At 50.7% G+C, this 115,343-nt stretch carries 93 protein-coding genes, 5 tRNA genes, 1 other RNA gene and 1 pseudogene (1 of these 100 running past the window's edge); 47 read left to right on the top strand and 53 right to left on the bottom strand.

Annotated features, from left to right (window positions below; all coding sequences use genetic code 11):
• The 4 genes from IPG80_RS12060 to IPG80_RS12045 form a co-directional block, all read left to right on the top strand.
• Positions 1-1,417 carry the 3' portion of a glycosyltransferase family 39 protein gene (locus tag IPG80_RS12060; protein ID WP_345106994.1) on the top strand. Its footprint begins 47 nt before the window's first position, so the window shows 1,417 of its 1,464 coding nt (coding positions 48-1,464); the start codon falls outside the window, past its left edge; the stop codon is at positions 1,415-1,417.
• A 224-nt stretch (positions 1,418-1,641) separates the two neighbouring features.
• Entirely contained in the window at positions 1,642-2,238 is a 597-nt protein-coding gene (locus IPG80_RS12055) for a type IV toxin-antitoxin system AbiEi family antitoxin domain-containing protein (RefSeq protein ID WP_345106991.1), read from the top strand.
• Complete coding sequence (locus IPG80_RS12050; RefSeq protein ID WP_345106988.1) at positions 2,235-3,149, top strand: nucleotidyl transferase AbiEii/AbiGii toxin family protein; 915 nt, start codon at positions 2,235-2,237, stop codon at positions 3,147-3,149. The genes IPG80_RS12055 and IPG80_RS12050 overlap by 4 nt, the downstream gene beginning before the upstream one ends.
• A 15-nt stretch (positions 3,150-3,164) precedes the next feature.
• Positions 3,165-3,314 carry a hypothetical protein gene (locus IPG80_RS12045; protein WP_345106986.1) on the top strand — a complete coding sequence of 50 codons (150 nt, stop codon included), beginning with the start codon at positions 3,165-3,167 and terminating at the stop codon, positions 3,312-3,314.
• Positions 3,315-3,433: 119 nt separating this feature from the next.
• Here the strand turns inward: IPG80_RS12045 and IPG80_RS12040 are convergent, their stop codons facing one another.
• The 3 genes from IPG80_RS12040 to IPG80_RS12030 are packed head-to-tail and all read right to left on the bottom strand — an operon-like array spanning position 3,434 to position 6,598.
• Positions 3,434-4,522, bottom strand: a complete 1,089-nt coding sequence (locus tag IPG80_RS12040) for a glycosyltransferase family 87 protein (RefSeq protein WP_345106983.1) — start codon at positions 4,520-4,522, stop codon at positions 3,434-3,436.
• Between the two features lie 6 nt (positions 4,523-4,528).
• A complete protein-coding gene (locus IPG80_RS12035) occupies positions 4,529-6,070 on the bottom strand; it encodes a sulfatase-like hydrolase/transferase (protein WP_345106981.1) in 1,542 nt (513 codons plus the stop codon).
• 3 nt (positions 6,071-6,073) lie between these two features.
• Positions 6,074-6,598, bottom strand: coding sequence for a hypothetical protein (locus tag IPG80_RS12030; protein ID WP_345106978.1), 525 nt, complete (start codon positions 6,596-6,598; stop codon positions 6,074-6,076).
• Positions 6,599-6,805: 207 nt separating this feature from the next.
• Between IPG80_RS12030 and IPG80_RS12025 the strand changes: the two genes are divergently transcribed.
• The gene (locus IPG80_RS12025) at positions 6,806-8,149 is read left to right on the top strand and encodes a glycosyltransferase family 87 protein (protein ID WP_345106975.1); all 1,344 of its coding nucleotides are present in this window, start codon (positions 6,806-6,808) and stop codon (positions 8,147-8,149) included.
• On the opposite strand, the gene IPG80_RS12020 is transcribed toward IPG80_RS12025, so the two are convergent.
• Positions 8,115-8,834 carry a cyclase family protein gene (locus tag IPG80_RS12020; RefSeq protein WP_345106973.1) on the bottom strand — a complete coding sequence of 240 codons (720 nt, stop codon included), beginning with the start codon at positions 8,832-8,834 and terminating at the stop codon, positions 8,115-8,117. The two genes, IPG80_RS12025 and IPG80_RS12020, sit on opposite strands and share 35 nt — an antisense overlap.
• A gap of 2 nt (positions 8,835-8,836) precedes the next feature.
• Positions 8,837-10,882: a ribosomal protection-like ABC-F family protein gene (gene abc-f / locus IPG80_RS12015; RefSeq protein WP_345106970.1), complete on the bottom strand. Its 2,046-nt coding sequence runs from the start codon at positions 10,880-10,882 to the stop codon at positions 8,837-8,839.
• Between the two features lie 126 nt (positions 10,883-11,008).
• Here abc-f and IPG80_RS12010 point away from each other — a divergent pair, with 126 nt between their 5' ends.
• The 3 genes from IPG80_RS12010 (at position 11,009) to IPG80_RS12000 (ending at position 14,445) form a co-directional block, all read left to right on the top strand.
• Positions 11,009-11,677 (top strand): hypothetical protein, encoded by a 669-nt coding sequence (locus IPG80_RS12010; protein WP_345106967.1) that lies wholly within the window; start codon positions 11,009-11,011, stop codon positions 11,675-11,677.
• Positions 11,678-11,689: 12 nt separating this feature from the next.
• Complete coding sequence (locus IPG80_RS12005; RefSeq protein WP_345106965.1) at positions 11,690-13,720, top strand: hypothetical protein; 2,031 nt, start codon at positions 11,690-11,692, stop codon at positions 13,718-13,720.
• A 212-nt stretch (positions 13,721-13,932) separates the two neighbouring features.
• Complete coding sequence (locus tag IPG80_RS12000; protein ID WP_345106962.1) at positions 13,933-14,445, top strand: hypothetical protein; 513 nt, start codon at positions 13,933-13,935, stop codon at positions 14,443-14,445.
• A gap of 94 nt (positions 14,446-14,539) precedes the next feature.
• Here IPG80_RS12000 and proC read toward each other — a convergent pair whose 3' ends face one another.
• From proC to ssrA, 5 genes are all read right to left on the bottom strand, one after another.
• A complete protein-coding gene (gene proC / locus IPG80_RS11995; protein WP_345106960.1) occupies positions 14,540-15,382 on the bottom strand; it encodes a pyrroline-5-carboxylate reductase in 843 nt (280 codons plus the stop codon).
• A complete protein-coding gene (locus IPG80_RS11990) occupies positions 15,375-15,887 on the bottom strand; it encodes a DUF402 domain-containing protein (RefSeq protein WP_345106952.1) in 513 nt (170 codons plus the stop codon). Before IPG80_RS11990 ends, proC begins: the two co-directional genes overlap by 8 nt.
• 66 nt (positions 15,888-15,953) lie before the next feature.
• Positions 15,954-17,831: a molecular chaperone DnaK gene (gene dnaK, locus IPG80_RS11985; protein WP_345106949.1), complete on the bottom strand. Its 1,878-nt coding sequence runs from the start codon at positions 17,829-17,831 to the stop codon at positions 15,954-15,956.
• 124 nt (positions 17,832-17,955) lie between these two features.
• Positions 17,956-18,687: a hypothetical protein gene (locus IPG80_RS11980; RefSeq protein WP_345106943.1), complete on the bottom strand. Its 732-nt coding sequence runs from the start codon at positions 18,685-18,687 to the stop codon at positions 17,956-17,958.
• A 91-nt stretch (positions 18,688-18,778) separates the two neighbouring features.
• Positions 18,779-19,160: a transfer-messenger RNA gene (gene ssrA, locus IPG80_RS11975) on the bottom strand.
• Positions 19,161-19,358: 198 nt separating this feature from the next.
• Between ssrA and IPG80_RS11970 the strand changes: the two genes are divergently transcribed.
• The 6 genes from IPG80_RS11970 to IPG80_RS11945 all read left to right on the top strand — a co-directional run bounded on the left by IPG80_RS11970 (position 19,359) and on the right by IPG80_RS11945 (position 26,857).
• Positions 19,359-20,522, top strand: coding sequence for a response regulator (locus tag IPG80_RS11970; protein WP_345106940.1), 1,164 nt, complete (start codon positions 19,359-19,361; stop codon positions 20,520-20,522).
• The gene (locus IPG80_RS11965; protein ID WP_345106938.1) at positions 20,519-22,447 is read left to right on the top strand and encodes an NAD-dependent protein deacylase; all 1,929 of its coding nucleotides are present in this window, start codon (positions 20,519-20,521) and stop codon (positions 22,445-22,447) included. Before IPG80_RS11970 ends, IPG80_RS11965 begins: the two co-directional genes overlap by 4 nt.
• Positions 22,448-22,517: 70 nt before the next feature.
• The gene (locus tag IPG80_RS11960; protein WP_345106935.1) at positions 22,518-23,093 is read left to right on the top strand and encodes an FHA domain-containing protein; all 576 of its coding nucleotides are present in this window, start codon (positions 22,518-22,520) and stop codon (positions 23,091-23,093) included.
• A gap of 141 nt (positions 23,094-23,234) precedes the next feature.
• Complete coding sequence (locus IPG80_RS11955) at positions 23,235-24,443, top strand: AI-2E family transporter (protein ID WP_345106932.1); 1,209 nt, start codon at positions 23,235-23,237, stop codon at positions 24,441-24,443.
• 51 nt (positions 24,444-24,494) lie between these two features.
• On the top strand, positions 24,495-24,788 hold the full coding sequence (locus tag IPG80_RS11950; RefSeq protein WP_345106929.1) for a hypothetical protein: 294 nt from the start codon (positions 24,495-24,497) through the stop codon (positions 24,786-24,788).
• Between the two features lie 56 nt (positions 24,789-24,844).
• On the top strand, positions 24,845-26,857 hold the full coding sequence (locus tag IPG80_RS11945) for a hypothetical protein (protein ID WP_345106927.1): 2,013 nt from the start codon (positions 24,845-24,847) through the stop codon (positions 26,855-26,857).
• Between the two features lie 46 nt (positions 26,858-26,903).
• On the opposite strand, the gene IPG80_RS11940 is transcribed toward IPG80_RS11945, so the two are convergent.
• Positions 26,904-28,481, bottom strand: a complete 1,578-nt coding sequence (locus tag IPG80_RS11940) for a glycosyltransferase family 39 protein (RefSeq protein ID WP_345106925.1) — start codon at positions 28,479-28,481, stop codon at positions 26,904-26,906.
• Between the two features lie 108 nt (positions 28,482-28,589).
• On the opposite strand from IPG80_RS11940, the gene IPG80_RS11935 reads away from it, so the two are divergent.
• Both IPG80_RS11935 and IPG80_RS11930 read left to right on the top strand, forming a co-directional pair.
• On the top strand, positions 28,590-30,233 hold the full coding sequence (locus IPG80_RS11935; protein WP_345106922.1) for a hypothetical protein: 1,644 nt from the start codon (positions 28,590-28,592) through the stop codon (positions 30,231-30,233).
• Positions 30,234-30,252: 19 nt separating this feature from the next.
• The gene (locus tag IPG80_RS11930) at positions 30,253-31,917 is read left to right on the top strand and encodes a hypothetical protein (protein ID WP_345106920.1); all 1,665 of its coding nucleotides are present in this window, start codon (positions 30,253-30,255) and stop codon (positions 31,915-31,917) included.
• A gap of 38 nt (positions 31,918-31,955) precedes the next feature.
• Here IPG80_RS11930 and IPG80_RS11925 read toward each other — a convergent pair.
• Positions 31,956-32,029, bottom strand: a tRNA-Val gene (locus tag IPG80_RS11925).
• Positions 32,030-32,119: 90 nt separating this feature from the next.
• On the opposite strand from IPG80_RS11925, the gene IPG80_RS11920 reads away from it, so the two are divergent.
• The 3 genes from IPG80_RS11920 to IPG80_RS11910 are packed head-to-tail and all read left to right on the top strand — an operon-like array spanning position 32,120 to position 34,795.
• Entirely contained in the window at positions 32,120-32,542 is a 423-nt protein-coding gene (locus tag IPG80_RS11920) for a hypothetical protein (RefSeq protein ID WP_345106917.1), read from the top strand.
• Between the two features lie 50 nt (positions 32,543-32,592).
• Positions 32,593-33,471 (top strand): dihydropteroate synthase, encoded by an 879-nt coding sequence (gene folP, locus IPG80_RS11915; protein ID WP_345106914.1) that lies wholly within the window; start codon positions 32,593-32,595, stop codon positions 33,469-33,471.
• Position 33,472: 1 nt separating this feature from the next.
• Entirely contained in the window at positions 33,473-34,795 is a 1,323-nt protein-coding gene (locus tag IPG80_RS11910) for a hypothetical protein (protein ID WP_345106912.1), read from the top strand.
• Positions 34,796-34,813: 18 nt separating this feature from the next.
• Here IPG80_RS11910 and IPG80_RS11905 read toward each other — a convergent pair whose 3' ends face one another.
• The 6 genes from IPG80_RS11905 to IPG80_RS11880 form a co-directional block, all read right to left on the bottom strand.
• Positions 34,814-35,533: a 5-oxoprolinase subunit PxpA gene (locus IPG80_RS11905; protein ID WP_345106910.1), complete on the bottom strand. Its 720-nt coding sequence runs from the start codon at positions 35,531-35,533 to the stop codon at positions 34,814-34,816.
• Between the two features lie 132 nt (positions 35,534-35,665).
• Positions 35,666-36,652 carry a biotin-dependent carboxyltransferase family protein gene (locus IPG80_RS11900; RefSeq protein WP_345106908.1) on the bottom strand — a complete coding sequence of 329 codons (987 nt, stop codon included), beginning with the start codon at positions 36,650-36,652 and terminating at the stop codon, positions 35,666-35,668.
• Positions 36,642-37,310 carry a 5-oxoprolinase subunit PxpB gene (gene pxpB / locus IPG80_RS11895; protein WP_345106905.1) on the bottom strand — a complete coding sequence of 223 codons (669 nt, stop codon included), beginning with the start codon at positions 37,308-37,310 and terminating at the stop codon, positions 36,642-36,644. Before pxpB ends, IPG80_RS11900 begins: the two co-directional genes overlap by 11 nt.
• Before the next feature lie 88 nt (positions 37,311-37,398).
• Positions 37,399-38,679, bottom strand: coding sequence for a class I SAM-dependent RNA methyltransferase (locus IPG80_RS11890; protein ID WP_345106902.1), 1,281 nt, complete (start codon positions 38,677-38,679; stop codon positions 37,399-37,401).
• 80 nt (positions 38,680-38,759) lie between these two features.
• Positions 38,760-38,933: a hypothetical protein gene (locus IPG80_RS11885; RefSeq protein WP_345106900.1), complete on the bottom strand. Its 174-nt coding sequence runs from the start codon at positions 38,931-38,933 to the stop codon at positions 38,760-38,762.
• A 56-nt stretch (positions 38,934-38,989) separates the two neighbouring features.
• A complete protein-coding gene (locus tag IPG80_RS11880) occupies positions 38,990-39,901 on the bottom strand; it encodes a class D sortase (protein ID WP_345106897.1) in 912 nt (303 codons plus the stop codon).
• Positions 39,902-39,977: 76 nt separating this feature from the next.
• Here IPG80_RS11880 and IPG80_RS11875 point away from each other — a divergent pair.
• Positions 39,978-40,051 (top strand) — tRNA-Val (locus IPG80_RS11875).
• Positions 40,052-40,077: 26 nt separating this feature from the next.
• Here the strand turns inward: IPG80_RS11875 and IPG80_RS11870 are convergent.
• Positions 40,078-40,764 (bottom strand): helix-turn-helix transcriptional regulator, encoded by a 687-nt coding sequence (locus IPG80_RS11870; protein WP_345106894.1) that lies wholly within the window; start codon positions 40,762-40,764, stop codon positions 40,078-40,080.
• A gap of 396 nt (positions 40,765-41,160) precedes the next feature.
• On the opposite strand from IPG80_RS11870, the gene thrS reads away from it, so the two are divergent.
• Positions 41,161-42,972 carry a threonine--tRNA ligase gene (gene thrS, locus IPG80_RS11865; RefSeq protein WP_345106891.1) on the top strand — a complete coding sequence of 604 codons (1,812 nt, stop codon included), beginning with the start codon at positions 41,161-41,163 and terminating at the stop codon, positions 42,970-42,972.
• 59 nt (positions 42,973-43,031) lie between these two features.
• Here the strand turns inward: thrS and IPG80_RS11860 are convergent, their stop codons facing one another.
• From IPG80_RS11860 to IPG80_RS11825, 8 genes are all read right to left on the bottom strand, one after another.
• Positions 43,032-43,829, bottom strand: a complete 798-nt coding sequence (locus IPG80_RS11860; protein ID WP_345106889.1) for a hypothetical protein — start codon at positions 43,827-43,829, stop codon at positions 43,032-43,034.
• A 2-nt stretch (positions 43,830-43,831) separates the two neighbouring features.
• Complete coding sequence (gene mutM / locus IPG80_RS11855; protein ID WP_345106886.1) at positions 43,832-44,653, bottom strand: bifunctional DNA-formamidopyrimidine glycosylase/DNA-(apurinic or apyrimidinic site) lyase; 822 nt, start codon at positions 44,651-44,653, stop codon at positions 43,832-43,834.
• A 77-nt stretch (positions 44,654-44,730) separates the two neighbouring features.
• Complete coding sequence (locus IPG80_RS11850) at positions 44,731-45,720, bottom strand: ribose-phosphate diphosphokinase (protein WP_345106883.1); 990 nt, start codon at positions 45,718-45,720, stop codon at positions 44,731-44,733.
• A gap of 5 nt (positions 45,721-45,725) precedes the next feature.
• Positions 45,726-46,280: a GNAT family protein gene (locus IPG80_RS11845; protein ID WP_345106881.1), complete on the bottom strand. Its 555-nt coding sequence runs from the start codon at positions 46,278-46,280 to the stop codon at positions 45,726-45,728.
• Positions 46,277-47,281 (bottom strand): methylmalonyl Co-A mutase-associated GTPase MeaB, encoded by a 1,005-nt coding sequence (gene meaB, locus IPG80_RS11840; RefSeq protein WP_345106879.1) that lies wholly within the window; start codon positions 47,279-47,281, stop codon positions 46,277-46,279. The genes IPG80_RS11845 and meaB overlap by 4 nt, the downstream gene beginning before the upstream one ends.
• A 73-nt stretch (positions 47,282-47,354) precedes the next feature.
• Positions 47,355-47,753 carry a cobalamin B12-binding domain-containing protein gene (locus tag IPG80_RS11835; RefSeq protein WP_345106876.1) on the bottom strand — a complete coding sequence of 133 codons (399 nt, stop codon included), beginning with the start codon at positions 47,751-47,753 and terminating at the stop codon, positions 47,355-47,357.
• 151 nt (positions 47,754-47,904) lie between these two features.
• Positions 47,905-49,137 (bottom strand): hypothetical protein, encoded by a 1,233-nt coding sequence (locus IPG80_RS11830; protein ID WP_345106874.1) that lies wholly within the window; start codon positions 49,135-49,137, stop codon positions 47,905-47,907.
• Between the two features lie 151 nt (positions 49,138-49,288).
• Entirely contained in the window at positions 49,289-51,637 is a 2,349-nt protein-coding gene (locus IPG80_RS11825) for a DNA translocase FtsK 4TM domain-containing protein (RefSeq protein ID WP_345106871.1), read from the bottom strand.
• Positions 51,638-51,927: 290 nt separating this feature from the next.
• Between IPG80_RS11825 and IPG80_RS11820 the strand changes: the two genes are divergently transcribed.
• Together IPG80_RS11820 and pfkA are read left to right on the top strand one after the other, a co-directional pair.
• Positions 51,928-52,848, top strand: coding sequence for a ribonuclease Z (locus IPG80_RS11820; RefSeq protein WP_345106868.1), 921 nt, complete (start codon positions 51,928-51,930; stop codon positions 52,846-52,848).
• Position 52,849: 1 nt separating this feature from the next.
• The gene (gene pfkA / locus IPG80_RS11815; protein ID WP_345106865.1) at positions 52,850-53,824 is read left to right on the top strand and encodes a 6-phosphofructokinase; all 975 of its coding nucleotides are present in this window, start codon (positions 52,850-52,852) and stop codon (positions 53,822-53,824) included.
• 68 nt (positions 53,825-53,892) lie between these two features.
• Here pfkA and IPG80_RS11810 read toward each other — a convergent pair whose 3' ends face one another.
• The 8 genes from IPG80_RS11810 to IPG80_RS11775 all read right to left on the bottom strand — a co-directional run bounded on the left by IPG80_RS11810 (position 53,893) and on the right by IPG80_RS11775 (position 66,996).
• Positions 53,893-58,716, bottom strand: coding sequence for a PAS domain S-box protein (locus IPG80_RS11810; protein ID WP_345106862.1), 4,824 nt, complete (start codon positions 58,714-58,716; stop codon positions 53,893-53,895).
• 329 nt (positions 58,717-59,045) lie between these two features.
• The gene (locus IPG80_RS11805) at positions 59,046-61,130 is read right to left on the bottom strand and encodes a PAS domain S-box protein (protein ID WP_345106859.1); all 2,085 of its coding nucleotides are present in this window, start codon (positions 61,128-61,130) and stop codon (positions 59,046-59,048) included.
• A 137-nt stretch (positions 61,131-61,267) separates the two neighbouring features.
• Positions 61,268-62,479, bottom strand: coding sequence for a TIGR03862 family flavoprotein (locus IPG80_RS11800; RefSeq protein WP_345106857.1), 1,212 nt, complete (start codon positions 62,477-62,479; stop codon positions 61,268-61,270).
• Between the two features lie 153 nt (positions 62,480-62,632).
• Positions 62,633-63,691, bottom strand: a complete 1,059-nt coding sequence (locus IPG80_RS11795; RefSeq protein ID WP_345106855.1) for a zinc ribbon domain-containing protein — start codon at positions 63,689-63,691, stop codon at positions 62,633-62,635.
• Positions 63,692-63,737: 46 nt separating this feature from the next.
• Entirely contained in the window at positions 63,738-64,748 is a 1,011-nt protein-coding gene (locus tag IPG80_RS11790) for a histone deacetylase (RefSeq protein ID WP_345106853.1), read from the bottom strand.
• A gap of 37 nt (positions 64,749-64,785) precedes the next feature.
• Positions 64,786-65,703 carry a hypothetical protein gene (locus tag IPG80_RS11785; protein ID WP_345106850.1) on the bottom strand — a complete coding sequence of 306 codons (918 nt, stop codon included), beginning with the start codon at positions 65,701-65,703 and terminating at the stop codon, positions 64,786-64,788.
• A gap of 379 nt (positions 65,704-66,082) precedes the next feature.
• Positions 66,083-66,547, bottom strand: a complete 465-nt coding sequence (locus IPG80_RS11780) for an NYN domain-containing protein (RefSeq protein WP_345106848.1) — start codon at positions 66,545-66,547, stop codon at positions 66,083-66,085.
• 56 nt (positions 66,548-66,603) lie between these two features.
• On the bottom strand, positions 66,604-66,996 hold the full coding sequence (locus tag IPG80_RS11775) for an OsmC family protein (RefSeq protein WP_345106846.1): 393 nt from the start codon (positions 66,994-66,996) through the stop codon (positions 66,604-66,606).
• 190 nt (positions 66,997-67,186) lie between these two features.
• Here IPG80_RS11775 and IPG80_RS11770 point away from each other — a divergent pair, with 190 nt between their 5' ends.
• The 4 genes from IPG80_RS11770 (at position 67,187) to IPG80_RS11755 (ending at position 69,872) form a co-directional block, all read left to right on the top strand.
• The gene (locus IPG80_RS11770) at positions 67,187-67,555 is read left to right on the top strand and encodes a DUF1232 domain-containing protein (protein WP_345106844.1); all 369 of its coding nucleotides are present in this window, start codon (positions 67,187-67,189) and stop codon (positions 67,553-67,555) included.
• Positions 67,556-67,565: 10 nt separating this feature from the next.
• The gene (locus IPG80_RS11765; RefSeq protein ID WP_345106842.1) at positions 67,566-68,780 is read left to right on the top strand and encodes a PQQ-dependent sugar dehydrogenase; all 1,215 of its coding nucleotides are present in this window, start codon (positions 67,566-67,568) and stop codon (positions 68,778-68,780) included.
• Positions 68,781-68,891: 111 nt separating this feature from the next.
• Positions 68,892-69,113 carry a hypothetical protein gene (locus IPG80_RS11760; protein WP_345106839.1) on the top strand — a complete coding sequence of 74 codons (222 nt, stop codon included), beginning with the start codon at positions 68,892-68,894 and terminating at the stop codon, positions 69,111-69,113.
• A 150-nt stretch (positions 69,114-69,263) separates the two neighbouring features.
• A complete protein-coding gene (locus tag IPG80_RS11755) occupies positions 69,264-69,872 on the top strand; it encodes a PQ-loop domain-containing transporter (protein ID WP_345106836.1) in 609 nt (202 codons plus the stop codon).
• 85 nt (positions 69,873-69,957) lie between these two features.
• On the opposite strand, the gene IPG80_RS11750 is transcribed toward IPG80_RS11755, so the two are convergent.
• The 7 genes from IPG80_RS11750 to IPG80_RS11720 form a co-directional block, all read right to left on the bottom strand.
• Positions 69,958-70,668 (bottom strand): ABC transporter ATP-binding protein, encoded by a 711-nt coding sequence (locus IPG80_RS11750; protein WP_345106832.1) that lies wholly within the window; start codon positions 70,666-70,668, stop codon positions 69,958-69,960.
• Positions 70,665-71,318, bottom strand: a complete 654-nt coding sequence (locus IPG80_RS11745) for an ABC transporter permease (RefSeq protein ID WP_345106829.1) — start codon at positions 71,316-71,318, stop codon at positions 70,665-70,667. Before IPG80_RS11745 ends, IPG80_RS11750 begins: the two co-directional genes overlap by 4 nt.
• A 100-nt stretch (positions 71,319-71,418) precedes the next feature.
• Positions 71,419-72,366: a substrate-binding domain-containing protein gene (locus tag IPG80_RS11740; RefSeq protein ID WP_345106826.1), complete on the bottom strand. Its 948-nt coding sequence runs from the start codon at positions 72,364-72,366 to the stop codon at positions 71,419-71,421.
• A gap of 4 nt (positions 72,367-72,370) precedes the next feature.
• The gene (locus IPG80_RS11735) at positions 72,371-72,949 is read right to left on the bottom strand and encodes a hypothetical protein (protein ID WP_345106824.1); all 579 of its coding nucleotides are present in this window, start codon (positions 72,947-72,949) and stop codon (positions 72,371-72,373) included.
• Positions 72,900-73,622 carry an ABC transporter substrate-binding protein gene (locus IPG80_RS11730; protein ID WP_345106822.1) on the bottom strand — a complete coding sequence of 241 codons (723 nt, stop codon included), beginning with the start codon at positions 73,620-73,622 and terminating at the stop codon, positions 72,900-72,902. The genes IPG80_RS11735 and IPG80_RS11730 overlap by 50 nt, the downstream gene beginning before the upstream one ends.
• A gap of 81 nt (positions 73,623-73,703) precedes the next feature.
• Positions 73,704-74,177: a hypothetical protein gene (locus IPG80_RS11725; protein ID WP_345106819.1), complete on the bottom strand. Its 474-nt coding sequence runs from the start codon at positions 74,175-74,177 to the stop codon at positions 73,704-73,706.
• Between the two features lie 24 nt (positions 74,178-74,201).
• On the bottom strand, positions 74,202-75,176 hold the full coding sequence (locus IPG80_RS11720; protein WP_345106816.1) for a substrate-binding domain-containing protein: 975 nt from the start codon (positions 75,174-75,176) through the stop codon (positions 74,202-74,204).
• A gap of 263 nt (positions 75,177-75,439) precedes the next feature.
• On the opposite strand from IPG80_RS11720, the gene IPG80_RS11715 reads away from it, so the two are divergent.
• The 17 genes and pseudogenes from IPG80_RS11715 (at position 75,440) to IPG80_RS11635 (ending at position 98,657) form a co-directional block, all read left to right on the top strand.
• Positions 75,440-75,874, top strand: a complete 435-nt coding sequence (locus IPG80_RS11715; protein WP_345106814.1) for a GNAT family N-acetyltransferase — start codon at positions 75,440-75,442, stop codon at positions 75,872-75,874.
• Positions 75,875-75,914: 40 nt separating this feature from the next.
• Positions 75,915-78,149 carry a homocysteine S-methyltransferase family protein gene (locus tag IPG80_RS11710; protein WP_345106811.1) on the top strand — a complete coding sequence of 745 codons (2,235 nt, stop codon included), beginning with the start codon at positions 75,915-75,917 and terminating at the stop codon, positions 78,147-78,149.
• A complete protein-coding gene (locus IPG80_RS11705; RefSeq protein ID WP_345106808.1) occupies positions 78,124-79,479 on the top strand; it encodes a vitamin B12 dependent-methionine synthase activation domain-containing protein in 1,356 nt (451 codons plus the stop codon). The genes IPG80_RS11710 and IPG80_RS11705 overlap by 26 nt, the downstream gene beginning before the upstream one ends.
• Before the next feature lie 82 nt (positions 79,480-79,561).
• Entirely contained in the window at positions 79,562-81,085 is a 1,524-nt protein-coding gene (locus IPG80_RS11700) for a glycosyltransferase family 39 protein (RefSeq protein WP_345106805.1), read from the top strand.
• 26 nt (positions 81,086-81,111) lie between these two features.
• The gene (locus tag IPG80_RS11695) at positions 81,112-82,479 is read left to right on the top strand and encodes a glycosyltransferase family 87 protein (protein ID WP_345106803.1); all 1,368 of its coding nucleotides are present in this window, start codon (positions 81,112-81,114) and stop codon (positions 82,477-82,479) included.
• A 94-nt stretch (positions 82,480-82,573) separates the two neighbouring features.
• Positions 82,574-84,358 (top strand): hypothetical protein, encoded by a 1,785-nt coding sequence (locus IPG80_RS11690; RefSeq protein WP_345106800.1) that lies wholly within the window; start codon positions 82,574-82,576, stop codon positions 84,356-84,358.
• Between the two features lie 97 nt (positions 84,359-84,455).
• Positions 84,456-86,195 (top strand): hypothetical protein, encoded by a 1,740-nt coding sequence (locus IPG80_RS11685; protein ID WP_345106797.1) that lies wholly within the window; start codon positions 84,456-84,458, stop codon positions 86,193-86,195.
• A 10-nt stretch (positions 86,196-86,205) separates the two neighbouring features.
• A complete protein-coding gene (locus tag IPG80_RS11680; protein WP_345106794.1) occupies positions 86,206-88,047 on the top strand; it encodes a bifunctional homocysteine S-methyltransferase/methylenetetrahydrofolate reductase in 1,842 nt (613 codons plus the stop codon).
• 50 nt (positions 88,048-88,097) lie between these two features.
• A complete protein-coding gene (locus IPG80_RS11675) occupies positions 88,098-89,975 on the top strand; it encodes a hypothetical protein (RefSeq protein ID WP_345106792.1) in 1,878 nt (625 codons plus the stop codon).
• A 377-nt stretch (positions 89,976-90,352) separates the two neighbouring features.
• Positions 90,353-91,120 carry a type III pantothenate kinase gene (locus IPG80_RS11670; protein WP_345106790.1) on the top strand — a complete coding sequence of 256 codons (768 nt, stop codon included), beginning with the start codon at positions 90,353-90,355 and terminating at the stop codon, positions 91,118-91,120.
• Between the two features lie 172 nt (positions 91,121-91,292).
• Positions 91,293-92,954, top strand: a complete 1,662-nt coding sequence (locus IPG80_RS11665) for a DUF1566 domain-containing protein (protein ID WP_345106788.1) — start codon at positions 91,293-91,295, stop codon at positions 92,952-92,954.
• Between the two features lie 258 nt (positions 92,955-93,212).
• On the top strand, positions 93,213-94,163 hold the full coding sequence (locus tag IPG80_RS11660) for a hypothetical protein (protein WP_345106785.1): 951 nt from the start codon (positions 93,213-93,215) through the stop codon (positions 94,161-94,163).
• A 165-nt stretch (positions 94,164-94,328) separates the two neighbouring features.
• Positions 94,329-94,736: pseudogene (locus IPG80_RS11655) on the top strand (peroxidase family protein); the annotation flags it as partial.
• Between the two features lie 74 nt (positions 94,737-94,810).
• On the top strand, positions 94,811-96,262 hold the full coding sequence (locus IPG80_RS11650; RefSeq protein WP_345106782.1) for a peroxidase family protein: 1,452 nt from the start codon (positions 94,811-94,813) through the stop codon (positions 96,260-96,262).
• A 77-nt stretch (positions 96,263-96,339) separates the two neighbouring features.
• Positions 96,340-97,086, top strand: a complete 747-nt coding sequence (locus IPG80_RS11645) for a PEBP family protein (RefSeq protein ID WP_345106779.1) — start codon at positions 96,340-96,342, stop codon at positions 97,084-97,086.
• Complete coding sequence (locus IPG80_RS11640; protein ID WP_345106776.1) at positions 97,083-97,673, top strand: YbhB/YbcL family Raf kinase inhibitor-like protein; 591 nt, start codon at positions 97,083-97,085, stop codon at positions 97,671-97,673. The genes IPG80_RS11645 and IPG80_RS11640 overlap by 4 nt, the downstream gene beginning before the upstream one ends.
• A gap of 3 nt (positions 97,674-97,676) precedes the next feature.
• Complete coding sequence (locus IPG80_RS11635) at positions 97,677-98,657, top strand: YHYH protein (RefSeq protein ID WP_345106773.1); 981 nt, start codon at positions 97,677-97,679, stop codon at positions 98,655-98,657.
• A gap of 34 nt (positions 98,658-98,691) precedes the next feature.
• Here IPG80_RS11635 and IPG80_RS11630 read toward each other — a convergent pair whose 3' ends face one another.
• The 8 genes from IPG80_RS11630 to leuS form a co-directional block, all read right to left on the bottom strand.
• Positions 98,692-99,615 carry a DMT family transporter gene (locus tag IPG80_RS11630; RefSeq protein ID WP_345106770.1) on the bottom strand — a complete coding sequence of 308 codons (924 nt, stop codon included), beginning with the start codon at positions 99,613-99,615 and terminating at the stop codon, positions 98,692-98,694.
• A gap of 55 nt (positions 99,616-99,670) precedes the next feature.
• Positions 99,671-99,743: transfer RNA gene (locus IPG80_RS11625), tRNA-Glu, on the bottom strand.
• 19 nt (positions 99,744-99,762) lie between these two features.
• Positions 99,763-101,757 carry an LUD domain-containing protein gene (locus IPG80_RS11620; RefSeq protein WP_345106767.1) on the bottom strand — a complete coding sequence of 665 codons (1,995 nt, stop codon included), beginning with the start codon at positions 101,755-101,757 and terminating at the stop codon, positions 99,763-99,765.
• A 14-nt stretch (positions 101,758-101,771) separates the two neighbouring features.
• Complete coding sequence (locus IPG80_RS11615) at positions 101,772-102,497, bottom strand: (Fe-S)-binding protein (protein WP_345106764.1); 726 nt, start codon at positions 102,495-102,497, stop codon at positions 101,772-101,774.
• 76 nt (positions 102,498-102,573) lie between these two features.
• Positions 102,574-103,065: a cytochrome b/b6 domain-containing protein gene (locus IPG80_RS11610; RefSeq protein WP_345106761.1), complete on the bottom strand. Its 492-nt coding sequence runs from the start codon at positions 103,063-103,065 to the stop codon at positions 102,574-102,576.
• A 119-nt stretch (positions 103,066-103,184) separates the two neighbouring features.
• Complete coding sequence (locus IPG80_RS11605; RefSeq protein WP_345106758.1) at positions 103,185-103,643, bottom strand: cytochrome b/b6 domain-containing protein; 459 nt, start codon at positions 103,641-103,643, stop codon at positions 103,185-103,187.
• Positions 103,644-103,647: 4 nt separating this feature from the next.
• Positions 103,648-106,824 carry a two-component regulator propeller domain-containing protein gene (locus IPG80_RS11600; protein ID WP_345106755.1) on the bottom strand — a complete coding sequence of 1,059 codons (3,177 nt, stop codon included), beginning with the start codon at positions 106,822-106,824 and terminating at the stop codon, positions 103,648-103,650.
• Positions 106,825-107,021: 197 nt separating this feature from the next.
• Complete coding sequence (gene leuS, locus IPG80_RS11595; RefSeq protein ID WP_345107060.1) at positions 107,022-109,508, bottom strand: leucine--tRNA ligase; 2,487 nt, start codon at positions 109,506-109,508, stop codon at positions 107,022-107,024.
• Between the two features lie 135 nt (positions 109,509-109,643).
• Here leuS and IPG80_RS11590 point away from each other — a divergent pair, with 135 nt between their 5' ends.
• Positions 109,644-109,895: a hypothetical protein gene (locus tag IPG80_RS11590; RefSeq protein ID WP_345106753.1), complete on the top strand. Its 252-nt coding sequence runs from the start codon at positions 109,644-109,646 to the stop codon at positions 109,893-109,895.
• Positions 109,896-110,430: 535 nt separating this feature from the next.
• Here the strand turns inward: IPG80_RS11590 and IPG80_RS11585 are convergent.
• The 3 genes from IPG80_RS11585 to IPG80_RS11575 form a co-directional block, all read right to left on the bottom strand.
• A tRNA-Ala gene (locus tag IPG80_RS11585) sits at positions 110,431-110,503 on the bottom strand.
• A 24-nt stretch (positions 110,504-110,527) separates the two neighbouring features.
• Positions 110,528-110,600 (bottom strand) — tRNA-Ala (locus IPG80_RS11580).
• A gap of 89 nt (positions 110,601-110,689) precedes the next feature.
• Complete coding sequence (locus tag IPG80_RS11575) at positions 110,690-111,958, bottom strand: GAF domain-containing sensor histidine kinase (protein WP_345106750.1); 1,269 nt, start codon at positions 111,956-111,958, stop codon at positions 110,690-110,692.
• Positions 111,959-112,199: 241 nt separating this feature from the next.
• Here IPG80_RS11575 and IPG80_RS11570 point away from each other — a divergent pair, with 241 nt between their 5' ends.
• Positions 112,200-112,814 carry a hypothetical protein gene (locus IPG80_RS11570; RefSeq protein ID WP_345106747.1) on the top strand — a complete coding sequence of 205 codons (615 nt, stop codon included), beginning with the start codon at positions 112,200-112,202 and terminating at the stop codon, positions 112,812-112,814.
• Positions 112,718-115,343 (top strand): glycine cleavage system aminomethyltransferase GcvT (gene gcvT / locus IPG80_RS11565; RefSeq protein WP_345106744.1); only part of this gene is annotated, 2,626 nt, incomplete at its 3' end. The genes IPG80_RS11570 and gcvT, both read left to right, overlap by 97 nt.

Raw genomic sequence — 115,343 nt, 5'->3', positions numbered from 1 at the left:
TGGGATAATTTTTATGGTTGGTTTTATGCTAAGAATTCATAGGGTTGGAGAAGATAGTTTCTGGTATGACGAAGTTGGACAAGTCGCCGCAGCCATCCAACCAAAGATTACAGATACATTGAGTATGGTGCGCGGACATGCAGGGGCAATGCCATTGGATTATTTGGTTACCAGATTTATGACCATGTTCAGCCTACAGGAAAATATTATACGTTTACCGTCGGTACTGTGGGGGTCTCTTTCAATATTCGCATATTATATATTAATAAATCAAATTAACATCCCTTATAAAAGGCAGGTAGCACTTCTTACAGCTTTCTTGATTTCCGTGTCTCCGGTCAATATTCAGTATTCACAGGAGGTTCGGTTTTATGCTTCGCTTATGTTTTTTTATGCCTTGGCAGTGTTTTTTTTGATAAAGGCAATCGCAACAAGTGCCACACGAGATTGGCTGGCTTACGTGGCGTCAAGTGCAGTAGGGGTCTTTTTTCATCCTTACTTGATGCTTACAACAGTTATAGGCTTTTTCTTTCTCATGGATCTTTTTTTAAAGAGACACAGATCTGAATTGTTTATCGATATCTACAAAAAAAATATCTGTGCATATGTACTCAGTTGTGTACTGATAGTCATCTTATTCCTGCCAGGGTATTTATTTTTTCACACTCAAGATTTCTATACTTACGAACTTGGTCTGTCTCCAAACAGTATCCTTAGTGGGTTAGGTTTTAAAGCAACCATATCCAGCGAGAGCCTGCCGTCTTTTGGTGTATGGCATTTATTTCTAGCCATGGGAGTTTTACTTGGAGGAGTATTTGTGCTGAAAAACTCTGGGGAATACTTCTCAATGATTTTCTTATGGGTATCCTTGTTGATTCAAATAATCCTTGTCATATTCTTAGATTACTCGAATGGGTATCCGTTTATTCCCCGACAGATCATTCATATGACGCCATTTGTCTATCTCCTGTTCTCTATAGGGTTTATGGAATTGACCTTAAGATTTAAGAGAGTTGCGATCCAGTATGCATTTACCGCCGTTGTGATCATTGGGTTGTTTGTTTCTGCACTTCCTTACATTAATCTTGTGTATGATCACTCAAAGGGAGGTACAAGAGAGATAGCGCAGATCATTGTCGAACGATATCGACCGGGGCAAAAGGTGCTTACTTTATCTGCGCAACATGAGACAACACTCCGCTTCTACTTGTCGCAACTAGTTGGGGATGATACTGCCAATGAAATGACACTGTCTACCACAGAGGGTATGGGAACTTTTATTCAAAGCCATCCGGAGATTTTATATGTATATCTTTCTCGTGACACCAATGCGGACGTTCGAAGGGAAATTGTGAGGCTTGGCTTTGAACAGATAAAGATTGCTGAAGATACCGACTTTATTTTTGTGCGACCATAATTACCCAATTCGAGATGGTCTATTACTGTTTTTTAGTAAAAGAGATTGATGTGGATATAAAGATTTGGTATATAGTCAAAATCTACGAAGTCAGTAAAATGGTTATATGACCACCAACCTCCTCCAACTCGCCCGCGCAAACGGAAACCCTGTCATCGAAGGCAACTAAAACAAAAGTACCACATATTTATAAATATGTGGTACTTTTGTAATATAATCCCTGTATGGCAGGCAACCCGTATAAAAAAATCTTCGCAAATCATAACGGCATCCTACGCGCGGCGCGGGCGGTAGAGCTGGGCGTACCACGGCATGTGTTGTACGAGATGGTCAAATCGGGCGAACTCGTCCGCGAAGCGCCGGGGATTTACCGCTTGAGCAACTTTGATCCCTTGGGGAATCCTGACCTCGTAAATATCAGCCTGCGCGCGCCGCAGGCGGTATTTTGCCTGATCTCCGCGCTGTATTTCCACGAACTGACCACGCAGATCCCACACTTCGTTTATTTTGCCCTGCCACGCGATGTCAAAACTCCAAAGATACAGCATCCGCCCATCAGGGTTTTCCATTTTTCAGAAGCTCCCTACAAAGCCGGTATCGTTGAATACGAAGTGGATGGCGTCAAAGTCAAGGTATATGATCGCGAGAAAACTCTGTCTGATTGCTTCAAGTTCCGCCGAACCGTGGGTATGGACGTCGCAATCGAATCCCTGCGCGATTACATCAAACAGCCTAAGATGAATGTGTCCCTGCTAATGAAATACGCCAAAGTGAATCGCGTGGAGAAGGTCATGCGTCCATATGTGGAGTCGCTGCTATGAAAGAAACAACGAAGAATATCCCCGCATCCATTTTGGCTCGCTTGCGAAATCAATCTGACGTTATTAACCGACCCTATGCAGAAGGCCTTCAATACTTTGCCATGGAACGCTTCCTGTATCGGCTTTCCAAAACCAACTATGCCGAAAAATTCGTTCTCAAAGGCGGATTGTTGTTTTATGTCTGGAATTTGTCCATGCGCCGCCCGACCAAGGATATAGATTTTCGAGGATATGTTTCAAGCGATAGCGATAACCTGCATAAAATCATCAAGACAGTCATTGAAGTGTCTGCACCTGAAAATGGGCTAGTGTTCGATATGCAATCAATTTCTGTGGAAGAAACCCAGATCGATGCTGATTATGTGGGCATCCGCGTTAAGTTGATCGCTCTGCTGGAGCACACCCGCATCCCGCTTCAAATTGACATTGGCTTTTCAGATGAACTTGCCTCAAAAGCAGAGCTTGTCGAATACCCGAACATCCTGCTTGACTTCAAATCCGCTCAAATGAGAAGTTACCCAAAAGAGGCTGTAGTGGCTGAAAAATTTCATGCCATGGTTCGACATGCCCAATTGAACAGCCGCATGAAAGATTATTATGATCTTTGGCTGGTCTTGCAAACTTTCGACTTTGAATGTTCAAGTCTGCAAAAAGCAATCAAAATCACTTTCAAAAAACGAGATGAGACTCTGCCAACTGAACGTCCCATTGGGTTGACGGCTGAATTTGGCGAGAGCAATCAATCGAGTTGGGAAAGTTTCCTTGAGAAGTCTAGTCTTGGGTTTGATGAAATCAGTGATTTTGTTCAGGTTATCGAGAAAATATGGAGGTTTTTACAGCACCCTTTGCTAGCCTCCACAAATGGAGAATGGTCCAGCCGAAAATGGCATGCATCCAAGGGTTGGAAATAATCGTACAATGGGGGCATGACCACCAACCTCCTCCATCTCGCCCGCGCAAACGGGAACCCTGTCATCGAAGGGAATCGTGTCACCTTCGTGTGGCAGTGGAGTTACGCCGAGGCGTGCTTTGCGGTGAGATACTTCTGGAACCACCTGATCACGAGGGTGATGTAGAGAAGCAGCATTCCCAGAAAATGCAGGAGAGGAATAGTATCTGCCCGGTCTGCTCGAAAAGCGCTTGTGTGCTGTTGATGGGGATGGATAAAGCAGTACGCCCACCCCAAAACAAGATATTAAAGCCAGAGTTTGTTTTGTTCTTCACTGTTATCTTTGATGTAAAGTGCGATGGGGATGATGAGCATGAGCAGATAGTGAGTCCATGCAATGGGGCTGGTGAGCAGCGAACCAGTGACGAGGATGAGGAATTCTGAGGTCTGGGTCTTTGGGGTTGCGGGGTGTTTGAACCCGATGAAAAGTATAAAGACAATGGGTGCATATAGAACAAGCTGAGCAAGGGTTGAGGCGAGTTGATATTGCGGATTCGGTGCAATGGGGAACCAGCCAACGTAGCCGGGAATTAATTGACGTGACAGAAAACCGCTCAGCGATTGGTTGTTGTAGGCAGTGATGGGGTTGCCCGCCATGGAGAGGATACAACGGTCTGCCCATAAGCTGTTCAACCAGAATGGAACAAAGATCAGAGACGCCGCCAGTACCAGTGTGAAGATCAAGAGTCCGCCGCCCACTACGCGCCACCTGCGTTGAACGAAGAAATAGCCAGCCGGAAGGATGAGCGGGATCTTCAACAATCCGTTCACACCAAGCAAAATGCCCGCCAGCCACTCCTTCCCTGTTTTGACCCACCAAAGCACCAGCAGCAATCCCAGCGTGATGACTTGTGTAATGTTTCCCAGCCAGATGTTGTAATCAAGCGGACCATTAAGCGCCAAAAGTGCAAGGACCAGCCAACGCAGTCCGCCTTTTAACTCGGCGAGTTTCACAAGCCAATATGCAAGCGGCAGGATCGTCACATACCCAGCCAGGAAGAAGATCGTGCCTGCGTATTCTTTTTCCAGGTTGGCAAGCGGCGCAAATAAAAATGCGACCAGAGGGAAGTTGGTGAAGTTATAGCAATTCTCATCGTACAGCGCTTCAAGATCGCGGACGATCTTCCGTCCGCCGTGATAGTAGCCCTTGAAGAAGTCGTATAAATATTGTTCCTGTGAGGCATACCATCCGATTAGCAAGAGGAGGGCGAGGCAAGCGAGCCACCACGCCCAACGCATCCACGGTTTGGTTAGTTTATGCTCGATCTGGAAGAATAACCCTGTCAGGAGGATGGGAATGGAGATGTAAATGAAATACGGGGAGTAGTATGGCATTTAAGTTCAGCCTTCTGACTTGAGCTTTTCATTTGCCGTGTCGATGGCGTTACGCAGTTCTTTTTTCATCTCTTCGATGATGGATTGGAACCTTGGTATGGAGTATTTGTCCTGAAGTTCCTCCAGATCCTGTTCAAGGTCGTAAAACTCATAGTGATCCTGATATTTATTTGTATACCCGGTGTAATGGATCAGTTTGTAATTCCCCTTAATGATTGAATAAGTGGCTTTTGTGAAGGGTAAATGGGCGACACTGTCTTTTGCTTCCACCGTAATGATGGCGCGCTCTGGGTCCGCGGCTCCACCCAGACCTGGGAGAATGCTCCCCTCGGCGGAGGCGGGGATTGCCTGCCCAGCCAGATTTAAGATCGTTGGCAGCAGGTCGATGTTATTGGTTGGGGTGGTGATATCCTGCCGGGTTTGATTTCCAGGTGCCAACACCATCAGCGGAATGTGCATAACCGGGTCGTAGAGCAAGGGGGTGAAGTGACCGAACTCGCCGCGTTCGAACATTTCACCGTGGTCTGCTGTAAGGATGAAATATGTATTATTAAGAACACCCTGTTCTTGCAGGGTTTCAAACAACCGCCCGATCTCCATGTCTATGTTTGCGATAAAGGAGTCGTACCGACTGCGGTCAGCAGCCAACCCGGCTGGGGTCAGGTTGGGAGACAAAACATGTTCCCGTTTTGCAGGGGGGGTATAGCCATCGTTAGTGAAGATGCCTGCAAAGTCTTTGTGTGGGTTATATGGGTCGTGTGGCGGAAATATATGAAAATAGGAAAAGAAAGGCGCTTCATTTTTATGTAAATTGAATATCTTATCTGCTATTCCGTCGAACAGATCGCGCATGGTAAATACGTTGTCGTGAAACTGAGCAATGGGATATCCCGTGGGATAGTTTTCTAAAGAAATATCTTTGATCCTGCGCTCATAGTACAGCCCGAAGATGAAGCTTAGCAATAAAGAGTTACGGTAATAGAACATGTTCTCGAGCGCATGACTGCTGACGACGGGGTCTTTTTTGAATTTTTTATAGATCGCTCCGCCATTGATTAACCCAAATTCGGAGGGCGGCAAGAAAGTGTCAATGTCGTTCGAAAACTGGTGCAATAGATTGGCTGCCCAATAATTTTGTGAAAATGCCAGTTTAAAATAGTCATTTCCTAACAGACGGAAAATATTATGTTCAATGAGGTTTTGTTTCTTGATGATCCCGGCTGGGTTGACTGCACGGTGGCTCAACGGCAGCAGACCGGTCAATAGTGATGATGTGCCGGGAACCGTAAAACTCCCATTCGCGTAATGGTTGTGATAGATAATGGCTTTTTCAGCCAGCTTTTCGAGGTTGGGTGTGGTTTTGCGCGGGTAACCATAAAGAGACAGGTTGCGTGCAGTCATCGCATCGCAGATCAACATGATAATGTTTGGTCGTTGCCCTCCTGCGTTTTGAGTCTTTGCTGAGTCTGGCAATAGATTGGCGGCTAGCCCACTGCCTAAAATGCCCCAACCTGCCTTGAGTAAATCACGTCTTGAGAACTTTCTCATTTCTTATCCTAAGCTTCTAATAATTACAACGATAACCGATATGATCGAGATGGGCAGGTAGATGTACAAAAAGACCATGGCGCGATCTGCGATCAGTTCCACTGTGTTCTTTATGGTCTGAATATTCTCCGCTGCCAGTAAGAATCCAACAGTGCTGACCGTAAAGAATAGAACCCATTTGTAGATGTCTACCAGGGCTTCGCCGAGCGGCGTTTGAGTGTAATAGAACATGATCGAGCTAAGAAAGGTAATGGTCAGGATCGTGCCGCGAAGTATGAATTTTTCGGTAAGCAGTTTTGAGGGCAGGAGCACGCCGAAAATGGTCAGGGCTGCGATCAGGAGCAGGCTTTCCAGAAATGCACCAGCCAGAATATATGCCACCAGAGTCAAGATCTCAGGGACGTTTAAGTATAGGACCCAGGTGAATAGTGAACTGCGGATGGTAACAATGATTGCCCAGGAGTACAGAATTGTGACCCCTACAGCATATACGGGCAGAAGTTGGTTTCGATTTGGAAGGCGATTCATGGGGGCACGGTAAAAAGCAGTTTGTTTCTTTATTCTACCATCCCCAGTTGACGGGGAAATTCACCCGATCAAGAATGCTATAATGAAAATCATTTATTTTCAGATTGTGTTACTTGAGGTTTGGCAATGTTCTTTGTTTCCCAAAGTTCGAAAAGAATACTCAGATTTACATTCCTCTTTTGGTTCGCGGTGTTTGTGGGAATTTTTTTGTGGTCGCGTGATTGGGAGGTCGTCAGGCTGGCGTCTACAAAGCAAAAAGAGGATCTGTTTGGGTTGTTCGCTTTTTGCGTATTCTGTGTGATGACGTTCGCTTTATATCTCGATGTAAGAGCGCGGGACAGGCTTTCTGCCGGTGAGTTGCTCCTGTTGGGTTTGCCGTATCTGGTGGGATTGATTTTCCTCGCTCAAACAACAGAACTTAGTTTTGGTTCATGGGATTACGACCAATATGAGGCGGCTTTTCGAGCAATTGCGGAGGGCGGCAATCCATACCTTGGGACTCGATATTTGTATCCGCCTTTATTTGCAGATATGATGGCTTTTGTGTTCCGAATTGGGTTGAGATTTTTTTCGTACGTTGGTATGGATAAAAGTGCATGGGTGTTTGTGTTTTATGTTCATCAAGCATCTCTATTATATTTTTTACTGTTATCTTATTTCCTGTCGTTCGAATTTGCGAAACAGATCGGGCTTGCAAATCTACGCAGTGTCATTCTGGTCAGTGTGATTTATCTTTTTAATGTCCCCGTGTTGCGGACGTTAAGTAATAATCAGGTGAATTTTTATATTCTTGCATCCATTTTGTTGGTTCTGGTGCTGTTGCGGAAATATCCTTTTATTGCAGGACTTGCGGCTGCTGTAGGTGGAATGATCAAGATATATCCATTTGCTTTGTCTGCCCCTATGGTGCTCTTGAAAAAATGGCGTGCGATTTTCGGGCTTTTTGCGGGTTCGCTGCTTGTCATCTTTTTCGAAACGAACTTTTTTCGCAATTTTGAATTATGGCGGCAGTTTATTAATTTCTACCGTTCCTTTCCTGTGGAGCAGGAGAGTTTGTTGTTTAGAAACTCCAGCCCGATGAGCTTTTTAAGGAGCACGCTTGGCTTTTTGAATTTGCCAGATACCATTTTGCGTGCGGTGTTTGTGTGTGTGGTCGCATCAGTCGGGGTGTGGTATCTATTCCGCTTCCTTCAGAGGGAAAGGATGGCTGTTCCAGACGGTGCATTGCGTATGGATACAGATTTCTTCCGCATGACCGGTCATATGCTGGATTTTTCAGTAATATCTCTTTTGATTGCTCCATCCGCTTGGGAGCATCATTACGTTATTGCCATACCGCTGGCAATATGGACGTTTACATTGCGAGGCAGGGATGCGTTCTTGCAAACAACCATCGGAACTGCACTGGTCTTTGCGCTGCCTGTGTTTAACGTATATCCTTTTAGTTATCTGCGTATGGCAGGTCTGTTGATTTTGTTGTTGTTGGTTTCCCCGAAGAATATTGAAAAAACATTTTCTATTTCAGTACACGCCAAAAAAAACTCCCGGTGATTTGGGAGTTTTTTTGGCGTTGAGCTTTAGCGAGTTTTTGCAAATGCGCGGACGGGGAAGGTCCTGCCCCTTTAACTTTGGGCGGAGCAGCCGTAAAAGAGAAGCCCTCATCGGGTACATTTTCTAAATTACATAAATGCTCGGCAACAATGATCTCGTTTCGCAGCAGCACAGAATGAACAGGTCTTGCGTTCCCGCGCGTATCGTCAATGTTGTGTGAATCAATGCCGACGAGCTTGGCACCATTATCGCGGAGATAGATCGCTGCATCCTCTGTTAGGAATGGATGATTCTCAAAATATACATCCGTCGCCCAATGTTCCGCCCAGCCAGTGTGAACCAAGACGGCTCGTCCACGAATCTCTTTGCCTTTGAACGCCTCGGTAGTGATAGCCAGCCCCTTGCGATAGTCCGCACGGATGACAATGCCTTCGAGGTCAACGAATTTTTCCAATTCGACTTCGGATAAGTCTTTGCCATCCTCATAGCGATGAAATGGACTGTCCACGTATGTGCCGGTATTGGTTACCATTTCTACTTTGCCAATGTGGAATTCTATGCCGGGAGCATATCGTCCGCGCGAGGCTTCACGGGTAAGGTAATCACAAACGATGGCGGCAGGCAATCCCTTGTAGGTAACCAGTCCGTCGTGGATGGTGTGGCTGAGGTCAATGTAGGTAGGCATGGTTATCCTTGCATCCGTTCCCACTCTGCCAGCTTTTCATCCATCTCGGCTTGGACGCGGTTGTACTCCTTGCCGATCTTGATCACTTCATCCGGCTTGACCATGGGACTCTCAAGCTGTGAACTTAAATTCGCGAGTGTCGCTTCCAACTCGGCGATCTTGTTTTCCAATTCCTGCAATTGCGCAACCCTTTTTCTTTCTTCTTTTGAGATCGCCTGCTTGGATTTTGGAGAGGCGCTATTCCCCTTCGGCAGCGCTGTTGATGCTCGAGTATCGCTTTTCGAATCTCGAGGTTCGCCTTTTCTCGCCGCCATGAAGGCTTCGTATTCCTTCTGTTCGCGTTCGGCTCTCAACTCGGAGTACGTTCCCTTGAAAGCGATCAGATGTGCTTCTTCGGTATCAATCTCCCAGATCTGAGTAGCAACTGCATCGACGAGATACCGGTCATGCGTGATGAGTAAGACCGTGCCTTCGTAATCTTCCAGTACAGCTTCCAAGACTTCCTGCGAAGGGATGTCGAGGTGGTTGGTCGGTTCGTCCAATAACAAAAGGTTCGTGTCTTGTAAAGCCAGCTTAGATAACGCCAAACGTCCGCGCTCACCGCCGGAAAGCATGCCGACTTTCTTATGCACATCATCGCCGCTGAAAAGATATTTGCCCAAGTAATCGCGGATCTGCCCCGGCAGCCAATTCGGCATGACCGAATCGATTTCCTGTAACAGGGTATTCTCTGGGTTGAGTCCTTCATGTGCCTGCGCAAAGTAACCGATATGCAGACTCGAACCGAGAATGACTTCCCCAGCCAATGGCTCGAACTGACCGAGAATGGTTTTCAAGAACGTAGACTTGCCCGCGCCGTTCGGTCCGATCAATGCGGCGCAGTCTTGACGACGCAATTCAATATCAGGAGTCTTGAACAAGAATTTATCGGGAAAGCCAACTTCTAAATTTTTCGTGCGCACAACCAGATCACCTGAGCGTTTTTGTGAACCAAGCCGCAGATGTAAATTCGGCAAGGTCCGCACCGGCGACCTCAACGCATTAATGCGGCGACCGGCTTCTTCCACACTCATAATAGATGTAGTTACAGAAACTTCGCTGGCTGTCTCAATCCATTTTTGGTTGAGCGCGGCTTCCATGCCGATCTGTTCGATGGCTTGGATCAAGCGCGACAAACGTTTTAATTTACCCTTCGCTTGCAATACATTTTGTCCCGCCACATTCTTGCGGATGTATTCCATCTCTTTATTTAATTTTTCTTTTTCACTTTCAAACACTTCCTGCCTGCGCGCAATGCGTTCTTCACGCTGCTTCAAATAGGAAGTGTAATTCCCGTTGTAGGTCTCATATGCACCGGGCAGCATTTCAAAAATCACATTGCTAACCTTGTCCAAAAAATAGCGGTCATGTGAAACGATGATCGCCGCGCCTTCCCATTGATTCAAATAACCTTCGAGCCATTCAACGGCGCGAATGTCGAGGTGATTGGTCGGCTCATCGAGCAGGAGCAGGTCAGGGTTAGATAAAAGGAGGCGTGCGAGAAAGGCGCGAGTGCGCTGTCCGCCTGAGAGGTGATCCAAAGATAAGGTGTAGTCTTCGGCGCTGAATCCCAAACCGGTGAGCACTTGCTTAATGCGCGTATCGTAGGTGTAGCCGCCGCGTCGTTCAAAATCCTCTTGCAATTTGCCGTATTGTTCGATGACCTCCGGGTCAGTTGCCATCAGGTCTTCAAGGCGGTGCAATTCGTTTTGCAGGCGGATGAGTTCATCGAAGACGGAATAACACGCGTCCCACAGCGTGCCCGTCATTTTGAAATCTGCCTCTTGCGACAAATATCCGCTTCGGACTCCCCGGGTGCGGGTGACTGTTCCCGTCGAAGCTTCATCTTCGCCTGCAAGGATTCGTAAGAGCGTGGTCTTGCCAACGCCGTTCGGACCGACAATACCCAGCCGCGAGCCCTTCTCAATAGAGAGCGGTAATGCCCGCGAAGATGTCGGTCGCGCCGTAGGATTTGGTGAGGTTGTTCGTTGTAATGAGTGCCATGTCAATTATCGTGGTTGGTAAAAACGCCTTCAAATTATACCGCCCAAAAACGTCGGTGCTTTCAAAACTGAGGATTGCCCGCTTTGCAGGGCTTGGGTAAGATTTACAAAATCATATTAAGGGATATGCCTATGGAAACCGGGACAGATTCTAAATTTAATACGATCATTGCCATTGTTATTTCGATTCTTACCATTTTTAGCGCGCTACTGGGTTGGCAAATGGGAAATGTCACCGGCGATGCTGAAGGGGAATACGCAGCTGCCCAGCGTGCTGAGCTGAATACTCAAAAAATACAGTCCATTAATGCACTGACAGTGGATGAGAACCACCGTAGCTTCCTGAATTACAAACGTAATTATGATGAATACCTGCTGGTCTCGCAGCAATTGGAACAGGCGCGTTCTGCCGATGCGGTGGACGAATCTTTGATCGTCACCTTGGAAACAAAACAAGAGGGGTTGCGCGCTTTGTATATTTCCAATTTACAGCTTTTTCCCAATATGTACATTGCCCAGGATGGCACTTATGATACAAGCACGCAAATGGGACAGTTATATGCCCGTGCCGCACGAGATATGGACTTGAATTCGCAGAGGCACTTGAATCTTGCAGTGGCGCTTGATGCGCAAGTGCAAAGAATGCAATATGCCCTGGTTTTGCTGGCGGTATCTTTGTTTTTCTTTGCGGTGATATCTACAGTGGAAGCATTAAAGCCGGTCGTTCTTTGGGGTTTCACTGCGTTGGGGGCAGTATTTGCCGTGGCTGGCTTGGTCATCGGCGTATTGAATTGGAGTTAAACGAGGCGAGTTATGGAAGAAAACGAAACACCTGAAACAAACGACACTTCCGGTTCCGATGCTCTTTTTAATACTGTGGTTGCTATTGCTGTGGCATTCATTGCGTTGGTCGGCTCGTTGATCACCAAGGTACAGGGAGATGCCACCACATTTTCCGGTATTGCTGCCAGTAATGAGCAGATGTATTACTACCAGGCAATGGGCGACCAGATCAGTGGCGATGCGAACATAAATAACGAGTTCGGCACGATCTTTCAATTGTGGCGTGAGTATGACCTGCTTGCCGTTTCTGCTGAAAAAAGCGGAGATGTTGCCTCTGCCCAGGCGTATCGCGAATTGCGGGATAGCCTTGTTAACGACAGTGCTCTGCTGAGTTCTCAATACTTTAATCCTGCAACCGGCAACGTAGATGTCCCTGCCTTCAAAATGGAGACATACGGATTGGACATCATTGAATTGGAGGAAAAGCAGCAGGCTGCATCTGAAGTATCGGCTGCCTGGGATGATAAAGCAAGTGTCTATGTCCTTCAAATGACCATGCTGGCGGTTGCTGGATTCCTGCTGGGGTTGGCACTCATGACCAAATCTCATGTGCCGCGTTTGATCTTTGCTGGTTCGGGAATTCCGATGGTCGTTGTTGTATCAATTTGGTCGTATGTCGTTTGGCTGGACCCCATATACGACTTGCGTGAAACAGGGGCGATCCCATATTATGCTCAAGGCGCAAGTTTTGTGAAGCAAAAAGAATGGGAAGCTGCCCTGCCTGCGTTGGATGAGGCGATTAAATTTGCTGGTGAAGAATATCCCTATGGGCGCGCCTACCTGCTGCGTGCCGATGCCAATGCTGCATTGGGTAATTTTGAAGCGGCCATTCAGGATTATGAGATCGCAATAGACGCTGGCGAAGTTGCTCCGAACATTGTCAGTGATCTGGTTTGGGTGTTCTTCCAAATGGGTCGTTTTGATGATGCGCTGGAAGCGGGTGAAGTTGCCCTGGAGGAAAACCCCGAGGATCTTTGGCTGCAATTACGCATGGCGATGGTGGAGCTTGGTACTGGTGATGTGAGTACTGCCAGACTCAATTACCGTCTGACTTTGAACCGTGCCGCAGAATCTGCCAGACAAAAACGAAGTCTCGGGGCTGACCCATCTGAAATATGGTGGCAAATTAACGAAGCGTCCTACCAATTGAAAACGTTGGCAGCGCTGCTTGCAGATGAGACCGCCGTGTCACCAGTCAAGGATGCTATTTCTGATCCGGCTTTGGTTGGGCAGGCAGCCGCAGAGATGGCTATTCTGTTGGATGAAAAATCAGTTGCTATACAGTACGAGATTGAGGAAGGCAGTATCAATGCTGCTATCAGCAAGCCCAAGTTCGTCGTTTCTATAAATGAAAGTAAAGGGTTTGTTTATAAAGTGGGTTCTGAGTTCCAATACAGCGGATTGGAAGAAGGCAGCCTGCTTGTCGTCAAAGTATCTCGAAATGGCGTAGAAGACCCTTCATGGACCCGAACCCTAAATTGGAACCGTGCGAATGAAGGCGTGTTGAAAATCTTGCTCACCCCTGCTTATGCAGATCTCTATATCGTCCAGCCGGGAGTGTACGAGGTAAGTTTTTATGTGAATGGTGTTTTAACTCAACATGGGCAGTTTATGGTTGGAAATGATACTCCCCAACCGGGTGCTTCGTTTGAATTTTCAGATATGTTGGACGGTTTCGACTTCTTTAACATGGATATCTTTGAGACTGAAAATGACGAAGACGGGCAAGAGTATGATATTCAGGGTGTTTACGAAGACTTGGATGTACTTGACTTTGAAGAGTTAGGCAACAATGTGCAGGGTGAAGATGGGTTCGCAGGGTTTGAAGATGGCTCAATGATTGATGACCCATCTGGCGATTCCACTGACTTGGATGAGACAACCCCGGATGATGGAGATTCCACTACGGATGATCAAAGCGATCCTGAAACTGGTGATGCCACAGATGGCGGTTCAAGCGAGGAAGAAGGCGGCGACCCACCCCCTGATGAAGGCGGATAAAAATGCTCTGTCGTTACTTTGTGAAAAGTGACGACCATGAGGAATGGTAGGTAGGGTATGGCAAAGTCCATAGATGGGTACCCATCTATGGACTTTTTTTGAAATCGTCTAAGTTGGGAAGTGACTAAAACACATAAGACCAATGGGGCATTAAGCCTGACGGCTTTTTAAGCATAATATCTCTTAATTATATTATTAGGAGATATTTATAAATGTATACCGACTCGCAAAATTCTGCTATTAGTGAAGATAAAAGTTCGAGCCGAAACTTAATAATTTCCATTGTAGGGATAATTATTCTCGGTTGTTGTTGTCTTGTGACGGGGGTGGGTGGTTATTATGGTTACAAAGCCTATGTGGCAGTAAAAGAAACCGTGGATGAAGTCAAGGAAGTGTATGAGATTCCAATTAATCCAGATGATCCCAACAGCCCCAATGTTCCAATTCCATTTACGCCTTTTAGCGAAGCACCAGAAGGCGGGTTGGGAGATGAACGAACGCGTGAATTTGTATGGACGCAGATTCCCATCTACTACCAGGAAGCGAATTGCCCTGCTCCCAAAGCAGATACCACTGAAATTACAGTGATCACCCAACCAGATGCTCAAGGCTCCTGGCAGGAAGAATGGAAAGTGGATTGTGGCAATGGAACTTTTCATGTCTTTGTTGTGGACTTTTTTACTCAAGACGGATATTCTTCCGGACTCGTTCAGCCGCCTCAGTAACTTGCTTGGCATGTGCGATATGTAAAAAACGCGGATAGATATTGATCTATCCGCGTTACGTTTTATAAAGCATGAAAGATAGATCTGTAAACCTCTATTTCTCTTCATCCACTTCAACGTGACCGGGCTTCTCCTTGCCCAACTCCAGTGAGCGTTGATACGCTGCCCACACCGCACGGGAAATTGCGGTGCGGAAGCCTGCTTTTTCCAAATAATACAACGCCTCTGCTGAAGTTCCGCCTGGAGAGGTGACTTGGTTGCGCAATGTGGCGGGGTGTCTTGCCGCGCCTTGATAATATGATGCCGAACCTTTGATAGTTTGCAACACAAGTTGCTCAGCAATACGGCGCGGAAAGCCCATGTGAACGCCAGCGTCAATTAAGGCTTCGGTAAAGAGAAAGACATAAGCAGGCCCTGAACCGGAGAGCGCGGTTGCCATGTCGAGATAGCTTTCATCTTCCACAAAAACTTCTTCACCCAAAGCTCCGAGGATGGCGCGTGTCATTTCCTGCTGTTCTTCGGTCACTTCCTTTGAAGCTGTCCACACTGTGATGCCTTCGCCGATCTGCCCCGGGGTGTTCGGCATCGAGCGCACAATGGCTTTATGTTTCAACCCAGCACTCATTTTCTTCAGAGTTGCGCCTGCAATAATGGACAAGACCAGCGCATCCGGTCGGATGCCCTTCAGGCTTTTCATTACTTCGGTTAGCCGCTGCGGCTTGACGGAGAGTACGACCACATCCGCTTCGTGAATAGCAGCGGAATTATCTGTGGTGGCTTTGATGCCGTATTTTTTGTTAAGTTCGTTCACTCGCTCTTCGCGCGGACCCGATGCGGTGATGTTCTTTGCATCTGCAAGTTTCTTGCGCAGCAAGCCCGCGATCATGGCTTCTGCCATCACACCAGGACCGATGAATGCGATTTTCTTTTTAATCATGATTTTCTCCAAAAATTGGGCAGGGTTTTGCCTGCCAGTTTTCTGCCAGGTCAAGCGCTTCTTTGGCTGCAGCGTACATCTTATCCTGAAATTCCGGCGAATAGTTGTATTTCACAACGGCATCAGCGAATTCGTCTTCGTCCACAAGTTTTGCAGGGTGGGGCAGCACTTTTGAAACATCCAGCTCATGGTCTTTGAAACTCATCACGCCATTTTTGAATTCGGGCGGTGAAGCAATATTGATATAGATATGAAACAACCTGCCATCCGTTTCAAAGACCTCAAGCAGGTTGTAGAATTTATTAAACCAGTAATAGGCGCGGTAATGATGTTCAAGCGGATAGTCTTCGCCTTTGATGTTGATGACGGATGACCCGGCAGGCGCAACCGTAACAAGCAGATCAGAGGTCACAGATTCGACTGTGGCTTGCCAGCTTCGGTAAACCGTCCCGTCCGTTTTGCAGGCATGGACGGGGATGATGCTGCCGATTTTTAGATTTTGCATGAAAAGATTATACATAAAAAAGAACTCCGAAGTCTATTGCAACTTCGGAGTTCTGATCAAAAAAACTTATTCTTTTACTTCGCCATCCACCACATTGCCATCATGCGGTGAGGAGGGTCCGCCTTCAGGTTGTGGTTGCCCCTGCGCGTACATCTGCTGGCTGAGCGCGTGGAAGGTGTTCTGCAATTCCTCGGTCAGCTTCTTGATGTGTTCAATATCGTCGCCTTGAGCCGCCTGTTTCAACTCATTGACCTTGGTTTCGATGGAAGCCTTTTCAGCGGATGGAACTTTATCGCCAAGGTCGCGCAGCGCCTTTTCGATCTGATACGAAAGATTATCCGCATCATTCTTAACTTGGATCGCTTCACGGCGTTTTTTGTCGGCAGCTTCGTTTAACTTAGATTCCTGCACCATGCGCTCGATGTCATTCTTGTTCAGGTTGGTCGAGGCGGTGATGGTGACTTTCTGTTCCTTGCCGGTGGCTTTGTCTTTCGCAGTCACATGCAAGATGCCGTTGGCGTCGATGTCGAAGGTCACTTCAACTTGTGGAACGCCGCGCGGTGCCGGTGGGATGCCATCGAGGCGGAAACGTCCGAGCGACATGTTATCACCAGCCATGGGGCGTTCACCTTGCAACACATGGATGTCCACAGCGGTCTGATTATCAGCAGCGGTGGAATATGTTTCAGTCTTACGCACAGGGATGGTGGTATTGCGTTCGATCATTACCGTCATTACACTGCCCATCGTTTCCACACCGAGGGAAAGCGGGGTCACATCGAGCAGGAGGATGTCTTTGACTTCGCCGCCAAGCACGCCGCCCTGAATGGCTGCGCCAATCGCAACGACTTCATCGGGGTTCACGCCTTTGTTCGGTTCCTTGCCGTTGGTCAACTTGCGGACCAGATCCTGAACCATCGGCATACGCGAAGAACCACCGACCAACACGACTTCATCGAGCTTATCAGCAGACAAGCCTGCGTCTTTCAGTGCGGCTTCAAATGGGGTACGGCAGCGCTGCAACAAGTCTTCGGTCATCTGCTCGAATTTTGCGCGGCTGAGTTTTAACTGTAAATGTTTCGGTCCTGAAGCATCCGCGGTCACATAGGGCAGGTTAATCTCAGTTTCCATCACAGTGGAAAGTTCAATCTTGGCTTTTTCTGCCGCCTCACGCAGACGTTGTAACGCCTGACGATCCTGGCGCAGGTCAATGCCTTGATCCTTCTTGAATTCGTCTGCTGCCCAGTTGGTGATGTTCTGATCCCAGTCATCGCCGCCGAGGTGGGTATCGCCATGTGTAGACTTTACTTCGATCACGCCTTCACCCACTTCAAGGACCGATACGTCGAACGTACCGCCGCCGAGGTCAAAGACCAGAATGGTTTCATTTTTCTTTTTGTCGAGCCCGTAAGCCAAAGCAGAGGCTGTCGGCTCATTGATGATGCGCAGCACTTCCAAGCCTGCGATCTTGCCTGCATCCTTGGTGGCTTGACGCTGGCTATCGTTGAAATACGCCGGGACGGTGATGACTGCCTGTGTAACAGCTTCGCCGAGATACGCTTCCGCATCTGCTTTGAGCTTGCCCAGCACCATTGCGCTTATTTCCTGTGGTGAGTATTCCTTGCCATTGACGGGGATCTTCACGCGCACATCGCCAGTCGGTCCCTGTGTTACCTGATATGGAACCATGCTGCGCTCTGAAGAAGTTTCTTCAAAATGACGCCCGATGAAACGCTTAATGGAGTAAATGGTGTTATCGGGGTTCACCACAGCCTGGCGCTTGGCGGTTTGCCCCACCATGCGTTCACCATTCTTGTTGAACGCGACAACAGACGGACATAAACGCCCGCCTTCTGCTGTAGTGATAACAGTTGCAGAGCCGCCTTCCATAACGGAGACGACGCTGTTGGTCGTGCCGAGGTCTATTCCTATGATTTTGCCCATGAGAAATCTCCTTGTAAATCTTTTCTATGGCTTCATGTTAAGCGATATCTGCAAGAATTCTGTTAACGATACGTAGGTTTTGAGTTAAACGAAAAGGCGGCTCGTCTGCCGCCTTTATCAATCCTTACTCTCTATCCACCCGGACCCATTCGAATTGCGCCGACATGGGGAGCTCTGTGAAGGACGAAGCGGTGATCCCGATCTCGCCTTCGGTCAGTCCGTAGTTTGTAACATCCATATTGTGAACGAGCCTATTATTTACATACAAGCTTAGAAAGTTGTCGTTACAGAAGAGTCCCAGCTCGTTACTGGCATTTTCTGTGAAATGATCAGTTGTACCGCTGAAGATTGGGGTGTATTTGGAAACGCCGGAAGAAAGCCATTCTCCGAGCAGGATGCTATAGTCGCCATTACTGGCTAGGTTGAACTCATACCAGCCGTTTTCCTTACTGTAGCGGCAGATCAGCCCTGCGGAACCGCTAGGAGCGAGGGTTGTTTTCGCACGGATGAAAACATTGGAGTATGTGTGGGCAGTATGGATGCCAATAAGCCATGTATCCGTTGCGGAGATGTCGATGCGCAGTACCCCATTCTGTGCGATGAGGGCTGGGAACTGTGTTCCCCCAAGCTGGAAGAAATTCCAATAGGTGGAGGCGGCATCGAATTCGTCGGTGAAATATAAGGCTGGTGGTTCGGGCGTGGCGGTTTCAGTGGGGAGGTCGGCTGTGGCGGATGGGTCAGTTTTCGGTGTGGTCAGAACCGTTGTAGCGGTGGCAGGATCTGAGGCGGAGGTAGGTGTGCTCGCGCCGCAAGCTGAGGTTAGTAGGAGGAGTCCAATAAAGATGATTTTTTTCATGTTGCTTTTTATATCACAAGACGAGCTCAAGTGTAATTTGGAGCGCATGGGTTAAATAATAATAGTCCAGCGCCATGCCGGACTATTATGAAGGTGGAGATGCCGGGAATTGAACCCGGGTCCGAAAGATTCGACCCTCGGAAATCTACGAGCGTAGCCTGCCGCTTATCGTCACCACAGGCACCCCGGCGGGCTGGTTAACCTGTGACCATCTGCTTGTCTTTCGCGTGTTTAGCAGAATCACACGCGGCACTCCATCTTTGTTTCGCCCGGTCCGTCACCCGAAGGAGGGCGGTTGCCGGTGGACGTGACATCCTAAGATGTCAGACTGTTACGCTTCGCCTTAGGCGGCGAGGGGCATAGCAGCGTAAGTGCGGTTGTTGGCACTTAAAGTTTGCACTGATTTTACGAGTTCGGTGCGCGCTCGGCTCGCATTCCGGAACCAGCCTCTCCCGTCGAAGCCTGTCATCCCCTTGGTTTGGGAAACTGTCCCGTTGCTGATTTCATTATAGCACGAAGGTGTGTCCTGAAGTATTAGGTGAAACGGGGGAGGCTGCACAGAAGGACACTGTGTGAAAGTTGGTGACTTGTCCGTTATAATTAGATAAATAGGTTGTGGCTCGCTGGTTGAAACCCTGCCATTGAGTTGCATGTCTGTGGATGAGGTAATCATGTCTGAAAAAATTTTAATCATTGACGATGACGTAGATACATTGCGGCTGGTTGGGTTGATGCTCCAACGACAGGGGTATCAAGTCGTTGCTGCCGCGAATGGGACACAGGGGTTGACCAAGGCTTTCGAGGAGCGTCCTCAACTGATTCTTTTGGATGTGATGATGCCAGATATGGACGGTTATGAGGTTACCCGCCGCCTGCGAAAGAATCCTGCCACAGCGGCGATACCGATTTTGATGTTCACGGCAAAGACACAATTGGATGATAAGGTGACCGGGTTCGAAGTTGGGGCAGATGATTACCTGACCAAGCCTACACACCCCACTGAACTCCAATCTCATGTGAAGGCGCTGCTGGCACGTGCTTCAACAAAGAGCCCCGAAGATATGGCGACGGTCTCTCAGGAACGGCATGGGTATGTAATCGGAGTGGTGTCAGTGAGAGGCGGGCTGGGGGTTACGACCGTTGCCACGAATTTGGCGGCGGGTTTGTATAACCGCACCAAGGCAGATGTTGTTCTGGCTGAGTTTACTCCGGGGCAGGGCACAATGGCTTCGGATCTGGGAATTTCTGCCAATTCAGGGTTGACTGATATTTTAAAGGGTACAGTAGCAGAGATCACCCGTGAAAAAGTCCAGTCTTCATTAGTTACACACGGTATGGGAGTGAGAGTCCTTGTTTCTTCAGAAAGCCCAACAGATGTAGACTTGGCTGCCCGGGCTGAAAATTTCGAAACTCTTGTCATTCGGCTTTCTACGATGGCTCATTATGTTGTGCTGGATCTGGGGTCTGGTTTATCGCTTTCCAACCAAAAGATACTTGCACTATGTTCCGATCGGATCGTGGTCATGGAGGGAATGCCGCATTCCATTCAACATACCAAACTTCTGTTGGGTGAGCTTTCGACCATGAAAATGGATGCAAAGTCGATCTCTGTCGTGCTCAACAACCGTCAGCGTTCCGATGCGCAAATTCCCTGGGCGCAAGTGCAAAAGGATCTGGGTCGCCCCATCCTCACCACGTTGACCCCCATGCCGGAATTGTTCCTCCAGGCGAGTCGTTCGCGCACTCCTGCGTTGATTGCACAGCCTGAGAATATGACCGCGCAGCAATTCTTAAAGATCGCAGACGCCATCCTCGAGCGCGAAAAGGCGCGATGACCTTTTTAGCCCCTCAGACTCAGACAAGCATTGAATTTGCGGCAGATCTGATCCGCCATTCCAAGCATGCTGTCATTCTGACGGGGGCGGGAATATCCACACCATCAGGTATCCCTGATTTTCGATCTTCAGGAACTGGCTTGTGGTCTCGAGATGAGCCCCTTGAGGTGGCTTCGCTCATTACGTTTCGTACAAAGCCCGGTCAATTCTTCGAGTGGTTCCGCCCATTGGCACTTCAGATGTACGAAGCCAGACCCAACCCGGCGCATCTGGCACTGGCGGAACTTGAGCAGCATGGATATATTAAATCCATTATTACCCAGAATGTAGATACCCTACATCAGAAATCAGGTTCGAAAACCGTGATCGAATTGCACGGTACAATGCAAACTTTGACCTGTACTCAGTGTTATCATCAGGTACAGGCAGAGGCGTATATTGCTTCATTTATCGAGTGCGGTGAACTTCCCCGCTGCCCCAAATGTGCCCAGCTCCTCAAGCCGGATGTGATCTTGTTTGGCGAGCAGCTGCCCCAGTCTGCCTGGTTTAAGGCGCAAAAAGAGGCGCGTGGCTGCGACCTGATGCTGGTGATCGGTTCATCCCTTGAGGTGTTGCCGGTGGCAGGGCTGCCAATGCAGGCATTGGACAGAGGCGCTCACCTCATTATTATCAATAATGTCCCCACGTATTTAAACGTTCGCGCGGATGTATCCATCCACCGACGCTTGATCGATATTTCCCGCGATCTTGCCTCGACCCTTGACCTGGACATCCTGCTCTCGCGCATCGTGCATGCCGCTGCAGAGATCAGTGGTGCGGAGGCGGCTTCGATCTTGCTATACGACGATGCCTCGCGCCAGCTTTATTTTCAGGTTTCTACCAATATGGATGAATCCACCCGGCGCGGCATTACAGTTCCGCTGGATGGGAGTATCGCCGGCTGGATCGTAACCAACCGCAAACCGGTGCGTATCACAGATGCGCATGAAGACCAGCGCTTCTACTCCAATGTGGAGGCGATCACCGGGCTTTCAACCGAATCTCTTTTGGGCATTCCGCTCATTACGAAGAACAAGATCGTCGGGGTTCTGGAGGCGTTGAACAAGCACAGGGGCAAATTTACGGAGGCGGATGAATCCCTCCTGCTGGTGTTGGGGGTTCAAGCGGCTGTGGCGATCGAGAACACGCGCCTCTTCCAGCAATCAGACCTGATCTCAGAGTTCGTGCATGAACTGCGCACCCCGCTTTCTTCGCTTAGTACAGCCACGTATCTGTTACTGCGCCCCGAAATGTCGCAGGATCAGCGCGACCAGATCATTCAAAACATTCACAGTGAAACCATGCGCCTGAACGCTCTGGCTTCCTCTTTCCTGGACCTGGCGCGTTTGGAATCCGGGCGCGTGCAATATCGAAAAACCATCTTCAGCCTGGCAGACCTGATGTATGAATGCAAGGACATCATGGCAACCAAGGCAGTCGAGGATAATATCCATCTGCGCGTTGAGTCGCCGGAGGGACTGCCGCTTGTTGACGCGGACCGGGATAAGATCAAGCAGGTTTTCCTGAACCTGTTGAGCAACTCGATTAAGTACAACCGCCCCAATGGAAGTGTGTTGCTGCGGGCAGAGATTCACGATAACGAGATCATGGTTGTCATTCAAGATACCGGCATCGGCATCCCGGAAGAGGCGCTCCCGCATCTCTTCCAGAAGTTCTATCGTGTGCGTGAACACGAAACACGCGCATCCGGCACCGGGTTAGGACTTTCCATTTGCAAGCAGATCGTGCAGGGTCACGGTGGACGCATCGAAGTAAAAAGCAAAATGAGTGTGGGTACTGTTTTTATGATCTATCTGCCACGCACCAACAAGACTGTCCCGCGGGATGGCAGCATCGATATATCCCCCAAACGGGCTAAGAAGTAAATGTTTGACTTTTTAGCATGAAGATTGTAAACTAAACAGGATTAATTGAAATAATTTTCGGAGGAAGAAGATGGCACAGTTTCAATTTGTTATGAGATCGGGACCCACGCCGGGTGTTACCTTTCCGCTTGAAGGAGAGCAGCTCACCATAGGGCGTGATTCGACCAATGGTGTTGCGATCAATGATGCGGAGATCTCTCGCAAGCACGCGCGGCTCATGTTTCAGGGCGGCAAGTATGTTCTTGAAGACCTTGGTTCCACCAATGGCACCTTCGTAAATGGACAGCGCCTTGCTGGTCCGGTTGTGCTCAAGCCAGGTGATGTTGTTTCATTGGGCGAGCAGATCGTGCTCATGTACGATTCCATGGCAGCCGATGCGGGTGCCACGGTGGCAGTGTCACGTAAAGCCGTCCAACAGGCTGTGCCCCCGCCTGCGTATTCTGCCCCGGCGCCTTCTTATGCGCCGCCCCCTGCTGTGGCGTATTCCGCCGCTCCTCAGCCTGCCGCACCCAAGAAAACCAATATGATGCCGATCTTCATTGGCGGTGGCGTATTCCTCTTCATCTGTATGTGCGCCGGGTTTTTCTGGTGGGTCGATGCCACTTATCGCTGGTGTACTTTCTTCCCCTTCATTGCTGGCTGTTAGTCAACCGCATTTCCCATGCCCGCAGGTATGCCTGCGGGCATTTTTGTTTCAATAGGGGTTGTTGTAAAATCACCCTTCTTTGATAAAATCGAATCACCAGATGAGATCGTCTTTTCGCTGGTTTTGAATAGGAAGCTACGAATGGAACAGACACCCAAATTATCCTCCCCGGGCTGGGGCACTAATACAAAGCTTGTAGTTGCGCTTACGGTTGTTGTAGTTGTCGGTGCACTGCTGGTTAAATTCCAATTCATTATCACTCCATTGGTAATGGCATTCCTGCTTTCCTATTTATTCCATCCCCTTGCAGATCTTTTACAGCGAAAATTGCGGATTTCATGGAACGCCTCGGTGGCGGTTATTTTCCTGATCATCATCATTTTACTGTTGGGACTGTTGACCCTGGGTGGAGTGGGGCTGGTACAGCAGGTTCAAAGCCTGGTGGTCATCCTGCAAGATGCACTGCGGACATTGCCCCAATTGATCGAAGATATTTCCGGGCGGGTCATCCAATTTGGTCCGTTTAAATTCGACTTCAGCGCCCTCGACTTGAACGACCTCAGTCAGCAGGTGCTTGGCATGGTCCAGCCGCTGTTGAGCCGCACTGGAACCCTGGTTGGAACAGTGGCTGGCAGTGCCGCCAACTTCCTTGGTTGGACGTTGTTCGTCATCCTTGTTTCCTACTTCACACTGGTCGAAAGCCGGGGCTTGCGCAACCAGATCATTACGGTGGATGTTCCCGGCTACAATCAAGACCTTGCCCGCTTGAGCCGTGACTTGGGACGGATCTGGAATGCCTTCTTGCGCGGGCAGATCATCATCTTTGTCCTGGCGGTGATCGTATATTCCATTGTATTAAGTGTGCTGGGTGTGCATTATGCCATCAGCCTTGCTTTCCTTGCCGGGCTGGCACGGTTCGTTCCATATGTAGGACCTGCGATTAACTGGGCGATCCTGGTCATTGTGGCATATTTTCAAGATTACTCCATCTTCCACCTGCCTGATCTGACATATACTCTGATTGTGCTTGTGATTGCCTTGCTGATCGATCAGGTTTTCGATAACATCGTTTCGCCGCGCATTCTATCGAATGCCTTAAAGGTACACCCCGCAGCCGTACTGGTTGCTGCGATCATCGCCGCCAATTTATTCGGCATTCTGGGTGTGGTCGTTGCCGCGCCCATTCTGGCTACCGCCACTTTGTTATGGAATTACGTCATGCGCAAAATGCTGGACCTCGACCCCTTCCCTGAAAAAGAAGTGACCCAACCGCCGCCACCGCCCGGCTCGCGGTGGATGGTCGCTATTCGCCGCTTCTTTCGTGACCGGAAACTGAAAGCTAAAAAATAGCCTTCACTCCGCCTCAACTTTTTCCAACCATTCAACCCCATAGGAGAACTCATGAGCAACAATCAAGAACCGAATACCGAAACCCTGGCTGAGACCGAAAACTTCATGGCATGGCGTGCAGACGAACCCGACGGTGAAACCACCTATTACCTCCAGCTTGGGCGTGCCACCATCAACTTTTTCATGGAAGAGTGGGGGGAATTGCTCTCCACCGTCCCTGAATTAATGCAAGCCAAGCCCGACGATGATGGCATGTATGCAGTCTCTTTTGACAACGTGGATGTCTGGATGGATAACGAAGATTGGACCGAATTCCTGCAGCTTTTGCGTGAATTGGAAAAATAACAGAGTCGGGTGACAGTCACTTGAGAAAGTGACTGTCACCTTCTTAAAGGCTGAATATGAACCAGCAGCGGATCGGAATCATATGGCGTGTGCTCCTCAGCGCGGCGGTTGGCATGACCGCCTCATTTGCGCTGGCAAAAACCTTTTTTGATCTTGATACGCGCGCTTTCATTGACCAGCTATTCTTGGTACTAATTCCTGCGGCGGCTTTACTCATTTGTCTGCTCTATCTGTTGCCCTTCCTTGAAAGGTCTCTGGCGGGTGCAGCTGCTCCTGCTAGGGCGATCATTTTCATCTGGGCATTCATACCTGTGTTGCTCTCGGGTGTTGTTGTTCAGTTTTCCTTCCCGGTCTTTGTCCTTCTTTTTTTTCTTTCCATTTTGATTATCGTTCCAGCGGTTCCAGCCGTGCAAATATTGCTGGAGACTGGCGGGCGCCTGCGCGTGATCGGGGCATGGGCATTCGCTTTTTTCTTCAGCAACTTCCTGCTCGGCTTTCTGGATAATTTTTACACAAGCCCCGGCGAAGTAATCCTACTGACGATCCTTTTTCAGGTGCTTCTTAGTGTAGTCGGATATTTTTTGATGGGCAGAGTCCGACGGGTGGCAGGAGAACGCTGGTTCGATGCGCTTGTGCATGGCGTGTTATTTGTTCTTGTGATTGCATTTGTTTTATGGCTGTTCCAAGCCAACCGGCAGGTATCCCTTTTTCCTTTTACTTATTTTGTGTTGGACATCAAAACCAGCGGGATATTTCTGTTCGTGAGTCTGCTGGCTTTGCCCTGGCAGGCATGGCTGCATTTGAAACTGAAGTTCAGCGGTTTATATAACTGGCTCAAGCAAACCAAAGTGTATGCTTATATGAGCGCCAACCTGGCTGGTATTTCACTGGCGTTTGTTTTCTTTGTCCTATATCTGCTCTTTGCCTCTGTTATCAATGACCCGCGCTTTGATGTGGATGATATTTTCTTCGACGCCGATGGCATGAACTATCGCAACCGTCTCGTCACCAACAACTGGCAGGATTATTACTGGCGCTCTGTTCATCCGTTCATGATCCTGCTTTTCAGACCGCTTGTGTCTCTGATCGCCTTCTTTTTGAAGGGAGACAGGCTCTGGGGCGCGTATGTCTTCGTTGCTCTGGGCGGTGCAGCCTGTGTCTATCTCGCGTGGACTTTTATCAAGTCTGCCTCAGGAAGTTCAGTCTACGCCTCGTTGATCGCCGCCTTGTTGGGATTATCCGCCTCGCACTTGATCTTTGGCTCGCTCATCGAATCTTATATTTTCCTCGCTGCGAGTTTGTTGTTGTTCCAAGTTCTACTGATTAAGGATAAACCGCTGCCGCCATTGATCGCTGCTGGTGTTGTGACCATTGGTATTACATATACGAATTTTGCCCAAAATGTCATTGCATTGTTCGCCGTCAGACCGAACATCCGGCAGATGATCCGGTATGTGACCTCGGTGGTCGTCCTTTGGGTGTTGTTCACTCTGGCGAATAACCTGCTTTTCCCCAACTCACATCCGTTCTTTTTTGTGCCTTCCACGCTGCAGGCAGAGCAGCAAAATCTCTTTCCCTTGAATACATTGAGAGCCCAGGCACTGACGCGGATATTCTTTTTTCATAATGTTGTAGCCCCAGAACCCATTTTCTACGACGAAGATATCCCATTCATTCAATTTCGCTTCTTCAAACCGGAGATCAATGAATTGAGCCGTTATGAACAGCCCGTTCAAGTTGCTGCTTCATGGTTCTGGCTGGGGTTGATGGCTCTGGCTGGCATGCTCTTTCTGTTGAACATAAAAAAGAATCCCCACTTGCGCCTGTCCATTGCGTTGATGGGCTGTATGGCGTTGAATATGGGACTGCACTTGCGTTACGGTAAGGAGCTCTTCCTCTACTCGCCAAACTGGACGTATGCCCTGATCCTGTTGCTTGGGCTGGCGTGGCAGCAGGTCCATGACCGGAAATGGTTTCAGGCATTGCTGTTGGCGTTCCTTTTTCTTTTGGTTTGGAATAATGGAGTCTTGCTGATGACGATCCTGGAGGTTCTGGCAGAGCAGGTCTAGGCTCTCAATGAAGAAGGCGGTCGCTTTTAAAGCGACCGCCTTCTTTTTATTTTGGCAAATATACGACGAACTTTGTGAACTTCTTTTCCTTGTATGCGATGTTCGGGTTTGGAGGAGATTCTCTCAAGGTGAGGATATAAGCCGCATCGGGGTCGCTCAGACAATCGTCCGGTTTGAAGCGGAATTGTTTGAGAGCAAGCAGCGTCCGGGCAGGGTCGGCGGGGTCTGTGGGGTCGATCCATTCCAGGTCGTGGATATATTCCGACGGATGGAATTTTTGCGTCAGCAGCACATAGATATACAGCGAATAATGTTCGTCCGTAAAGCAGACGAGTGACTTGCTTTTGGGGGCGGCATACTCAATGGCAGGGACGATGCCCTCGTTAAAAAGTGCGCTGGTTACTTTTTTGTATTCTTCGCCATGATAGGCGCGGGTAAAAAAGACGAAGGCTACTGAAAAGATGACCGTGATGACAGGGATCAGTTTCGGCAAGTGTTTATCAAGGTCAATGAATAGCAGGGCGATGCAGAGCAAGATGGGGGTGAAGATCAAATTAAAACGTGTCAGGTTGATTGGATGGATGATGCCGACCACAACGGCGGCAAGCATCCATGCCGCGATCAGCCAGCGTTCAGGGCGTTTCTCATGGATAAATTTAAATGGCAGGGTGAGCGCGAATCCCAGCAAAACCAGCGGGAATGTATAGGTATAAAAATAACCATACGGTGTAACGAAGTTCCAGGGGAAGGCGTCTGACTGTGTCCAGAGAACATCGAACAGGATGCGGGTGTTTTTCGCAACTGCCGCAAAGGGACTCTCGCCGAAGACGGCTGCCATCGTCTCGTAACGCGCTTCAACAGGCAGGCGTGGAATGGTAATCACGCCAAGATGCAGGGTTTCCAATTTGAGCGTATTAACCGCCAGGAAGAGCAGGATCGGAAATGCAAGCATCGTGAAAACTGCTGCGCTGATGACCGTTTGTGCAGGGGTAATGCGTTTCAGTTTAAGCAGAAGCGGCACGGTCAAAAGAAGAAAGACCGGCACCCCAGCATAGGCAGTTCCGTATGCGTACAGGCAGAGTGCAAAGAAAATTGATGAGACCAGGAACCACCAATTTTTTGTGTCTGCCAGAGTTAGAGCAGTGAAGCCAGTCAGAAAAAGGAACGGCATGATGTTCGACTCGACCGCCCATCGTGAGTTGACGATGTGCCACGGTGAGATCGCTAAAAAGAACATCGCGAGGAGTGCGAACTTTTCACCCAACAAACGCCTGCCCGCAACGAAGATCAATGGCATTGCAAAGATGCCAGCTAGCATCATTGGCAGGCGCACGCTAAAGGCATTGATGCCTTTCAGCGCTACAAAGGGGATCAGCAGGTAGGCATACAGGGCATTCTGTCCGCTGCCCCACGAAATGAGGTGGACGGGATAGGTCATGCCATAACGGTCCATGCCGTATTTGTAGAGGTAGTAGGCTTCTGTGCCGATGGAAGCTTCGTCCACGTTCAAGCCGGGAGGCAGGCTTGCAAATTCCCACGTGCGTGCAAAAATGCCAACGATAAGAATGGCACTGAATAAAAGCAGGGTTTGCCAGCGAACGAAGAAAGTGTTGAGCGTTTTCATGCGTATGAAAATATACCATCCCTGATGCGATTTGATAACCTTTGCCCTTTTCGGGCATGTGGTAAACTCCAAAACGCTCTACATTTGATATGGAACGATCTGATACCAATGCTGAATAAACGTCTCTTACTTGCCTGGGCGCTGGGTATTTTGCCTGCTTATAGCGTAATGGGGTTTCTGGATGCGTACTACAAGACGGGAGTGGAGATCTTCCTGGTTTCCCTTGCAGTTCAATCCATCCTGACGTTGTTCATTTACTTCCTGCTGGGCAGGCTGGCGTTGAAGTTCGAGCTGCAGCGTTATGACGCTGTCATGTTGTTCGGGGTAGGGATCGCCATTCTCTCGTTCTTTGCCGGTCTCGTACGTATGACCAGCCGTTTTCCAGGTCAGTTCGATATTTTGGTGTATGTCATTCCGGCGGGGTTGGCGCTATTTTTTTGGTTTGGGGTAATGGTGGCGTTTCCTGCGGCGTTTGGGTTATTGGCTCTCGCCCGTCTGCGGCACTTTCAGCAGACCCGTCTGTATGCATTTGTGAACGCGAATCTGGGCGGCTTGACCATTGCCCTGCTTTTCTTTTGTGTCTATGTGCTGCTCGCCTCCATCTTCAACCAACCTGTCTTTGACTTCGACGATATCTTTTTCGACACCGATAGCGCATTGTATCGTTACCGCTTTGGCACGGAATTTTACAAGGATTATTACGACCGTACCGTCCACCCGTATGTGCTGATCATCGTCCGACCGTGGGTGTGGATGATCTCCCTCTTTCTGAAAGGGGATATGCTTTACGGTGCATTTATTGTGACTGCCCTGACCGGCGCACTGTGTGTATTCCTGGTCTGGTATTTTGTGCGTGAGGTTACATCCAATTCCTTGTATGCAGCGCTGATCGCAGCATTGTTTGGCGCATCAACCTCCCAGATCGCATTTGGTTCCTTGATCGAGAATTACATCTTTCTCGGCGCAATGGCGTTGATCTTTATCGTTCTGCTGCTCAAGGATAAACCGATGTACATGCTGGTCATTGCCGGGTTGGCTGCTTTTGGCATCACCATCTCGAATATCGCGCAGACGGTCATTGCGCACTTTATGGTGAAGCGCGATATTCCCCAGCTTATCAAATACGGTTTGATCATTGGCGTGTTCATTATTCCCCTGAATCTGCTTAATAATTTCATCTACCCGGATGCGCATCCTTATTTGTGGGAAGTATCCACCTTGCAGTTCGAAGAAAAGAATGTCTTCGAGCCGACACTTTTGCGCGCCAATTACTTCAGTAGGGTAATGGTTTTGCATAGTTTTGTCTCGCCAGACCCTCTGCTGATCAAAGAGGATATCCCCTTCCTGAAGATATGGATGTTCCGTGACACCCAAAAGAAAGCTCCGCTTGCAATCGGGCGTTACGAAACGGATCTTGGGAAATCCCTGGTTGTGGTCTGGCTTATGTTTGTTGCTTTAGGCGGTGTGCTCTTTCTTAAGAATTTTTTCAAGCACGATAATCGTTTTTCGTTTGCATTCCTCTTTACCATTTTGTTCTTCTTTGCACTTCATATGCGCTATGGACGCGACCTGTTCCTGTATTCCGCTAATTGGACCTATGCCATCACACTCTTCCTTGCGCTGGCGTGGCGTGAGATCTCAGGCAAGCGTTGGTTTCAAGTGCCGTTGTTTGCCTTTATCATCCTGTTGATGATCAACAATTCCAGGTTGATCCTCATCATGCTTATCTCGTCCTACCTGCACTTGCGCTGATCAATAAGGATACCCAGATTTGCAATCATTCGATAAACGTCTTCCCATTGCCTGGCTCTTGGGCATTCCGTTCTCTTACTTTGTAGTCTCCTACCTGGAGAATTTTTATAGGACGCCTTTTCAGGTCGCCTTGGCAGCCATTATCGTACATAGCGCGGTCAATCTCTTGCTGTATTATCTTTTGGGCCGCTTCATGGCTGGGTTCCGCTCTGAGCCGTTTAACACAGGGGTTACGGTGTTTCTTTTTGCAGCGCTAAGCCTTGGGGCGCCGTTCGCATACCGTTTGGCTGCTCCATTTCCCAATCTGCTTGATACGTCTGCATTCCATTTGGATGAAAGTGTGCGTGTCTCATTTCTCAACGCATTGATCCCATGTTTCTTCATCGCAATGGCGTTCGTTTATGCCGCGAAGCATCGCAACTGGCAGGAAACCCGCTTCTATCGATTCGTGGACGAGAATTTGGAAGGCTTGCTAATCGCAGCTTTATTCTTTTGCATCTACCTGGTCTTCGCCTCCATTTTCAATCGCCCTTCTTTCAACGAGGATGATATTTTCTTCGATGCAGACAGCCGCTTGTACCGCTGGCGTTTTGCGACTGAAAATTACAGGGACTATTACTATCGTCCCGCACATCCTTTTATCCTTATCCTGATCCGCCCATTGGTTGGAGCGCTTGCCCTGCTCTTTCGCGGAGATGCGCTCTTCGCCGCTTTTACCCTCAATGCTCTAACCGGCGCATTGTGCGTTTTTCTCGTCTGGTATTTTGTGAAGCATGCCATAGGGAAGCCGCTCTTTGCGCTGTTGATCGCCGCCCTCTTTGGCGCCTCCGCGACTCAACTGGTGTTTGCTTCTGTTCTCGAAAGCTATATCTACCTTTCAGCCGTTGCGCTTATATTCCTTGTTCTGCTTTTAAAGGACAAGCCGCTTTATATGCAGATTCTTGCCGGGCTGGCTGCCTTTGGGATCACTATCTCGAACGTTGCCCAGGCGTTCATTGCGCAATTCTTCATCCGGCGCAATTTCAAACAGGTCGTTCTTTTTGGCGTCATCATCATCGCGTTGACCGTGCCGCTCTCACTATTGAATAACTTTATCTACCCAGATTCGAGTCCTTATTTCTGGGACCTCGCCACCCTTGAAGGCGAGGGACATAACCAATTCCCCGTTACCATGCAGCGCACCAGCTATCTCCTGCGGGTGATGACCTTGCATAGTTTTGTCGCGCCGCAGCCCTTGATCATCGAGGATGATTTTGTCTTTCCAAAGATCTGGATGTTCCGTGCTTCGATCAAAAAAGAACCCATGCGGCTTGCGAATTACGAAACTCCCTTGGGTGATGGACTTGCCATCGTTTGGGCAGGATTGTTGGCGTTGGGCGGGGTCCTCTTCGTAAAAAATATCCTCAAGAAATATGATGGATACCCGGTTGCCATGCTTGTAACCCTGCTTTTCTACTTCCTCCTGCACCTGCGTTATGGCAAGGATGTCTTCCTGTATTCGGCGAATTGGACCTATGCGATTCTTCTCTTCCTCGCCCTGGCATGGCGCGATCTGGCAGACAAGCGTTGGTTTCAGGTCGTGCTATTGGTCTTTGCCCTGCTGCTATTCGTGAACAACCTGGGGCTGATGCGAACGATGCTTGAGATCACGGCGCCTATCGTACAAACCCCCATTTGGCGCTAAAAACGAAAAAGCCTCACGAACCCGTGAGGCTTTTTTTGTGGGCGCTGAGGGACTCGAACCCCCGACACCCTCGGTGTAAACGAGGTGCTCTAACCAACTGAGCTAAGCACCCAACGAGCCGCATTATAGCATGTGATTTCAAAAAATCACGAATCGAATTTTGCCTGCGTTATAATGGATTGACCAAAACAGGAGACCTTCCATGACTGACCCTAAACCACTCAACTGGACATCTGAACCCGGCGTTGGCTATTCCGTGATCCGCCGCGGTGATGGCGGTATGACCCTGACCTTCACGGATCTTTCCGATGCGACGCTGGCGCACTGGCATCAATTTGCCCTTGATCACCTTTTGGGCGCAGATCGCCGCACGCGCAATCTCTACGACCTGCGCTCTGTGCCGCAGATCCCTGAAAAAGCCATTCGTATGGCTGTGGATGCCAACAGCGACCCCTCTGCACGGAATATTCGTGTGGCAGTGGTGGTGGCTAGCGAAGCCGTGGCTGATGGTATTCGAAAAGTGGCGGCTCTGGCAGATACCGAATCGGCTTCAGCGATGAAGATATTCGCTGATATCAATGATGCCGAAGCCTGGCTGGCACGCCCGTTGGATCAGATCGCATAGATCTGTCATTACGAAGAACTCTCTTGTTCTTCGTAATGACATTTTTGTTTATGAAATCTACAACTCTTCAAATCGGGAGTTTTACATTCCACTGGGGTTCCCGCACCTATGTGATGGGAATCTTGAATGTAACTCCCGATTCGTTTTCCGGGGACGGTATTTTTGCCGCGGGGGATGTGACCGAACAAGCCGTAAAGCAGGCAGAGGGTTTTCTTGCCAACGGGGCTGATATTCTCGATGTGGGCGGTGAATCCACCCGCCCCGGCTCCGAGCCAGTTAACGCGGAAAATGAGATGGAACGAGTCGTTCCCGTCATTGCTGCGCTGCGCCAAAACTTTCCTGATGTATTAATTTCAATAGATACCTACAAGTCCAGTGTGGCTGAAGCGGCGATCCGTGCAGGTGCGAATATTGTCAATGATGTGTGGGGGTTTCGGGCAGACCCTGAGATCGCTTCTGTGGCTGCCCGGTATAGAACGCCGGTGATCTTGATGCACAATCGCAGCAACCCCGCCAGTGTGGAAGTGCGTGAAAAGTTGGGTGGAACATACGTTGGCGCAGAATACGCGGACTTGGTTGAGGATGTCAAACGCGAATTGATGAACAGCGTGGAGATCGCACTCAAGGCTGGGGTGGAGGAAAAACTTGTGTTGCTCGACCCAGGCATCGGCTTTGGAAAGAAGCGCGAACATAACCTCGAGCTGATCAACCGGCTTGATGAGATCCGCTCGTTGGGGTATCCCATTCTGTTGGGAACATCCCGAAAATCGTTCATTGGTTTTACGTTAGACCTGCCGCCAGACCAGCGTGTGGAAGGCACGGCTGCGACAGTGGCAGTGGGGATCACACGCGGCGCGGACATGATCCGTGTGCATGATGTGAAAGAAATGGCGCGTGTAGCGAAGATGACGGACGCACTGGTGAGGTGAAATGAGCGCGAGTTACGCAAAAGAACTTTTACGGTTGGGGATCATTGATGCAAAGACCGGCAGCAAAGATGCTGCCCGCCGTTACCTCGACCGTGCCATTTACATGGCAGGTTCGCACGATGTGTTGGCAGAGGGCTGGTTTTGGATGAGTGAGGTAACCGACGACCCGGCTGAAAAACGCAAGGCGTTGGAAAATTGCCTCGGGCACGATATTTACCATACCCGTGCTCGTCGTTCTCTCGCGATCCTGGATGGCAAACTCAAAGCCGGAGATGTGATCGACCCGAATCACCTGCCTGCCGCGCCGGATGGTTTGCGTGAAGCCCAAGCCGACCGCTTCATGTGCCCGAAATGCGGCGGGCGTATGGCGTTCTCGCCGGATGGTGCAACCCTGGTGTGCGATTATTGCACCCGCCCAAACCCCATGAGCGCTGCTGGCGGAGCGGGTGCCGAAAAAGATTTCATTGTTGCAATGGCAACCATGAAGGGACATGGTAAACCGCTGCAAGAGCAGGTCTTTCATTGCAACGGCTGCGGCGCGGAATTTATTCTGCCGCCCAAACAGATCTCAGCCAATTGTGCCTATTGCGATTCGCCGCATGTGGTCAGCCTTGAACATACCAAAGACCTGCTCGAACCCAATTCCATTTTGCCGCATGCCTTCGACCTAAAACGCGCTACACATTTGTTGATCGAATGGGTTGAGAAGAACGACATCAAGCCGGAAAAGAAAGTAGATCTGCCGCGCGGTATTTACCTGCCTTTGTGGACATTCGATATTGGCGGCATGATCGAATACACAAGTGAGATCGTTGAATACGAAGAAGATGATTATCGCCGCGGCCGCGAACGGAAAGTGGTGCGGATGACCAATCAATATCCTGTTATGGTGAATGACCTGCCCCTGCCTGCTTCCCGGAAACTTTCAGCGATCTTCATGAGAATGATCCCCGGTTACGATCTTTCTATGCTTAAGGCGTATGACCCGCGCTTTCTGGCAGGGTGGCTTGCTGAAGTCTACGATGTGCCGATGGCAGACGCATCGTTGGATGCACGCAGCCGGGCATTCGATGCGATCAAGAAAGAGTTGCCGCACATGTTGAGCAATGTAAACATCGTACATACTTCTTCGGCGGGGATGCTGGTTGAGTCCTTCAAGCTGGCGCTCCTGCCCGTATGGATGACAGAATTGCCGTTCGATGGGCGTGAACATCTTGTGTTGATCAATGGTCAAAGCGGTGAAGTCGAAAGCGATCTGCCCGGCGATGAAGATAATGAACCTGGCGGGCTATTAAGCTTTTTAGCCGACCTGTTGGATGATTAATTTCAAAAGACAGTCACCTCAAAGGTGACTGTCTTTTTTTAACGCACTCACCTTAACCCCATTCTTCTCCAAAACCTCTCTCAACATCTTTGCATTCTGTGCCGCGTTTGGATGATCCCCGTGCAAACAAAGCGTATCCATGCGCCCGGTCTTAACCAACTCAAGGGCATGCCGCGCCACTTCCTCCGGCGATTCGATCAATGCCCCCGGAAGATGGCGGGACATCAACGACCCGTCGGCGTTATAGCCTCTATCGGGAAACCCCTCCGCCGCAACTCTCAGCCCCATCGCCCGCCCCGCCTCAATCGACCTTGAGCCTGCCAGCCCAACCAAAATTAAATCTACACTGATGGTTTTTACTGCCCGCGCAATCGCGGTTGCCAATTCAAAATCCTTTGCGGATTGGTTATACAACGCCCCATGCGGTTTGACATGGGTCAACGTCACGCCTTCTTCCTTGGCAATTGTCGCTAAAATCTGAATTTGTTCAATGACTAGTTTCTCCGTTTCTTCAGGAGAAACTGTCATTTCTTTGCGTCCAAAATTTTCCCGGTCCTTCCAACTTGGGTGCGCGCCTGCGTTCACGCCAAATCGTTTCGCCAGCCGCAGAGTCTCACGCATGGTCTGTTCGTCGCCCGCATGAAATCCACAAGCGATGTTGGCAGAGGCGATGTATGGCATGATGGCTTCATCATTGCCGATGCCTTCGCCGAGGTCACAGTTGAGGTCAATTTTCATAATATCTCCGTTCATGTCACTCTGAGGGAGTGTTCTTCGCGACCGAAGAGTCTCTTACTGTAGGGGTAGAGATCCTCACCGCACTGCATCCGCAGCGCGGTGCATGTGTCGCTATCGCTCAGGATGACATCATTAAAGTTTTTTGTAATTTTCCTGTGCTTCTTCTATGTTTGTTTCTCTAAAACGAATTCGACTCAACCCCGCTTCACATTGTGCCAACAAAGGCAGACTTGCGCGTGCCACATTTGCGATCTTGGGGTAACCGCCCGCAGTAGGAGCATCCGCCATCATGACGATGGGCTGCCCGTCAGCTGGGATTTGGATGCTGCCCATCGTCATGCCTTCAGAGATGAGTTCTTTGGTGATGGCTTTCTCGATCCCTTTCGCCGAGGACGGCGAAGAGAGCGTTTGTAAACGATAGCCCATACGGTCGAAGGAAGGGCTGAGGGTGTATTCGCTCTCGTAAAATGTGCGGATGCCTTCGGGCGTGAACCAGTCCGCTTGGGGGGCGGGGATGACTTCGATGGTGGGCGTTTGGCTGTAGGGCATGAACTTATTCACGGGGAAATCACGTGCGGCGAGTTTGAGCAGGTCAGCTGACGGAGTGAAGGCTGGCAGAACGTCACCGGCTTTGAGAGCGGAGCCGATTCCGCCGCGCAGATATGCTGAACGGGAATTCATGATGACGGGGGAATCGAATCCGCCTGCGATGGCAATATATGCCCAATTGCCGCCGCTTGTTTTCTTCACACGCACTGTCCACCCGGCGCGGACGTAGAAGGTCGTCCAGAGTGGAAAGGTCCAGATATAGTTTTCCACTTCGTAGCCTGCACCAGTGACCGCAATGGTCGTATTGCGTAAGGCGCGAAAGGTGATTTCGCCGAGACCGAGTTCGATGGTTGCAGAGTTTGGAGGATTATTGAGTAGCGAGTTGGCTGCTTGATAGGCAAACCAGTCCATTGCACCGGAGGTGGGCACGCCGAATTTATTCCATCCGCGCCTGCCAGAGTCTTGAAGGGTGGCAATGCCGGTGAGGTCGGTAATTTCGAGCGCGGGAGACGATAGACCATGGACGATGGACGATGGGTGGTTGTCTATGGTCAGTGGTCTATCGTCCATCGTCATCCTTCTTAATTGGAATGAACTTCACTGTATCTCCCGGCGCGAATAAAAATGGATTCTCACTCATTGGGTCGAACAATTTGAGTGGAGTGTGACCGAGGATGTGCCAGCCGCCGGGCGAGTCGACGGGATAGATTCCGGTTTGGGATCCGGCGATGGCAACAGAACCGGCGGGCACACGAGTCCGCGGGGTGGATAGGCGTGGGAGGGTCAGGCGTTCGTCGAGGATTCCCATGTAGGGAAAGCCGGGCGTGAAACCCATCATGTAAACGGTGTATTCGCGCTCGCTATGCAGGCGAATCAGTTCGGAGGGAGATAAGGCTAGGGTTTTTGCAGCAGGCTCAAGGTCCGGACCGGAGGCGTTGCCATAGAGGACGGGTATCTCCAAGCGGCGGGAAGGTCTGTGAGTAGACTCATCTATGAGTGCAAGTTTTTCTTCAATCTGATTTTTAATTTCGTTGTAAGTGGTTGTAAGCGAATCGTAATGGACGAGGAGTGTGCAATAAGCAGGGACGGTTTCGATGACGGTGGGGATGCTTTGTAGGAGCGCGCTCAGGTCGTGGACGCGTTGATTGAGGACGGGATCGATCGCGTCACCGAGTTGGATGAGGATTGCGGAGTCGCCGAGTGGCTTGAGAGATGTTTTGAAATTCATTTTTATCCACAGATGAACACAGATAAAAAGGTTTGAATGCGTTTGCTAAAAATCTGAGTCCATCCGTGTTTATCTGTGGTGAAAACTATTAGCGGGTGAAGATGGAGATGGACTCGATGTGATAGGTTTGCGGGAAGAGGTCGAAGGGTGTGGCGTTTTGCAGAGTGTAGCCGCCTTTGATGAGGCGCGCCGCGTCACGCGCGAGGGTGGATGGGTCGCAGGAGACATAAGCGATGACTTGCGGATTGATTTGCAGGATTGCATCGAGGGCGAATTTGTCGATGCCAGCGCGTGGCGGGTCAACGATCATGTGCATGGGCTCGGTTAGTTGTGGTGCGAGGGCGGGCAGGATTTCTTCGGCAACGCCTTCATAGAGTTCGACGTTGTCGAATTCGTCGAGGTTGATAGCGAAGTCTTCGCAGGAAGATGGGGCAGATTCGATGCCGATGACTTTGGAGTATTTGTCGGCGAAGAATTTACTAAACAAGCCGACGCCGCAGTAGAGGTCGAGGAGGGTGAATTGGGAATCGGGAATCGGGAATTGGGCTTGAAGATGCTGCACCATTTTTTCTGCCATTGGAGTGTTGACTTGGAAGAAGGATGGCGCGGAGACGTGGAAATCTGTGCCAAGGACTTGAATGGTGAGGGCGTTGCTGCCCGCGATGACGACGGGATGGTCTTCGTAGATGTGGACGATGGAGATATCCGCTTCGATCTCGAGTTCGGGAGTTTCTTCGGTTTCGGATTCGAGGATGAGCATTAATTCTTCATCATCCCCAGCGCGAAGGGAGACGCGTTCGAGGTTTATACGTGATTCGAATTGAAGTTCACGCCAGAAATTGTCGATGCTTGATTCGGGTAAGTGGCATTCTTCGATGGATAGTGTCCTGTTGCCGCGTGTATTGACAAAGCCGACCTTGCCTTCTTCTGTAAGATGGAATTGGACATGATTGCGATAGTTCCATTCAGAGGGGGATGCCACCGTTGGCAGGACAGGAGGATTCTCTATCTTGCCGATACGCTGGAGTTGATCGCGCAGAATATCGGCTTTGGCAAGTAGTTGTTTTTCGTAGGGCAGGTTTTGGTAGTGGCATCCGCCGCAAGCAGCCCTCATCCCCAACCCTTCTCCCGCGGGGAGAAGGGAGTAGAAGTGTTTGCATTTGGCTGTGATTCGGTCTGGGGAAGGTTTAAGGATTTCAAGGATTTCGCCGCGGGCGAAGTTCTGTTTTTCTTGTGTCAGTTGAATCCGAACGGTCTCGCCTGGTAAGCCGAAGGGAACGAAGACGGCGCGACCATCGGAGAGACGCCCCATCGCTTCGCCGCCATAGGTGAGTTTTTCGAGGATGATTTCGTGTTGAGAGGTGGGCATACTTGGATTATACGTCAACAAAAAAGAGGAAAGACTACTAATAGTCTTTCCTCTTTTTTGTCGCGATATGCTCTGGGTTGTTATTTCAAGATAAATGAAAGAACCACCAACACAGTGATAAAGAAGCCAGCCAACACGCCAATGCGGGTCAGGTCTTTCTTGATCATGCTGTAGTCGGGGTTGAACTCGAATTTTTGAGTAGGGTTGTTCGTCACCGAGACAGCCGGGGTGGGGCGTTTGTTTTTCTTAGCCATTTGATTTCTCCTTTTTCATCATGCGCGGAAAATGCTTCTCGGCGCAATGACGTAAATTAATTTTGTAATCGCGCAAAAACGACAATACGCTGATCGTTGACCAAATATGGATAGCACGAAATGAGCGTGACCGTGGGCGCGTTGGTGGGTGCCATCACTTCTACAGCAGTCGGCTCGACCAGTACTGTGCGATCCACAATGTATGTGAACTGCCTCTGTTGGGTGTAAACAACGATCTGGTCACCGGGAACGAGCCTATCCAGATAGCGGAAGAGCTCGCCGTAGACATCATTATGCGCTGAGAGCACAAGGTTCCCATCCCGCCCGGGAGCTGACGATCCAATATATTGCCCAACACCTTTTTTGAGCTGTTCCCAGCCATCGCCTTGTACCACGGGGGCATCCACGTTCAATGCGGGGATCTGGATGCGAACGGCTTGATCCGGCGCAGCGGTGGGTACAGGCACATTTGCCAGCGACTGCACCATTGGCAGCAGGTGAGATGGAATTTCCGCTTCGTTTGGACGCGTGTTGCCTTGCGCATCAGGCGGGGTGTGCCCGGAAGGCAGCACCACTGCCATCACCAATGGCGTCGGGACGGCGGTCTCCGGGTTCAGTGCTGCGACCACCTCGGTATTGAGGGTGCGGAGCAGGCCAACACCATTGAGGATCACCACCACCAGACCGAGGATGGCAAGGACTTCCACGCCGAGGAGGATGCGGTCCAGTAGTTTGCGGCGCGGGTTGACGGGTAACGGCTCGGGCGCAGGGACGGCTGATTCTGCAGTGTCGATCGTTGGCGCAGAAGGAGACGAGTCCGTCAGATCCAGATCTGGTGCAAGCGATACGACCCGCCCGGTGCGGCGGTAATGTTCCAGCCGGTCTTTACGCGCGCCGCGTCGCTTTTCAACGAGCAGGCGGCGCAGTTCTTCCACCGAGAGATCTTCAGGCGCTTTTTTGCGTGCCATAACGCGGGGATTATACCCGTTAAAATACAGGGGATTGCCAATTTGTAGGACAGTCGGTATAATGTGGGTCGCTTTCGGGCGGGTAGCTCAGTTGGTTAGAGCACATCGTTGACATCGATGAGGTCGTAGGTTCGAGCCCTATCTCGCCCACAAAAACCACCTTCAAAGGTGGTTTTTTATTTTGTCTTCCTACCCACGTAGGATGAATAAACTCCCACCAACCGTTCATAAAGATAGGTGTCATTATAGGTGATCGTGCAGACACCGCGATAATCTCCTGTTAGGTCCTGGGATTGAGAGCGTTGGTCAAATTGGGTTTTTATGAACTGTGAAGTTTTACAATTCAGACACTCTGCCCACCAATTTTTCATTTGATCTTCATGTGAACGTGCCGCTTCGACTAGGTTTAATCGCAGGGTCATTTCTCCCCTATTAATTTGATAGAGCTTTTCCACTGCCCATAGGAAATATTGCAGGACGGCGGGATCGGTATTGGCGATTTGAACACGATTTCCGGTTTTGTCACCTTCACCCATATAGAGCATCGCAAGGGCTAATTCGTGAACGGCATCATTTTCAGGAAGGGCTGACGCCACTTCAACCCCCAATTGGAATGCTTGTTCTCTGGCGTCCTTATATCGTTTTTGATTGGTTTTCCGGGCATGTGCAACAAAGGCTGCTTGGTTATCTTCAATGCGCTGTTGAATACGTTCTTCTTGCTCTAGCGTTAGCAAAATATGCTTTAACCAATGAGACAAGGTGCTTTTGCTGACGCCAATTTGCTCCGATATCTCGTTGTAGGAAAACCCCAATTCTGTACGGAGGTGCTCAGCCAGCAGGCGTTTCTCAGATTTTGCTTTCATGCTTTTTCTCCCGATGCAAGCATTGTCTTTTTAGGTTGATATGATTATAATCTTGACATTCAATAAAGATAACGCGTTGACCGAGACGAGTATGTGGTCAAATCCCTAACAGGGAGAAGAAACCAATGATTGAGAGTTTCTTCAAGGGACAATCACAGAAAACCACTCGCGAGCGTAACATTGAAAAGTGATCAGCGAAAAGTGATCAGTGAGTAAGTGAAACGGATGGCTCCGTTATCAGCTTAAGAGATGTATGTCGAAATTCATTTCGACCTGCAAATCGGGTGGAACCACGTGAGTTAAAACTCCCGTCCCGTTGTGGATGGGAGTTTTTTATTTGCCCTCACCCCCTGCCCCTTTCCCCGAGGGAGAGGGGAGAAAAGAAAGGAATTGAAAATGGCACAACAAGTTACGGAAAAATACGAAGAAACATATCTCTACAAGATCCGCCACTCGGCGGCGCATGTGATGGCACAGGCGGTGATGGAAATCTTCCCAGACGGAAAACCGACTATTGGTCCGCCTGTGGAGAATGGTTTTTATTACGACTTCGACCTGCCGCGTAATTTAACGCCGGAAGATCTGGAAGCCATTGAAAAGCGTATGCGCCAGATCGTACAGGGCAAGCATGATTTCAAGAAGACGGTTATCTCGGCGGAAGAGGCGAAGAAGATCTTTGCCGACCAGCCGTATAAGTTGGAGTTGATCGAAGGTCTTGAAAAAGGCGGCTTGGATGAATACGGCAATCCGCTTAAAGAGAAGCCGGAAATTTCCATCTACCAGCAAGATACCTTCACGGATTTGTGCCGTGGTCCGCATGTGGCGAACACGAAGGAAATCAAACAAGATGCCTTCAAGCTGATGTCTGTGGCGGGTGCGTATTGGCGCGGCGACGAGAATAACAAGCAGTTGCAGCGTCTGTATGGCACGGCTTGGGAGAATAAAAAGCAACTGGAGGAATACTTGCACCAGTTGGAAGAAGCCAAGAAGCGCGATCATCGCAAGCTTGGCAAAGAATTGGAAATCTTCATCTTTGATGAAGAGGTGGGTCCGGGCTTGCCGCTATGGCTACCGAATGGCGGTATCCTTATCGAAGAATTGGAAAAGCTTGCCAAGGAAATGGAATTGCAAGCTGGCTATGACCGCGTCAAGACGCCGAGCGTGACGAAGGAAGATCTGTTCATCCGCTCTGGTCACCTGCCCTACTACGCCGAGAGCATGTACCCGCCAATGGAGTTGGAAGGCGTAAAGTATTACATCAAGCCGATGAACTGCCCGATGCACCACAAGATATTCGGCTCGAAGGGACGTTCCTACCGTGACCTGCCCGTGCGCCTCGCCGAATACGGCACGTGTTATCGTTATGAGAAATCAGGCGAACTCTTTGGTCTGATGCGCGTCCGTTCGATGCAGATGAATGATGCTCATATCTACTGCTCTGAATCTCAATTTGAGCAGGAATTCATGGGTGTGGTGGAACTGTACAAGAAATACTTCGAGCTTTTTGGTATCGATAAGTACGTCATGCGCTTGTCGTTGCACTCAAAAGCCGGGCTTGGCAAAAAATATGTCGATAACCCCGAACTGTGGGTGAAGACGGAAGACATGGTGCGCCGCGCCATGGACAATGGCGGTGTGCCTTATGTGGAAGCGGAAGATGAAGCCGCGTTCTATGGTCCCAAGATCGATGTGCAGATCTGGTCTGCCATTGGACGTGAGTTCTCGCTCGCCACGAATCAAGTGGACTTTGCCGTCCCCTCGCGCTTTGATCTGAAGTTCACAAACAGCGAAGGTCACGATGAAGTGCCGCTGTGTATCCATCGTGCGCCGCTTTCCACGCATGAGCGTATGGTTGGCTTTTTGCTGGAGCATTACGCGGGGAATTTCCCGGTCTGGCTTTCACCGGAGCAGGTGCGCGTCATCTCGATCACGGATGAACAGAATGACTATGCCGAGAAGATCGCGAAGGAACTGCGCGAGAACGGCATCCGTGCCAGTGCGGATATGTCATCGCAGCGCATGAACGCCAAGATCCGCCAGGCACAGTTGATGAAAGTGCCGTATATGATCGTGGTCGGCAAGAACGAAATGGAAGCCAATCAGGTTTCACTGCGTGTGCGTGATGGCAGCCAGCAGAACGGGTTTGCCTTGAGTGAGTTCGTTGCACGGGCGAAGGATAAGATCGCTCGTCGCGCCAGCGAATTGTAGAATGAATACTAAACAAAAAAGTCCACGGAATTCCGTGGACTTTTTTGTTAGCCTGTTTTCTATGAAGCCCCTGGTACGTATTTCTTTTCCCATTCTGCAATGGCGGCTCGGATGGCAGCGATGATGTTCGGGTCGGGTACGTCATCAATGGTGTCGTATCTTTGCAAGCCGATGATCACTTCCAGCCCGCCTTGCGGGGTGTCGTTCAGGTGAATCCCCAGTCCTTCCATCGGCGTTCCCTCAATGCGGCGTTGCAGAACCGTGTCGATCTGTTTGACCATGCTCAGCAGTTTAAATTCAGTTTCAGGGTCTGGCTTGGGCTTTACCGGATTTAAAGAAAGCGTAACTGGCTTGACGGTAGGTGGCGGCATAGGGATAGAAACAGGCGTCGGTGTAATCTGAGGCGCAGCAACGGGTGTAGATACAGGTTGAGACGAAGGTACAGGCTGGGGGGCGGCTGTCGCACCTTCAAGCCAGGGTCGAATATAACCGAGTAATTCGATCAGGCGTTTTTTTCGTTCGGGGGTAAGCGGCGCATTCAACAGCTGACCGTCCATTTCAATCTGAAAGCGAAAACCATCGTTACTTTTTAGGCGCAAGATGGCAGGCTCATTCACCACCTTGGGAGTCTGGGCACTTAGCGCTTTTGCCTCATCCAGCATCTTTTGCGCTTCGGCAATTTTTCGCTCAGCCTCGGCGCGTGCTAATTCGATCTTCTGATCGGCGGTGTCCATTTTTTTGCGGGCGTCAATGCTCAGGTTAAAATAACCAATTAACCCACCTACGAGGAAGATGGCAAGCCCCAACCCCCAAAGCAGGATGGTGGGGATGGTGGTCGTGGCAAAATTTAGTTGCATGGTTATTTCCTTTCGAGCGGCTGGCAGGTTGGGCACACATGGGTGCCGCGCTGTCCAACTGTGAATTTTTGGATCTCGGTTCCGCATGTCAGGCAGGGTTTGCCTTCGCGGTCATACACCCGGAAATAGTTTTGATATTCGCCGCCGCGATAGACCCAGTCTATGCTGGCACCGTTGCGGCGGATGCCTTCCTTCAACACAGACTTGATCGCTTCGCACAGAGCTGCAGCTTGTTTTAGCGTTACGGCATTCGACAACCCGAGAGGATGCAGCTTCGCCATGTGTAACGACTCGTCGGCATAAATATTGCCAACACCGGCAAGGAAGGTCTGGTCGAGCAGCAACGGTTTGAGTTGGCGGCTGCGTTTGTGCAGGTTTTCGTGCAGCCATTGCGGAGTGAACTCTTTGCCCAGTGGCTCGGGACCGAGTTTGCCAAGCACGGTTTCGGGCTGATCCGTCAGCCAGACGCGCCCGAACTTGCGCGTGTCGTTGAAGGCAAGGTAGCTCTCTTCGCCACGCTTTCCGCGCAGACTGAGGATGAGCCGGTCATGTTTTTCTGCCTGAATTTTACCTTTTCTTACGGCAAGGTCGCCGCTCATGCGCAAATGTATTAGGAGATTGTAATTTTCAAGCTGTAGAACAATGTATTTTGCCCGGCGCGAAACACCCAAAATACGCTGTCCCTGCACCTGTTCTTTGAATTTTTTCGGCGAGGGTGTGGCAACCGTCCGTGCCCAACGAATATCCGCAGCCGTGATGGTACGACCGATCACATCCGGCTCAATGGTGCGGGCTACAGTTTCAACTTCGGGGAGTTCAGGCATGAGAATTAAGAGTCAGGTGCGAAGTATTAGGTGTCAGGCTTTGCTTCAAACGTGACACCTAATACTTGATACCGAATTTATTCGTTAAACATCTCTCCCACCGAACGCCCTTCATGAGCGCGGCGGATGACTTCTCCGAGCAGGGTGGAGATGGAGAGGATTGTCAGCTTTCCTTCAAGGACTTTCAGCTTTTCTGCAGAAAGCGGCGTAGAGTCTGTGGTGATGATCTGCTTGATAGGCAGGGAGGCGAGGCGGGCGGCTCCGTTCGCAGAGAGGACGGGGTGAATGAATGCCAGATACACATCACGTGCACCGTTGCGTTTTACCACATCCACAGCCTGGGCAATGGAGCCGCCGGTATCTACTTCATCATCCACGATGATCACATCGCGGTCTTTCACTTCGCCGATCAGGGTCAACGCTTCGGCTTTGGCATCGTTGCCGTGTCTGCGTTTTTCAATAAAGGCGATCGGCATATCCATATCTGCCGCATAGTTGCGTCCTTTTTTGGCAAAACCAAGATCCACTGAAACCACTACCGGGTCTTTCATTTCGGAGCGCAGATTGTGATTAATGTGTTCGATCAACATGTGCGACGCTGTCAGTACATCGCCCGGGATCGAGAAGAAGCCCTGCACCTGCCCGGCATGCGGGTCAAGGGTCATATATCGGTCTGCGCCTGCCGCTTCGAGCATATCCGCTACGAGGCGGGCGGTGATGGGCACACGCGGCTGGTCCTTTTTATCCGACCGTCCGTAGCAAAGGTAGGGTACCACTGCTGTAATGCGTGCCGCCGAATCCAGTTTGAGCGTCTGGATCATGATCAGCAGTTCCATCAGGTTGCGATGCACCGGTGAAGATGTGGTCTGGATGACGTACACATCCTGTCCGCGCACGCTGCCGTTTAGTTTTATGAATAAATTCTCGTTCGGAAATTCGATCACCTCGCGCCCGCTTAAGGGCAGTTCGAGATAATCTGCGATCTTTTGCGCCAGTTCGGGGGAGCCGGTGCCGCCGAATAACTTGATGCCGCCGTACACTTTCAGATCGTGATGAACGTGATGCATGGTTCTTATTTCTCCTTCTTTCGCGAGTCCCACTCTGAACGCAAAACGCTCATGAAGAGAACATCGTCATAGTTTCCATGTTTATAAACTGCCTGCCGCATTTTGCCCTCGAACACAAAGCCAGCCTTTTCATAAGAGCGCACAGCGCGTACATTTTCTTCGTACACACGCAGAAAGAGGCGGTTCAGGTTCAGGGTTTCAAAGCCGTGCTGTAATAATAAGGTCATGGCTTCTGAGCCGTAGCCCTTGTTCCATTCTTCTTTTGCGCCGATCATAATGCCAAGTTCCGCGGAGCGGTTAATCGTATCAATTCCAAACGTGCCGCAGTTGCCGATCAATTTCCATGCCTTACCTTTGCGTATCTCGATGGCAAGCGGTTTTTCATTGGGGTCACGCTTGCCAAACCCTTCGAACCAGGTCGTTTCATCCTGCATCGACATGGGCAGATATATGCCAAGGTTGCGGGTCACTTCAGGGTCATTGACCCATGTGTGGAATTTTTCCACATCTTCGCGCTCCACTGCGCGCAGCCGCACACGTTTGCCGTAAATGATGCTCATGGTTTCCGTCCATTCATTAAAGTTGATGCCGCTTCCCACGGCGAAATTTTTCGCTGCATAACCGACTCCATCGTTTCTTCATACTGTTGCGTTGTGATGGAATCTCTAAATTGATTCATCAATCCATCCCGAATTAACGCTTCCAATTCGACCTCAAGCCGGGTTCGCTCACGAAGGGACCAATCTCCGCTCAAGCGCAGGTGCGCCACATGCCGACCAATGGCATTCACCAATTCAGGAACGCCCGTACCTTCCGTGGAAACCGTCCGTTGAATGGGGGGGATCCACATGGCTGTAGTTGGTTTTTGTTTCGGCGCTTCCACTTTCATCGAAACGCCATGATGTTTGAAGACGCGTTCTGTGGGGTGCGCCAGCTCGAGCATGCTCTTCAATGCCTTCTCGGTATTTTCCACGCCGGGGCGGTCTGCCTTGTTAACCACAAGAATATCTGCGATCTCAAGGATGCCTGCTTTAATGGCTTGGATATCGTCTCCCAGCCCGGGAGCTTCGACCACCAAGGTTGTGTGGGCGAGGCGGGCGATATCCACTTCGCTTTGACCGGCGCCGACCGTCTCAACAATGACGATGTCGAAGCCTGCCGCATCAAAGACCTGCACCACATTGGCTGTTGCCTGAGCAAGCCCGCCTAAAGAACCGCGCGAAGCCATTGAGCGGATGAATACATTCGGGTCGCCGGAAAGATCGCGCATGCGCACGCGGTCGCCGAGTACGGCTCCGCCTGTGAATGGGCTGGAGGGATCGATAGCCACAATGGCGATGCGTTTATTTTCGTTCTTGCGATAGTGCAGCGCCAACTGATTGACCAGCGATGATTTTCCCGTACCCGGTGCGCCGGTGACGCCGATGAGGTGCGCCTTGCCGGTGTGCGGGAACAGTTCCATTAATGACGAACGCCCCTCCTGCGAATTGTTTTCCACCTGGGTTAACAATCGCGCGAGGGCAAGTCTGTCCCCGTTGAGGATGGCTTGAGAAGAGGTCATTCCATTCCTGTTCTTGCGTAATAGCAATTACAACAAAACACAGAGCGTTACCCGCTCTGTGTTGGATGTGCAGTTATTCTGCAACCGCTTTTTTTATATCGCGGATGATATCTTCGGTGTTGGCGCCGGGACCGTAGATCCCGGTTACACCCATTTCTTTGAGGCGGTGGAGGTCTTCATCGGGAATGATGCCGCCGAGAAACAATTTGACATGTGACTGCCCATTAGAACGCAGCAACTCCATTACGCGCGGTGTCAATGCCATGTGGGCGCCCGAAAGCACCGACAAGCCGACCACGTCCACATCCTCTTGAAGCGCCGCTTCGGCGATCATTTCAGGTGTCTGGCGCAAGCCAGTGTAGATGACTTCCATTCCGGCGTCACGCAGGGCACGCGCGATCACTTTTGCGCCGCGGTCATGCCCATCCAGCCCGGGTTTTGCAACAAGCACTCTAATTTTCTTTTCGGTCATTTATCCTCCGATAAAGAATCGTTAATGTGATTATACATCGTGAGATGTATTTTATACTATAAATCATAATTAAAATTGCGCACTCGAAGTTTAATTTCGAGTGCGCATGTTGTTTTATCTACGGATGAGACCAAGTCAGACTTAAAGTAAGTTACTCGGTTGCCCATGAAAGGGGGCAATGCAATACGGTAGAACTTAACCCGGCTGGCAATTCCACCGGGGTATTCGTTCCCGGAGTTAGGACTTGAATACCGCCGTCATGCGTTTTTGTTTCGTAGATCAGGTTGCTGTCTGGAGTCCAACCGCAGGCGGGCAGGCTTTTTGGGGTTTCAAGCAAGCTGCTGGTTTCAACATTGATTAGTTTGTCTGCGCGGGGTTCGCTGCCGGTCGGGTCTTCGCCGGTCTCGGCTCTGTTGTCGTACTCGTAACGCATGTGAACGAATTGTCCATTAGGGGACCAGTTCACTTTGCAGAAATAGCGCGAGTCGATATCATATTCGGTCAATTGGGTTGCTTCTGTAAAGTCAGAATTGGCGAGATAGACCCATTCGTGATCCTTCGGGGTATTACGCCGGACCGAGAACGCTACCTTTGCACCATCTGGTGAAAAGGCTAGGCATTCAATGGCGTCGTTGCCATCCAAACCGGCAATGGATACATCCTGCGGCTTGGATTTATCCGCAAAGACGGATTTGAAATTCATCATGTAACTAAAGGGGTGAATGGCGCCGCCTGCCGGACTCCACGCGAACTGCCAGCGGTCGTTGACGACAGCATCAAGCAGGTTTAGGTTGGCACCGTCATTGTCCACTGCAAAAAAAGCGATCGGGTAGTAAAGGGCTCGGTTATAAGACCAGGCGGCTCCGGCGAGTTTTGAGCCGTCTGGCGACCATTGCCAGTACACGCCATACGCATCCGGCGGAACAGGTAGTTTGACGCTTGCGCCAGTGTCCAAGGTGTAAACGTGGTCGGAGAATAAACAGCGATAGCGGGCATCCAGGTCAGAGCAGATGGTGATGAGTGCCTTTGATTGATCAGGTGAGAGTTTGATCGCAAACGGCGTTTTGGCGCCATAGGTATAAGACTCTGCTGAACGGTCTTTTGCCAGGGCAGTTTCCAATTCCGTACGGGAAAGTAAAACCTTGGATATACCTGTGTTCGGGTCGATGGAGAGGATATTTTCGCCATCGTCGTAAATGACCGAGCCGGGCAGGGCGGGGATGCTTGCAGTCGGCGTTACATCAGGTGTGTTGGTAATGACAACGATCACAGTCGGCGGCAGATTTTCACTTGCCGGGGTTGGTGGAGCCACCTGCCTGACCGCACAGGCAAGCGTAATGCCAAGCGTTATGAAAATGGATAGAATCTTTGCTTTTGTACTCATGAGAATCTTCTCCCTGAAATTAAATGAACTGTCTTTAGAAGACAGATGTATGCCAATAGGGGTAGCGTTATGTGAGATTTTGGTCTTGATGTTGATCGGCGCAAATTTTGCAAATCAAAAAATTCGCGCCATTATAAAATAAGCATAAGGCTTATTCTTCTTCTGTGTTGATGGTATTCTGCGGCGGCGGAGTATCCCCATAATCCAACACCTGCCGCATTTGGGTTGCACCCTCAGGCTGACCGACGATCTTTTTATCTTCCATTGTGTCCATTAGGCGGGAAGCGCGGGTGTACCCGATGCGCAGCTTGCGTTGCAGCATGGAGACTGAGCCTTTGCCTTCTTTGCGTACGATCGCCACAGCATCTTCATACAAGGGGTCGCCGTTGGCTTTTGCGCCTTCTTCCCAAAGCGGAGCTTGTTTGAGCGGCACATTTTCAGGGATGGTATCGGCAGGGTTGCCCGCGGCAGCGGCGTATGGACTGGTGTTACCTGCCTGGTCGCGCCAGAACTCGACCAATTTGTGGATCTCACCATCTGAAACGAATACGCCTTGCAAACGTGCGGCAGCGGGTGCATCGGGAGCCTGATAGAGCATGTCGCCGCGTCCGAGTAATTTTTCCGCGCCGGGTTGGTCGAGGATGACGCGGCTGTCTGTATTAGACGCCACAGCAAACGCGATACGTGCCGGGAAGTTGGCTTTAATAAGACCTGTAACAACATCCACAGACGGGCGCTGTGTGGCGAGGATCATGTGAATGCCGGTGGCACGCGCCAATTGAGCGAGGCGGGTGATGGTCTTTTCGGTTTCATCCGGTGCGATCATCATCAAGTCTGCCAATTCATCGATGACGATGACCAGGAAGGGTAATTTCTTCTCGCCTTTTAATTTCATCTTGGCGTTGTAGTCGGTGATGTTACGTGAACCGATCTGGGCGAACATGTGATAGCGCTTGTCCATTTCACGCGTGATCCATTGCAGTGCGCCGATCACACGATCCATTTCAACGACCACGGGTCCAAGCAGGTGCGGCACGCCGTTGTAGCCGGTCAACTCGACGCGCTTGGGGTCCACGAGCACAAGGCGCAAGTCATCGGGGGTGTGATACAAAAGCATACAGGTCAAAATGGAATTGACGCACACCGATTTACCAGAGCCAGTGGTACCGGCGATGAGCATGTGCGGCATATTCTCAATGCTTGAAATGGCTGGCATCCCTGCCACATCTCGACCGAGTGCAAAGGCAAGCGGCTTTTTGTAATTCTTGAAGATCTCGCCTTCCAAAATGTCACGCAGAGCTACACGCGCCATCTCTTCATTCGGCACTTCGATACCGACATAACTATGGCCTGGAACCGGTGCTTGAATACGGATGCGCGGCGCGGCTAATGCCAGGGCGAGGTCGTCGGCGAGAGATGCGATCTTTGAAACGCGGACTCTCGTCCGCACGCCGCCTCGGGTCTCAAGAAAAAGCGGCTCCACCCCAAATTGCGTGATCGTCGGTCCGCGGCTGATCGCCACTACCTGCGCTGGCGCGCCAAAGGAAGCCAGGGTATCTTCGATCAAACGGGCACGTTGCTGAATGAATTCATCGTTGACGGTGGCTTCGGTGCCTTCATCCAGGATATCGGTAAGGTCGGGCAGCTTCCATTCGATGATGTGCGTGCCGCTGCGAGTTTGAACAGGTTGAATGGGGACGGCGCCTGCCATGTCTATGGCGGGCATGGCAGAGGAATCTATCGGGGTGAGTCCATCTGGGGCGGTGGCGGCAGCTATCGGCTGAGGTTGAGGCGCAACCGGACGGCGAAGCAGCTCGCTCAGTTTATCCATCAACAATTTGAGCCAGAAGAAAAGGTCGGTGACGGGTTTATCCAGCAGAACGGCAATGCCGATAGTGAGCCAGGCAAGCATGGCAACGAATGCACCCAGCGAGCCAAATGCTCCCCATAGCAGGCGTTGACCCAGCCCGCCAAAGTATCCGCCGCCCAAACCGGTGAGGGCTACGGCTTCGGCTGTTTCGGCGGTGGCGACAAAGGAGTGCAGGGTGGTAAGCAGCCAGAAGAAGAGGATGATGCTGCCGACGGCGCGTTCAGTGGAAAGCGGTGGGATGCGTTCGATCTTGCGAAAGACCAGCCATAAACCGAAAACCAACAATCCGATGGGCAGTACGTACACTCCCCAGCCGAATAATTGTGCCAGAAAGAAAATAACACCGCCAACGATGGCGGAACGATTGGCAGAGAGCAAACCCAAAAGGATGATGACCCCGAAAAAGGCGAGGATGACGCCGACGACATCGAGTTTGCGTTCGGGCGAGAGTTTTTCCCACCAGGATGTTTCACGCTGCGGCATGGGTGGTGGAGGCGGGGGCAGGTCTGGTATTTTATTTTTTGAGGAAGGTTTGGCGTGCGAATCCGCGCCGCCCTTTTTGACAGGGAAGGTTTTGCCTGCAGGTTTTGTGCTTTTACTTTGGGGCGCGGAGGGTTTAAGGAGAGGCATTTTGATTGCCGATTATTAATTTGACGATTTGTAGATTGAAAGATCAAGCGGTTTCTGATGAGAAATTTGTAAAAAACGTTGTTGAGTCATTATAGCACAAATGGTCTGTTTACCTTCGGCATAGCAATTGGGGCAGCGGTTCTTTTTGTATTACCTCTCATCCACTTTTATAGACATTTCCCCGGCTATATAAAAATGGCTTGGTTGGCGGGGTTTAAGGTAAAATTGCAAGGCTTAACTTTCAGATGATTGATTCGCGGGGCTATCTCCGCAGTTGGACAGGACCAAATTTGTTCGAAATTCTATTTCTCGGCACATCGGCATCCGCGCCGTCGGCGCACCGCGGGCTTTCCTCACACATCGTTTCCCACAACGAACATCGTTTTCTGGTCGATTGCGGTGAAGGCACCCAACGGCAGATATTGCAGTCTGGCAAGGGCTTCAAGCGCTTGACACACGCACTCATTACCCATGGGCATCTCGACCATATCCTTGGGCTGGGTGGTTTGCTGTCCACGTTTCTGCGTTGGGAAGCTATTGAAGAATTCCATGTGTATGGCAGCCGCGGCACGTTGGAGCGAGTGCGCACCCTTCTTTTTGATGTGGTGCTGCGCGGGAAAAAAACGCCGATGCCGCTGCACCTGGTGGAGATCACGCCGGGGGTTATTTTTGAGGCTGAAGATTTTACGGTGACGGCATTTCCCGTCTCTCATGGCAAGGCAGACAGCCTGGGTTATGTCTTTGAAGAAAAATCGCGGCGTCCTTTCCTTGCCGAAAAAGCGGATGCGCTGGGTGTGCCGTTCGGACCGGAGCGGAAAGCGCTCGTGAATGGTGAAGCAGTTACGTTGGCAGATGGAAAACGCATCATGCCAGATGAGGTACTGGGTGATTGGGAAAAGGGGAGCAAGCTCGTGATCGTGGGGGATGCAGGACGAGTAGATAACCTGATCGAGGTTTGCAGGGATGCAGATGCCGTTGTGATCGAATCCACCTATATGGATGAGGAAGCGGATATGGCAAAGCAATTTTCTCACCTCACAGCCAGGATGGGGGCGGAACTTGCCCAAAAAGCCGGGGTTAAAAAATTAATACTTACGCATATTTCGCGACGATATCGCGGGAGAGATGTTCTGGCAGAAGCACAGACGATCTTTCCAAATACGATAGTGGCGCGCGATTTTGATACCTTTGTGATAAAGAAAGAAATTTAAGATGTCGGAAAAATTTACGGTAGGTGTACTAACTTCAGGGGGTGATGCCCCCGGTATGAACGCGGCGATCCGCGCAGTGGTTCGGACGGCGTTGGCGAATAACATGAACGTGCTTGGTGTGATGCATGGCTATGAGGGTCTCGTTAATGGCGAGTTCAAATCCATGGGTCCGCGTGATGTAGGCGGTATTTTGCAGCGCGGCGGAACCGTGTTGTTGACCAGCCGCAGCAAACGCTTTCAGGAACCTTCTGGTCAGCGTGAAGCGATCCGCAAGATGAACGAGGCGGGCATGGATGCCCTTATTGTCATCGGCGGCGAAGGTTCGATGAACGGCGCAAATGCGCTGTCGCTGCAGGGTGTAAAGGTGATCGGCATTCCCGGCAGTATCGATAATGATATCTGGGGAACGAACATTGCCATTGGTACGGATACTGCCATGAACACCATCATGGATGCGGTGGATAAATTGCGCGATACGGCATCCTCTCATCAGCGTGCCTTCCTGATCGAAACGATGGGACGTAACAGCGGCTACCTCGCTGTAATGGCGGGCATTATCTGTGGCGCAGAGATCGTTTTGATCCCTGAAACCCCGCCAGACCAACAGGAAGTTGCCGCCGCAGTGGAAGATGCTTACAAGCGCGGCAAGACCCATGCCATTATCATCAATGCTGAAGGGTCAGGCATTCGCACTACAGACCTGGCGCAGTTGATCGACGAGATGGATCTGGGTTTCAAAACGCGCATGACCATCCTTGGTCACATTCAGCGCGGTGGTTCGCCGACGGCATATGACCGTCTGCTGGCTTCACGCATGGGTGTTAAAGCTGTGGAAGCCCTGGTGGAAGGAAAGCATGGCGTGATGACCGGGCTCAAGGGCAAGGGTATTGATTTTATTCCGCTGGCGGATGTGATCAGCAATAAGCGCAAAGTGAACATGGAGTACTATCACATGGTGAAGGTCTTGGCGCGGTAAATGTGGTTGTGTAAATAAAAAAATGACGGCGGATGCGAATATCTGCCGTCATTTTTATTGTGTCCCTTTTAACCACTTACTATCATGGTGAGGAAAATTTCAACGATGGTGGGGTCAAAATGTTTTCCGGTTTCGGAGCGAATATAGTCAATGGCTTTTTCATGTGACCACGCTTCTCGATAGGCACGGTCGCTGGTGAGCGCATCCCAAACGTCGACCACGGCGAAGATGCGTGCGGCGATGGGAATCTGTTCGCCGGTCAGTCCGTTGGGGTAGCCTGAGCCATCCCATTTTTCGTGATGACAGCGGGGGATGTCGAGGGCTGGCTTTAGATATTTAATGGGGGTGAGCATCTGATATGCATAATTGGTATGTTGATGCATGATGTCCCATTCCTGTGGTGTGAGAGGTGCGGGTTTATGCAGGATGCTGTCTGGGATGCCCATTTTGCCAATATCGTGCAGGAGTGCACCCCGGCGGATGTGAAGAATGTCAGTGTCGGGAATGCCCATTTTTTGAGCCAGTTTCACGGTCAGATTGGTGACACGCTGGGTATGTCCTTCCGTCTCCCGATCACGCAGATCCAACGCACGAGACCAGCCTTCGATAGTGGCGTCGTAAGCGAGGGTCAGGTCAAAGTTGGAACGTTGCAGATTCTCGAAGAGTTGGGCGTTATCGATGGCGATGGCTGCCTGGTCTGCGAGCATGGAGAGGAAGTCGAACCAATCCGGGTCGGGCGCAAGGGGTATGCGTTGGAAGATTTCCAGCACGCCTACAACTTGTCCCTTGGCGATGAGCGGGGTGCCGATGTATGCGGAAAAATCCTCTCCGGCAAGCGAAAGCGCATTGGTTAGTCGATTATTCTCCGCTTTGGTCAGGTCCTGAATATGGAGGATCTTGCGGTCCATTATGACTTGCCCTGCATAGCCTTCACCCGCACTGAGTTTTGTGTGCTGTATAGCCTTGGAGTGAAAGCCGCGCCCGGCGGTATAGTCGAGAGTATGGGTGTCTTTATTGAACAACAACACCGATGCGGCATCTGCCCGGAGCTGGGAACTGACTTCCCGTAATAGAACATCGAGAGTGGTGCGCAGGTCGAAATTGGAGTTGATGGCAGTATCAACGGCGTGCAAGGCATTTAGTAACCTGAGTTGATTTTCGATGCGTTGCTCATTTTGTTTGCGGGCGGTGATATCTTCCAGGAAACCTTCGTAGTACACCACTTTGCTCTTGTTGTCTCGCACAAGACGGGCATTTTCGGAAACCCAGATCAACCTCCCGTCTTTGCGACGCATCTGGTATTCAAACCCTGCCAGGCTGCCCAGTTCTTCAAGCTGACGGGCAAACTCGTTGCGCCGATCTGTTTCGTTATACAACTGACTGGCAATATCAGCGATGGACCCGATCATCTCTTTGGGAGAATCGAAACCCATCATTGCAGCGAATGCCGGGTTCACGGTGATGAAGCGTCCTTCGGGCGTGCTCTGATAAATGCCTTCAACGGCATTCTCAAAGATGCTGTGATATTTTTCCTCGGCGGCGCGCACAGCTTCGGCTGCGCGTTTCCGTTCGGTGATGTCGCGCAGGATGCCTTCATGGTAAATGACATTTCCGTTTTCGTCGTGGATGTAGCGCCCATGATCTTCCACCCAAATTTCAGAGCCATCTTTGCGCTTCATACGGAACTCATCCACTTTTTCCTGCCCGGTGTCGGTGAACAGGCTGAGGCGTTCTTCAGGGGCGAAGTAAAGTTCTTTTTTGATATCCAGTGAAAGCATCTCTGCACGAGATGCGTATCCAAACATGTTCACCAAGGCGGGGTTTACATCTACAAAATTTCCTTCGTGGGTGCTGCGGTATACACCATCCAACATGCCAGAGAATAGGGTGCGGTAGCGTTCTTCACTTTCGCGCAGAGCTTCTTCGGTCCGTTTTCTTTCGGCAATTTCCTGTTGTGCCTCTTCGAATAAGTTGGCGTTTTCGATGGCTTTTGATATCTGGTTTGCCAGGGTGATCAGAAGTTGTTCGTGTTCGTGTGTGTATGCGTTGGAAGGATATGCCTGGGCGGTGATCATTCCAAAACATGAGCCGTCCAGTTCAAAGAGAGGGACGGCCAGGACGGAGTTGGTGTCTTCGCTGGTATCTCCGAACAACCCGGAATGAGTGATCTGTTGGTCGGCTGTTGTCCATTCGTTTACAAGCAAGGGCTTTTGGGTGGTGATGATATAGCTGGTTAACCCATCGCCAAAGGGGTGCCGCTCGCTTGCCCAGCGTTTCCCTTTGTCCCACATGTATACATCTTGGATCCATTGATTTTTTTTATCCACCAGTGCGATCAGGAATGCATCACAAGGCATCAGTTTCAGAATGGCGTGATGTACTTCCTGGTAAACGTGATCGAGGTCGAGGCTGGTGTGGATGCTGCGACTCAGCTCGTACATCGTGATCGTGTTTTGGACGTGACGCTTTAACTCCTCTTCAGATTTTTTCCTCTCGGTGATGTCGCGCTGGATGCCGAAGAAGCCGGTAATGCGTTCGGATTCATCGAACAGGCATACATAATCCCCTTCGAACCAGACGGGGGTATTATCTTTGGTGCGCTCGTAGGTTTCAATGTGCAAATGCCCCGTGTCGAACAGCTCGCGGCGAAGCTTCCGCCCTTGTTCAAGATCATGGGCAAAGATATCTCTAGTGGTGAGGCTGAGGAATTCGTTGCGGGTGATCCCGTATTGCTTTAGCATGGCGTCGTTGACGTCAGTAAAGCGCTTGCTTGTGATGATGTACTCGAGTGTTTCATCCTTGTTGCTGGCATGCTTCCATTCGATGGGTTCTTCGAAATCGCAGAAGAAAAAACCATCCAATGATTGGTTGAAGAAAGCTTGAAGGCGCTGTTCGCTTTTTATTAATGCGTGCTGCGCCATTTTTTGTTCGGTAATATCCTCAACCATGGTGAGGTTGATATGGGGCTCGCCATATTTTTCCCAAAGTGCCACAACGGTCAGGTGAACCCATACAACAGATTGGTCGGGGCGGAGGTAGCGTTTTGTAAATTCAAAAGAACGGATCTTTCCTTGCAGCAGGAGGAAGTTATCTTCATTGCTGACATCCCGGTCTTCGGGATGAGTGATATCGTTGAAGGTCAAAGTAAGCAGTTCGGCTCTTGTGCGAGCAGTGATCTCACAGTAACGCGGATTTACTTGCAGGAACTTTCCGGTTCTTGTGTCGATCAGCCCCATGCCGATGGGCGATTGCTCAAAAATGGAGCGAAAATGCTGTTCGCTGGTCTTTAACTCCTGCTCGGCATGCTTGCGTTCTGTGATATCTGTATGCGTGGCAGTCATGCGTAAGGCATGCCCGTTGGCGTCGCGTTCGATAACCCTTCCTTGATCTAGTATCCAGCGATATCCACCGCTCTTGGTACGCAGACGGTATTCATTGCGATAGACCGATGTTTTCCCATCCAGATGATCATGAAGGATGCGCTTTGCTTGCAAATGGTCATCCGGGTGGAGTAGATCTTCCCATTGTACATAACTGGTTTTGACCTCTTCCAATGTATAGCCGAGCATGGCGGACCAGCGTTCATTCCTAAGTACAACGCCGGTTTGGATGTTCCAATCGGAGTAGCCGAGCTGGCTTCCTTCCATAACAGCTATCAGCCGTTCTTCACTGGCGCGTAGTCTTTTATCTGCCAGTTTGCGCTCGATCAATTCCTGATGTATCTGTGTATATAGTGCTGCGTTGTTTATGGCAATGGAGGCTAGTTGGGCAAATCTACTTAATAGTTCAACATCAGATTCTTTGAATAATGATCCGGGGATAAGGTGAGATAGCCCTAAAACTCCGCTTAACTGGGATTTTTCAAACAATGGGACGCCAATGACCGCCTGGAACGTTTCGCCTTCGAATTTGGATGTTCTTCCTTCCCAGTTACGATAATCGTTAACGATCAGCGGCTGAGCAGATTGCCATACTTTGCCAACCAACCCTTCGCCAATCTCGATGGTGATCCCAATATATTTTCGGTAGACGCCAATGCCGTTCAATAATTGCAGGTTGCCGTTGGGTTGTGACAGGTAGATAAACCCATTGACGGTGTTCATTAATTGAGCGGCTTGTGCCAGAATGGCATTAAGTGCGTCTGGTAATGCCAGCTGCCCCATGATGGCAAGCGTGGATTCTTGCAAGGCGGAGAGGGTGTGACTGCGCCGTTGAACATCTTCGTATAAACGAGAGCGCCCAATGGCAACGCCCACATCTACGCTGAGCGCAACCAGAATGTTGAGGTCGGCTTGGGTGAGTTTGTTCGTGCTTTCCACACTTAATGTGCCAACGACCTGACCGTTATCCAATAGTGGAACAGTGATCTCTGATTTTAGGTTTTCAACAGCGCCAAGAAAATCATGAACTTTGCTTACATCTTTGACGAGGATGGGTTGCCCTGTGCGGACTACCCGTCCGCTAATGCCTTCGGTGATCTGAATGCGATCAATGGTCTTTTGATACCCCACCTGATATTGTAAAAGGAGTTCTTCTCCTTTGAGAATATAAATACTCACATGGGTGTACCCATAAACCTCTTTAATGGATTCGACCACGCTTTGGATTAGGGCGGGCATATCTAATTTTGAGGCGATCGTGGATCGGACCTTATCCAGCAATGTCAGTTCTTGCGCTTGCCGCAGGGCAGTCTCCATTAATTTGCGCGAAGACTGTTCGTTCTTTTTTAAAACCTCTTCCATCAGTTTCCGGTCACGAATTTCCTGTTCGAGAGACTTGCGCAGACGCGTGTTTTCAGCCGCAACTTCCTGAAGGGATGCCGCTTGGACAGAGTCTTTAGAAGCTGTTTTTTTATTTGTTTTTGTGCCGCGTTGAGATGCTTGTGTTGGCATGTTGCTATTTCCGGTGCCGGTCTTTTTTATTGTGGCGCGTTCAACTCTATTGCTTTTCTTCCCCTGTATGTTTTTGACTGATTGAACTTTTTTGCTTCCGTCCATATCGTTGCTCATGAATTGTGCCTGAGTTTGATGGTTAAAATTAGTATAGCATACCAACCATTTATGGAATGATTACAATATGGTTGCCTCTATTAAGAATATTCATGCATTGTTGCCCGGCTGTGGATCTGCCTGGCAAAGAAGAAAAGTGTGGGCACATAAAACGACCGGCACAAAACTGCCGGTCGTTTTATGTGTTTTTCATCACGTTCACAAGGAAACAGCTAAAACCATTCGGGTGATTCGTCGAGCATTTTCAGGAATACATCCACGATTTTGGGGTCGAAGTGTTTTCCCGATTCTGTTTGGATATATTTGTAAGTCTGTTGGGCAGACCAGCCACTGCGATAGGGGCGATCCGAGCGAAGTGCATCCCACACATCTACAATGGCGAAAATGCGTGCAGAAAGGGGGATATCCTCCCCTTTTAACCCGCGGGGGTAGCCGGAACCATCCCATTTCTCGTGGTGACAGTAGGGGATGTCGAGGGCAGGACGCAGATAATTAATGGAGATGAGCATATCGTGGGCATATGTAGGATGCTTGCGCATGATATCCCATTCCTCTTCAGTGAGTTTGCCCGGTTTATGAAGGATGTAATCAGGCACACCCAGTTTACCGATGTCATGGAGAAGTGCGCCGCGCCGAATGTGGATCTGTTCTTGCGGGCTGATGCCCAGGAATTCTGCCAGTTTGATGGTTAGATTGGAGACGCGTTTTGTGTGTCCCTCGGTTTCTTTGTCACGCAGGTCCATGGCGCGAGACCAGCCTGCAATAGTGGCATCATAGGCCATGGTCAATTCCTGATTCGAACGCTGCAATCCCTCGAATAATTGCGCACTCTCAATGGCGATTGCCGCTTGTTCGCCAAGGGTTTCCAGATAATCCAGCCATTCCACATCTGGGTGCAAGGGCTTGCGGTTGAAGATCTCAAGCACACCTTTGAATTGTCCTTTTGCGATAAGGGGAACGCCAAAGTATTCACGGAACTCTTCAGCTTTGATGAGTTCCCAGCGTTGATATCCATTGCCAAGTTCGGGCAAGTTTGGAATGTGGAGCACATTTCGATCCCGCCCCACTTTGCCTGCCAATTCGTCTCCAAGCCGCACACTCGTTTGATGAATGAATGGACTACTGAAACCTCTGCTCGCGGCATTTTCAAGGACCTGGCTGGTGTTATTAAATAGCAAAATGCAGGCGGAATCCACTTCGAGTTGTGAGACAACTTCACCTAAAAGGATGTCGAGAGCGGTTTGTATATTAAGGCTGGAACTGATCGCCCTGTCGATCGAGTTCAATGCACTCAACCGTTTCAACTGGGTTCGGATGTGTGCTTCGGCGTTTTTACGTTCGGTGATATCAACTGCGATTGTCAGGATCATCGCTTCACCATTGATCTCAATGATATCCAGCGAAGCCAGGCTGTTTCTGATCTCACCTGATTTGCGGCGAATACGCGCATCCTGATTGACGACGCGCCTGCCCTCTTTAAGGGACGCCATCCAAGTATTGCGTATCTCGGTATCAACGAACAGATTCAGTTCTGCGGCGGAACGATTTATCAACTCTTCGCGCGGATACCCTGCCAATTCAAGGAAGGCATCATTGGCGTTGTATGAACGTCCATCTGACAGGCGGAAGATATTAATACCGATCGGGCTGGAACGAAATATTTTGAAGAAAAGGATCTCAGACCTTCGCAGCGTCTCTTCGAATTTTTTGCGTTCGGTGATATCACGGATGGTGCTTTGGATGTGAAACGGCATTCCGTGAGAGTCACGTACAAGTTCAACATTGACCTCAACAGGGATCGTCTCCCCATTCTTCTTTTTGAAGATCCGTTCGTACAGTGGAATCTGATCGCCTTGAAGGAGTTGCTTAAAGATAATCTCGCTTTTTTCTTTTTCTGCTGAAATGTCACTGAACTTTAGTCCGATCAGTTCCTCGCGGGTGTACCCGAGCATGGCTGCGGCTCGTTGGTTGGCATCCAAATGATATCCTTGCAGATCGAGAATAAAAACCGCATCATGAGTCTGGTTGAACAGGGCGCGATATTTCATCTCGTTTTTACGCAATTCCTCCTCGTTCTTTTTGAGGGCTTTCATGTCGCTTTGCATAATGGAGAGTAACAGCAAAGCGCTGAAGAGGATGAATAACCAGCCTTTGATCGTTTGCGCTTGAATGTAGGTTTGAGAGGTATGGGGAATAAGGGCATCCAGGACATTGTCGCTAATTAGAATCCACAATGACCCGAAGACGATGTATATAAGGGCAGTGCGTAAAGGACGCGAACGTAGCCAGCTTTTCATGGTGTTTCTCTTGTGATTTCAAAGAGCATTCGATTAGCATACACTTGCAAGACGAACACAATAAAGAGTATAGCATCGAACACTGTTTTTTTGATTTGACCAATAATGTTTGCCCCTTGAGCGGTACCTTGAAAAGTTTAAATGCTTGCCAGTTGCCGAATTACACCCTGCCCTGCCCAACGCCCACTGGCAAAACATGCAGTCAACAAGTATCCGCCTGTCGGAGCTTCCCAATCGAGCATTTCTCCGGCGCAGAAAACACCCGGCATACTCCTCAGCATTAGATCGTCATTTAATGACTCGAACTTTACCCCGCCAGCTGAACTGATCGCTTCATCCAGCGGACGGGTCGCGATCAACGGTACTGGTAAATTCTTGATGTAAAACGCCAGCCGGGTCTCATTTGAAAACTCATCCTTGGGCACGAACTCGCGCAACAAACCTGCCTTAACACCCTTCATTCCCACCGTCTTCTCCAAATGACTTGCCATCGAACGCGAACCGCGCGGCTTCGATAATCTTTCCGCCAATTGCATTTCTGTTATATCCGGCGCAAGGTCCAGAGACATCACAGCGTTGCCGCTTGCGGCGATCCTGTCTCGCAGCAATGCTGATGCAGCGTAAATTAAACTTCCTTCCACGCCTTCTTTTGTCACAATGAACTCGCCTTGTTGACGAAATTCACCGAAGGACAAGACCACAGACTTAATGGGATGCCCATCGTACTTTTCCTGAAAGACTTCACTCCAGTCCACATCGAATCCGCAATTAGATGGTTTAAGCGCTTCCACCTCCGCCCCAGCCTGACTCAGCCAATCGACCCACGCCCCGTCCGAACCGAGCCTACGCCAACTACCGCCCCCAAGTGCCAACACCACCGCATCCGCATGGACGGCTTTTATTCCCTCTGGCGTTTCGAATACCAATGCTTTATCTGCATTCCATCCCACCCACTTGTGCCGTAAATAAAAACGGACGCCCGTCTCATCTAATCGTTTCAGCCACGCTCTTAAAAGCGGACTTGCCTTCATTCCCACCGGGAATACCCGCCCTGAAGTGCCCACGAACGTTTCCACGCCCAGGTCGCCTGCCCACTTTCGTAAATGATCTGGCGTGAAATTCATGAGCCAGTGTCTTATCACATCCTTGCGCTTCCCATACCGTTCAACAAACGCATCGAATGGTTCTGAATGTGTGAGATTTAATCCGCTTTTTCCTGCCATCAAGAACTTGCGCCCCAGCGAAGACATCGAATCGTACACATCCACCTGCACCCCGTGCCCGCATAACACCTCTGCAGCCATTAAACCCGCAGGTCCGCCGCCAATGATCGCTACTGTTTTATCCATATCTTCATTATAAACATTATTAATTGATCGTCCTGCCAAATACCGAACATGGATTTTACGGCAGCCAAAATAAGGCGTTGTATAGCGATCAAGCCTACGGATCTAAAAAGCCCTCGAAATTAATTTCGAGGGCTTTTGCATTTCTGGTCAAATTTATCGTTCCACTCCCACAATACTACCGACCACGTTCAACTTCAGATTCCACTGACTGCCCGGTTGGAACTGCCTAAACTCACTCTCAGAACCCGGCGAATATGCCATCTGTCCGTCGGCCGTACTGAAATTCACCTGATAGCTGGCAGAAGTGGACCCAAGCCTTTGTCCGCTAAAAACAGATGGACTTGCATACACAGGATTAAGGTTGCTGCCATCCAGGTCGTAGGTTTGAATGGTTGCCCACTCATCCACCGTGTAACTGCAATATTGTTCAGTTTCGGTGCGGCATTCCGTCACAACCTCCGCGTAGCCATTGCCTTTATCGATGGTCTTGTCTTCGCAGATCTCCTGGCTGTCTGTCTGACATGAAACGTTGTATGCATCTGAAGGCGGATTGCCGCGTTCATTCGAATAATTCACCGCGCGTACTTCCTGAACCGGAACAGAGGTCTTCCAGTACACGCTCTCCACCGTTCCCTGTACCGAACGGGAAGGAGCCATAAACATGAAAAAGATCGCCGCACAACAGGCGAGCAAAAAAGCGCCAATGCCGCCAGCGATGAGCCAATTGAACGGCTTCGCCTTTGGCTGAGCCGCAGAGGTTGCACCAGACCTTGCCGCCGCAACTGGTTTTTGCGCAGGCACATTCACCTTGATCGGCGCCCCGCAGTTGGAGCAGGTTTTTGCTGTGCCCGGGTTTTCGGTCCCGCAATTTGTGCAGGCAATAACTTTTGGCAGAGTCGGAGCCGCTTGCAGCACCTGCCCAGCCTGACGTGCCTTGCCTTCCTTCAGATCCCCGCCGCATTGTGAGCAAGTCTCAGCCGTTGCCGGGTTGCGTGTACCGCAAAAACCGCAGTGAATATCTGCTCCAGCTTTTGCCGCCGCAACCACCTTATCATCGGTAATAAGCTTTTCATCTGAAGCACGTTGAAACTGAACATTTTCCGGTTGAGGCGCGCCGCAGCTTGCACAAGTTTTTACGGGTCCGGGGTTGCGTCCTTCGCAATTGGGACACACCCATTCGAGCTGCACAACGCCTTTGCTTTTACTTTGCATGTTTTACTCCTTGATAAATTCTGCCTTAAGTTTATAACAAAAACAGTTACGAATGGATTCCGTGTCGCTTGCGGATATCATTTAGCCGTGCATCGAAATCCGGTTCCTTGAATGGAGACAAGTCATCCGCCTCATTTCCTAACGGACGGCTGGTCAGTGCATCGAAAACAGCTGCCACACCGTTGGCGACATTATGCGGATCATAGCCGCCTTCCAGCACAAAAGCGATCCTGCCGTGGCAATATTCCCCTGCCAGTTCAATTAGTTTTTTTGATACAGTGTAAAACCCACGGGTTGATAACCCGAGTGACGTGAGCGGGTCGTTCCAATGCGAATCAAAACCTGCCGAGATCAACAACATCTCTGGTTTAAATGATTCGACCATCGGTTTGAAAATATCATCTGCAACTCGTGAAAAAGTCTCATCCCCTGCCCGCGCTGGGAGCGGGACATTGACCAGTCGATTTTTGGCGTGCGGCGCATCTTCCAGCCAGCCGGTGCCGGGGTAAATTCCCCATTGATGCGTGGAAATAAATCCTGCGCGCTCTTCGTGTAAGAGCGCGGCTTGTGTGCCATTGCCATGATGCGCATCATAATCAATGACCATTACCCTCTGCAACCCTTTTGCCAACAAGTCTTGTGCGGCGATGGCAATATTACTGAACAGGCAGAATCCCATGGCTCGATCCGGTTCGGCATGGTGCCCCGGCGGGCGGACAATGGCAAATGCGTTCTGCGCTTCTCCATTCAATACAGCCCGGGTGCAGGTCAATACGCCGCCGACGGCAAGCATGGCATCTTCATATGAAGTTGACGTTACGAACGTTGGCGCGTGGTCAATGATGCCAGATCCTTGTTTGCAAACCTCTTCGATCCCACGGATCAGCCCCGCCGGATGCACACGCGCCACATCCTCTTCTGTCGCACGGATCGGCTTCAACTGTTCTGCGCCGAAGGCGCCTAGCATGGGTTCTAAAACATCCAGCCTGCCCGGGCGTTCAGGATGATCTGGATATTCATGTTTTGAAGAAGGGACAAAGGTGAAAATTGTGCTCATGCATGAATTATATAATACGCATGACGATAAGGTGCTGCTATTCTGGCGTGAGACGCCCCCATACGAATTTGGCATATTCGCGCCAGAACATATCCGACGTGTCACTCACGGCGGGCGGGGAACTGATCGGGAATAATTCTGCTTCATCGTAGGTGGCAGGTGTACCCATCAGTGGATCCGAATGCCCAATATTAAGCAGGGGCTTGTACTCGATTGTCCAGGTCATTGCTCCGCTTTTGGCATCATCTACATTCATAAAAGAGGTTTTCAGGATGATGTTCGTATCAAATTTGGAGTTAAGGACCTCAACGCATGCTTGTCCCTGCACGACAGACAACGGATAAAACAGGTACCCGACATTGTATTGCGATAGACCAACGGGTTGCTCCAGGTTTTGGTCGAAGTACACCGGCGCAATGTCGAGATTGTTAGCGCTCATAAGCTTTAATTGAGTGACCGGCAAGGCAAATGTATGCGGCATGGCGGCTGTATTGTTCGTATTGATGGAAAGTACCGTAATGAGGAAGATCAATTTTTCGCGGCTTGCGATCTGCTCCAGCCCCATTTTGGTTTTGTTCTGAATATCAGGGGCGGCCGGATTCTCAAGGACGGCTGCATTCATTGCTACAGCTCGGATCAAGTCCGGGCTTAAGAACGTGACAATGATGCGCGCCTGACTTGCATCATCCATATTAAAGGATTCAATATCCGTCCATGTTCGAACCTGGTGATCGAGGTATTGGAATGCCTCATGTTTTGAGATGGGAGAAATAGTTTCTGTCGTGTTGGTAATGATCGGGCTGGAGGGCGAACTAATTGGGGTTGGTGCCGCTGTGGGAATGTATATATTCGCATTAAGCGGCGGCGGGCATTCGTTCGCCTGCGACAACTGCGCAACGGACGATACGGAAAAACGATCACATGCTGAAAGCCCCACAGCGATCACCACACACATGCAATATCGTAAGAAATGACGTCTCGGTTGTTGCAGTGATGTGCTCCTCGACATGCAGCCCGCCTTTCATTGCTTTCACTTTGGAGTTTTGGGAATCATCGGGTGTTTTCGAGCACTCACGCTCTGCGAAGGCGGGAAAACTAGAAACATTATAAAGACCCACCCGTTCATCTTCAAGTGTCTTTTGGCATTTGCCTTAAATAGTTACCGCCGCCTGCCAGCATGGGGGGGACATGCTGGGCAGAGCGGCGGTTGACACCAGAATACCAATAAAGGGGAGGGCAGGTGTCGTTGCAGATAATATACACCTTTTTTGTCTGAAAAGCATTAAAACTATATAAGACAAAAGTACTACACCCGGCAGGTTCTCTGGAATATGCTACTCTTCATCGTTGTGAAATATCTTTAACCACTCATCCACTTCTTTTGATGAAATGGATTTTTCCCCATCAGATGTCTTGGGCGTTGCAAGAGCAGACCGCAATTGTTTGACAAATTCTTCAGAACGGACAAATTGCGCTTGATGGACCCTCGCAGCACTTTGAACTTCATGGTCTGAAGAGACAACCACCCAGTTCTTCGCAGACTTTTCCAGCATTTCCAGCCGCCTGCGGATGGCGGCGTCTGCGGTTTGCCCGCGCGGCACAAAATGGGCGCGGACCGTGCCAAATTTTCTCATGCCAGCCTGCCCAACGGGAGCACCGTCAAAGTAGACTTCAACCTGTTGGCGTCGGATCCGCGCAAAGTCCTGTAAGAGGCGGGTGAGTTCCATTTCATCTTCCGGATCTTCGAGACTCAATCCTAGTTTTGGGATCAGGTTATGTCCATCAATGAGATAAGGCATGTCATGATTGTACTAAAAAGCGAGAGCTACCATCAAGGTAACTCTCGCTTTAGGAGTTATGCAGCTTCCATAACCTTTGTTGTCACATCAAAGGAAGGCGGGTGTTCGAGCGTCTTCTTTACTTTGCACAATTCCGCCGAGCGGATGAGTGCTGTATGATACTGTTCCGGGAAGGTCGGCGGTACCTGGATCTCCAGGTCGATCTTATCCATCATGCCAGTTGCCGGGTTGGGATAATTGCGCTGAACAATACGGATACCGTCAGTAGGAAGGTTGCGCTGGCGGCAGAAGCCCAGAACATAAATGCCCGCACATGTGCCAATCGATGCTAGGAAGACCTCGAACGGCATCGGGGCTGTGTCGTCTGTGGGTTGGTCGGTCTGTACGGTGTGTCCGCGGAAGTGGGCGTCCACTTTTTGCCCGCCGGGGAAGTCAATGATCATTTCCATGGGGAATATCCTCCAGTTTTGTTTTTATACATATTGGATGCCCTGCCAGACAAAAAGTTACAGCCAGTTTGGCATGAACCCTAATTCCTTTGGATGCGTATATCACTTGCATACTAACGAATGTCATTAAGGAAATATGGCAAAAGATAATTCCGAATATAATGAACGTACAAACCAAAGGAGAAACAAAATGACAGAGAAAAAGACCTCCGATATTATCGTTGCTCAGCAAGGCGGTGTGATCCGCAACCTTGTGAACCAATTCAAACTCATCTTCCGCCTGATTGGTGACAAGCGCGTGAATACTCTTGCCAAACTCGTTCCGATCGGCGCCTTCGCTTATTTGCTGATGCCAGCCGACCTCGCGCCGAATCTCGTCCTGCCGGTTATCGGCATGGTAGACGATGCCGCCATTCTTTGGCTGGGTTCTTACATCTTTACCGAACTCTGCCCGCCCGAAGTGGTGGATGAGCATATGAAAGCGCTTGCCGGAAATATGAAACAAGGCGACGCGAATGATGACGTTGTGGACGGCGAGACCACCGAAGTTAAAGAATAGAATAAGGAAGATGAAACGACTGTTGCTTTTTTTGACGTTGCCGATGCTAGCCTGCGGCGGCAGCGGACTCGCCGCCCCAACCATTACGCCTCTTTCCCCAACCGGAGCTGTCTCAGCGCCACAGACCGAATCTCAGTCTGAGACTCCCACTTCACCACCCACATTGGCACCCACCATCAATGCCAGCCAATTTCCCGACCCGAATAACTTCGCCTGGGTTCCTGTCGTTGACGGGCTAAACCGCCCTGTTGACCTGCAATCTGCGTTCGACGGCTCGGGACGGTTGTTCATCATCGAAAAATATGGCGTGATCCGCATCTTCAAAGATGGGCAGCTTATGCCTCAGCCTTTCCTGAATATTGAAGACCGAGTGGATGATGGCAGCAATGAAATGGGACTGCTTGGGCTGGCGTTTCACCCGGACTATGAACAGAACGGTTATTTCTATGTCAATTACACCGGTGATGGCGGGAATACACGTATCTCGCGTTTTCAAGCAGTTGGCGATTCTGCCGACCCGAATAGTGAACAAGTTTTGATGGTCGTCGACCAGCCTTTCCCGAATCATAACGGCGGCGCAGTGGTCTTCGGTCCAGATGGTTATCTCTACCTCGGTTTGGGTGATGGCGGTGCGGCGGGTGACCCGTTCAAGAATGGGCAGAATACCGGAGCACTCCTTGGCAAGATCCTGCGCATTGATGTGAATAATGGCGTCCCGTATGCCGTCCCTGCCGATAACCCATTTGGGAATGAGGTCTGGGCGTATGGACTGCGCAATCCCTGGCGTATGTCCTTTGATCGCGACACCGGCGATCTATGGATCGGCGATGTGGGACAGAATAAATATGAAGAGATCGACTATCTTCCCGCGGGATCTGCGGGTGGCGCAAATTTTGGCTGGAGTATCATGGAAGCCAGTTATGGCTACGACGGCACTTCCCAGCCGGGGATGTTCCTGCCGGCAGCCGAGTACAGTCATGATTTTGGCTGCTCGGTCACGGGCGGATATGTCTATCGTGGTTCGATGCCCGAGTGGAATGGTGTTTACCTGTACGGGGACTATTGTACGGGAACGGTCTGGGGGTTGATCCTTTCCAATGGGCAGTGGCAGTCACAGGTGATGTTCGAGACGGATCTTCTCATCACATCCTTTGGCGTTGATGAAGCAGGCGAGTTGTATCTTGTCAGTGACAATGGCAGTGCTTACATCCTTGCAAGGAAATAAAGACTTATCACATCCTAAATAGGCGGTTTGTCATTCGAGTAGGTGACGCCTGTCACTGGTCTGGCGGGCGTTTTTCCTTTAAACTAACAGCATTGAAGTCAGGAGGCAGTGATGGCAAAGAAGGTTTGGCAAGTTGAAAAAACCAAGTACTGCGAACATATGCAGGACACCGTTGCCATAGAAGTCGAGGTTGTGTACCCGGCTGAACAACTGCCTGAGCAAGCCCCCCGCATTCAGTCAAGGCGTTGTTCGAAAGCATTGGAATGTAATTGCGTTGAACATCCCGCCTGCTCCTTGAGCGGAACAAACCCTGACGTTGACCCTGTTGAATAGAACAGCTTCAAACGCTGTTCATCCAAACTCTCTCTCCTCCCTCTGAGTTGGTCTTAAGGCTACGCCGCGCATTGCGCGGCGTAAGCCGTTAATGTAGAGGGTACGCCCAGATCATCATTTTCAGGCGATTTCTGTTAAGATAGCGCGATCATGAACATCCCCACTATTCTTGGTTCTGTTGGAACCCTCATTGGACTCGTCCGTGCTGTGCCGCAGTTGGTGCGGCTTTTACGCGCACGCGGTGCCTTTGGCGTTTCGGTGGATACGGCTGCGACGAGCAGCATCGTTAGTTTGGGTTGGGCTGCGTATGGCTTGTTGACGGGGCAGACCTATGTCGTTTTGGCAACTGGATCCTCCGGTTTGATCTTTGCCATCATTACAGTCATGGCGCTTCGCTATGGACGCAGTGTCCGCGAGTTTCGAGTTGCTCCACTTTGGCTTGTGGTTTTGCTTGTAACTGGTTTTGCATTCGGCACAGATGTTTTAGGGATCGTGTTGGCGTTGAGTGCGCTGGTCTCGAATATCCCCCAGATCTTGGTTGCCTACCGTGAAGATAACCTGCATGGATTGTCTTTGGGAACCTGGCTGCTCTCGCTTTCAGATGGTCTGGTGTGGGGGACTTATGCTCTGCTTCAACACGATGTTTCGATCATCGCTTCGGGCGCGTTTCAATCCACTACCAGCGCCTTGATCGTGGCGCGCATCATATATCAACTATCGAATAAAAAGACGACAGATGGTGAGTTGGCTTCCGAATAATATTAACGCACCAGCAGGTTGGCTGGGAAATTTAATAAAGCCGCGAATAAAAAGAAAATGACAAATATCTAACAAGCGTGCTCTTTCATAACCCGCGCACAAAGTCCCGCACACTTGGGTCGGCGGGATTTTCTTTTATCTGTTCAGCCTTTCCTGCTTGTCTCAGCTCGCCGCCAATGATGACAGCCACACGGTCACCGAACTGTGCGGCTTCCTTCAGGTTGTGCGTCACAAAAATGGTCGTGCGATGAGCTTCTGCCAAAACCTTGGAAAGGTCTTCGAGTAATTTCTCACGTGTCTGCGGGTCAACGGCAGAAAAGGGTTCATCCATTAAGAGCAATTCAGGATCGAGGACAAAGGCTCGTGCCAGACTGACGCGCTGCGCCTCACCGCCTGAAAGTTGACTTGCTCTGCGCTCCAGAAGCTTATCCACGCCCATGGCTTTTGCCCACAGATGAACCCGTTCGTGGGTTTCATGCTTATCCACATTGCGGAACTTTAACCCCAAGGCAATATTCTCGCGGACAGACATATCCATCAACAGCGGGTCTTGAAAGACAAAAGCGATCTTGCGGCGATATTCCAGCTCATGCCAGTCTTTTTGCGCTTTGCCATGCAGGGTAATTTCACCTTTTGAAGATTTGAGCAAATGTGCCAATGCCAGCAGAAACGTACTTTTCCCTGCACCGTTCGGTCCAACCACAGCAAGCGTTTCCCCTTTTTGAATTTCCAGCTTTTCGACCTTAAGCGCATCTCGCCCATTGCGCTGGACGAGTAGATTTTTGATAGAGATCATTTGCGTGCCCCTTTTTGCTGAATCCATGTCAGCGCGAGGTTGATGAGATAGGTGATGATAAGCAGCAGGGCTGAAAGCGCCAACGCTTTTTCAAATTCACCTTTGGATGTTTCCAGCACGATGGCAGTCGTTAGCACCCGTGTCTGACCACGGATGTTTCCGCCCACCATCATGGATGCGCCCACTTCCGAAATGACCGAACCAAAGCCTGCCATCACTGCGGCTAACAAAGGCAGCCTTGCTTCGCGCCAAAGATGCCAGACCATTTGGGTGCGAGATGCCCCCAACCCCAAAAGTTGCTGCTGTAAACGCGGGTCCAGAGCTTCGAGGGCTGCAGCGGTCAGCCCCATAACCACTGGGGCGGAGATGACCGTCTGCGCGATGACGATCGCCCAGGGTGTGTAAATGAGGCGTAACCCGCCAAGTGGACCGCTGCGCCAGAGTGTCATTGCCACAACGAGACCAACTACAACCGGCGGTAGTGCCATTCCCGTGTTGACGATGCTCAGAATGAACGAACGTCCGTGGAATTTTCCCAGCGCCAGCCAGGTGCCGAACGGTAAACCGATCAGCAGGCTAATGATGGTGGCAAGCCCGGAAACCTGCAACGAGAGGGATGTGACTTGAAAGATTTCAGAATCAAAGATCATAAGATTTAATGGCGCCGTTCTAGGAGAGGGTTTTCCACCTCATTATAAAGAAAAGGGACGGCTTTTGTGAGCCGTCCCCATGTTGAAATATATGGAGTGATTAGCTGTCGAGACCGAGTTCTGCGGGGTCTTTTCCAGCATCGGGGATGAAGAGCGGCTGCCCGAATTTTTCCACGCCGAATTCTGCAATGACTGCCTGCGTTTCAGGAGCTACCATGAAATTGGCGAACGCCAACGCACCTTCGTAGTTGATCTTGTCAGACTTGGCGGAGTTGACGGTGATGACGTGATACACATTAAGCAGTGCATTGTTGCCTTCAAGTAGAATTTCCAACTGAAGGTTGTCCTTATTGGCAAGGTAAGTGGCGCGGTCGGTAAGGATGTATGCCTGCTTTTCTGAAGCCACGGTGAGTGAAGCGCCCATGCCCTGACCGGTTTCGAAGAACCATGCCTGCCCCTTCGGATCAAGTTCGGCTTTATCCCAGAAGCTCACTTCTTTCTTGTGGGTGCCGGAGTCATCGCCGCGGGAGACGAAAGGCGCGCCTGCATTGAAGATGGCAACAAAGGCTTCCTTGGGTCCAAGTTCCTTGATGGCTGCGGGGTCTTCAGCAGGACCAACGATGATGAAATCGTTGTGCATGACGAGGAAACGATCCTGACCATTGCCGCCATCCATGAATGTTTTTTCGGAGGAAGGTGCATGGACGAGAAGCACATCCGCGTTGCCTTCTTCGCCCATCTTAAGCGCTTCGCCGGTGCCTACGGCAACGGTCTGTACGGTGTAGCCGGTCTGTTCTTCGAACATCGGCACGAGTACGTCGAGCAAGCCAGAGTCCTGTGTGGAAGTGGTGGTGGCGAGGATCAGGTTCGGGTTTGCAGGAGCAGCGGCTTCCGTCGGCGCTTCAGTAGCGGCTTCGGTAGCAGGGGCTTCGGTGGCTGCTGCTTCGGTAGCAGGAGCCTCGGTCGCTGCGGGGGAACCGCAGGCTGCCAACGTCAACGAGAGGACGAGCAGCAGAGTGAAAATAAAATTGCGAGTGGTGAGTTTCATACATCTATCCTTGGTTGGTTTTATTTGAAGAACGGTGAATGCCAAGCGCGATCAATGCGCCGAGCAAGCCTCCGATCATTCCGAAGAGAAGGTGACTGGCAAATGGGTAGAGGACCCCGTAACGAAAAGAACCGAAGGGCCAGCCGGAAATAAGATTTACAACGAACTGTCCGAGCGGTTTGGTGGCGTGTGCCAACCCGCCCAGCAAGACCAGATACCAGATCTGTTTGGTAAAACGCGGCGCGTAATAAAAACCAAGATCCATAACAAGACCCGGCAGCAGGTAGAACAACCAACCGAAGGGATTGTCGCCTTGCAGCCCAGGCATAAGGGATGCCGCCGAAGCGCCGATGCTGGTGAGTGTGCCTGCCCCGCGGAAGCGCGACGAAGCGCGTCCAAGGATCATGATCGCCATCCACTCAATGCCATGATGCCCAGGCAAGCCCAACGACAGGTCGGTGGCGCGATGCAGTACCACCGCTGTCACACCACCGCCAATGAGCAGCAGGATTTCAAGCCAGGTCTGCGCCCAGTCAGTTCGAGAGACGTTTGATGTGGTCTTTAGAGATGATGTTCCATTCATTGTTTTTCTCCTCAACATAAAGTGTTGCCTTGCCATTCTTTAAAATGGGGCGGATCCATTCGCCCACATCCACGACCGAATCAGGCGTAAGCTCTACCTGTTCCAGAGTACATACACGGTCTACATGTCCCAGCAAGCAGATCTCATGTGCGGAATATTTGCCCTTCAACTCACGCAAGCCCGGCAGCCAGAGGTAGCGACCATCATCCCCTGCGCGATGGAGACCAATGGCTGCCAGCGATCCGATGATCCCGCCGTGTGTGCCTGTCAGTCCTTCGCATCGTATCCCGGACCTTGCGGCGGTCTCACGTGCTTCAGGCATGGTCAACACTGTGAGCTTTGCCTTCCTGCCCCAATCCAGAACATCTTCGCTGACTGAGTTCCACCCGGCGAGGCATAGACCAGCATCCGAGCCAATGGCGCTCTCGCGCAACAAAAACTCACGAGCGGCTTCCCAAACAAGCTCTTCTTTTTCAATTTCAAGTGCCAGGCACGCTGAACTGTTGTGCGAGGTGTATGGGATGCGCTCATCCACTAGAAGTTGATGCCGGGTAATGCCAAGTGGATTTGCAAGTTTGTTTTCTGTGAGCCAATCCGCAAGCTGGCGGACACGGTGCCCTGTTCCGCGGCTTTCGAGGTTGTCTGTGTCATCAATTCCAAGTAGGATGCGCATGAAAACTCCTGAAAACTTCGTGTATTCAATTAAGGGAAAACTTAACTGATTTTTGAAAAAAACACCGTTTTGTCTTTTCCGTTACTTGACGGAGATCTCAGTAATGTCCTTTGTCCAGTCTGCTTTGGGGATATAGGTAGTGGCAAGTTTCATTGTGCCGCGATTGCTGAAATCAAGGATGGTGTTGTCATCTACTTGGTCAGCGGTTAAGGTGGTGGCAGCGCTGCTTCCGCTGAGGGTAACCTCAGTGAACTCGGTCACACCTGCCAGAGCGAGTACATCCGCCAGTTTGGGACCTTCCTGCACTTTGCCTTCCACCGTGATACTGGAAAGCGGCAGGGTTTTGACGGATTCGAGGGTTACGTCAAATGAAGATCCGTCAGTTTTTACGATCTTGAACAAGGCATCAGCGGCCGCTTCAGTTGGGGCTTCAGGCGCGGCAGATTCGGTTGATGCGGGTTCGGCTGTAACCGGAGCTTCAGCAGGTGCGGCGCAGGCGGATATTACTATCATACCGGCCACCGCAATGGATAAAAGTACAGAGGTGTGTTTCATGGATTCCTTTGTGTGCAATTTCTGTTAGATGGCGATCTGCTCGCCGCTATGCCGGGTGTTATAGCCGGTGAGAGATGCCAACATCGTTCGGAAATTCGAGGTCTGGATAAAATCAAGCAGTGGGTTAAGATTCTTTTCCTGCTCGCGAGGCAGGACCAGGTCGTAGCGTTCTTCGAAAAGCGGGATGAAGTCCAGCCCGTTTTGATGTGCGGCAGCCTGAAGCCCAAGAGAAACATCCACTTTGTTCTGTGAGATCAAGTTCGCCGCCTCGCTATGTGTTTTGACCTGATCTTCGTACCCATTTATTTTTTCAGCTGGGATCTTTTGCTTGCGCAATTCCGCATCCAGCCAGAGGCGGGTGCCGGAGCCGGCATTGCGATTTAAGAAGCGAACATTGGGTCTTGTGATATCTGCGATCTTTCGAATATCTTTGGGGTTGCCGCCTGCCAGCATTAATCCTTGTGTGCGATAGGCAAGGGTGATAACTTCCACATCCCGGTCTGGGAACAGATGCCTTACAAAGGGGGTGTTATATTCGCCGCTTTCTCCCAACAAATGTGAACCGGAGATCTGGCATAGTCCCTGCCGTAGATTGACCAGCCCATCCAGCGAACCGACAGGCATGCTGAGCAGGTTGACATGCTTGGCAAGTTGATTGGCAATGCCTTCAAGGGCAATATCGTGACTGCCCGAGAAAATGACTGTGGGGTATTTGCTTTTTGGCAGGATCAATTCCTGCAAAAGGAAAGCGTCTCCTCGTGCGCGGTAGAATTTTTCCGTCACTTTGCCGGTGCGGCGAGTTTCACTGATCTCGATCAGCCCGGCAGATTCCAGCGCGAGGATGTGGTGCCGCACCCATGCAGGGGACTGTTTCATCGTCCGTGCAAGGATCGTGAGCGTGGCGGGAGCCGCCATCAACAGGCGCAGAATATCCATGCGGCGGTTATCTGCCAGCAGCTTGATCTTGTCAAATGAGTTGATGGAGGTGACGGTTTTCATTTATCTCAATTAAGGGGAAACTTAATTGCGAGTTTACTGGTTTAACCTTGCGGAGTCAAGCAAGATTTTTTATTTGACACTGCCCCCTGCCCATGTTATAAAAAATGTGATCGTTATTTTGCTCGTAGTGTGCATGGATTGCATATTGGGAGAAAATAGAAGATGTAGCTCCATGAAGCCTCTCATTGGAGAGGCGTTTTTGTTAGTGAAAGAGAATCATGTTGGTCGAACACCGTGTTTCACTTAATTGGGCGTAAAGGAATATGAACGAAAATTGTACGATCTCTGTTGCGACTGCTGAAGATGCGCTTGCAATTTCAAGATTGAACCTGCTCTTCAATGAAGTCGATGAATCTCCGCAAGCCATCGCCGCTCGCATGAGTGACCCTGCCTGCGTGGAAACGGTCATCCTCGCCAAAATTGCGGATGAAGCCGTTGGCTTTGCGCTTATGCGCGTGGTGTCGAGGATTTTATATTCCACCCCCCACGCTGAATTGACCGAGTTGTACGTGTTGGAAGAATTCCGTCAACAAGGTGTTGCCAGCGATCTGATCGCCTTTGCGGAGAAGGTCGCTGCACAAAAAGGCGCGCTGAGTATTATTGTGCAAACCGGAGATGATAATTTGCCTGCGCTGGCGTTATATAAAAGGCTTGAGTATGAAGAATACGATCTTGTGTTAAAAAAGAGAATTTTCTGATAAAACTGTTGTAAGAATATTGATAAGGAAAGAATAATTAATGAAAAGACAATATACCAACCGCCGTTACCTCGATGCCCTCGAAAAGAAAGTCCTCGTCTTCGATGGCGCGATGGGCACGAGTCTGCAATTGCAAAACCTAACCGCCGAACATTTCGGCGGCGAACAATACAACGGATGTAACGACTATCTCGTCATCTCGTATCCCGAAGCTGTGGAGAAAGTCCATCGTTCCTTCCTCGAAGCGGGTGTGGATGTGCTCGAAACCGACACCTTCCGCTCGAATCGCTTGACGATGGTGGAATATAAATTACAAGACCGCATCATCGAGATCAACGTCGCTGCTGCGAGTCTCGCTCGCAAAGTGGCGGATGAATTCGCCGCGAAGACCGGTCAGCCACGTTTTGTTGCGGGTTCCATCGGACCGTCCGGTAAGTTGCCGTCCACGAATGACCCTGAATTATCAAACGTCAAATACGATGAACTCATCGATACGTTTTGTGAACAGGCAGTCGGATTAATTCAAGGCGGTGTGGATCTGCTGCTTATCGAAACGTCGCAAGACATTCTAGAAGTCAAAGCCGCCATCACGGGCATTCACAAAGCTTTCAGCGAAACGAATATCTACTTGCCGATCCAGGCTCAGGTCACGTTGGATACGACCGGTCGCATGTTGCTCGGCACCGACATCAACGCATCCCTCACCATCCTCGAAGGCATGGGCATCGATGTTGTCGGTCTCAACTGTTCCACCGGACCCGAACACATGCGCGAGCCGATCCGCTTCCTCGGCGAAAATTCTACGCTGCCGGTTTCGTGCATTCCGAATGCGGGCTTGCCATTGAATGTCGATGGTCAAGCCGTCTATCCGCTTGAGCCCGAACCATACGCGAATGACATGTATGAATTCGTGACGAAACATAATGTCCGCGTAGTTGGTGGATGCTGCGGAACGACTCCTGCGCATCTCAAACTACTGGTGGATAAACTCGCCAATTACCAATTACCAAGCGACAAAGCTCCGGTTCAATCTACGCCTCAGCTTGCCTCTGCCATGTCAGCCATTGCCATGCGACAGGACCCCGCCCCGACCTTGCTCGGCGAGCGCTGCAACGCGCAAGGTTCTCGCAAGTTCAAACGCCTGCTGCTCGAAGAAGATTACGATGGCATCCTCGACATCGCACGTGAACAAGTGGCGGGCGGTGCGCATGCGCTTGATATTTCTGTCGCCGTCACCGAACGCGCAGACGAAGGCGAGCAGATGCGCAAGGTCATCAAGAAATTGCAAATGGGCGTGGACGTTCCGCTCGTGATCGACACCACCGAAGTGGATGTGTTGGAGATCGCTTTGCAAACTGCGCCGGGACGTTGTCTCATCAACTCCACGCATCTCGAATCTGGTCGTGATAAAGCCGATAAGATATTTGCGCTTGCCAAAAAATACAATGCCGCCGTCATCGTTTTGACCATTGACGAGCAAGGCATGGCGAAGACCGCGCAACGCAAATACGAAGTTGCGCAACGTATCTACGACATCGCCGTCAACGACCACGGACTCAAACCCGAAGATTTGGTCTTCGATGACCTGACCTTCACTCTTGCTACCGGCGACATTGAATTTGTCGACTCCGCCAAAGAGACCATCGAAGGCATTCGCCTCATTAAACAGAAGTTGCCCGGTGTGATGACTTCGCTTGGTGTGAGCAACCTCTCGTTTGGTTTTGCTCCACAAGCCCGCCCGCCGTTGAACTCGGTCATGCTGTATTACTGCGTGCAAGCTGGTTTGGACATGGCAATCGTCAACGCCGCGCATGTGATGCCCTATACCGAGATCGGCACCGAAGAACGCGAACTTTGCGAAGATCTTATTTTCAATCGTCGCGAAGATGCGCTTCAGCGTTTCATCCAGCATTTTGAGAACGTTGAGGTTTCCACTGAATCCAATATTGCTGACCCCACCGAAGGCATGACCTCCGAGCAGAAACTGCATTGGAAGATTTTGCATCGCGTCAAGGAAGGTGTTGAAGCCGATATTGACGACCCAGACTCATCAACCCCTCCCGTTGAGACGACGGCAATACGAAGCCACGCGAAGTCGCTGTTCGTAAGAATAATTCCCCCCCCCGCCGCACATTTCCCCCCCCACCCCCCAAAAGAGGTGATTTTGACTTCCCGCCATGAAAGAAGTCCCGGCAAGTTCGGCGCGGGTGAATTGATCCTGCCCTTTCGTATTGCAATCCGCCGAAACGATGAAGAAGACCGTTTCTCATCTTGAAAATTATCTTGAGAAAGTGGAAGGTGTCACCAAGGGAACCGTTGTCATCGCCACCGTCTACGGCGATGTGCATGACATCGGCAAAAATCTGGTCAAGACCATTCTCGCCAACAACGGCTACACCGTCATTGACCTCGGCAAGCAAGTCCCTGCCGAAACCATCATTACCGAATCTGTGAAAGCCAATGCTACTGCGATTGGTTTGTCTGCATTGCTGGTCTCTACTTCCAAGCAGATGCCGCTCATCGTCAACGAAATGCAGCGCCGCGGACATAAGATTCCCGTTCTCATCGGTGGCGCAGCCATCAACCGCCGCTTCGGTCGCCGCATCCTCTTCACTGAAGGCGGCGAAGCCTATGAGCCGGGTGTCTTCTATTGTAAGGACGCCTTCGAAGGCTTGGATACGATGGATGCATTGATCGATCCCAACCGCAAGCCAGCCATGCTCGAACAACTGCGCAAAGATGCGGATATGGAAATGAACCGCGCCTCACAATTCGCGCCGACAGCTGCCACTGGTCAACGTTCATCTATTACGCCCGCGCCGATTGCCCTCCCCACCAAACTCGGACAGCGCATCGTCAAAGACATGCCGCTTGAAATGGTCTTGAAGCATCTCAACATGAACGAGTTGTATCGTCTCTCATGGGGTGCCAAGAACACACATGGCAAGGAATGGGAAAAATTAAAGAAAGACTTTGATGCCCGTCTCGCCAAGATGACCAAAGATGCACTCAAAGAAGGCTGGATCAGACCCCAAGCCGTCTACGGTTACTTTGCCTGTCAAGCCGATGGCGATAGTTTAATCATCTACGATAACGCCGAAAACAAAAAAGAAATTGAACGCTTCCACTTCCCGCGCCAGCCTTATGATGACCATCTTGCGCTCTCCGATTACTACGCCTCCGTCGAGTCAGGTCAAATGGATGTGGTCGCGCTTCAGGTCGTGACCGTCGGTCAAGCCGCCAGCGACAAGTTCGATAAAATGCAAGCTGCCAACGATTACACCGAAGCCTACTTCGTGCATGGGCTCGCCGTCCAAGCCGCCGAAGCGACTGCCAACTATCTCCACGAACATGTTCGCCGAGAACTTGGTCTTGCCGAGGAACAGGGCAAGCGTTACTCATGGGGATATCCCGCCATCCCCGAACTCGAAGATCATTTTAAAGTCTTCAAACTTTTGCCTGCTGTCGAATCTGAACTAGGTATGAGCCTTGCCGTTTCCGGTCAGCTCATTCCTGAGCAATCCACTGCCGCTATCATCGTTCATCACAAAGATGCGAAGTATTATGCGGTGGGTGAGAGCCGTGTGGAGCAGTTGACGAAGTAACGATGTCCTTTCCGCTTGCGTTGGTTTTCCATTCTTCGTTTTTGAAGGATAATAGGATGGTTGAACCTGTCTGGAAAAACGAATGAAGTTACCTATCCGTATATTGATCTTTGCCAGCTTGCTTGTAGGGTTGTTTACGTTTAAGAACTATGGCGAAAGTTGGGATGAGCCCGATATTTACCGCTATGGTGAATATGCGTTGGATGCTTATCAGTACATTACGCATCCTCAGGACCTGCCTAACTTTGATACGAACCTGGATTTTTACGGTCCCGCCTATTTCATTTTAGTGTCCATCCTTGCTCAGGGATTAATGACGATCTTTCCAACATGGTCGGTCGTTGAAGCCTGGCACCTTCTTTATTTTCTGACATTTCTCGCCGGTGTTTATGTGTTGTACCTTCTGGCAAGGCGCTGGTTAAGTGAATGGGCTGCTCTTGGTGTCACGCTTTTGTTTTTGACCCAGCCTTTATTGTGGGGGCACGCGTTTATCAACCCCAAGGATACGCCTTTCATGGTTTTCTTCATGATGAGTGTTTATTTTGGGCTTCGGTTCATGGATGCAGAACTACGCCTCGCTCAACGTTGGGTTTGGGTTGCCCTTGCTGGAATTTTCCTTGGGCTGACGATCTCGCTCCGTGTGCTCGGTCCGCTGGCAGGGATGATCGTGCTGGCAAATGCAGGCATGAAGGATTGGCGAAAAACGCTCGTCTATTCTGTTCCTTATTTGTGTATTGCAGGGTTGGCGGCTTATCTGACATGGCCATTCCTATGGGCGGCGCCTGTTACAAATTATCTCGAAAGCCTGAGGTTAATGTCGGAATTTCCTTTCGATGCTGCAGTGTTGTTCAATGGCACACTCTACCCGCCGGAAGCTGTGCCACGCTTGTATTTTCCGATATTGTTCGCTTTGCAATTGACGGAGCCTGTGTTGCTTCTTTTCCCGATCGGCATGATTGCCTTGCTCGCATCTTTTCGTCAACGTGATAAGGGGGAGCCGGTCGTTTTAATTTCTGGGTGGTTGATCCTGCCTGCATTGGCGGTGATCGTGCTTCGTAGTAATTTATACGATAATGCCCGCCAGCTCTATTTCTTGTTGCCGCCCATATTCCTTGTTTCAGGCTTTACGTTGGACTTGATTCTTAAGTACGTCACACGTCCCATTGTAAGAAGCACGGTTTTATTCGCGCTGGCATTGCCGGGACTGTTCGCCATCGTTCAATTGCATCCTTTTGAATACGTGTATTACAACAGCTTCATTGGCGGTGTGGATGGGGCAGCGCATCGGTTTGAAACAGATTACTGGGGGACTTCGTTCAAAAATGCCCTGGAGTATCTCAACGGCATTGCGCCGGAACAAGCCCGTATTTTGGTTCTCTCCGGTCCGGATGATATTGCCCGCCGTTATGCCCGCACTGATCTGCAGATCGTCACCGAGGAGACCGATTACAACCACGAAGGCGATTTTGATTATGTCCTGATCTTGACACGTAAAAATTTAGGCGAACAACGTTGTAGAAAATCCGAGACCGTCCACACGGTCGGCAGGGATGATGTTGTATTCACCTTCGTCAAAAAACTGGGACCAGATGGTCTTTGCAAGTAATAAACTGATCATGAAAAGATAACCGCATGAGAAAATATTTTCAAATCGCCCTGAATGCGTGGCTTATGTCCACGGTGCTAGCCATAACCCAGCTCGTCATCATCTACTTCCGTAACGGTGTGACAGGGTTGAATCTCTTCATACAGGAGTGGCCGCTTTCCAACCTGGCGGTGACGCTTGCCGCTACGACCGTCACATGGGTATTGGCAGGCGTATTGCTTTATCTTCTTGCTAATGGAAAGATCAATAAATCCAATGCCTGGCAGACATTTGGGTTTTTTCTTGTAATGTTCGTTTACCTCAATATTTTGCGCGAGCGCTTTCGCTATGGCGACTATCACTATTATCTTGAAGCCGCTACCGCTCTTGCCAATGGGCAGCCCCTGCCTGACACTTATCTCTATCTTCCGCTTTGGGGCACGCTTTTGCGCTTTCTTGTCCCGCTTGGCGATCAAGGCGTAATGATCGTCCTCTGGCTTGTCAATATCGTTGCTCTTGGCGCGTTTTACTTTTTATTGATCCAGACCCTTGAGCGCTATAACTTTCCTCGTCGTATTTCCGTCCTCATCACCATCCTCTTTCTGCTCATCAATACTCCTTTGATGCGCACGCTGGGATTCCTCCAGGTCAACTTGATGACTCTCGACCTAATTCTGCTTAGCATTCTTGCATATCCCAAAAACAACTTCCTGTCTGCTTTAGCCCTTGCTGTTGCTGTTCACCTCAAAACCTCTCCTGCGGTCATCGTACTTGCCTTTCTGCTTGAATTCAACTGGCGCTGGATGTTTTGGTTCGGTGTGAGCTTTCTTGGCATTGGTCTATTCCCAATTGCCATGCACGGCGTGGATATTTATCTGCAGTTCGTCAATAACACGATTGCGCTTGCCCAGATCCCCGATACGAACTTCCATGACACTTCCTTTGACTCGTTCCTGCGCTTTTTCAATCCTTTCTTTGGGATCCAGATCGCACAGACCCGCCTTATGGCGCTGGGTGCCAAGGTTTTGTTGCTTGTTGCAACCCTCTGGACGATGACGCAGAACGTGCGCGAACGGTCTTTCTTAAGAGAAGGTCGCCTGCTCAACGCCCTTCCTTCTTTATTTGTATTTATGACCCTCGCTTCGCCCATCGTCTGGGATCATCACGGCATTTTCCTTACGTTGACGTTTCTACTCATGCTCAAACTCATTCGGTCTCCGGGGCATTGGGTGGTGTTTATGGCTGCTTATTTCTTTGAGTTCATGCTGCCTTCCTTTGACTTCTTCCCCTGGTCTTACGGGCGTCTTGTTGCGCCGATGGTTGTCCTTTGGTTGATGTTTGCCTTCCGGAAGAAGGATGAGCCATCTTCTTTCATTGTCTCTGTAGATCAGTGGCTGATGAAATTGGAAAGTTGATAAAACCGGATCGTAAAGACAACAAAGGGTCACAAAGGGTTTTGAGAAATTCCTTTGTGACCCTTTGTAATAGTTCGTGGTTTAATACTCATACATGAAGAGATACCTTTCCGCCATCCTCCTTACCTGCGTTTTTCTTGCGGGCTTGCTCACCTTCAATCGATATGGTGAAAGTTGGGACGACCGCTCGCTGCAAAAATATGCCGAGAAATCCATCAACGCCTACAGCACATTTCCTAAAGAAGGCGTCGTCAGTATAGGACGTGAAGACCTCGGCTTTTATGGACCCTTCTTCGTCATGTTTACCGATTGGGCGTCCAAATCTTTAAGCCCTATTTTGCCATTCACCCTGCCCGACCTCCGTCATCTGATCTATTACCTGACCTATTTCGCAGGTGTGCTCGCCTTTCACTCCATCGCCAACCGCTGGCTTAGCCCTGTTCCGGCACTCGGTGCTACTTTGCTTTTTGCCACCCAGCCTGTCTTTTGGGGGCACGCCTTCATCAACCCCAAAGATACACCCTTCCTTGCGCTCTTTCTTCTTTCTGTATCCTTTGGGATGCAAGCCTTTGACAAGCTCGAAGCATCCCCCACTATTGACCTTTCCCTCCGCTCCAAACGGACTCTCGCGCTTCTCACCATGCTTTGGCTTGTGTCGGTTTTCGGGCTTTTTATTTTCACCCAAGCCATTCATACCTACATCGAAACTCTTGTCATCTCTGCGCAAGCCGGGAATTCCAATGTCCTTTCTTTCATTGCCAAGGACATCTCCGCCGTTCCTGTAGAGACGTACACCCAGCGTTATTTCATCCTGTTTTTGCAATTGCGTACGTATTACTTTTTGCTAATTACTTTGATTCTTTTGATCACTTGGTATGCATTGCATCCAAACCTGCCAAATTACCTGTTCGCTATTCTTCCAGCCGCCCTCCTGCTCGGATTCGCCACCTCCACTCGCATTCTCGGACCCTTTGCAGGTGTCATCGTTACATATTATGCATTCCGTACAAAAGGCAAGCGGGCAATTCCTGTCATTGCCATGTATGCGGTCACTGCTCTCATGGCTGTCTACATCTCCTGGCCCTACTTGTGGATGAACCCCATTCCGCGTTTCTTTGAAAGCTTGAGGGAAATGTCCCTTTACCCGTGGTTGGGCGGTGTGATCTTCAATGGAACACTTTATCAATCAACCGAACTGCCAATTTCCTATTTGCCAACCTTGCTGGCGATCCAGTTGACCGAACCGGTCTGGGTGTTGTCTGTGGTCGGATGGCTGGCGGCAGCTCTCGACAAAGAGAAGAAGCGCACATTGGTGGAAGCGGCGCTGCTATGGTTTGTCCTCCCGTTGTGTGCGTTCATCTTTTTCAAGGTCGCGTTATACGATAACTTCCGTCAGATCCTTTTTATTCTGCCGCCCGTCTTTTTGATGGCAGGTGTTGCGTTCGAAGCGGTTAAGAATGTAAAATGGCAAGCCGCATTGGTCGTAGTGACACTGCTCCCGGCTGTGTTTGGTGTTGCCTCCTTGCGTCCTTATGAATATATGTATTACAACCAATTTGTTGGTGGTGTAAATGGCGCAGCAGACCGTTACGAAACCGATTATTGGGCGACTTCCTATCGCGAGGCGGCGGAATATGTGAATGGTGTGGCTTCGCCAAATGCAAATATCTGGGTCGAAGGACCGGCGCATTTATTCTCGATGTTCGCCCGTGAAGACTTAAAGATATATTCGTCAGGCGAAACGGAACGTGCTGAGAGTTATCAATATGTGGTGACAACGACCCGTTATAACTTTGACGAATCTGTGTATCCTGATGCTGAAACGGTGTATCGTGTTGCACGCGGAAATGCTGTATTGGCTGTGGTCAAAAAGCCCTGAAGGTAAGATGAATATAAATCCCGTAAAAGAGAAATTTAACAAGCAAGATTTTGTAGTACTGTGCGTGTTTCTGATATGCCTGCTTGCAGGGCTGTTCATGTTTAACGACTATGGCGCTAGTTGGGACGAGAACATCATGCAGGTGTATGCTGACCAGTCATTTGAGAATTATGCGCAGTGGTTTAATAAAGGCGAAGTGAAACTTGAACATGAGACCCTGCAGTATTACGGTCCATTCTTCATGATGATGGTTCAAGGCGCTTCCCGCTTTTTGGACACTCTGTCCGAAGCCAATATTGCCGATCTGCGGCATCTGAGCTTTTTCCTAGTGTACTTTGCCAGCGTTGTGGCTTTTTATACAATCGCCCGCCGCTGGTTCGACAGGACCTCTTCTCTTGGCGCGACTTTGCTTTATGCGCTTCAGCCGGTTTTGTGGGGGCACGCATTTATCAACCCCAAAGATGCGCCTTTCATGTCCATGATGGTGATCAGTGTGGCGGCGGGATTCAAGATGGTGGATGTTCTTTATGGTCTGCCTGATATGCCCGTAAACAAGCCGCAGGTATGGGTCCTTTCGTTGTTGTGGCTGTTTTCAGTGTTGCTGTTGTTCCTGTTGACCCCGCTTATTTACAACTGGATCACAAACCTCGTTGTATCGGCGAAGGCAGGGGAAAGCAACCTTGTTTCAATGTTTGCTTCTAAACTGAATCAGGTTCCTGCCAAGGTTTATATTACGCGCTATTTCCTGCTTTTCCTGCGTGCGCGTGTTGTGTACGCATTCCTGTCTTTTGCCGCTTTGCTTTACTTCTGGTATCGAACCCAGCCGATGTTGTTAAAGATATTGGCTGTTGTAATTGTGCCTGCTATCCTGTTGGGGTTTACCACCTCAACGCGTGTCCTTGGTCCGTTTGCGGGGGTGATCGTGGCGTATTATGCCGTTGTGCGGAGTCTCCCGATTCGACTTGCCAGCTGGCGATCTATTTTGGCGGCGTTTGGGATGTATCTTTTTATAGCCCTGACCGCTGCCTACCTGACATGGCCCTTTCTGTGGATGAACCCTGCAGGGAATTTTCTGGCGACCGTGCAAAAAATGTCGGCATTCCCGTGGGCGGGGCAGGTCCTGTTCAATGGCAACCTGTATGCCGCTACTGAAACCCCTTTTGCTTACCTGCCTGTGCTTTTGTTGATCCAGATGACCGAACCGGTCTGGATACTGGCTGTGCTCGGACTTGGATTTGCTTTGTTTGGCAACCGCAAAAAAATAGACCTGGTCATTCTATTCACGCTTTGGTTCTTGCTTCCGTTTCTTGCTTTAACCTTGCGGCATACAACCATCTTTGATAATTTTCGGCATGTTCTTTTTATATTGCCCGCAGTTTTTCTCCTCTCGGGCAGTGTTTTTGAAAAGATCGCTAAGCCCGGTTGGCGTATTGCTTTAATTGTTGTGTGTCTTTTGCCGGGCATTTTTGGTATTATGTCACTGCATCCGTATGAGTATGCATATTACAACCAATTTATTGGCGGGCTTAACGGTGCACAGGGACGTTTTGAATCAGATTACTGGCTGACCTCTTTCCGTGAGGCTGCGGAATATGTCAACGCCAACGCTTCTCCCGACGCCGGGGTCTGGGTCGAAGGACCCGGGCATGTATTTTCTCCGTATGCACGGGCTGACTTGAAGATCAACTCATGGAGTTCCGAAGTGCCTGTGGATCGTTATGAATATGTGGTGGCGTCCTATCGCTTTTTTTCGACTGAAACTGCCCAGCCCAAAGCGCCGGTTATATTTGAGATCGTGCGCGATGATGTGATACTGGCTGTTATAAGAAAACCTTGAAAGAGAAACGATGAACTTACTTGATACCCTTGCTAAAAAGACCCTGGTCGCTGATGGCGCGATGGGCACCATGCTGCATGCGCGTGGAGTCGGCTTTGATAAATGTTTCGACGAACTGAACCTGACCAACCCCGCCGCCGTGGCGGATGTTCACCGCGAATATATCGAAGCGGGCGCAGAATTGGTCATTACCAATACCTTTGGCGCGAATCGTTATAAGTTATCCAAACATGGCTTGCAGGGCGATGTGGCCGAGATCAACGGTGCAGGCGTGGAACTTGCCAAACGTGTGGTTGCTGCATCGTTCAAAGACGTGCTGATCGCAGGCGATGTCGGTCCGCTTGGAGTGAGGATCGCCCCGTATGGGCGAGTCAAGCTCGAGGAGGCGCGTGAAGCGTTTGCCGAGCAGATCAAGTCACTTGCAAATGCAGGCGCTGACCTCATCATCATCGAGACCATGTCTGACCTGTACGAAATTCAAGAGGCGATCCGTGCGGCGAAGGAAAATTCATCCCTGCCCATCATCGCTTCTGTAACTTTCACCCGTGATGACCGCACCCTGCTGGGTGATGACCCAGCCAAAGTGGCGCATCGCCTTGCTGCCTCAGGCGCTGATGTGATCGGTGTCAACTGTTCCGGCGGACCTTCGCAATTACTGCGCATCCTCAAACAAATGCGCCATGCTGAACCGAATGCTAAATTCTGGGTAAAACCGAACGCTGGCTGGCCCGAACAAGTCAGCGGACGTATTATGTATCCTGCCGATGCAGATTACTTCGGCGAATATGCGCTTCAATTCCGTGAAGCCGGTGCGAACATTGTGGGCGGATGTTGCGGTACTACACCTCAGCACATCGCCGCGATGAAGAAGGCACTGGAATCTTCACCGGTCGCGCCCGTTGCTGAAATTTCCCTTTTACCTGAAGATGAGATATCAACCGAGCCTGCCGACCAGCCTACGCAACTGGCGCAACGTCTTGCGGATGGAAAATTTTCCATCTGTGTAGAAATGGATCCTCCGCGCGGACTTTCGACTCATAAACTTCTTGCAGGCGCATCCCTTTTGCATGACTCCGGCGCCGATATTATCAATGTTGCAGACAGCCCCCTGGCGCGCATGCGCATGTCTGCCTGGGCGGTGTGTGATGTGGTGCAGCGAACAGTGGGGGTGGAGACCACCTTGCATTTCCCCACCCGCGGACGAAATCTCCTGCGTGTGCAAGGTGACTTGCTCGCTGCGCATGCCATTGGGCTGCGCAATGTTTTCGTCGTGATGGGTGACCCAACTTCCATCGGTGATTACCCCGAAGCGACCGATAACTATGACCTCGTTCCTTCCGGTCTCATCAAACTTATCAAGCAGGGTTTCAACATGGGTGTGGATCATTCCGGCACGAGTATTGGTCAACCGACCAATTTCTTTGTTGGTGCGGCGCTCAACCTGTGTCCGCAGGATATGGAAACCGAAGTTAAGAACCTGCATCGCAAGATCAAAGCGGGTGCCGATTTCTTCCTTACCCAGCCTATTTATCGTGCCGATGACGGTCCGAAACTTATCGAAGCCTACGAAGCCAAACACGGCAAACTTCATCAACCCATTCTGGCGGGCATTTTGCCGCTGGTCAGTGCGCGTCATGCCAACTTCCTGCATAACGAAGTCCCCGGCATCTCCATTCCAGACGAAGCCCGTACGCGCATCGAAGCCGCTGGGGATGGCGGCGCGAAGGTCGGTGTGGAGCTGGCAGTTGAGTTGATCGAAGGTATCAAAGACTGGGCAAGCGGCATTTACATGATGCCTCAGTTCCACCGCTACGATCAGGCGTCGGAGATCATTGTTGCAGTAAAAGAATAAACCAAGGTGACGGTCACTTCAAAAGTGACCGTCACCTTTATAATCAAGGCATGAGATTCTCCCGTATCCTCTTCAGCGTTTTGACTGGTTTCCTCACCAGCCTTTTTCTGGCTGTGACCTTTTTCCACTTGTCTGATTTTTCTTCGCTGATAGACCGCCTCTTCCTTGTCCTTATCCCAACTCTTGCCTTTGGCATTCTCTACCATCAAAGCTTTCCTGCCATCTCTGCATGGCTGCACCACATTCAATCGCTGTTCTCCGTTTTCTCCCTCTCACTCTCTTTCCTTGTTAGCCTAAACCTCACCTACGGCGCTGTGGGTTTTCTGCACGAGGTCATTGCCGCTCCATTCGGCATGGTCTTGTTCACGGTGGCGCTGATGACAGCAGGTACGACCCTCGGTTATTTTTTGACTCACCGCGCTATTACCTCGTTTCGCGAAGGCTTTCTCAGCAAGCCCTTGAACGTTATCCTTGCTCTTTCAATTCCCGTTCTGTGGATCGCCTTTATATATGCCGCAGCGCAATTCCCCTCCATGTTCAACATGGACTATATCCGCGTCCCGTCTGAATGGATGGCGCTCTTTATTCTCACTGCCCTCCTCTCTGTCATTCCCGCTCTTTTCTTTCTTGATCGTCTTGTTCATCGTTCATCATTCGTCATTGATCACTCTCCCGGTCTTTATGCCGCAGGGATGTTCTTCCTTATCGAACTCATTATTGCCCGCACACTTAATCACCCTGCCCTCGAAAAAAATACCGTCCTCTTCGAAGCCGATGCCGGTCCGTGGATGACCATCCTTGCGAGCCCGGATAGTGCACCGATCAACCGCGCTGTGCATCCGTTGAGCCTTATTCTCGCCCGCCCACTGGTGCGCCTCTTCTCCGGCTGGATGGGGGAACATTACGCCCTCGGCGGCATGCTCGCTGTCTCTGTGATTGCGGCAGCCTGTGTTTTTATGGTCTGGCTCTTCGTCAAACGTGCCACGCACTCAGATACTTATGCCTTTCTTTTTGCGCTATTGCTTGGTTCCACTGCCACACACTTATTATTCGGATCGCTCACTGAGAATTATATTTTTGGTGCGGCGGCATTGATCTTCTTTTTTCTTCTGATTCAATCCAACGAAACCCGCTTCTCTTTTCTTGTCCCTGCGGGCTTGTTTCTTTTTGGTATTACCATCACCAATATTGCACAGGGCGTCATTGCATTATTCTTCAATAGATTTGGTTTCAAACGTCTTGTCCAATATTCATTGCTCGTCTTGTCTCTTGGTGTCTTGTTAACCTCCCTGACAGATATCATTTACCCCAAATTCCAAACGCTTTTCTTCGTCCCGCAGGATATCGCCTTTGAGTTTAATTTTGTCCGCTCCACCGATGGGAATTTATCCGACCCCATGCGCCTGTCTGACCCGGCTTCCATTACTCGCAAGATAAATGTGGTTGCGCGAACGGTCATTCTCTATGGCGCGGTAGGACCGACTGTCATCGAAGCTGTGTCTGAGAAACCACCGTTCCCCACCATCGATATCAAAACCTTCGATGTGCGCGCTGGAAAGCTGGCATCCTATAAAGGGCTGGCTAATTTATCGCTTGCCATGTGGCTGCTGTTGCTGGCAGGCGCTTTCGGTATGTTCGTGAAGAATGCCCGGACCTCTCCACATACTCCGCTGATTCTCGGTCTACTTGGCGCGATCGGATTTAACTTTCTCATGCACCTGTTCTATGGCACTGAGCTTTTCTTGTACACGCCTTATTGGGTATACGCCTTTGTATTATTCATTGCCTTGGCGTTTTCCAGCGTTGCTGAAAATACAAGCTTCCAATGGGGGCTGGCGGTCATCGTGTTGACCCTGATGGTCAATAACTTTAGCTTCATGTTCAACATCTGGCATGCCCTTGCTCCCTTTTACGCGGCAGTTCCCTGAATTGAATGCAAGTTTTGGGTTGGATGCCAATCCGATGCTTATATGTTAAAAGCTAACGCAACCCCCCCCCCCCCCCCCCCCCCCCCCCCCCCCCCCCCCCCTTCCCTGGGGGGGGGGGGGGGGGCCCCCCCCCCCCCCCCCCCCCCCCCCCCCTTCCCCTCTCCTTTTTTTTTTTTTTTCCCCCCCAAAACAAAAACAAACCCCCCCCCCCCCCCCCCCCCCCTCTTTTTTTTTTTTCTCCTTCTCCCCCCCCCCCCCCCCCCCCCCCCTTCTAACCCCCCCCCCCCCCCCCCCTTTTTTTTTTTTTCCGTTATTCGTTTTGTGGCTTTTTATCTGGATTAAGTCGCCGCAGGAACTTTTACAAAGAGAGTTGACCCATGCTTCTTACAATTGATATTGGCAACACCAACCTTACACTTGGTTTGTACGAAGGCGATACGCTTGGCGCGCACTGGCGGCTCTCCACGGATCACAACCGCATGCCCGACGAATATGGTTTGCAGTTCCTGGGGGTGTTGCAAAATGCAGGTAAAACCCTGGCAGATATTCAAGGGGTTTCGCTGGCATCGGTTGTCCCGCCGTTGACCGGGCGGGTCGTGCAGGCGTGTCGTGAGTACCTCAAATTGGAACCGCTCGTGGTGGATGCCGGTATTAAGACAGGTATCAAGATCCGTTATGAAGACCCCAAAGCCGTTGGCGCGGACCGTGTCTGTGATGCGGTGGCGGTGATGAAACTTTACGGGGGACCAGCCTGCGTGGTGGACTTTGGCACCGCGACCACATTTAATGCGATCACCAAAGAAGGTGAATATCTTGGCGGTGCCATCACTGCGGGGATCAACCTTGCTGCCGAAGCGTTATATACCCGCGCGGCAAAATTGCCGCGTATCGACCTTCAAGTGCCGCCTTCGGTCATTGGACGTAATACCGTCCATGCCATGCAGTCCGGGCTATTATTCGGGTATGTGAGCATGGTCGAAGGTATGGTTGCGCGCTTCCGCGCTGAACTTGGCAATGATATGAAAGTCGTTGCCACGGGAGGGTTGGCAGAAGTGGTTGCCAAAGAAACCAAAGTCATTGATATCATCTCTCCCTGGCTCACGCTCGAAGGGCTGCGGATCATCTGGGAGATCAATCGTTCGTAAATTTTCCTTGCCAGGCATGGTCAATAATCGTACCTTTCCGTGACCCATGACAGCCGTCATGGGTCACGGTGATTTAATACATGCTTCAGGGTGGGGAACGATGATTTTACACACTCGTTACACTGGCTTCAATTCCATACAATAAGTGTATAAAAATATTCAGGAGAATTTCATGAAGAAGACATCCCTTTTGACCTTGTTTGCGATTGCATGTATTGCTTTGGCAGCCTGCAACGCGCCTCTTGCCACCGCCGCAAGCGGACCTGCCCCCTCTACCGATTCTCAACCGGCAGCCACGGATGCCGCTCAAGCAACGTCCGGGCAGACCGTAGCGACTGTGCCCGATGGCTCACTGACGTATCCCATTGTGGATACGGCGCAGACTTACTGTTACGATAATTCAGCATTAATTGCCTGTCCGCAAAGCGGAGGAAACTTTGCCGGACAAGACGGAAATTATCAAGGCTATGCACCCAAGTATCAGGATAATGGGGATGGTACCGTGACTGACCTGGCGACCGGCTTGATGTGGTCTCAGTCGCCTGATTTCAACAGCGATGGCACGATCAACTCCAGCGATAAGATGACCTTTGCGAACGCCATGAGCAGCGCAGATTCTTCCACTCTGGCAGGCTTTGACGATTGGCGTTTGCCGACCATCAAAGAACTATATTCTCTCGTATTGTTCGACGGCACGGATGTGAGCAATTGTATGAATTCCTCTTCCTGCTTTGCAACCCCATTCGTGGATACGACCTACTTTGGCTTTGGTTATGGCGATACGGCTGCGGGTGAACGTGTGATCGATGCGCAGTTCTGGTCGAGCACACAGTATGTCAGCACCACCATGGGTGGCAGTGCCACGGCATTTGGTTATAACTTTGCCGATGGACGTATCAAGGGTTATCCTATTTCCAGTCCGCGCGGTGAAACGCTGCAATACGTCCGCTATGTGCGCGGCAGTTCAAGTTACGGCATCAATGCTTTTGTTGATAATGGCAATGGCACCATCACCGACAATGCCACTGGTCTGACCTGGATGCAGGCAGATAGCGGTGCAGGCATGAACTGGGGCGATGCCTTGAATTATTGTGAAGGTTCCACCGCCAGCGGCTTCGACGATTGGCGTCTGCCTAGCGCGAAGGAATTACAGAGCCTTCTCGATTATTCACGTTCTCCCGCCACCACTGGAACAGCGGCGATCGATCCCATCTTCCAGACCTCGACCATCACTGCTGAAGGCGGCGCGGCGGATTATCCCTTCTATTGGACAAGTACAACACACGCCTCTTCGAATGGCAGCAGCGACTTTGCAGTCTACATTTCGTTCGGTACCGCGTATGGATATATGACCGGTCCAAATGGCGGATCAGCTCAATTGATGGATGTACACGGAGCGGGCGCTCAACGCAGTGACCCAAAATCAGGTGACGCTTCGCAATATCCTGAAGGGCATGGTCCTCAAGGTGACGTGGTGCGCGTCAATAATTATGTGCGCTGTGTGCGCGGCGGGGATGTGAGCTACACCTCCGGGAATGGAACGCTCACTCCGCGCCCGAGCATGGATATTTCTTCCAGCAGCAGCGGCGGACAGCCTCAAGCTGGGCAAACGCCTGCTGGTCAGAATCAACCCTCGGGTCAGGCTGGAGGCGCACAAGCTGGGCAGGGGCAGCAGCCCCCTCAGGAGGCCATCACCGCATGCAGCGGCTTGTCCAGTGGCTCATCCTGCTCTATGACCACCCCAAATGGAACAGTGACTGGCACCTGTGGAACTCCGCCGAATGCAACCCAATTGGCATGTATGCCCGCCGGTGGACCGCCCGCTGGACCGTAGATCTTTCAATAAAAATGGACTGGCATATGCCAGTCCATTTTTATTTACCCATGACGCCCGTCATGGGTGTTTATGTCAATCTGCATGTGTAGGCAGCCTGGATGGTGACGGCAGACACTCTCTGAAATCCCTTCCTGCCTATAAAATAAACTCAAGATCGAACGTAAGGAGTTGATATTGAAAAATAAAAAAACGAAACAAATTTGCTGGATGGACGACCTTGTGTCGTAATAATGATGAAACTAAAAAGGAGTTAACATGAAAAACAAAAAGACTTTATTTATAACCTGCGTTGCCCTGTTCGCAGTTTTACTGAGCGCCTGTGCCGGAGCCGTAAGCGAAACCACTGCACAGACAGGAGCGGTGCAGACTGAGCCGAATGCAGTGGAAGTTTCTGCGGCAGGGAGCAATGCCAATCAGATCGTCTCTGATGGACCTGCCCAGAATGGACGCGGCGAACGCGATCTGACCGCTGCTGCTGAGGCGCTGGGCGTCACTGTGGAAGAACTTCAGGCTGCTTTACAAGCTGCGATCCCTGCCGATTGTACCGGCGGCTCAACGGATCAGAATGCTCAGCCGGGCGAAAATACAAAGTGCCGTCCTGACATGACCGTTGTGGCAGAAACTCTGGGCGTAACCGCAGAAGAACTGCAATCTGCATTGGGCATGGGCGGGCGTGGTGAACGCGACCTGACCGCCGCTGCGGAAGCCCTCGGCGTGACCGTGGAAGAACTGCAACAGGCATTCACCGATGCGAAACCTGCCGAGTGTGCCGCAACCGATGGGACACAACCTGCTCAAGGCACAGATTGTCGTCCTGATATCGAAGCTGTAGCCACTGCGTTGGGCGTGACGGTGGAAGAACTTCAATCTGCCCTGGGAGATCGTGGCGGGAATAGATTGGCTGCTGCCGCTGAAACCCTCGGTGTGACCGAAGAGGAATTGCAGCAGGCATTGCAGGATGCGAAACCCGCTGAATGTGCGACCGCTGAAGAAGGACAGCCTAAGGATCCGAACTGCCGAGCCGACCTTGAAACTGCAGCTACAACTCTGGGCGTCACTACAGAAGAACTTCAACAGGCGCTGGGCAAGCCGGAAGGTGGACCTGGCGGACCAAATGGACAGAACAGTGGAGCCGGTGGACAAAATGGTGGACCGGGCGGGCAAAACGGCGGTCAGCCTCCTGCTGGTGCACCTTCCCAACCGTAGCGTGATCTGAATTAAAGAGGAGCCCCATGACAACCGTCATGGGGCTTTGTGTTTTATGCATGCTTTATGCAGGCGAGTGATGATTTTACACACTCATTACATGTCGTTCACATCCATACAATACGAATAGGAATTCCAAAATCATAAACACAAAGGAGTGTGACGATGAAAAAAGTAACTAGAGCTTTATTGATAGTCATAAGCGTGATCGCAACAGGTTGTCAGTCGGTTCTGCCGGAACGGGTGGACACTTCAACACAAAGCCCGGATTATGAAATCTCTGCAAGCGGGCAGGATACGACAAGCCTGGAGATTATGCCGCTGGATGGCAAAGGCAATAATATTGCCAACCCTGATTGGGGAAGTGTAAACCAGAATTTACTGCGCCTTTCTCCTGCAGATTATGGTGACGGGATTAGCAGCCCTGCCGGGGCGAACCGCCCCAGCCCGCGTGTGGTGAGCAATGCTTTCTCAGTTAGCCCGGAAGAAGGGATAGTCAATGATCGTGATTTCACTGCATTCGTTTATGCCTGGGGACAGTTCCTCGACCATGATATTGACCTTACCGGTTCCGCCGATCCGAAAGAAATGCAGCCGGTGTTGGTCCCTTCGGGTGACCAGTGGTTCGACCCTGCGGAACCGGTTCGATGGAGATCTCATTTTCACGCTCACAATATGATCCCGCCACTGGGACAGATACCCCGCGTGAGCAGATCAATGCGATCACAGCGTTCGTGGATGGGTCTCAAGTCTATGGCGTGGATGCCGAGCGTGCTGCTGCCTTGCGCGAGTTTGTGGGCGGGCGCATGAAGATGAGCGAAGGCGACCTGATGCCGATCAATACGGAGGGGTTTGCAAATGCCAACGATGCCCACCGTGTAGACGATTCTCAATTATTCCTGGCGGGTGATGTGCGTGCAAATGAAAACCCCGAGTTGATGTCTTTGCATATCCTCTTTCTACGCGAGCATAACCGTATTGCGGCAGAAGCAGCGCAACAGCACCCGGATTGGACCGATGAAGAACTCTACCAGTATGCCCGCCGCATTGTGATTGCCGAGCTTCAAAAGATCACTTACGAAGAATTCCTGCCCGCCATTCTGGGTGAGAATGCCATGCCCGATTATCGCGGCTATCAGGCGGATGTGAACCCCGGCATTGCCACCGAATTTTCCACGGCAGCATTTCGTGTGGGGCATAGCATGTTGGGGGATGATATTGAGTTTTTGGATAACGAAGGCGAAGAAAACTTTGATGCAATGCTGTTACGCGATGCCTTCTTTAACCCGACCATGCTTGACGAAACGGATATTGACCCGCTCTTGAAATATCTCGCCTCAGATAACGCCCAGGAGATCGATACCATTGTTGTAGATGATGTTCGTAACTTCCTGTTCGGGGAGCCGGGGCAGGGTGGTTTTGATCTGGCATCGTTGAACATTCAACGCGGTAGAGACCATGGCATTGCAGACTACAATACCGTACGTGAAGCCTATGGGCTGGAGCGAGTGACCAGTTTTGAGCAGATCACTTCGGACAAGAAACTGCAGGCTTCCCTTGCTGCCACCTATGGCAGCGTGGATAACATTGACCTGTGGATCGGCGGTCTGGCTGAAGACCATGTACCCGGATCCAGCATGGGCGAGACCTTTACCGCCATCATTGTGGACCAATTCGTCCGCTTGCGCGATGGGGACCGCTTCTGGTATCAATCTGCTTTGCCGAATCGCCTGGTCAAGGAGATCGAAAGCACCAGTCTGGCAGATGTGATCCGTCGCAATACCGGGTTGACCAAATTACAAGCGGATGTTTTCTTCTTCAATACATCCACAGTGATGATCGATTCGGCGATCCAGCCAACGGCGGTACCTCAAGAGCAGAACGCTCAGGGTAATGGTAATGGAAATGGAAACGGCAATCGTGGTGATGGAAATGGACGCCATGAACCACCGCAAGCCGCTTTGGATGCCTGCGCCGCCCTGCAAGCGAATGACGCCTGCTCGTTTAGTGGAAGAAATAACAATACCGTCAACGGGACGTGTGAAACCCCGCGGAATTCAAGTCAGTTGGTGTGTGAACCTGCTGGCGGACGACCATAGCTAAGTTCAAGGGCTCTATCGAGGGATTATCCCTCGATAGAGCCAAATATATTTCGTCTCAAAAAGGAAATGGATTCATGAATAGCAAATTGCTTTTATCTTTGTCTTTAATTGTCCTTTCGGCATTGACAGCCTGCCAGCCGCCTGCTCCGATTACAGAGTCTGCACCTGTTTCGACTGCACCTCAGGAACAACCTCAGGTGCAGCCCACAGATATTGCAGCTTCAACAGCCGAAGTACAGGTCAAAGCTGAGGTGTGGGCAGATAATTGGTTCGCTTTTTACCTGGCAGATCAGCTCATTAAAGAAGATTCAGTTCCGATCACGACCGAGCGCTCGTTCAACTCTGAAACGTTCACATTCACTGCGTCCTATCCCATGACCTTGAACTTTATCGCCAAAGATTTCAAGCAAGATGATACCGGTTTGGAATATATCGGTTCGAACCGCCAGCAAATGGGGGATGGCGGGCTGATCGCGCAATTTACCAATGCGCAAACCGGCGAATTAATCGCCGTCACCAACGTAGACTGGGTCTGTACGGTCATCCATGAAGCGCCGTTGGATAAATCCTGCGAGCGTGAACGTAACCCGGTGGCAGGCAGCATGCCCTGCGGCTTCACATCACTGGAAGAGCCTGCCGGTTGGATGACAGCCGCTTTCGATTCATCTTCATGGGATCATGCTTCGATCTATTCGGCAGCAGAGGTGAGCCCAAAAGATGGGTATGAGCAAATTTCATGGGATTCATCCGCGCAGTTCATTTGGGGACCCGATCTCGAAACGGATAACACCATCCTTTGTAAATTGACGGTGACCCAATGAAACAGAAAATTCTTGCGTTGTTACTAATACCTGTTTTGATTTTGGGTTGTGGCTTTGCGCCTGGCAATCCACCTCCAACCCCGGCAAACGCAGTGGTTGCGAATACTGAAATCGTTCCAGTATCTTCCGATGGCATCTTCACACTTGCCAGCCCGGAGGTAACAGAAGGCGGTGCGCTTCCCAAAGAATTCACCTGCGATGGCGCGAGTGCCACCCTGCCGCTTTCATGGAGTGGTGTTCCTGAAGGCACAAAGAGTTTTGCAGTTGTCATGCATCACATTCCGGGTCCCGATGACTCGCATTGGTATTGGGTCTTATATAACATCCCAGCCAATGTGACCAAGCTCGAAAAGAATACCAGCGGTATCGGCACGCTTGGTAACAACAGTGTGAACGGTGAAACCAAATATGCTCCACCTTGTTCCAAAGGACCCGGCGAAAAATTGTATACCTATACTATCTATGCTCTTTCTGCCGAACCGACTTTTTCCGTGCCTGCTTCTGAGGTTAGCCGGGATGTTTTGCTGGATGCCATCAAAGATATCACGCTTGCCAGTGCCACATTGAACGTAACCTACACGAGATAAACCATGTCCATTACACGACGCGACTTTCTACGCCTCTCTGCCTACGGATTCGGATCTGCATTCCTTGCTGCCTGCGGATACCGTCCCGGCGACACTCCCACGCCTCTCAATCCAACGGCGATGCCTGCTCTTTCACCCACGGTGGTCACCCAAGCCTTGAGCGAACTCGGCTTCGAAGCCTTTGCCCACCGTGTCGCTGTTCATCAGGATGGTCAATATCTTTATGTTGAATCCAATGGCATTCCCGACCACAATATGATGGTAGGTATCACCAGTTGGCAGCAGCAGGTGCCTTTGCCGCAACCCTATACCGGCAACAATGCCTGGAAGATCCCTCTCCATCCAGTCATTGCCGAGAATCCGGTTTCCGCGAAGACCAGTTTATATCGTGGAGCCATTGCGATTGCGGTGAACGGCGTACCCATCTTTAATGCGCTGAACAACCGCGGCGATGACGCCTATCTTTACGGCGAATTAGATCAATGGGGCGGTCACTCCGGGCGCGCGGACGATTATCACTATCACATTGCCCCATTGCATTTGTCTGAGATCGTTGGAGTGGATAAACCCATTGCCTACGCCCTCGATGGTTTCCCCATTTATGGTCTTACCGAGGTGGATGGTTCCGCTGTTATCGGCTTGGACGAATTCAACGGTCACTATAGCGCGGATGGCACCTATCACTATCACGGCACAACCACCTATCCTTATATCAACGGTGGGATGCGAGGTGTGGTCACAGTGCAGGGAGATCAGATCGAGCCGCAGCCACACACTACCCCGATCCGCGAAGCATTGCAGCCTTTACGCGGGGCGACCATTACGAATTTCACCGAACTGGATTCCACGCATTACTCATTGGAATATCAACTCAACGGGCAGAAATATTATGTCAACTACGGTGTGGATGGGCATGACTATACGTTCGAGTTTGTGGATGCGCAGGGTGTAAAAACAGTGGAGACCTATCATTCTCATGAATAAAAAAAGCCGCCAGAGATTTTCTCTGGCGGCTTTTTTAACTTCGATCAGCCGTTCGCAACAGGATGACCCCAAGTAATAGCAGTAAACTGCCGCCAAACTGCACGCCTGTCATCAACTCACTGAGGAACATGTACGACCAAACTGCCGTAAAGACCGGCTCCAATGTGGCGACCAGATTGGAGATCGTCGGTGAGAGATAACGGATGCTCAAGGTATACAGACCAAATCCGCCAAGGGTGGGGGCAACGCCAAGGAAGAATAACAAGCCCCAACCGGGTAGAGAATTGCCCAGCCACATCAAGTTCGAGAGTGCGGGCTGCCTGGTAATGAACAAGTCACTGCCGAGGTTGAAGAAGAATAAAAAGAATGTGGCGGATGCGAAACTATAAAGCAATGCCGTCCATGAGTCGATGTCCCGGTCTCCGGCGGCTTTGCCTTGCAGGTTGTAGACGGCGAACAGCAAACCGGTCAGCAAGCCGAAGATAATCCCGAGCGGATTTAACTTCCATGCGGCGGGGTCGGCGGCGCCAGCCACCAAAATCGTGCCGATAAAACTCAACGCGATGGAAATGATCTTGACGCTGTTGAAACGTTCTTTGAAGATGAGATAACTCAGCACAGCCGTCATTGCGGGCGAAGAAAAAGCTAACACCGTGGCAACTGCCGCCCCGTTGTATTGAACCGAAAATGTCCACATCGAATTGAAGACTGCCAGTGAAAATCCATACAAGACCATAAAGCCCCAGTGCTGGCGATCCAGTGCGAACAATTTGCGGCTGAAGACCAGCAACCCCACTACCATGCCGAAGGCTACGAACAAGTCCCGCCAGAAGGCAAGCACCAGCGAGGGCAACGAATAGGTTTTGCTCAAATAACTAATCAGCGGACCGGTCGTAGACCAGATGATGGTGGCAGTGAGTGCAATGATAAAGCCGCGAGAAGAAGTGGATTTCTGCATGAGTCTCCTTAAATAAGTGACAGTCACCTTGGAGGTGACTGTCACTTGGTAAGTGTGCCCCCACGGGAATTCGAATCCCGGTTTAGGCCTTGAGAGGGCCTCGTCCTGGGCCACTAGACGATGGGGGCTAGAGCGGGCGAGATTGTATCACCCGCGTTTTGAATCGTCAACGAAAACGTGAATTTCCTTCGGTCCATGCACGCCGATGGTCAGTGTCATTTCGATATCAGCCGTGCGTGAGGGTCCGGTGATGAAAACGGCGTTCTTTCCCTTGGCCATTTCAATGGCATCAGGCAAGGAGGGTAGGATATTTTCCGATTCCAAAACAGTGAGATGAATTTCTGGAAGCAGCGACCCAAGCAGCTCATCATCCGCCTCCAAAACGGACCCGGTATCTGCCAGCCCCACCCAAGCCTTCGTCACACCGATGGTGAGAGTCGGGTCGGGGTTATGGGTGAAGTCAATGCCTGCCTGGCGCAAAAGGGATTCATTGAGCACGTTTGGTTGCAGATAGATTTTTGTAACGCTCTTCGACAGTAGATATTCGATAATCGATTGGGTTGGATTACTTGTTTGATATACATTACCGGAGAGGGCGGTGAGTTCGGTGGTGAAGCGAGTAAGGCGGGAATCGGGAATTGATACATCGTGGATTGGTTCGGGTGTATTCCCATTTTGGGAAACAGTTTGCGGGAGGGTCCTTCCGATTCCCAACTCCCGATTCCCTTTCCACCGACTCCGAAACGTCTTTCCAGCAAATCTCGGCAGGTCTTTGCTGTAACCCCAACCCGTAAATGCGGGCAGACGCATCCACTGCGAGCGGGGGGAGAGGAGATGTGTTCCCAGTGAAGCGAATTTTTGAGAGAGGGCAAACAGTTTTGGCTGAGTCGCGAGGCGGGCGTATATCTTCAAGAAAAATCTAGTAGACCCGGTCAAGCCTGCTCCATCTTTCTTCTTTCCTCTTTCTTCGTCAGCTTGTCCTGCACGTACGCGTGTCAACAACTTCGGCAGGTCAATATCCACCAAACAAACTTCTTTGCATGCACCGCAAAGCGACGAGGCTTGTGCAAGTTGAAAATAATTCTCGCCGAACAACCCCGGCGAAATGACCGAGCCGATCGGACCGGGATACGGCGCAATGGCGAGGTCGCGTCCGATGTAGGCATGCCCGCTCAGTTCGCGGAAAACGGGGCAGGCGTTGAGGCACGCACCGCAGCGAATGCAGTACAGCGATTCTTTTAGCGGCGAGTTGCGGACGCGTGAACGTCCATTATCAAGGATGATGAGGTGACGGGTTTGTCCCGGCATGGGTTTGTGGATGAGTTGAGTATAGACCGTGAGCTTTTGCCCGGTGGCAGAACGCGGCAGGAGTGAGAGCAGGAGCGAGAGATCGTCGAGGTTGGGTGCAAGGCGTTCCATACCCATTAATGCGATATGCGTTTTTGGAATGGTCGTGACCATACGTCCGTTGCCTTCGTTGGTGACGAGGCAAATGCCGCCGGTCTCTGCGACTCCAAAGTTGACTCCGCTGATGCCGATATCGGCAGTAAGGAAGACTTCGCGTAATACGTTTCGCGCGGTAGCCGTAAGTGTTGGGATATCTTCGGTGTAGGGGATGCCAAGCTTTTCATGGAAGAGCTGTGCAACCTGTTCCTTCTTAAGATGCGCTGCCGGAGTGATGATGTGACTCGGCTTTTCTTTGCGCAACTGAATGATGTATTCGCCCAAGTCGGTTTCGACTACGTTGATGCCGTGCTTTTCAAGTGCGTGATTGAGTTCGATCTCTTCGCTGACCATGCTTTTGGATTTGGCGATGAGGGTGTTGGGTAATTGGTGATTGGTAATTGATTTTGAAATTTTTAAGACGATTTCGATGGCTTCTTTTGCATCCCTGGCGCGGTGAACAATGATGCCATTGGCTTGGGCGTTGGCAACGAATTGATCCAAATACTCATCGAGATGATCGATCACATCTGCACGGATGCGATGAGCGCGTTGACGTCTCTCGCGCCAATCGGGAATGGATTCAAAGGCTAAAGCTTTGCCTCGCAGACGGCGCTCGGTATTGTTATCTAATGCGGTTTGGAGAGTTTCGTTTTGAATGGATTTTCGGATGCGTTGGCGAAAGGAGAATGTGCTCATCTTTGTTTAACTCTTTATCTCTGGTTTAAAACTTCGGCAATATGAACAACGCGTTGGTTCTTTCCTTGCCGTTTCAACCCGCCCATGATGTGCATCAAACAGCCCGCATCAGTGACGACAAGTGTGGAAGCTTGTGTCGCTTCGAGATTGGATATCTTGCGCTTCAGCCACTCCGCCGAGAGTTCGGGGTGCTCTATAGACATCACGCCGCCGAAGCCGCAGCATTCCTGAGCATTGGGGAGTTCTACCAGGGTTGCGCTTTTGACGTTTTGTAGCAACAGGCGTGGTTGTCTGTCCACATCCAGTCCGCGCAGGGTGTGGCAGGATGGATGATAGGTGAGCACGCCGTTCCAGGTTGCGCCAAGATCGGTGACGTTGAGCTTGTCTACTAAATATTCAGTGAATTCAAAGACCCGCCTGCCAAACCTCTCTGCCCGCGGATACCATTCAGCGTCTCCCTCAAAAAGTTCCAAGAGATTGTGTCTGAAATGATGGGCACATGAGCCGGAGGGGGTGACGATATCCTCTTGAGTTTTCTCGAATAACTTGATCGTATGTTCCGCGATTGCCCTTGCATCGTTGCGTAAGCCAGCGTTGAATTGCGGTTGCCCGCAGCAGGTTTGGTCGGGGGCAAAGTCCACGTTGATGCCGAGGCGGGAGAGAATGTTTACAACAGCTTCACCCGTTTCGGGAAAGAATGAATCGGTGAGGCAGGTGATGAATAGTTGAACGGTGGGCATGGTCAGATTATACGACCAATAAAAAAGCCCCACAGGTTTATATTCTGCGGGGCTTTTAGAGGGAATATTTAATGGGTTATTTGCCGTACCACATGCGGGACAGAATATTGTCCTTCAAGATGAACTGGTGATACAAGGCTGCGCCCACATGCAGGAAGATAAGCGCCATGGCAAGTAACCAGCCCAGGTGGTGGATGGCTCCAACAAAACCGGCACGCGAAACCTGGGCAGTGCTATCCATCATGTAGGCGAATAAGTTGCGGTTATATGCGATCAACCCGCCCATGCCAAGAATGAAAAATGCAATTCCGTATAGACCGATGTGGGTAAGTTCCCCGACCTTGTTGAAGAAGGCATTACCGGCATCCAGTGGGGCGGGGCGTGCGGTCGTGAAACGGGTGATCAAGCGCACGATCATGATGACGAGAAGTATTACGCCGAAGATCATGTGGAAGTTGATGGGTGAGTCGCCGCCAGCTTCCGAGAGAAGTCCGGCGCCGAACATGACGATCAGGGTCAGCCAGTGCAGTGTGACGAGAATGGGGTTGTATCGCTTTGGGGTATTCATTTAATTTGCTCTCCTTGTGTTCGAATATAGGACAGTTTAATTAATGGTTTATGACAAAATGCATTTCTTGAAGGTTTCCCCATAATTTCCCCATAGTTGTTAATTGGTTTTTATCAAAATCACATATGTTTCAATATGCGTGATTTCTTGAAAAATAGACTGTAAAACACCATGCCAACATGTACAATGACCAAACCAAGCAAAATTTGCCAACCTGTTTTGTGAATATCTGCCAGAAGTTTGAAGCTGCCTTTTCCAATGGCGGAGTTTGGATTGAATAAGTAACCGAGTAAATTTCTTTTTTGAGCGATCAAACAGCCTGTGGCAAGGATAAAAAAGATGCCAGCGTATAAAATGCTGTAAAAGATATTTGCGGTTAGGGTGGTCTTTGTGAAGTTTTTTATATGAAACATCAGTCGAATTATCGTGATAAATGCCAAAGCAGAGCCGATGACCATATGCGAGTTTAGCGGCAATCCATCTAGTTCTTTTTGTTTGGCTAGTGTTGCGGATAACAATACGAGAGGAACAGCTGCCCAATGTAATAAGATGGTCAAGTAGAAGGATTTTTGTTTCATTCTTTTACAGATCTTCTCTTAATTTCAGAAGTGCTTGTACAACCAGGGGATCGAAATGTTTTCCAGATTGCGACTGAATGTACTTGTAGGTTTCTTCGAGGGGCCATGCTTTTCGGTAGGGACGATCAGATGTAAGCGCATCATAAACGTCTACAACGGCGAATACTCTTGCAGCTAAAGGGATCTCAGATCCCTTTAGCTCATTGGGATACCCGGTTCCATCCCATTTTTCATGATGACAATAGGAAATCTCCAGCGCAGGCTTCAAGTAGGTGATGGGAGAGAGCATTTGGTATGCATAGGAAGGGTGCTGACGCATGATATTCCATTCATGTTCAGTAAGAGCGCCTGGCTTGTGGAGAATTGCATCAGGAACGCCCATTTTCCCAATATCATGTAACAGTGCTCCGCGCCGTAGATTAGCTTTCTCAACATCGCTCATGCCCATGACGTCGGCAAGCCTTAGTGCTAATTCTGTTACTCGTTGAGTATGTCCTTCTGTTTCATGGTCTCGCAAATCCAGAGCACGAGACCAGCCTTCAATGGTGGCTTCATATGCAAAATACAGTTCACGATTGGAGCGTTCAAGGCTTTTCACTCGAATGTGGTAAACAGCAAGGACTAGGGAGAGGATGGCAGCCAGCATCCCTCCCTTGAACCACCAGGTACCCCACCATGGCGGGGTGATGATGATTTTAAGCGAAACACCATCTTCATTCCATACTCCATCTTTGTTAGACCCTTGAACTCTAAGAGTATATTCCCCTGGAGAGATATTTGTGTATGAGGCGAAACGCCGTTTGGCATCCACGTCATTCCAGTCTTCATCAAACCCTTCCAGTTTATAGCGGTATAGGTTCTCAGCGGGGGCAGCATAACTGAGCGCGGCAAATGCGATGGAAAAAACATCCTGATCATAGTTTAGGGTGATTTGATCTGTGTCCCATATCGGTTTTGAGAGGATCGCATCTTTCCCAATGGGAATGGATTGGTTGAAGAGTTGCAGGTCGGTCAATATAACCGGAGGGCGATATGGATTGCTTGTGACTTGCTCAGGGTGGAATGCATTCAAACCATTGATGCCCCCGAAGAACATTTCTCCATCAGTACTTTGGAAATAGGCGCTTTGGTTGAATTCATCACTTTGCAGTCCATCGAAAACGTTGTAATTTTGGAAGGTCAAAACATGCGGGTCGAATTTTGAGATGCCGCGATTGGTGGAAACCCACAAATTTCCAGATGCATCCTCCATGATGGCATAGATCACGTTATTGGGCAGCCCATCCTGTACGGTGTAATGATAGAAGGAGTTTGTCCTGCGGTCAAAGTGGTCTAACCCTCCATCTGTGCCTACCCACAATGCGCCTGCCCTGTCTTCATGGACGACATAGGTTAGATCGCTGCCCAGGCTTTCTATGTTCTCAGGGTCGTGCCGATAATTTACGAACTGCTCTGTGCGGGGATCAAATAATGTCAGTCCTTCGTACCAACTGGACAGCCAAAGGAAACCCGTACTATCCTCATATATGTCTCTTACACTAGTAGGACGGTGATCATTTGGGTTGGTTGAATCGGGCAGATAATGATGAAACATCCCGGTCTTGCGGTCGAAACGATCTAGTCCTCCACCTTCTGTACCTATCCATAAGTTGCCAATGCGGTCTTCATGGATTGCAAGGATGATATCGCTGCTAATACTGTGAGGCTCATTTGAATCGTGAAGGTAGCGCTGGAACTTCCCTGTTTTGCGGTCAAATGTGTGCAATCCACCAGAGAATGTTCCCACCCAAAATGTGCCGGTATGATCCTCATAGAGTGCGCTAACAGACCAGCTTTCATTCAAGGCGTTGGGGTCATCTGCGTTTGGTTCATAACGGGTGACCTGGTTGTGCTCCCGGTCGAAGCGGTTTAACACGCCGTCATCTCCGCCCACCCAGAGAATGCCATCCTTATCTTCAAAGATTGAATAGATATAACTGGTGCTTAAACTGTGAGGATTATCTGCTATGTGTCTGTAATGCTCAAATTGAATTGTGCCGAGGTCAAGTTTGTTGAGTCCGCCATAGGTTCCAAACCAGAGGATCCCGCCGCGGTCTTCATAAACGGTGGAAATATTGTCGTCAGATAAAGCGTATGGATTGCTTGAGTCTTTATGATATTGGCTGAATTTGCCGGTATCGGGGTTGAAAATATTTAGTCCTCTCCCGGTGACGACCCAATACAGCCCCATGTGGTCTTGCAAGATTTGATGGCAGTTATTATCGCTGAGGCTGTAAGGGTTGGATGGGTCGTTCTGAAAGTGTTTGAATGTTCCGCTTTCACGATCCATTAAATTCAATCCGCCATTGGTGGTGCAAACCCAGAAGCGCCCTGTCTCATCTTCGTATATATTGGTGACTCCGCCTGTGCTGATCGTGGTTGTGTTATCTGGTTTATGAAAGAAATAAGTAAATCGGCCTGTGTTGTGGTCGAATTTGGCAAGACCGCCTTTGTAATTACTTAACCATAAGTCGTCATTTTTATCCTGATATAAAGCCTTGCTTTCATAATAGGTGACTTCAATATCGAATGGCGCTGTAATATCGGAATGATAATGAGTAAATGTTTCATTTTTAGGGTCAAATTTGGTCAGCCATCCGTCATCCATGTACAACCATAGCAAGCCGGTCTTATCCACTAAAATATTCCAGATGACGTTGTTCTTTAAACTATTGGGGTTCTCAGGTTCATGTATAAAACGGATAAAAGTATCTGCCTCAGGGTCATATTTATTTAACCCGCCTCCTGATGTCCCGATCCATATAATTCCCGATGCATCTTGAACGATTTTTCGGATTTGGTTGCCCCCCAGACTGTTGAGATCATTGGGGTTGTTACGGTACACTACAAAATTGTAGCCATCGTAACGGTTCAGCCCGTCTTGTGTGCCAAACCACATAAAACCATGACTGTCTTGTAGAATGGAAGTTATCGTTGTTTGGGATAATCCGTCTTCAATGGATAGATGGGTGAACCTCAAGTCTGGAGCAATGGGGAAAGTAGATGATTGAATTTCCTGATTTGTCCCGCCTGGCTGGGTAAGTGCCGATGCAGGCATTGAACCGGAATTCAGTGCTACAAATATGAGGACGATATGGACGGTTTTGGTAAATCCACGCTGAACTATCCATTTGTGGGTCATAATATTATTTCTCCTCAAATAACATTTTTACTACTCTGCAGCCCAAAATAGGTGTGTCTTGTCAGTTTTATATTTTGACAGATTCATTATTCATTTTCCACTGACATTTGACACTTTTCAATCAAACACCCTCTGAGTAGATCCAGAGGGTGTTTGATTGAAACATGAAAGCAGATGTGAGGCAGCCTCTTGCTGAATTACACGACCAAACTGACCAACTTCCCCTTCACTACTATGACTTTCTTCGGCTCTTTGCCTTCCAATAGTTTTTGGACGGCTTCGCTCGCCATCACCGCAGACTTGATCTCTTCTTCGCTGGCTTCGGCTGCGACTTTGACACGGTCGCGCACCTTGCCATTGATCTGAACCGGGATCTCGACGAAATCATCTTTGGCGGCGGCTTCGTCCACTGCGGGCCACAACTGCTTGTGGATGGAATATGACTTGCCCAGGTGCTCCGTCCACAGTTCTTCGGCGATGTGCGGAGCGACAGGCGCCATCATCTTCACATAGATCTCTTGCGCTTCCTTCCACTCGTCCGAACCGGCGGCTCCGGCTTCACGGGCTTTGTACATCTCGTTCAGTAACTCCATCAAGCCAGAGACGATGGTGTTGAAATCAAAGTTTTCGAAATCACGCGTTACACGCTTTAAGGTCTGGTGAACCTTGCGGCGTAGATTCTTTTTCACCTCATCAGAGGCAGTTGCGGCGGGGAGGGACGCGCCCTGCACCGCAGGGTCCGTGAACAGAGTCCATGTGCGGCGGACCCAGCGGGCGGCACCTTCGATGCCTTGCGAATCCCACGGTGCGCCCATTTCCCAACGTGCAAAGAACATGATGTAAGCACGTACGGTGTCGGCGCCGTACTTGTTCACCAAGACATCCGGTGCAATGACATTGCCGCGGCTTTTGGACATCTTCTCGTTGTCTTCGCCCAGCACCATGCCTTGATTGCGCAGCTGCATCATCGGCTCGTGACCTTCAGTGAGACCAATGTCACGCAGCGCTTTGTGGAAGAAGCGCGTGTACAGCAGGTGCATGGTCGCATGTTCGATGCCGCCTGTGTACGTGTCGACGGGCATCCAGTAATCGTACTCAGCCGGGTCGAACGGACCTTGAGCATAATGCGGTGACAGATAACGCAGGTGATACCACGACGAACACATGAATGTATCCATCGTGTCAGTTTCGCGGATGGCAGGACCGTTACACACCGGGCAGGTGGTGTGTTTCCAGGTCGGGTGCAGTTTCAATGGAGACTCGCCGGTCGGCTTCCATTCCACATCTTCAGGCAGGGTCACGGGCAGTTGATCATCAGGCACGGGATTCCAGCCGTGGGTTTCACAATTCACCATCGGGATGGGCGAGCCCCAATAGCGCTGGCGGCTGATCAACCAGTCGCGGTAACGATAGTTGACCGTTTCTTTGCCAACGCCTTTTTCCTGCAGCCAGTCAATGACCTTGGCGATGCTGGGATTCTTTCTTCCCTTTTCGGTGTTGACCTTGGTACCGTCCAACATGCCGGAGTTGACCATGGTGCCAGGACCAATGTATGCAATCTCGCCAACCACCGCTTCACTCTGACCTTCGGGCTTGATCACCGGAATAATCGACAGCTCATACTTTTTGGCAAAGGCGAAGTCGCGTTCATCATGTGCGGGCACAGCCATGATCGCACCCGTGCCGTAGGACATCAAGACATAGTCCGCGATCCAGATCGGGATGCGCGCATTGTTGACCGGGTTGATGGCATAACTGCCAGTAAAGACACCGGTCTTGTCCTTGCCAACCGCGCCGCGTTGAATATCGGACTGCCGCGCCGCTTGCACTTTATATTCATTCACAGCGGCTTTGTTTTCCGGCGTGGTGAGTTCATCCACCAAGGGATGTTCAGGTGAAAAGACCATGAAGGTCGCGCCCCACAACGTATCGGGACGGGTGGTGAAGATCTCAACATCATGGTTACCAATTTCGGTCTTGAAGATGACCGAAGCGCCTTCACTGCGGTCGATCCAATTCGTTTGCAGGGTCTTCACCGTGGGAGGCCAGTCGATGCCGTCAAAGTTCAAGAACTCATCCGCATACTTGGTGGACTTGAAAAACCACTGCTCCAAATCTTTCTTGATGACTGGCGTATTGCAGCGTTCGCAGTGACGGTCATCGCCCCAGACTTGTTCGCGCGCCAGGGTCGTGTTGCAGTTCGGGCAGAAATCCACCGGCGACATTTTGCGATACGCCAAACCTGCCTTGTAGAGCTGAATGAAGAACCATTCCGTCCAGCGATAATATTCGGGTTCACAGGAAACGGCTTCACGTTCCCAATCGAACATTGCACCCATCGAGCGCAGCTGCTTGCGCATGCGGATGATATTCTCACGCGTGCGTTTCATGGGATGAATACCATCCTTGATGGCGGCATTCTCCGCGGGCAGACCGAAGGCATCGAAGCCCATTGGGAACAGAACATTGAAGCCCTTCATGCGCATATAACGTGCGCGCGCATCTGACGGAGTCATCGCATACCAATGTCCAATGTGCAAGTCACCGCTGGGGTAGGGCAGCATGGTCAAGGCATAATGCTTCGGCTTGCTGTTATCAATGACAGAGCGATATAGCTTATCGGCTTCCCATTTTTCCTGCCATTTCTTCTCAATGTTGCCGGGGTTGTAAGACAGGTCTTTCATCAGTTTTACATCCTTCTTCACAGTTTGAATCGCCTTCGGTTTCGTTTCTTGCACCACGATGGATTTCGGTTTCTCTACCACCGGGGTGATCGCTGCTTTGGGTGCAGGGATGATCCCCATGGGGACGATGTCGCTTTGGAAGTCACCGCCGCTTTCTTCGCCTTGGGCTGGCCCGCCTTCTTGACGGTTTTCCCTTTCGGGGACGATGTCTTCGCCGCAGGTTTTGTTGCCTTTTTGGCAGCCGGTTTGGTCGCTTTCTTTGCCGCAGGCTTTGTAACTTTCTTTGCCACAGTTTTTTTGGCAGTCGGCTTTACAGCCTTTTTCGTAGCAGGTTTCTTTTTTGTTTCTTCTTTTTTCTTTTTCGTAGTAGCCATTCTTACCTCATAATAATTCTTGTAGGGCGGGTTTGTAACCCGCCATGTATTTGTTATTGAAAACCTGTCAGGCTAAACGCCTGACCTACAATACATACAAACAAAGAAGACCCGCAAGTAGTGGACCTTGCTTCCAGAAATTTTGTTTGATGTTCATGCGTGCCTCCTTTTCAAGATTGGGCGATGTCCTCAACTTCTTCTTCTGTTGGGGTCTCCCCCGGGGGGGGCGGGGCCCTCCTCCATGGTCTTAAAAACAAAAAACCCTTCATCCACATCAGGGACGAAGAGTTCTCTCCGCGGTACCACCCAGATTCGTTTGATAAACAAACGCTCTTTGTCGCTATAACGGGCTCTCCCGGCGCGGACTACTTTAATTCACCAGCGCAGTCGCTCTTGCGAGCAGTCAGGCGAGTTCGGTCTTTTGATGAAGTGTCCCGTGGGCACTGGTGTTGGGCTTCCACCTCACTCTCCCAACTCGCTGACGGGATGACCTACTACTCCTGCTTTGACTTTTACTTCGGGCGGGATAACCCCGCCCTTACATTGTGTGGACCCAGAGGGATTCGAACCCTCGACCTTCTCAATGCCATTGAGACGCGCTCCCAACTGCGCTATGGGCCCATATAAATGACTTTCGTTGAACTGTGGACCTGAGGGGATTCGAACCCCTGACCTCCTCAGTGCGATTGAGGCGCGCTCCCAACTGCGCTACAGGCCCGTCATGTTCAAGGCGACGGCTATTCTACCTGAGGGAGGGGGGAATGTCAATAAAGCTGGCAGGTGCGAATGAAACCGTTTGCCTAGTGGCTAAACCTTTGGCAGCAAGATCTTGAAGGTCGCACCGCGTCCTTTGCCTTCCGATTCTGCCCAGATGCTGCCGCCTTGTCCTTCGATGATGCCTTTTGCAATGGTCAACCCAATGCCCAGCCCGCCATATTGCCGGGTGTTGGGCACTTCGACCTGATAGAACTCCTCGAACACTTTGTGAAGCTTATCCACGGGAATACCCACACCGCGGTCTTGTACCCAGAGCATGACCTGCCGACCCTGTTCCACCGCGCCGATGGTGATCTCGCTTTTTTCGGGCGAGAAACGGATGGCATTGTTGAGCAGGTTAACGAGGGCGAGGATGGTCTTTTCGGGGTCAACATTTATGAGGATGGGCTCCTCCTGAAACGCCAGCACCAGCTGCAAGTCGCGGCGCGCGGCGGTGTACTTGATCTCATCTAACGCGAAATGCAGAATGTCCTGCACGGGCAGTTGTAATTTTCGCAGGAGCATCTCGTCGGTTTGCAGCATGGTGAGGTTGTTCATCTGGTCGAGCAATGTGCGCATTTGTGAGGCTGCGGTGAGTACGCGCCCGGCATGGTCGGTGGATTCGCCCGAAGAATTGCTTTGCAGAAAAGTGGCGTACCCAATGATGATGCCCAGCGGGGTGCGCAGTTCGTGAGAGGCGAGAGCAAGAAAATTATTACGCACCTCGTTCATGGCGCGGACCTTTTCCAATGCCTGTTGACGGGACTTGAGCAGGCGGGCATTATTGATGGCGATGGCGGCATGTGCGGCAATGACCGAAAGCAGCGCTGCGTCGCTTTCGTTGAAACTCCCATTGTGTTTGTTTACTGCTTCCAACACGCCCATGGTCTGGTCTTTGATCGGCATGGGGACGCCCAGCAGCGTCTTCACTTTGAACTCGATATGCTCGGCAACGAGGGGGAAATGACGCGGGTCTTGATCGGCATCGTTCAAGATGAGCGGCTGATTGGTGCGGAAGATGGTGCCTGCCAGGCTGTTATCGATGGGGACGGGGATCTCCGCCAGCCGTGCGGGGTCTGAGCCAGTGGCAGCGGCAAAGTATAGGCGCGGGTTTCGTTCGTCCAGTAAAAGGATGGATGCCGCTTCACAGCCCAGAACGTCGGTGGCGGTAGCGGTGATGAGCTGCAGCAGTTCTTCCAGATCGAGCGTGGAGTTAAGAGTAACGCTCAATTCCACCAGCCGCAGAAGGAGTTCTTCCCTGCCTTTGAGGTGCTTGAGCATATCCATAGTTGCCGGGGATGTCATAGATACCAGGTCCATTCTTTAAAGGGTTGGTGCATCGGTAAATTATATAAAACTTGCCTGCTTTTGGAACCGGACATTCGTCCCATGCAGTTCAAGTATTTCTTGCAATAATGTCATTTTTCACTTGACCCAAGCCTCTGACCGTCCTACAATTCAACTGTCTGACAAGTTGCCCGCCTCTTTCCTGGCTTGGAATTGGCGCGGCTCCATTTGATTTTGCCACTCTGAAACCCTTTCCCCCAACAGGAGATTCACAATGTCCGATTATTTATTCCGTGGTTCGCTCGAAAAGCTGGACAAAGACATCTTTGACCTGACCCAGATCGAAGCCGAGCGACAATATCGCAAGCTCATCATGATCCCCAGCGAGTCGACGGCGCCGATGGCGGTGCGTGAAGCGTTGATGTCTGCTTTCCAGAACATTTACGCCGAAGGTTACCCGAGCGAAGAATCGCGCTGGATGAGCGAGGAAGAAATTCTCGATCACCCAATGCGGCTTGCCGACTACCGCCGCAACGGCGACCCGCGCTATTACAAAGGCGTGGAATATGCCGACGCCGTGGAAGCGCTCGCCCGCAAACGCGCCGCGCAAGCTTTCGCCGCCAACGGATTTACTGCCAATGATATTTATGTCAACGTGCAGGCGCTTTCGGGCGGACCTGCCAACAACGCCGTGTATCAAGCCTTGTTGAACATCGGCGATACCGTGATGGGACTCGACCTGCTGCATGGCGGTCATCTCTCGCATGGCTCGCCCGTCAACCGCAGCGGCAAATGGTTCAAGGCGTGCATTACGGCGTGGACGCGAACGAGAAACTTGATTACGAAGCCATTCGTCAGCTTGCGTTGGAACATAAACCGAAACTGTTGATCGCTGGCTATTCCTCTTATTCATGGATTCCGGATTGGAAGAAGTTCCGCGAGATCGCTGATGAAGTGGGCGCATATTTACTGACCGACATCTCTCACATCGGCGGACTTGTCGCGGCGGGTGTTGTGCCTTCGCCAATCGGCATCGCGGACGTGGTCATGTCTACCACTCACAAGAGTCTTGACGGCCCACGCGGGGCGGTGTTGATGACCACCAAAGCCGACATCGCCAAGAAGATCGATAAAGCCGTCTTCCCCGGAGAGCAGGGCGGACCTCATGTGAACGTCTTCGCGGGTTTGGCATTAACGTTCAAACTGGCGCAGACCAAACAGTTCAAGAAACTGCAAGACCAGACCATCAAGAACGCGGTGGCGATGGCAGACCAATTCACCAAGCGCGGACTGCGCGTTCCGTTCGGCGGCACGAACTGCCACATGCTGAACGTGGATTGTTCATCCGTCGTCGGTGAAGATGGAACGAAACTGAGCGGTGACCAGGCGGCTCGCATTCTCGATATTATCGGTGTGGTCGTTAATCGCAACACCATCCCCGGTGACAAGAGCGCGGCGGCGCCTTCGGGCATTCGCCTCGGTACGCCGTGGATCACCCAGCGCGGATTCAACGAGAAGCAGTCGCGTCAACTCGCAGACATCATCGCGGATGTCTTGTTGGCATGTGCGCCGCACGCGGTGGATACCGTCCGCAAGGGCAAGCAGCGCCGCGCAAAAGTGGACTTCAAAGTATTCAACGATGCCAAGTTGAAGATCCGCAAGTTGGCGATGGGCGCAGGCATTGACTTCAAACCGACCAAGACCGGTTACCCGCATTTCTATTACATTGACGACAAAGCCACCACGGGCGTGTTTGAACTCAGCGGTCAACGCATTCGCCAAGTGTTGGATTATGTCGCTTCGTCTGACCTTTCGGCATTGAAGAAGGGCAAGACGCAGGTGACTTCGCTTGCCACCCCCAAGGGTGTGGTCAAAGGTTTGTTGAAGAACGTTGATAACACTACCTATCAATTATCTGTTCCGGTGAAAGATGCTTCTGTCGTGGGAACATGGCTGCGCGATCTTTCGGATGGATACACCTCGTTCAATTTGGACGGCTCGAAAGATTTCAGCACCAAGCGTGTGCCGGGTCCGTTCGTGGTGAGTGAAGTTGTAGGGGCGCGTCGCGACGTGCCCCTACTAAAAGCCACGGTGCCGCCGCTTCAGAGTGAGGTCAAGCCTTGGTTTGTAGGCGTCAGCTCAAACGTTAAGGAAGAGGCGCTGCCGCCTTTCGTTTGGAATGAAGCTGAAGGTGAGTTAAAGAAAACAGCGTTGAATCAAACTCATCGAGACCTCGGCGGCAGAATGGTCCCCTTTGCGGGTTGGGAAATGCCGGTGCAATATTCAGGGATTTTTGAGGAGCATCTTGCCACGCGTAATGCGGCGGGACTCTTTGATGTGAGCCACATGGGCGCGTATGACGTGCGCGGCGCGGATGCCGCCTCTTTCCTCGACACGGTCTGCGGCAATGACTGCGGAGGTTTGATGCCGGGTGAGAGTTTGTACACCCACTTCCTGACGCCCGATGGCGATGTGATCGACGATACCTTGGTCTACCGCCGCGGATTTGATAATTTCCTGGTGGTGGTCAACGCGTCGAACGATGACAAAGACCGCACCTGGCTGGAAAGTGTGCGCGACGGCAAAGTGAAAATTGATAACGCTCGTCCGTGGGCGCGCGCGTACGGCTACAACGCGGAGATCCGCAACTTGCGTGACCCGAAATCTGGCAACGACATGCGCGTGGACATTGCGCTGCAAGGACCGAAGTCTCGTGATATTTTGTTGGCGATGGGCGTGGATGATGCGACGAAACAACGCATTATGAAGTTGAAGCGCACCGAATTGTGCGATGCGAACGTGGGCGGCTTTGACCTGATCGTTTCGCGCACGGGCTACACCGGCGAGAAGATGGCGTTTGAGTTGTTCGTCCACCCGGAGAGCGCTGTGGCATTTTGGAACGGCGTGTTGAAAGCGGGCGAGCCCTTCGGCGTGAAGCCCATCGGTTTGGGTGCGCGTGACTCGTTGAGAACTGAAGCCGGTTTGCCGTTGTATGGTCATGAAATGGGATTAGGTTCCGGCAAAGGCGATGGCTTTGGCTGGGAGTACATGGAACAGCGCGACTTTTCGGGTACCCTCATGCGTGACCTCGGCGTTGCCGAAGGTGGATTTGGTTCGTATGTGAAGACCTACAAGCCGTGGTTCATCGGTCGCGATGCCTTTGTGGCGCGTGAGAAGGAACGCAAGGGTGTGGTCGTGCGTTTCACCTTCGACGAACAGCGCACGCGCATGGCGCACAACGGTGACCCGGTGCTCAATGCCGACGGAAAACGCATCGGCTTTGTGACCTCCTGCGCCATCGACAGCGCGCGCTTCATTACCGGTCAAGCCTACGTGCAGTTGGCGTATGCGAAGGAAGGCACGGTCATCGGAGTCAATCAGGGCGGGAATGTGGATCGTCCGGCTGGGTTGGCGAAGG

Source organism: Candidatus Villigracilis vicinus, assembly GCF_016702885.1.
Lineage (GTDB): Bacteria > Chloroflexota > Anaerolineae > Anaerolineales > Villigracilaceae > Villigracilis > Villigracilis vicinus.
This window is presented reverse-complemented; position numbering and strand designations above follow the sequence as displayed.

Coding starts and splice junctions, on each gene's coding strand:
- IPG80_RS12055 (WP_345106991.1), top strand. CDS start 1,642: ATGGCAGGCAACCCGTATAAAAAAATCTTCGCAAATCATAACGGCATC.
- IPG80_RS12050 (WP_345106988.1), top strand. CDS start 2,235: ATGAAAGAAACAACGAAGAATATCCCCGCATCCATTTTGGCTCGCTTG.
- IPG80_RS12045 (WP_345106986.1), top strand. CDS start 3,165: ATGACCACCAACCTCCTCCATCTCGCCCGCGCAAACGGGAACCCTGTC.
- IPG80_RS12040 (WP_345106983.1), bottom strand. CDS start 4,522: ATGCCATACTACTCCCCGTATTTCATTTACATCTCCATTCCCATCCTC.
- IPG80_RS12035 (WP_345106981.1), bottom strand. CDS start 6,070: ATGAGAAAGTTCTCAAGACGTGATTTACTCAAGGCAGGTTGGGGCATT.
- IPG80_RS12030 (WP_345106978.1), bottom strand. CDS start 6,598: ATGAATCGCCTTCCAAATCGAAACCAACTTCTGCCCGTATATGCTGTA.
- IPG80_RS12020 (WP_345106973.1), bottom strand. CDS start 8,834: ATGCCTACCTACATTGACCTCAGCCACACCATCCACGACGGACTGGTT.
- IPG80_RS12010 (WP_345106967.1), top strand. CDS start 11,009: ATGGAAACCGGGACAGATTCTAAATTTAATACGATCATTGCCATTGTT.
- IPG80_RS12005 (WP_345106965.1), top strand. CDS start 11,690: ATGGAAGAAAACGAAACACCTGAAACAAACGACACTTCCGGTTCCGAT.
- IPG80_RS12000 (WP_345106962.1), top strand. CDS start 13,933: ATGTATACCGACTCGCAAAATTCTGCTATTAGTGAAGATAAAAGTTCG.
- proC (WP_345106960.1), bottom strand. CDS start 15,382: ATGATTAAAAAGAAAATCGCATTCATCGGTCCTGGTGTGATGGCAGAA.
- IPG80_RS11990 (WP_345106952.1), bottom strand. CDS start 15,887: ATGCAAAATCTAAAAATCGGCAGCATCATCCCCGTCCATGCCTGCAAA.
- dnaK (WP_345106949.1), bottom strand. CDS start 17,831: ATGGGCAAAATCATAGGAATAGACCTCGGCACGACCAACAGCGTCGTC.
- IPG80_RS11980 (WP_345106943.1), bottom strand. CDS start 18,687: ATGAAAAAAATCATCTTTATTGGACTCCTCCTACTAACCTCAGCTTGC.
- IPG80_RS11970 (WP_345106940.1), top strand. CDS start 19,359: ATGTCTGAAAAAATTTTAATCATTGACGATGACGTAGATACATTGCGG.
- IPG80_RS11965 (WP_345106938.1), top strand. CDS start 20,519: ATGACCTTTTTAGCCCCTCAGACTCAGACAAGCATTGAATTTGCGGCA.
- IPG80_RS11960 (WP_345106935.1), top strand. CDS start 22,518: ATGGCACAGTTTCAATTTGTTATGAGATCGGGACCCACGCCGGGTGTT.
- IPG80_RS11955 (WP_345106932.1), top strand. CDS start 23,235: ATGGAACAGACACCCAAATTATCCTCCCCGGGCTGGGGCACTAATACA.
- IPG80_RS11950 (WP_345106929.1), top strand. CDS start 24,495: ATGAGCAACAATCAAGAACCGAATACCGAAACCCTGGCTGAGACCGAA.
- IPG80_RS11945 (WP_345106927.1), top strand. CDS start 24,845: ATGAACCAGCAGCGGATCGGAATCATATGGCGTGTGCTCCTCAGCGCG.
- IPG80_RS11940 (WP_345106925.1), bottom strand. CDS start 28,481: ATGAAAACGCTCAACACTTTCTTCGTTCGCTGGCAAACCCTGCTTTTA.
- IPG80_RS11935 (WP_345106922.1), top strand. CDS start 28,590: ATGCTGAATAAACGTCTCTTACTTGCCTGGGCGCTGGGTATTTTGCCT.
- IPG80_RS11920 (WP_345106917.1), top strand. CDS start 32,120: ATGACTGACCCTAAACCACTCAACTGGACATCTGAACCCGGCGTTGGC.
- folP (WP_345106914.1), top strand. CDS start 32,593: ATGAAATCTACAACTCTTCAAATCGGGAGTTTTACATTCCACTGGGGT.
- IPG80_RS11910 (WP_345106912.1), top strand. CDS start 33,473: ATGAGCGCGAGTTACGCAAAAGAACTTTTACGGTTGGGGATCATTGAT.
- IPG80_RS11905 (WP_345106910.1), bottom strand. CDS start 35,533: ATGAAAATTGACCTCAACTGTGACCTCGGCGAAGGCATCGGCAATGAT.
- IPG80_RS11900 (WP_345106908.1), bottom strand. CDS start 36,652: ATGGACGATAGACCACTGACCATAGACAACCACCCATCGTCCATCGTC.
- pxpB (WP_345106905.1), bottom strand. CDS start 37,310: ATGAATTTCAAAACATCTCTCAAGCCACTCGGCGACTCCGCAATCCTC.
- IPG80_RS11890 (WP_345106902.1), bottom strand. CDS start 38,679: ATGCCCACCTCTCAACACGAAATCATCCTCGAAAAACTCACCTATGGC.
- IPG80_RS11885 (WP_345106900.1), bottom strand. CDS start 38,933: ATGGCTAAGAAAAACAAACGCCCCACCCCGGCTGTCTCGGTGACGAAC.
- IPG80_RS11880 (WP_345106897.1), bottom strand. CDS start 39,901: ATGGCACGCAAAAAAGCGCCTGAAGATCTCTCGGTGGAAGAACTGCGC.
- IPG80_RS11870 (WP_345106894.1), bottom strand. CDS start 40,764: ATGAAAGCAAAATCTGAGAAACGCCTGCTGGCTGAGCACCTCCGTACA.
- thrS (WP_345106891.1), top strand. CDS start 41,161: ATGGCACAACAAGTTACGGAAAAATACGAAGAAACATATCTCTACAAG.
- IPG80_RS11860 (WP_345106889.1), bottom strand. CDS start 43,829: ATGCAACTAAATTTTGCCACGACCACCATCCCCACCATCCTGCTTTGG.
- mutM (WP_345106886.1), bottom strand. CDS start 44,653: ATGCCTGAACTCCCCGAAGTTGAAACTGTAGCCCGCACCATTGAGCCG.
- IPG80_RS11850 (WP_345106883.1), bottom strand. CDS start 45,720: ATGCATCACGTTCATCACGATCTGAAAGTGTACGGCGGCATCAAGTTA.
- IPG80_RS11845 (WP_345106881.1), bottom strand. CDS start 46,280: ATGAGCATCATTTACGGCAAACGTGTGCGGCTGCGCGCAGTGGAGCGC.
- meaB (WP_345106879.1), bottom strand. CDS start 47,281: ATGACCTCTTCTCAAGCCATCCTCAACGGGGACAGACTTGCCCTCGCG.
- IPG80_RS11835 (WP_345106876.1), bottom strand. CDS start 47,753: ATGACCGAAAAGAAAATTAGAGTGCTTGTTGCAAAACCCGGGCTGGAT.
- IPG80_RS11830 (WP_345106874.1), bottom strand. CDS start 49,137: ATGAGTACAAAAGCAAAGATTCTATCCATTTTCATAACGCTTGGCATT.
- IPG80_RS11825 (WP_345106871.1), bottom strand. CDS start 51,637: ATGCCTCTCCTTAAACCCTCCGCGCCCCAAAGTAAAAGCACAAAACCT.
- pfkA (WP_345106865.1), top strand. CDS start 52,850: ATGTCGGAAAAATTTACGGTAGGTGTACTAACTTCAGGGGGTGATGCC.
- IPG80_RS11810 (WP_345106862.1), bottom strand. CDS start 58,716: ATGCCAACACAAGCATCTCAACGCGGCACAAAAACAAATAAAAAAACA.
- IPG80_RS11805 (WP_345106859.1), bottom strand. CDS start 61,130: ATGAAAAGCTGGCTACGTTCGCGTCCTTTACGCACTGCCCTTATATAC.
- IPG80_RS11800 (WP_345106857.1), bottom strand. CDS start 62,479: ATGGATAAAACAGTAGCGATCATTGGCGGCGGACCTGCGGGTTTAATG.
- IPG80_RS11795 (WP_345106855.1), bottom strand. CDS start 63,691: ATGCAAAGTAAAAGCAAAGGCGTTGTGCAGCTCGAATGGGTGTGTCCC.
- IPG80_RS11790 (WP_345106853.1), bottom strand. CDS start 64,748: ATGAGCACAATTTTCACCTTTGTCCCTTCTTCAAAACATGAATATCCA.
- IPG80_RS11785 (WP_345106850.1), bottom strand. CDS start 65,703: ATGTGTGTGGTGATCGCTGTGGGGCTTTCAGCATGTGATCGTTTTTCC.
- IPG80_RS11780 (WP_345106848.1), bottom strand. CDS start 66,547: ATGCCTTATCTCATTGATGGACATAACCTGATCCCAAAACTAGGATTG.
- IPG80_RS11775 (WP_345106846.1), bottom strand. CDS start 66,996: ATGGAAATGATCATTGACTTCCCCGGCGGGCAAAAAGTGGACGCCCAC.
- IPG80_RS11770 (WP_345106844.1), top strand. CDS start 67,187: ATGACAGAGAAAAAGACCTCCGATATTATCGTTGCTCAGCAAGGCGGT.
- IPG80_RS11765 (WP_345106842.1), top strand. CDS start 67,566: ATGAAACGACTGTTGCTTTTTTTGACGTTGCCGATGCTAGCCTGCGGC.
- IPG80_RS11760 (WP_345106839.1), top strand. CDS start 68,892: ATGGCAAAGAAGGTTTGGCAAGTTGAAAAAACCAAGTACTGCGAACAT.
- IPG80_RS11755 (WP_345106836.1), top strand. CDS start 69,264: ATGAACATCCCCACTATTCTTGGTTCTGTTGGAACCCTCATTGGACTC.
- IPG80_RS11750 (WP_345106832.1), bottom strand. CDS start 70,668: ATGATCTCTATCAAAAATCTACTCGTCCAGCGCAATGGGCGAGATGCG.
- IPG80_RS11745 (WP_345106829.1), bottom strand. CDS start 71,318: ATGATCTTTGATTCTGAAATCTTTCAAGTCACATCCCTCTCGTTGCAG.
- IPG80_RS11740 (WP_345106826.1), bottom strand. CDS start 72,366: ATGAAACTCACCACTCGCAATTTTATTTTCACTCTGCTGCTCGTCCTC.
- IPG80_RS11735 (WP_345106824.1), bottom strand. CDS start 72,949: ATGAATGGAACATCATCTCTAAAGACCACATCAAACGTCTCTCGAACT.
- IPG80_RS11730 (WP_345106822.1), bottom strand. CDS start 73,622: ATGCGCATCCTACTTGGAATTGATGACACAGACAACCTCGAAAGCCGC.
- IPG80_RS11725 (WP_345106819.1), bottom strand. CDS start 74,177: ATGAAACACACCTCTGTACTTTTATCCATTGCGGTGGCCGGTATGATA.
- IPG80_RS11720 (WP_345106816.1), bottom strand. CDS start 75,176: ATGAAAACCGTCACCTCCATCAACTCATTTGACAAGATCAAGCTGCTG.
- IPG80_RS11715 (WP_345106814.1), top strand. CDS start 75,440: ATGAACGAAAATTGTACGATCTCTGTTGCGACTGCTGAAGATGCGCTT.
- IPG80_RS11710 (WP_345106811.1), top strand. CDS start 75,915: ATGAAAAGACAATATACCAACCGCCGTTACCTCGATGCCCTCGAAAAG.
- IPG80_RS11705 (WP_345106808.1), top strand. CDS start 78,124: ATGAAGAAGACCGTTTCTCATCTTGAAAATTATCTTGAGAAAGTGGAA.
- IPG80_RS11700 (WP_345106805.1), top strand. CDS start 79,562: ATGAAGTTACCTATCCGTATATTGATCTTTGCCAGCTTGCTTGTAGGG.
- IPG80_RS11695 (WP_345106803.1), top strand. CDS start 81,112: ATGAGAAAATATTTTCAAATCGCCCTGAATGCGTGGCTTATGTCCACG.
- IPG80_RS11690 (WP_345106800.1), top strand. CDS start 82,574: ATGAAGAGATACCTTTCCGCCATCCTCCTTACCTGCGTTTTTCTTGCG.
- IPG80_RS11685 (WP_345106797.1), top strand. CDS start 84,456: ATGTTTAACGACTATGGCGCTAGTTGGGACGAGAACATCATGCAGGTG.
- IPG80_RS11680 (WP_345106794.1), top strand. CDS start 86,206: ATGAACTTACTTGATACCCTTGCTAAAAAGACCCTGGTCGCTGATGGC.
- IPG80_RS11675 (WP_345106792.1), top strand. CDS start 88,098: ATGAGATTCTCCCGTATCCTCTTCAGCGTTTTGACTGGTTTCCTCACC.
- IPG80_RS11670 (WP_345106790.1), top strand. CDS start 90,353: ATGCTTCTTACAATTGATATTGGCAACACCAACCTTACACTTGGTTTG.
- IPG80_RS11665 (WP_345106788.1), top strand. CDS start 91,293: ATGAAGAAGACATCCCTTTTGACCTTGTTTGCGATTGCATGTATTGCT.
- IPG80_RS11660 (WP_345106785.1), top strand. CDS start 93,213: ATGAAAAACAAAAAGACTTTATTTATAACCTGCGTTGCCCTGTTCGCA.
- IPG80_RS11650 (WP_345106782.1), top strand. CDS start 94,811: ATGGAGATCTCATTTTCACGCTCACAATATGATCCCGCCACTGGGACA.
- IPG80_RS11645 (WP_345106779.1), top strand. CDS start 96,340: ATGAATAGCAAATTGCTTTTATCTTTGTCTTTAATTGTCCTTTCGGCA.
- IPG80_RS11640 (WP_345106776.1), top strand. CDS start 97,083: ATGAAACAGAAAATTCTTGCGTTGTTACTAATACCTGTTTTGATTTTG.
- IPG80_RS11635 (WP_345106773.1), top strand. CDS start 97,677: ATGTCCATTACACGACGCGACTTTCTACGCCTCTCTGCCTACGGATTC.
- IPG80_RS11630 (WP_345106770.1), bottom strand. CDS start 99,615: ATGCAGAAATCCACTTCTTCTCGCGGCTTTATCATTGCACTCACTGCC.
- IPG80_RS11620 (WP_345106767.1), bottom strand. CDS start 101,757: ATGAGCACATTCTCCTTTCGCCAACGCATCCGAAAATCCATTCAAAAC.
- IPG80_RS11615 (WP_345106764.1), bottom strand. CDS start 102,497: ATGCCCACCGTTCAACTATTCATCACCTGCCTCACCGATTCATTCTTT.
- IPG80_RS11610 (WP_345106761.1), bottom strand. CDS start 103,065: ATGAATACCCCAAAGCGATACAACCCCATTCTCGTCACACTGCACTGG.
- IPG80_RS11605 (WP_345106758.1), bottom strand. CDS start 103,643: ATGAAACAAAAATCCTTCTACTTGACCATCTTATTACATTGGGCAGCT.
- IPG80_RS11600 (WP_345106755.1), bottom strand. CDS start 106,824: ATGACCCACAAATGGATAGTTCAGCGTGGATTTACCAAAACCGTCCAT.
- leuS (WP_345107060.1), bottom strand. CDS start 109,508: ATGAAAGACCTGTCTTACAACCCCGGCAACATTGAGAAGAAATGGCAG.
- IPG80_RS11575 (WP_345106750.1), bottom strand. CDS start 111,958: ATGGACCTGGTATCTATGACATCCCCGGCAACTATGGATATGCTCAAG.
- IPG80_RS11570 (WP_345106747.1), top strand. CDS start 112,200: ATGTCCGATTATTTATTCCGTGGTTCGCTCGAAAAGCTGGACAAAGAC.